This window comes from Paraburkholderia sp. EG287B, assembly GCF_040965595.1.
GTDB lineage: Bacteria > Pseudomonadota > Gammaproteobacteria > Burkholderiales > Burkholderiaceae > Paraburkholderia.
Genome location: NZ_JBFRCG010000020.1, coordinates 1 through 112,395 on the forward strand (window position 1 = coordinate 1; position 112,395 = coordinate 112,395).

Here is a 112,395-nt window from a genome sequence, read left to right on the forward strand (position 1 = left end):
CCTTACCCTCAGTGGTCGTTTTGACACCACCACTTTGGCACTCTGATGCCGTCGGGTACAGCGAGGGCTCCGCCGTTCCTACTGCCTCTCCGTTCCGACGCGGGAGGGAGGCGTCCATACCATCTCCCATGACGACCGATCAAAAGACCGTATCAAACGTCCTTGCCCAACTCTCGCTCAAGTCCGCCGTCGAACACGGCATGTCGCCGCACGACTTCACGCGCCTCACCGGCATCACCGAGGCCGAACTCGCCCATCCGGACGGGCGCATCCCCGCACACAAGCACATTGCCATGCTCAATCTGCTGGAGCCGGGTTACCAGGCCTCGGAGCGGCTCGAAATTTTTTCCAGTTATTCCTTTCGCGCACCTATCAGCACGTTATTGGCCATCGTCACGAACAGCCCGACGTTGACGAAGGCCTTTGACCAGTTTCTGCGCTACCGGGTATTGATCGGAAACGTCGATACCGTGAAGGTCAAGCGGGCTGGCCAGACGTTCGAGTTCGAGTATGTGCTGGACGGCGCGGGCAGAAGTTCATCGAGCGCTTTCTATAATTTTCTGCTGCTCATTCGTCTCGCCGAACAGTACAACGACGACGAGCCCTATCCCACCCAGATCGAGCTGACTGGCGAATCGTTTGCGCCCGTCTCCCAGCTCTCGCACCTGTGTGGCGCGACGGTGAAATTCAGGCAAGGCCGCAACCGCATGCTGATGAAAACCGGAGCGGCAGACCTGCCGTACTGCAAGTACAACGAGATCACCGAAAACATTCTCTGCGGGCAGGCCGATGCCGATATCCGACGCTTCGTTGTCGGCCATTCGTTTTCGTCGAGAATCGAAGATTTCGTGACGAAGATGATTCGTGAGGCGCATGCCGGCCTGCCATTTGCAAACCCCATGGAAGAAGTCTGCGGCCGCCTTGGCATTTCACGCTCGACCCTGCACCGGCGCTTGCAGGGTGAAGGGACGAACTTCCAGGCGATCCTGTCCCATGCGCGGCTCGAGGAGGCGAGGCGGTTGCTGCCGCTGGCCGATTATTCGGTTGCCGCGGTGAGCGATCTTCTCGGCTTTTCTTCTCCCTCCGCGTTCTCGCGTTTCTTTCTCGAGAACAGCGGCAAGTCCCCTTCGCGCTACAAGTTCGAAAACTGCAGGTTCTAGTGACCTTACTGGACAGACTGCGCCTGCGCTGTCCGCCCCCGAACCGCAAGGCGGAGGGCGGGATCGATGCGCGGTCACCGATCGCAGACTCCAGGACAATCATAAAGACATGCCACGCGTTAATCTGGAGCCCACGAGGCAATGAGTACTTTCCCCTTCGTTCCCCCTTGCGGAGAAAAAGCGGACGACGACGCGTTCATTGGCGAGGCGCCGGCGTTTCGTCAGCTGGTCAGGATGATCGATCGCGTCGCGCCCACCGATCACGCCTTGCTCATCATCGGGCCGACCGGCTCGGGCAAGGAGCTGGTCGCCCGGCGCGTGCATACGCGCAGCCTGCGCCGCGATCAACCATTCGTTGACGTCAACTGCGGGGCGATTCCCGAGCATCTCGTCGAAGCGGAACTGTTCGGGCACGTCAAAGGCGCGTTCACCGGCGCCGGCGAAAGCCGTCCCGGGCTCTTGCAGCAGGTCGGCAAAGGCACGCTGTTGCTCGACGAAATCGGCGAATTGCCGCTCGCGCTGCAGCCCAAGCTCCTGCGGGCACTGGAAACGCGCACGTTCCGCCCGGTCGGCGCCTCGTCGAGCGTGCGTTTCGAGGGACGCGTGGTCGCCTCGACGCACCGCGATCTGCGCGAACTGGCGCGCAAGGGGCTGTTTCGCGAGGACCTGTTCTACCGGCTCGCGGTATTCGTGCTGGCCGTGCCCGGGCTCGACCAGCGCGTCGAGGACATTGCCGCGCTCGCCGCCCATTTCGCCTCGCAACAGGAGCGCCGCATCGAGTTTTCACCGGCTGCGCTGCGGCGCCTCGGCCGGCATGCGTGGCCGGGCCACATCCGCCAGTTGCGCAACCTGGTCAGCCAGTTGAGCGTGCTTGCCGAAAAGCCGCTGATCGAGGAAGACACGCTCGAGCCGTTTCTGCTCAGCGAATCAGCCGGAGCGGTTTCGCGCGCAGCGCTCGCGGACATGCTGCTGCAACTCGAGGGACGCGACAAACTCGCCGCCGCCGAAGACCTCCTCATCGACCGCGCGCTGGAGCGGACCGCGGGCAACAAGAGCGCCGCCGCGACCTTGCTCGGCGTCGGTCGCAAGACCGTCGAACGGCGCCTGAAGTCGCGCGAGGAACACCATCGCGAAGCGCACAAGAGTCTCGAACATGCGAACGCGCTGATCGATGCGGCGCGCTTCGCCGAGGCCATTCCCCATTTGCGGCGTTGCCTCGACGTGCTGCAGACGAGTCGCGACGAACCCGCCGCGCGGCGCGCCCAGTTCGACGCCTACCGGCTGCTCGGCATGAGCCTGCGCAGCGTGCGCGGCTGGCTGTACGCAGAAGCCACGGCCTGCTACGCGGCGGCGCTCGAAGTCGGGGAAGGGATCTGCGAGCCTGGCGAAATCGCGGCGATCCAGTTCGGCGTCTGGACCACCCAGTTGACGACGCTCCAGCTCAAGCAGGCGCGCGCGAGCGCACAGGAGATGCTGCAGCGCGCCCAGAACAGCGGCAACCGCGTGTCGCTCGACGAAGCGCACGTCGCCATGGCCAACACGCTCTACTGGCTGGGCGACAGCGAAGAAGCCCTCGCCTGCCTCGCGCGCGGCAGTCTGCTCGGCGTGACGCGCGACGATGTGCGCACGGGTTCGCAGGGCATCGATCTGGCGAGCCTCGCATTGACATTCGAGGGGCTGGCCGCCTACCAGATCGGCGAGTTCGGGCAGGCCCGGCGCGCGATGGACATGCTGATCCTGCGCGCGAGCGAGCCGGGCGCGCACGCATTGGCGCACGTGCTCAACCTGCAGGGCGCCGCGTGGCTGGCCAGCCTTTTCGACGATCAGCGGCGCGGGCCGCTCGCGAGCGAACTCGAGTCGGTGTCGATCGCCAACGGCTTCCCGTTCTATCGCGGCATGGGCCAGATCTTCCGCAGCGCCGAACTCAGCGCGCAAGGCCTGAACGCGGAAGCCGAGGCCGTCATGCTCGACGGCTACGACAACCACATGGTCTGCAACGGCGGTGCGCTGTTCCATTCCTTCAAGATGTGGCAGCACGGCGAGCTGCTGCTGCGATCCGGCCGCGCGAAGCAATGCGAAACGATGCTGGCCGCCGCGGTCGACGAAACCCTCGCGCGCCAGGAGCGCGCCCACCTTGGCGAGCTGCTGGTCACCCGCGCGCGGGCGCAGTGGGCGCTCGGCGATCTGACGTCTGCCGAGCAGGGATTGCGCACCGCCCTTTCGACGGCGCTCGCGTTCGGTTCGGTGCCCGCGCGCGTGGAGGCCGCGCGCTATCTCGCCGACCTCCTGCGCGCCACGGGTCGCACGAGCGAAGCGATCGACACGCTCGCCCGCGCGTTGCGGGATCAAGTGGCCGATTCAACCCGCCGCATCGCGGACGCTATCGCGTTGCTGGCCGAACTGCGCCACGAAGCTTCGGGACCGGCCGCAAGCCGTTGAGTCGCGCCACTTCACCACGCCAAATCCGCCACGCCGGGGACTGGACGAAATCGTCCACTCCCGGCGATTTCCGCGGTCGAAATCGTCCTGCGCCGCCCTCTCACGCGCTGCCGTAACCCGTCACCGCCGGGGTCTCGCAGCACTGGCACGATGGTTGCTCACTGTCGAACATTCGGGACCAGAAAAGCCAACACGCGCATCGAAATCACGACGGGGTCGCGATGCACCAGCGCAATACGCAATACGCGTGGATGGCGAATATATTCGACGGCAAGGCGAAATAATGATAGTTGCAATTGAACGGGAAACACCGCAGCGTACGGAGTCCGCCAGTCCAAATGCAAAGCGTGCGACCACACGCGAGGACGCGAAAACCGGGGCACAGGCCGTCAGCCCATACACGGCGAAAAATCTCGACGGCGCCATCACGCACCTCGAAATCGCCATTGGCTTCGACGGCAACATCGCCGTGTTCGGCCGGCACTACTGGCTCGATCGCGTCCAGCGCATTGCGTCCACGCCGGAGATCATGCCCGCCCAGTCCCGGCGGCTTCGGCACCTGCTGGACCAGCTCGAGGCCGCATGAGCGCGCGACACCCCGTGACGAAGGCGCCGGTCAGTGCGCCGGTCCGAAGAAGGCCTGCGCACCTTCCGATGGCGTCAGTCCGGCGGCGAAATAGCCTTCGAGGCGCTCGGCCTTGGCGTCGTCGAGCAAAAACGGCGGACGCACGAGCCCTTGCGCAATGGCGTGGTCGTACCACCGGCTCATCCACTCGCGCAGCTTCGTTTCATAGGGGGACGGCAATTCGTCTGGCGCGATCTCTTCCATGCGCAATCTCCGCTCGCGGCCTGTCTGCCGCTATATTCTTGTCGCGACACGTGCTGCGCCCATCGAAGGACGCAGGATTTCGGGGGGAAACACTTGCCATCCCCGGTCAGGATGGCGGAAGAAAAACAGCGCGCGCGGTCCGTCCGCTGTCTGCGCCTCGATGAACACGCTCGCGATCCGCCCCGACGGCGCACGATGCACCGTCACGACCCGCACTGTCTGCCTGCTGGTGGGATTCAGCCACTTCACGACCGCTGCCCCTAACGACTGCCGCACCGCCATCGCCGCCCCCCCACGCTTTAGGTGAAATCATCGTAGACAGCCGTTAAACCGGCCGCCATCGGGACGGGTAGATAGTTCCCTCGGGATCGTCTGGTTCGCTTGTCAGGATTTCCTTCTCGCCGCGCGTGGCCGAGCGTCACTCGCCGACCAGGCCATGCCGGATCGCATAGCGGATCACCTCCGCGTTATTGGCGAGCCCGAGCTTTTGCATCAGCCGCATCTTGTGCGTGCTGATCGTCTTGGCGCTGAGCGCGCACGCATCGGCGATATCGTTGATGCTCTTGCCCGACGCGAGCATCTGCAGCACCTGGAACTCGCGGTCCGAGAGCACCTCGTGCGGGGGCACGTCGCCCGAATGCTTCTCGAACACCATGGCGTCGACGAGTTTCGGGTCGATGAAGCGCCCGCCGTCCGCGAGCTTGCGAATCGCGGCCAGCAGCACTTCGGGATCGCTGTCCTTCGTCACATAGCCTGTCGCGCCGGCGCGCAGCGCGCGCGACGCCACCTGGGCTTCGTTGTGGATGCTGAGCACGAGCACCGGCAACGCGGGTTCCTCGGCGCGCACGCGGCGGATCAGATCGACGCCGCTGATGCCCGGCATCGTCATGTCCAGCAGCAGGAGGTCGACTTCGCAGGTCCTCAGCTTTTCGATCACCTCCGAACCTTGCCCGGCCTCCGCCGTCACGACCATGTCGGCCGTCGTCGCGAGGATCTGCTTGAGTCCGCCACGCACGATGGCATGGTCATCGGCGATGAGTATTCTGATCATGGGGGTCTTCAAGCGGAACGTGGATCGAAATCGTGGTGCCCGACGCAATGCCGATGGTCAGGTCCTTGCAGGGCTGACTGTCGATGCTCAACGTACCACCAATCAGCCTCGCGCGCTCTGCCATGCCAAGCAGACCGTAAGCGTACCTGGCATACGCGGCGGCCACGTCGAAGCCGCGGCCGTCGTCGCGCACACGCAAGTCGAGCGAGCCGGGCTCCGCAGTGAGCGTGACCTCGACGCGCTGCGCCGCCGCGTGGCGCGCGACGTTCGTCAGCGCCGCCTCGACGATCCGGAACAGCGCCGTGGCCTGCATGTCCGACAAGGCGGGCTCGGCGCTTGCCATGTGCAGCTCGCACGGGATGGCGTTGTGCCGGCTCCATTGACTGGTCAGCCATTCGAGCGCCGACACGAGGCCGAAGTTGAGCGCAGCGGGCCGCAGGTGGCTCGCCACGTTGCGGACCATCCAGATCGTGCCTTCGACCAGCTCGCGCATGTCGTCGGCCCGGCCGACGGCCTCGGGGTCGTCGGTGAGCCGCATCCGCAACAGCGAGACATCCATTTTCAGCGCAGTCAGCAACTGGCCCAGTTCGTCCTGTATCTCCAGCGCGCTGCGCTTGCGCTCGTCTTCGCGGATCCCCTCCAGATAGGCCGACAAGGCCCGCTGCTGCTCGCGCGAGCGCACGAGTTCGTCTTCCACGCGCTTGCGGCCGGAAATATCGTGCAGGCCCACGTAAATGGCCGGTGCGCCGTCGTAGTTCGACAGCCGTGCCGTCGCCATGGCCCAGAACTGCGTGCCGTCCGGCCGGCGCAGTTTCACCTCCGCGTCGCCGAAGCTGCCTTGCGCCGCGAGACAGCGCACGAGTCTTTCGCGCTCCAGCGGATCGACGTAGAAGTCGACGATATTGACGTTCGCGCACGCCGCTTCATCGAGGCGAAGGAGTTCGCGAAACCGCGCGTTGGCATAGAGCAGATCGCCGTCGGGCATCGAGGTGATGCCCATGGCCACCGGGCCCGATTCGACGATCGCGCGAAAACGCGTCTCGCACGCATTGAGGCCGCGCTGCTGCAGGGCGAGTTGCCGGTGGGCCGAGCGCAGCGCGAGGTGCGTGCGGACCCTGGCCATCAGCTCCTCGACCTGCACGGGCTTGCGCACATGGTCGGCTGCGCCGGCGCTGAGGCCATCGGCCAGGTTTCGATGATGGCCTGCCGGCATCATGAGCACCACGGGAATATCGCGCGTGCGCGCGTCCGACTTCAGGCTGCGGCAGGTAGCCAGGGCGCAGACGTTCACGGCCTCCGAATCGAGCAGAATCAGTTCGGGCTGGGACACGCACGAACGCTCCAGGACCTCGAGGCCGCTGTTCGCGGCGAGCACCTCGAAGCCCTCCCATACGAGGTGGTCGGCGATCAAACGGGTCTCGTTCGGCGTACCGCCTGCGACCAGTATCGTGCAGGCGTTCGTTGTCGCGGCCTGCGAGTCAATCATCTTGCCCACGGTTGCTCCGGCCCTGGTTACTTTGTTTTGTCCTCGTCGCCAAAGCCATGGCCCTTCGGCAACCCTTTATCACGTATGCAGGTAAGACGGATTCCGCGCCCCGTTAGCCCTCCATGCTCCAGGTGCCCGACGTTGCGCACGAATGCCTCGCGGAAATTTCCGCACGGTCGATCAGTTCGTCGAGACTGCGTGCGAGTTCGCCAAGTGCCCGCAACGCGTACAGATCGAGTTTGTCGGCATGATTGCGGCGCAAGTCTTTCATGCTTTCCTGCAAGCGCCGGATCGTGCCCGCGCGGCTGTCCGGCAGCGGCCAGCAATGCATCAGATAAGCCAGCGGCGTGAGATTGCGGGATTCGCACCACGTTTCGAACAGGCGCATGCAGATCGAGTTCACGTCCTGCACGCGCGCCTTACGGTCGCCCCACTCGGAAATCATCGCGCGTCGCCTCTGCAGCTTCGAAATTTTGCTGACGTCATGATGAGCCCGCCAATCTTCGCGTGCAGTCGTCTTCGACTGCAAACGGTAAAGGGGAATCCTGAATTTCGTGTCAGGGAATCCTGAACGGCGGGCTTCGACCCGCAATCGCGCCCCTGAAGGTCTGCCGCGCATTGCCCGCCTAGCCCGAAGTAAAGCGGATTGTCGGCGAGATTACATCGCGTTATGCTGCGCGCGACTGCCCCTTCGGTTCCACACAATGCCGCGCACGGCATCCGCTGATTTCGTATGAACAGAAGACAGATGATCGCGCAATGCGTCGGTATAGGCGCGAGCCTGATAACGATGCGGGCGACCATGGCGTTGCCGGTCAGCCGCCCGCCAGCAAGCGTCGTATTTTTAAATCCCGGCGAAAGCGTGGAACACGATACGGGCCAGCACTGGCAACTCGTCTCGCGCTTCATGGCCGCGACTGCCAGACGCTTCGGCATGCAGCTGGAAGTGCTTTACGCGGAGCGCGATCATCTGCTGATGCTGCGCCAGGCCGAAGCCGTGGCGGCGCGTGCGGCGCCGCCCGACTATGTGGCGATCGTCAACGAAAAGATGGCCGCGCCCCAGATGCTGCAAACGCTGGCGCGCTCGCCCGCCAAAGTGCTGTTGATCCACAACGATCTGACCGAAGCCCAGCGCGCCCAGACCGGCAACGAGCGCGACCGGATCGCGAACTGGATCGGCACCGTCACCGCCGATGCCGGGCGCGGCAGCTTCCGGCTCATGGATTACCTGATCCGTTTGAACGGCAGCGGGCCCGCCCGCGTGATCGGCATTACGGGCGACCCGGCCACGCCGGTTTCGGCGGAGCGCGCGGCGGGCGTGCAGGCCGCGCTGGCGCGCCGGCCGCAGGACCGCATCGACCAGCTCGTCTACGGCGACTGGAGCTTTTCCGACGGCCGCGACAAGGCGCGCGTGCTGCTCTCGCGCTATCCGGACGCCAATATCCTTTGGGCTGCCAACGATACGATGACGCTTGGCGCACTGAGTGCGGTGCAGGAACGGCATCTGTCCACCATCGTCGGCGGGCTCGGGGCGCTGCCCGAAGCCGTGGCTTCGGTCATTCGCGGCGAGCTGGCCGCGATCGTTGCCGGCGACCAGTTCATCGGCGCCTGCGCGATGGTCCTCATTCACGACTACCATTACGGCGCGGACTTTGCGCAAGTGGGCGGACCGCGTCAGCGGCTCGACTACCTGAAGGTGCTCGACAGCAGCGACGCCAGGCGTTACGCCGAGATTGCCTTTCAAGGCCGCACCTCCCCCGACTTCAGCGGCTTCTCGCGCGTGCAAAGCCGGCATGCCGGCGCCTACACGTTCGATCTCGACACCCTGCTCAATTCCGCCTCAAAGGCCGCGTGATGCTGCAAACCTTTTTGCGTGCGCGCTTCCCACGCAGCCTGCACGCGCAGCTCATGCTCTCGCTGCTGGTGCTCTGTACGCTGGTGGCGGGCACGTCGGCTTTCTTCCTGCTCGAGCACGCGCGCGAAAGTCGGATCGCGGAACTCGACGAACGTGCGAACCGCATTGCCGATCTCCTCAGCCAGTCGCTCGCGCAGCCGCTCTGGAATGTCGATCGCGACGCGATCGCGCGGCAACTGAATGTGCTCAAACCGAATCCGGAGGTAGTGAGCTTCACCGTGACCGCGACCAGCTATGGTGTGCTCGCCGACGCGAGCAACGCGCCGCTGCCCGACCCGCAGGCGCGCGTGGTCCGCGTGCGGCCGATAGAATTCACGCCACCCGGCAACGCGCCGCCTGAAAAGATCGGCGAGGTCCGCGTGGTCCTGACGAGGGCCGCCGCCGACCGCGGTTTCGAGGCCGCACGCGCGGCCGTGCTGGGAACCCTCGCGCTCGTGCTCGCCGTGGTGTACGTCACGACCTTTCTGCTCATCAAACACCTCGTGCGCGAGCCGATCCGGCGCCTGGAGAAAATGGTCGACCGCATCGCGTCAGGCGATCTGGACAGCCGCTGCGCCATCGAATCCAGCGTCGAGCTGGGCCGGCTCGCCGAGCGCGTCAACGTGATGGCGGAGCGGCTGCGCGACTCGACGGCATCGCTCAGGGAGAGCGAGCGCAAGTACCGGAGCATCATCGAGAATTCGCTCGAAGGATTCTTCGTTCTCGATCGCCACGGCAAGCTCTGCGACGCCAATCCCGCGATGGCCCAGTTGCTCGGCTACCGCGACGTTCGGGGCATGATGACGGCGCCAGGCGACGACGCGAGCGCAGTTCATGCCAAGCCACAGCCGTTTTCCAGCGGGAAAACGGCCCAACTCTTCGCGATGCTGCAACTGACCGGCAAGATCGCAGGGCTGGAAATCGAACTGACTCGCGCCGACGGCAGCGCGGTCTGGTGTCAGCTCAACGCCCGCGGTATACGCTACGACGGCGCGGGCCCCCAATGCCTCGAAGGACAGTTGACCGATATTTCGGGCCGCAAGCAGGCGATGGAGATCCTCACGCGCCATCGCGATCAGCTCGAGGAGGAAGTGCGCGAGCGCACGCGAACCGAGCAGCTGCTTCGCCATTCACGCGAACAGTTGCGCCAGCTTTCGTCCCACCAGGAATCGATCCGCGAAGAAGAACGGCGCCAGATCGCCATGACGATCCACGACGAACTGGGCCAGTTGCTCACCGCGATCAAGATCAATGTGTCCCTGCTCAAGCTCGCGCTGAGCCAGGGCGCCGAGTGGCAACAAAAGGTCGGCGATATCGGCGGCCTGGCTGAACGCACCATCGACATCGTACGCAACGTCGCGAGCCACCTGCGGCCGGCCGCGCTCAATTTCGGCCTTCTTTCGGCGCTCGAATGGCTGGTTCAGGACTTCACCCGGCACAACGCAACGGTCTGCACGTTCCGTCTCGAAGGCCGCGAACCGTCATTGAGCGACGACCGCGCGACGGCCGTGTTTCGCATCGTCCAGGAGGCGCTCACCAACATCAGCCGGCACGCGCAGGCCTCGCATGCGGAGGTCGTCCTGCGCTGCATCCATAACCATTTCGAACTCGAGGTCCATGACGACGGCAACGGATTCGACGTGGCGAGAGCGATCCGCGGCAATTCGTATGGACTGCAGGGCATGCAGGAACGCGCACGGATGATCGGCGCGCAGTTTCATATCGGAAGCCGGGACGGCCCGGGATCGACGGTGCGCATCGTCTTCAACGAGACGACGGAAAGCGTCCATCGGGCTCTGCCCGCCGACAACGAACTCCGCTAGTCATGCGTCATCCGCCTGGCGCTGTTCGAGCGCACGCAGCATCTCGTTGGTCTTGTCGAGAAACGCGGCGTGGTAGGCGCCAGGCAGCGTGACGTCGTCCATGACCGACATGACGTCTTCCAGCACTTGCCTGAGCGACCCATGGATCTCGCCGCATTGCGCCGGCGTCAGTTTCGGCAACGCCAACTCGATGAACTTCTGCATGACGAGCGACCTCGCCGCGAGATGCGAAATCTTGATGGTCGTTTCCGCCACTTGTGACTTGAGCACGTCCAGCACGTCTTTGCTATTCGTCATGATCACGCGTGCTCCGGGTTCATAAGGTGGGTACGCATTCGCCTCTCTCGCTCGCCTGCATCATGACCGGAATAACGGCACGGGTACCACACGGCTACATGCGATTAAGCCGTAACCTGGCGCGCGGGTTTGCTGAATTTAGCGTCAGGAAATCCTGATTTGCACGCCCGGCCTCATGTTCCGGCGCCCGGCGTCGGCTGCGCGAGCCGCCACGCGAGATTGGCGCGTGCCGCCGCCTCGCAATGCGAATGAAAGTAATCGGTCAGGTAGATGCGCGGCCGCGCAAGCAGGGCTTCCAGCAACCGCCGCTCGTGCATGGCGTACGCGTGGTCGTCCAGGTCCGGGCGTTCGGCTCTCAGGCGCAGGCCGTTGTCCTGAAACTGGCGGCGCGGCGCGCCGAGCGAGGCGAGATCGATGTCGCACGCGAAGCGCGCATCCAGCTCATCCGGCGCGCGCGTATGCCGGGTCGCGAGTATCGCTTCGCAAATGCGCTCGCAAGCCGCGATACGATCGTCCGCGCAGCGCCGCAGCCACTGCGCGCTGCGCTCCTCGTTGTCCTGGGCGCCCGGCACATAGATCACGTCGTGGCACCACAGCGCAAGCTCCACGAGATCGCCATGCGCAATGGCCCCGCGCGCCCGATCGAAATCGCGCAGGCAGCGGCGCACGTGGCGCAGCGTGTGGTAGTGCCGCCCCGGCTCGCCATAATGACGCGCGAGATCGGCGTAGACGGCGTCGGCGCGCGCGCCCCCGCTGCGCGACCATAGCTCGACGAAGCGTCCCTGCGTGTGGTTCACCCCTGCTCCTTTGCGCGCTGCGCGATGCTCAGAGAAATTCCTCGCGAATGTCGATGGTCGAGCGCTGACCGATATCCGCGTAGTGCTGCGCGAGCCAGGCATCTGCTTCCTTGCGGCCGTTGTCGCGCAGTTCGCACAAGAAATCCCAATCCGCGTTGTACTTGCTCGATACGCTGAGCGCGCACATCGCGGCGTCGGAGCGGATCGAATGAATCAGCATTTCCTTCATCTCGTCGCGAGCGAGCTTGCCTTGCTGGATCAACTCGGTGACGAACGCAATCGCGCGCATTTCGCGCATGAGCGACGAATTGAAACTGATCTCGTTGATGCGATTCAGAATCTCCGCCGCCGTGACCGGCACGCCGGGACGCACGAGCGGGTTGATATGGACGATCACCACGTCGCGCGTCTGGCAGTGATAGATCAGCGGATAGATGGCCGGGTTGCCCATATAGCCGCCGTCCCAGTAGTGCTCACCTGCGATCGTGACGGCATGGAACAGCGTCGGCACACATGCGGAGGCGAGCACGGCGTCCGCGCAGATGTCCTCACCGCTGAAGAGGCGAATCTTGCCCGTCTCCACGTTGGTCGCGCACAGGTACAGCAGAATGGGGCACGCCTTGCGCAGCGCGGCGAAGTCGACCTGGCTTTCGAGCACCTGGCGCAGCGGGTTCACGTTGCCCGGATTGAACTGATAGGGCGAGAACACGCGCAGCATGATGTCGGCCACCGCATAGAGCGGCGAATGATCGAGCCCGAAGCTGTGCGAGCCCTTCAGCCACGGCACCCAGCGCAGCGGATTGTGGCGCTCGGCCGACTCGGCCACCGCTTCCCAGAAGTCGTGCAGCGCCTGGCGCGCTCCGCCCACGCCCCCCTGCAACAGTCCGTACGCGAGCACCGCGCCATTCATCGCGCCGGCACTCGTTGCGCTCACGCCTTCGATCGCGAGCCTTTCGTCTTCGAGCAGGCGGTCGAGCACGCCCCATGTGAACGCGCCGTGCATCCCGCCGCCCTGCAATGCGAGCGCGATCTGCCTGGGCGCCGCGGCGTCGTGATCGCTTTTCTGGCTTCTTGTTCGCTTCGTTGCCATGAGTCGCCTCCTCGGGCGGTACGCTCATCCACGTACGTCATCGATCGCTCACGCATCGCTCGAGACGAGCGCATCCAGCAATGCCTTCGCTTCGCGCAGGTCGGCGGTGTCGAAACCCTCCGTGAACGTGTCGAGGACTTCGGACAGCACCTGCCTCGCCTCGTCTGCCCGGCCTGCGCGCTGCCAGAGCCGGGCCAGACTCGACGCCGCGCGCAGCGCCAGCGACCTCGCGCCCTGCGCGCGGGCCACGGCAATCGCCTCGAGAAAGCACGCTTGCGCCTCTTCGCTCGACGCACCTTGCAGCATGGTCCCCTCGAGCCGATGCAATTCGGCCTCGTAGAAACGCTCGCCGGTTGCGTCCACGATCGCCATGGCTTGCTTCAGCGTGCGCAGGCCGCCTTCCACGTCGCCGGCTCTGCCCTGGCAGTCGGCCAGCAAGCCCAGAAAGTACGAGCGGTGTTCCTCGCCGCCGGCGGACTGTTCGGCGTGCAAGCCTTCGCGCAACTGGACGATGCCTTCCTGCAGGCTGCCCGGTTCGATGCGCGCCCAGCCCGACAAAATGCTTCCCCACGCGAGCCAGTACGGCAAGCCGTGTTCGTTCGCGACGGCGAGGGCCGCTTCGGCGCGTTCCCGCACCAGCGGCGCCTCGCGCCGAAACTGATGCAACTCGGCCACATAAGCGAGCGTGAATGCGAGCGTCGGCCCGTAGGCGAGCTTGCGCGCGAGCGCAAGCGCCTCCATGCTGCGCGCGTGCGCCTGATCGGGATAGCCCTGCAGCCAACGGATCAAGGCCAGGAAATTCAACGCCCGGCTGCCGGGATCCACGCCATGCGCGAACACATGGGCCTGATGGCGCTCGGGATCGTAGAGGGCGAGCGCCTGTTCCAGGTGCGCAGCGGCCGCGTCCAGTTCGCCCTGCAGGAAGAGGCACGCGCCGAGCGCGCCGTGGGCCTCCAGCAGCCAGTCGAGATCGCCGGCATGCTCCGCCATGCGCAGCATGCGCTCGCCCAGTTCGCGCGCCACCGCGTAATTCGCGCGCGTCATGTTATGGATTCTCAACCCGAGCAGCGCCGCAAAGAGCTGCGGCGTCTCGCCGAGCTGCTCGCCCAGCTGCCGTGCGCGCGTGTAGGTCGCCGCGACCTCGGGCGCGCCATAGCCGCGCACGTTCATCAGAGCCGGCCCCAACGCCAGCAGCAAGGTCAGCTCGTGGGACGCGCGCGCGGGCGTATCGGGCAGTCGCTCGAGCAAACCGAGGGCGGCGCCGAGGTGATGCATCGCGTCGGGGTCGGCCGCATGCCTGAGCGCCTGCTGCCCCGCGCGATGCAGATATTCCACCGCCTTCGGAATGTTGCCGCTCAGGCTGTAGTGATGCGCCAGTTCGCTGCAGTAGTCCGCGATACGCGTGGGAAACAGCGCCTCGATCGCCTTCGCGGTGCGCTCGTGCAACGCGCTGCGACGTTCCGTGAGCAGCGAATGACCCGCCACCTCCTGCGTCAGCGCGTGCTTGAACGAGTACTCGACCTCCGGGTAAGCCGGCCGCTCGTAAATGAACTCCGAGGCTTCGAGGTGCGCGAGCAGCCCGCGCAGATCGTCGTCGGTGCGCGCGAGCTGTCCGCCGCAAATACGCTGCATCAGGCTGAACGGAAAGTCCTTGCCGATCACGGCGAGCGTTTGCAGCAGCTCCTTCTGCGCGAGCGGAAGCCGGTCGATACGCGCGGCGAGCACGCCCTGCACCGTGGTCGGAATGTGCAGCGCGGCCGGTGTCCGCTCGATCCGGTAGCGCCCCGGCTCGCCGAGCAGCGAGCGCTCCTCCGCGAGCGTCTGCACCACTTCCTCCATGAAGAACGGATTGCCCTCGGTCTTTTCGAGGATGCGCTGCTTGAGGGGCAGGAGCGAGGCATCGTCGCCGAGCAGGACCGTCAGGAGTCCCTGGGCTTCTCCCGGCCCGAGCGCTTCGAGCCGCAGCTCGCTGCAATCCCATGCCGGCCGGTACTCCGGCCGGAAGTTCACGAGCAGCAGGATGCGGGTGGCCGGCACGCGCTCGACGAGATAGACGAGGAACGCCTCGGTCTCACGGTCCAGCCATTGCAGGTCTTCGAACAGCAACTCGACGGGCTGGCTCTGGCTCTCGCGCGTGAGAAGCTGCGTGATGGCGTCGAAGGTCCGGTCGCGGCGAATCTTCGGGTCCATGTCCGCCAGCGCCGGAGCCGATTCCCCCGTGCCGAGCAGATACAGCAGGTAAGGCACGAGGTCCTCGAAACTGCGCTCGAGCGTCAACACCTTGCCGACGACTTTCTCGCGGCAACGCCGCTCATCGTCGCGCGCGGTGATCTGAAAATAGCTCTTCAGAAGCTCGATCAGCGGCAGATTGGCGAACGCCTTGCCGTGCGAGACCGAAAACGTTTCCAGCACCAGACACCCGCGCCGGGAACGCTCCTTGAATTCATGAAAGAGCCGCGACTTCCCGACACCGGCTTCGCCGACCACGCCGACGACCTGTCCCCGCCCCGCCCGCACCGTTTCCAGCGCCTGATTCAGGTGCGCCATTTCCGCCTCGCGTCCGACGAAGCGCGCGAGGCCGCGATGTGCAGCCAGTTGCAGCCGCGTGCGCAGCGCGCCCGGGCCCAGCACCTCGTACACGGGCAGCGGCTCGGGCACGCCCTTGACCTGAGCTGCCCCCAGCGCCTTGAACTCGAAGTAGCCTTCGGCGAGCTTGTGAGTCGATTCGCTCACCAGGATCGACGTGGGCGTGGCGATGCTCTCCATGCGCGACGCAATGTGGATCGTGTGGCCAACCGGGTCGTAATCGGTGTGCAGATCGTCGGTACGGATCGAGCGCACGACGACCTCGCCGGTGTGCACGCCCACGCGGATCTGCAGCGGAATGCCTTTCTCCAGCCGGATGCGGTCGCCATGCCGGCGCATGGCCTGCTGCATCCGCAAGGCCGCGAACAGCGCGCGTTGCGGATGGTCTTCGTGAGCGATCGGCGCGCCAAACAGTGCGAGGATGCCGTCGCCCAGCGATTTGGCGACATAGCCCTCGTAATAGTGGACGGCTTCCATCATCAATGCGACGACGGGTTCGATCAGGTGGTGGGCCTCTTCCGGGTCGAGGCCGTGGATCACGGCCGTCGAGCCGGCCATGTCCGCGAACAGCGCCGTGACGGTCTTGCGCTCGCCCGCGGTCTCGCCTCTCGCCTCCATGGCGACGTGCTCGGCACGGATACGCTCGGCGAGGTGATGGGGGGTGTAATGAATCGGCGCGGGCGGCGCTTCCGCCGTAGATCGCGCCGACTCCGGCGCCGCGCCGAGTGGCGCCCCGCACTCGTTGCAGAATCGGGCGGCGGCGGCGGCCTCGTGCCCGCAACGCGGACACGTGCGCGTGAGCGGGGTCCCGCATGCTTCGCAGAATCTGGCCTGGTTGAGATTCTCGAATCCGCAGTTTGTGCAGCGCATACCACCTCGTCGCGGCCAGGGACCAACATGGGCTCATTATGCGCCGCGTGCCCTGAGGCAACAGCCCGATATTCATCTGGCATCGCGTGGGCAACATCGATGCAAACGTATACTCCCTGCCAGTATTCACCTATACTGCCCCACAGTATCCTCAATCGATGCCGTCATGCCTCATTCCCCCGAAGAAAAGAAGCGCGTGCTGACACGCGTGCGCAAGGTTCGCGGCCAGCTGGACGCGCTCGAGCGCGCGCTGGAGGAAGGCGCGGACTGCGCGCCGGTGCTCCAGCAACTGGCGGCGATTCGCGGCGCGATCAACGGCGTGATGGCCGGTGTGCTCGAAAGCCACCTGCGCGAAGAATTCACCCACCTTGCGGGATCAGCGGAGTCCCCGGGATCGATCGACGATGTCGTGACCCTCGTTCGAACCTATTTACGCTAGCTCACCGCGGGATTTGCCGCGCCGATCTGGCCGAACCCCCTTCTTTACAGGACTACTATGAAATCGCGTGCTGCAGTTGCGTTTGCGCCGGGCAAGCCCCTCGAGATCGTCGAGATCGACGTCGAACCACCCCGCAAGGGCGAGGTGCTGGTCAAGATCACGCATACCGGCGTTTGTCATACCGATGCCTTCACGCTCTCCGGCGACGACCCCGAAGGCCTCTTCCCCGTCGTGCTCGGCCACGAGGGCGCCGGGATCGTCGTGGAAGTGGGCGAAGGCGTGACCAGCGTGAAGCCCGGCGATCACGTGATCCCGCTCTACACCGCCGAATGTGGCGAGTGTCTGTTCTGCAAGAGCGGCAAGACCAATCTGTGCGTGTCCGTGCGCGCGACTCAGGGCAAGGGCGTGATGCCCGACGGCACGAGCCGCTTCAGCTACAACGGTCAGCCCCTCTATCACTACATGGGCTGCTCCACCTTCAGCGAGTACACCGTGGTGGCCGAAGTCTCGCTCGCGAAGATCAACCCGCAAGCCAACCCCGAGCAGGTGTGCCTGCTCGGCTGCGGCGTGACCACGGGTCTGGGCGCGGTGAAGAACACCGCCAAGGTGCAGGAAGGCGATACCGTCGCCGTATTCGGCCTGGGCGGCATCGGCCTCGCCGTGATCCAGGGCGCGAAGCTCGCCAAGGCCGGCCGCATCATCGCCATCGACACCAATCCGGGCAAGTTCGATCTGGCGCGCGCCTTTGGCGCCACCGACTGCGTGAACCCCAAAGACCACGAGAAGCCCATTCAGCAGGTGATCGTCGACATGACGGGCTGGGGCGTGGACCACAGCTTCGAATGTATCGGCAACGTCAACGTGATGCGTGCGGCGCTCGAATGCGCGCACCGCGGCTGGGGCCAGTCGGTCGTCATCGGCGTGGCCGGCGCGGGGCAGGAAATCTCCACGCGCCCGTTCCAGCTCGTGACCGGCCGCCGCTGGCTCGGCACGGCCTTCGGCGGCGTGAAGGGCCGCTCGCAATTGCCGGGCATGGTCGAAGATGCGATGGAGGGCAAGATCCAGCTCGCGCCGTTCGTCACCCACACGATGCCGCTCACGGGCATCAACGATGCCTTCGACCTGATGCACGAGGGCAAATCGATCCGCAGCGTCGTTCACTACTGACACTGAACTGACACAGAACGAAGGAGAGAGACCATGGCCTCAGCCATTCACCCCACGGTTGACCGCGGCATCCAGAAAGGCGCCGAAAACTTCGCGGGCGGCACGCTGCGCTGCCAGTGCGCGCAAGATCCCGTCGAGGTGCGCATCGACTCGCAGGTGCTGTTCAACCACGCCTGCGGATGCACCCAGTGCTGGAAGCCCGCGGGCGCGCTGTTCTCCGTCGTGGGCGTCGTGCCGCGCGACAAGGTGACGGTCGCGGCGCACGGTGAAAAGCTGAAGGTCGTGGACGACAAAGCCACGATCCTGCGTCACGCCTGCACGGCCTGCGGTACGCACCTGTATGGCCGCATCGAGAAGAAGGATCACGCGTTCTACGGTCTCGATTTCATCCACACCGAGTTGTCGAAAGACGCGGGCTGGGACGGCCCCGGCTTCGCGGCCTTCGTTTCCTCGATCATCGAGAGCGGCACGCCGCCTGCGGCCATGGCCGATGTGCGCCAGACGCTGCGCGACAAGGGCCTCGAGCCGTACGACTGCCTGAGCCCCGCGCTCATGGACCTTCTCTCCACCCAGGCCGCCAAGGCCAAAGGCACTTACCGGGAGGCCTGAAACGCTTATGGAGCGCATTGAACGACACGTCAGCCACGGCGGCAGCCAGGAGGTCTGGAAGCACGCCTCTTCCACCGTTGGCGGCGACATGAGGTTTGGCATCTATCTGCCCGAGGCCGCGCTGCGCGGGCAGAAATGCCCCGTGCTGTACTGGCTTTCGGGCCTGACCTGCACCGAGCAGAATTTCATCACCAAGGCGGGCGTGCAACGCTACGCGGCGGAGCACGGGATCATCGTCGTCGCGCCGGACACCAGTCCGCGTGGCAGCGATGTGCCCGATTCGCCCGACTACGATCTCGGCCAGGGCGCGGGCTTCTACGTGAACGCCACGCGGGAACCGTGGGCGAAGCATTTCCGCATGTACGACTACGTGGTCTCCGAGTTGCCCGCCGTCGTCGAGGCCGGGTTTGCCGCGAGCGAAGCGCGCTCGATCAGCGGGCATTCGATGGGCGGGCACGGCGCGCTGGTCGTTGCGCTGCGCAATCCGGGCCGCTATCGCAGCGTCTCCGCGTTCTCGCCGATCGTCGCGCCGAGCCAGGTGCCGTGGGGCGAGAAGGCGCTCACCGCCTACCTCGGCGACGATCGCGAGGCGTGGAAGCAGTATGACGCCGTAGAGCTGGTCGGCAGCGCGAGCGAACGCCTGCTGCTACTCGTCGAACAAGGCGGCGGCGACGAATTCCTCAATACCCAGCTACGGCCGGACTTGCTGCAGGCGGCCTGCGCCAAGGCGGGACAAGCGCTAACGCTCAACGTGCGCGAAGGCTACGACCACAGCTATTACTTCATCGCCAGCTTTATCGGCGAGCATATGGCCTTTCACGCCAAAGCGCTGGCTTGAAACGCGCCGCGCGCCCGTTCGCTGGTTTCGGCGCACGGGCGCGTTTTCTGGTGTCGTTCATGGGCGAGGCGCCGAGGCCGCGTCTACGCATAACCCAAAGTCATGCGACCGGGAAAATAAAGCGCATTGACGCTGTACTCCCCATCCTCCAATACTCAACGGCAACACATAAAAGCCATGCCAGGAGAATGAGGATGACGAGCGCCCCGCTTTTCGATGCGGCACGCAGCACGATCGAGCCGACCAGCAAAGACGCGATTCTGAGCGACGTCCGGGCCTGGCGGCTCGCGCGCGTGCAGGAGCAATTGCGCAAGCACAACGTGCCCGCGATCCTGCTCTACGACCCGGTGAACATTCGCTACGCGACCGACACGTCCAACATGCAGGTATGGGCCGGCCGCAATCCCGCGCGCTACGTCATGGTCTTCGCGGACGGTCGCGTCGTCGCCTGGGAATTTCACAGCAGCGAACACGTCTGGAACGGCCTGGACCTCGATGTCGAATTGCGCGGCGCGCTCGGCTGGACGTTCTTCAACGCGGGCCATGAGGCGGAGCGCCGCGCGCAGGCGTGGGGCGCCGAGATCGTCGACGTATTGGGCCAGCACGCACCCGGTGAAACTGTGCTCGCAGTCGACCGGCTCGATCCTTTCGGCGCAGCCTGCCTGGAAAAGCACGGCATCTCGCTACTCGACGGACAAGCCCTGATGGAGACGGCCCGTTTGATCAAGTCGTCCGGTGAACTCGTGTTGATTGGCGAATCGCTGCGCACCTGCGAAATGGGCATCGAGCGCATGAAACGCGAGCTTCGCCCTGGAATGACCGAGAACGACCTGTGGGCGAATCTCCATTACGAGAATATCCGCCACGGCGGCGAGTGGATCGAGACCCGGCTGCTCGCCTCCGGGGACCGCACGAACCCGTGGATGCACGAATGTTCCTCGCGCGTGCTACAGAAAGGCGACCTCCTCGCCTTCGACACGGATATGGTGGGACCGAACGGCTACTGTTCGGACATCTCCCGCACGTGGCTCGTTGGTGACGGCCGCCCTTCGGACGAGCAGCGCAAGCTCTACGAGTATGCGTATGCACAGGTCCATTTCAATATGGACCTTCTGCGGCCGGGCATGACGTTTCGCGAGTTCTCGGAAAAGGCGTGGAAGATTCCGGAGCCGTTCGTCAAGAACCGTTACTGCTGCCTGGCTCACGGCATCGGCATGGTGGACGAATATCCCTCGATTGCCCACCAGGTCGATTGGGACAGCGCGGGCTACGACGGCCGCTTCGAAGTGGGCATGACGGTGTGCGTCGAAAGCTATATCGGCGCAGAAGGCGGTACGCAGGGCGTCAAGCTCGAGCAGCAAGTCGTGCTCACCGAAAACGGCTGCGCCTCCTTGACCGGTTGCGCCTTCGAGAGCGATTGGCTGTGACCCGCGACGTGCGGCATGCAGTGCCGCACCTCGCGCTCGTTACGGCGTGCCCGCCAGCACGCCGTCCGCGATAACGCGGCTGATCAGAACTTGTGACGGATTGCAGCGCGAATCACGAGCTGATTCGAGTTCGAGGAAACGTCGGCCGCGCCCGGCACATAGGCGACGTCGAGCACCGTCTGGGTCTTGTCGCCGCCAACGTGCTGATACGCGCCCTGCAGATAGAGATCCGTGCGCTTCGACAGATTGTAGTCCGCCATCAAACCGATGGTCTGATAGTTCGGATGCAGCTTGCCGGTGGTCGCATTGAAATCCGCACGCGTATAGGTGTACATCGCACCCACGAAGAAGGCCGGGGTGAACTGATATTTACCGTTCACCTCGAAGTTCTGGAAGCGCAGCGACGACAGAGTCGATCCGGCGGGAGGCGTGATCGCGCCAACATAGCCGTTGCTGACCGGTTGCGTGACGTCGGTGTTCGTGTACGCAAAGCCCAGCGTTGCCGAGCCGATCGTATAGTTGATCCCCGCGCCGAAGATGCGCAGGCGTTGCGCCAGAAAGTTTTCGTCGCCGCCGTTGTTGATCGCGCCAGTGGCCGTCGAAGACGGGTTGTTGGCCTGCAGATACGACGCCGCGATCAAAAGCGAACCGTTCGTGTACTGGGCGCCGACGCTGTACTGCCGGTTGTTGGCGAAATTCGTGTCGTTGCTGAAGCTATACGTGCCGCCGAACTGGAAGCCGGCGAGCGACGGGCTCGTATACTTCGCCGTGTTGTTGACGCGGAACGTGTTGTCCGTATTGTCGTTGTCGTAAGGGTGCGAGAAGAGGTAGCCGGCCCAGCTTCCGTTCGCCGTCGTCTGTGCGAGAAAATCGACCAGCGAGTCGTACTGACGCCCCAGCGTGACCGTACCGTACGTGTCGCTCGCTACGCCCACGTAGGCCTGCCGGCCAAACATCAAGCCGCCCTGCCCGAGCTTTCCGTTATTGACGTTGAAGCCGTTTTCAAGCTGGAACACGGCCTTCAACCCACCGCCGAGATCCTCCGCGCCTTTCAAACCCCAGCGGCTGCCTTGAACATAGCCGCTCTGCAACTCGTACACCTTGCTGCCGCGTACGTTGTTGGTGAAGTCGAAGCCTTCGTCGATCACGCCATAGAGCGTCACCGAGCTTTGAGCCATCGCGGGAGCGGCAAATGCCGCCAATATCGATGCCGCGATTATATTGCGTCCTTTCATCGAAGTTCTCCAAACCTGGTTTTCCATTCGATCACGAATGGTCGTATGTAAATCTTCTGATTGATTAAATGCGTAGTTAACCTAAGTATTTTGGTCGATGAATGTCTCCTTTTCTTGTTATCAATCTATGGCCCGGCGAGGAAGCGGTGCGCGGAGTATTGGAGCAACACTGCAGGCTGTCAACGTGATTATTTTCCTCGTCTGATGACTTTAGATTATGCGACCTTCCAGCACCTCTACCGCAATCGATTCGATTCGCCTCGTAGTTCCCGGGCCGGTGCGTCGACATATTCGACAGGCAACGGCGTATCCGGCTCCGGCGTCCCCAGCAGCGCCTCATGGGCATTCGGCAGGCGCGTCGTGCGATATTCGTTGGGCGACTCGCCAAACTCCTTGCGGAACTCGCGGCCGAGATGCGAGGCATCGGAGAAGCCGCAGGACGAAGCGATATCCGCAACCGTGCGGTCCGAACTCGTCAACAGCCACGACGCCATGCGTATGCGAATCTGCCTCGCGTACGCGCCCGGCGATTTGCCGGTTTCCGTCGTGAACAGGCGCTCGAGTTGTCGAACCGAAACATCGAGCCGATGCGCCAGGTCGGGCAGACTCAGCGGCTGGCCAACGTGTTGCTCCATCAGCAAGATTGCGCGCCTGACCTTGGGATGCGTGGCCGGCTCGAGCCCTGGCGGATGCGGTTGCGGCGCGTTGCCCTTCTGCGCATCGTCCACGAGCAGAATGCGCAGCGCCTTGCGCACGATCGTGGCCTCGACGTGGCGCAGCAGAATCGCGGCGGCAACGTCGATCGACGCACGGCCGCCGGAACACGTAATGCGCCTTCTGTCGATCACGAAGAGCCGGTCGGCAACGAGGTCACGCTCATCGACATGCGGAAATCGCTCGACGAAATCCCAGTAGTGGAACCAGCTCACGCAAATGCGATAGCCGCTCATCACGCCGGCCCTTGCGAGTGCGAAGGCCCCCGTGCAGAGCCCCACGAGCGTGGCCGGCGTTTCGGCCATCGCGCGAATGAAGGAAAGCGTGGCGTCGCTGGCCGGCGGTCCCGAATGCAGCAGTCCGCCGACGATCACGACATAGTCGAACGCCTCGGCCTCATCGAAGGTCGTCCACGGGGTGATCTGGATGCCGCAGCTGGCGCGAACCGGAACGAGATTTTCGCCGACGAGGGTCCACGAGCACCGTACCGGGCGGCTCATGTCGCCTTCGTCGCTCGCGAGCCTGAGCAGGTCGACGAAGCCGGAGAACGCGGTCAACGTGAAGTTGGGCAATAGCACGATCCCGAAACGCAGCCGCCTCGCGGCCGTGCCTTCGCTGTCAATCGCGTGGTGAACCATGAAGACCGCCTCTATCAATGCATTCCAAACAATCGAAACGGTCGAAATCCGTTGCCCGTTGATCAGGCTGTAACCGTTAGCCGGTGACTGCAACGCCGGCGTCGAGCCAGTCGCGCATCATCGCACCGGCCTCTTCGCTGAGCCAGTTCCGAAACTGCAGATACTCGGTGCGAGGCCGCGCATTCCGGTGCGTGATCAGATAGTGGTAGCGGTCTCTAAACACAAGCGCATCCGGAACAGGCCGTATCAGGCGTCCCTGCTCGACCTGAAGATGGAGCAGATGATGCCAGCCCAGCAGCGTCCCTTCTCCGGCTTCCGCCTGCGCGACGAGGAGTCGGTAGTCGTTGCTCTCGAGGTTGCGGTTTTCGGCCAGCATGTCCGTGCCGTCGCCCTGCTGGAACCAGTTGCGCCACACGCGCCAATCCACGTGTTCGCACACCTGCGCACGCCCGAGCAACGAGAGATTCAAGGTGGGTTCGGAAAGCAGGTCGAGCGGTTTGAGTTTCCTGCCGCGAAAATACCGGTCGTAAAACGTCGGGCTGCAAACCGGATAAACGACATCATGAAACAGCGGCTCGACCTCGTATTCCGGCTCGCGCGGCGGATTCTTCGTGATGATGATGTCGGGCTCCATGAGTTCGTCCAGCTCCATGAAGTGCTCCGTGACCATCACATGCAGCCGGATATCCGGAAAGCGCGCGCGAAACGCCGGCAGGCGCTGCGACAACCACAGGGCCGAGAACGTATGCGAGACGCAAATGGTCAATGCGTGCCGATCCGTGCGCCGCACCGCCTCCGCCGCTTCGGCGATATTCATGATCGAGAGATACGACGCGTTATAGAGAATGCGTCCAGCATCGGTCAGCGCGATATGCCGGCCGGTGCGCTCGAACAGCGCGACATCGAGCGAGTCTTCGAGCTCCTTGATTTGTCTGCTGATTGCGGCCTGCGTGACGCAGAGCACCTCAGCCGCCTGGGTGAAGCTCTCGTATCTCGCTGCCGTCACGAAGCAACGGAGTGCACGGAGCGACGGCATCTGCGCGAGGAGTCTGTCTGCGAATAGCTGCTTCTTTAACATGGCTTGCGCTCTTTAAACGGGTGCTCGCATGACGCGATCAGGCGCGCCACGAACCAGAAAGGGATTCGGATGAGAATAGTGTGCGAGTCCGTTTGCCCGGTGGCAAGTAAGGTGTTCCATAATAAGGGTCTTATAGACGATGCAGCATCGCCCTTCTACTGTGTCGCCTGGCTTACGTCCCACCGACGACCCGCTTTAACACCCTGTCGAGTGCCTCCCCATAGTGCGTGTAGGTGCCGCGCTCCGTAAGTTCGGCGTGCAATTGCGCGTTGAGGCCACCCGGCGTCATGCAGTGCTCCGCCAGCGACGAAAAGGATTGCGCCGTGAGCGTCGTGTCGTGCGCCAGACCCACGCAATAGCCGGACAGGAACGCCCTTGCGTCGCCATACGGAACGCCTTGCCGAACGAGCCAGTCCGCCTGACTCTCCAGCACCGCGTAGAAGCACGCCATCGTCGCAGTCACCGCGGAGATGGCGTTGAACTTCTGCTCGTCTTCGACTTCGACGGCCTCACCCATGGCAGAGAACAGCGCTTTCGCGATCGCATCCGGCGGGCAGATCGCCGTGCTGCCTTTGCCTTGTGCAACGGCGGGCAATGGAATGGTCCGCACGACCTTGCTGGCCGGGCGAACGAGGCTCGCCATCCTGTCGACTGACATCGCGGCGACGAAGCTGATCACGTGGTGGCGCGCATCGAACTTCACCTCGCCGAGCACATCGGCTGCGATTTGCGGCACGACGGCGAGACACACGATGTCCGACGCGTCGAGCACGTCCTGATTGTCCGTGCCAATGCGGATCCGGTCGTCGAGTGCCGCCAGTTCGGCAGCCGTTGGTTCGCCGCGCGGAGAAAGCGTGATCCGCTCGAATGACAGGCCCGAGCGCAGCAACCCGGTCACCACGGCCTTTGTGATTGCACCCGTTCCAACGAATCCGATGCGCATTAGCATGCAAGTCCTGTTCAGCAGTGGCGCAAGCCCGCCACGGAATGCGAGCGGGGCCTGACGGCCCGCTCGCGCGCGTTACCGCTGCCAGTTCAGGCGAGCTTCAGCCAGGTCGTCTTCAGCTCGCAATACTGGTCGTGTGCGTAGACCGACTTGTCGCGGCCGCCGAAGCCCGATTGCTTGAAGCCGCCGAACGGCGTCGCAAGGTCGCCCTCGCCGAAGCAGTTTACCGTGACCGTGCCCGCACGGATACGCGCCGCAACCTTATGCGCGCTGTTCACGTTATCGGTCCACAGCGAAGCCGCCAGTCCGTAGCAGGTGTCGTTCGCGATGCGGATGGCATCTTCCACGTCTTCGTATTCGATGAAGCACACGACCGGCCCGAACACCTCTTCGCGCGCGATGGCCATATCCGGCGTGACTTGATCGAAGATCGTGGGCTCGACGAACCATCCACCGGTCTCGGTCAGCGCGGCACGGCCGCCGCAAATCATGCGCGCGCCCTGCTCCTTCGCTTTCTCGATGTGCGCCAGCACCTTCTCGTAGTGCTTTTGCTCGATCAGCGCGCCGAGCTTCGCGTCCGGGTCGAGCGGATCACCCGTCCTCCAGCCCGCGAGAACGGCCTGAACTTTCTCGACCAGTTCCGCCCGCTTGCTCGAAGGAACCAGAATCCGCGAGCCGGCGCTGCAGTTCTCTCCCATGTTCCAGAACGCGGCGGCGACGGCCTGTTCGGCGACCGCATCGAGATTCGCGACATCGGGAAGAATCACCTGCGGATTCTTGCCGCCGCATTCGAGCACCACACGCTTGAGGTTGGTATCCGCGGAATAGTGCAGAAAGCGCTTGCCGGTCGCGGTCGAGCCCGTGAACGCGACGAGATCGACATCGGGATGGCGGCCCAGCGCCTGCCCCGCGCTATCGCCGAAACCCGTGACGACGCTGAACACGCCCGCGGGTACGCCGGCTTCGAGCGCGAGATCCGCGATGCGCAGCGTCGAGAGCGACGTTTGCTCCGCAGGCTTCACGACCACGCTATTGCCAACCGACAAAGCGGGACCGATCTTCCAGGCCAGCATCAGCGCGGGGAAGTTCCAGGGCAGGACCGCGCCCACCACGCCAATCGGCTCACGCGTAATCATGCTGACGACATCCGCGCCCGAAGGCGAGAGCGCGTCGTAACGCTTGTCAGTCACTTCGGCGTGCCAACGAATGCAGGCTGCCGACTCGGGAATATCCAGCGCGAGGCATTCACTGATCGGCTTGCCCGCCTCCAGCGCTTCGAGCAGCGCCAGTTCGTCCGCATGCTCGTCGATCAGTTGCGCGAGGCGAAGCAGGACCGCCTTGCGATGCGCCGGCGCTGCGTTCGACCACACGCCCGATTCGAATGCATGGCGGGCGGCGGCGACCGCGTGATCCACATCCTTTTCATCGCATTTCGCCACTTGCGCCAGCACCTTGCCCGACGCGGGGTTAAGCGTGGCGAACGTTTCTCCCGACACCGCTCCACACCGCTCTCCGGCGATCAATGCCCGGCCGTCGAGCGCCAGTTCCGCGGCTTTCTGCTTCCATTCCTGATGCGTCGTCATCTCATGTCCTTGGTTGATTAAAGCTCGGCGCCCGCCGACATTTCCTTTGCCCAGATCGTCGCCGACACCGCCATGTCCACAATGGGCCGGACCGGCAGCGAGCGCGGATGGGGCTGATTCAGAAGCTGGTGGACAAGCTCGTTGTTCTGGCCAAGCGCGTATTCGGCGATCAGCTTGCCTGACGACGATCCTCTGCTCAGCCCGAGCCCGTTGCATCCCACCGCTTCCAGAATTCCATCGTCGCGGCGGCCGAACAACGCGCCGTTGTTCGCTGAGAGACACAGTGGACCACCCCACGTGTATTCCAGCTCGACGCCCTCGAGCATGGGGAATCGGCGGTCGAACGAGCGCTGATGCAGCGTTTTCGCCTTCGCGAGATCGGCTTCGGACACCTGCAGCCCCGGCCGGAACGCGAAATGGTTGCGCACGCAGATACGGTCCGTAGCAAGACGGCGCACGGTCGTGCCCATGGGGTCCGCCGGGATCAGCGCCCACGACCGCGTTCCGCCCAGCTTCTCGACCTCGCCGGCATGCATGACGCGAGTCATCGATGCAAAGGTGTAGACAGGCAGCAAGCCATTGGGATGGATGCCGAACGTCGCCGCATAAGCGTTCGTGCAGAGAATCACCTGTTTGGCGACGATCTTTCCTCTGGCGAAATGCAGGACCTTTTCGTTGCCGCGGTGCTCGATTTCGGTGACTGCACTCAGCTCGTAGACCGTGACGTTCTCCGGCTGCGTGGCCGCGAGTCCGCGCATGAGCCCAGCCGGCTGCACCGTGCTGCAGCCCGGCGTAAAGAGCGCCCCTTGATAAAAGTCCGTGCCCGTTACCTTGCGGATGGCCACCTGATCGAGCCATTCGAAAGCTTCGTCGATGCGCGTCAGGCCCTGCGCAAAATGCGAGAGCGCGTCGAGCCCCTTCTTGTTGACCGAGGCGTGAAATTTCCCGTCGTCGCGCCAATCGCAATCGATCTTGTGTTGCCGTACGATCGAGCGCACATAGTCGATGCCGTGCCGCTGGAACCGCACGTCGGCCTTGTCCTCCGCCACGCTGCGCGAATAGCTTTCACTGCTGATGTCGTGCGGCAAATCGACGAAGAATCCGGAATTGCGTCCGGCCGTCGTGCGCCCGATGCGATCGGCCTCGACGAGCGCGATCGACGCATCGGGCGCCAGTTCGGCAAGCCGGCGAGCCGCGCACAGCCCGGTGATGCCGCCGCCCACGACGACCCAGTCGTATCGATGCTCCGACGTCACGCTTCTGGCAGGCCCCGCCGGCGGGAGACTCTCCCACCAGCCGTTGACGCCGTCCGGCGCAGGAAACCGCGCGAATTCCAGGTTCGAGACCATTTTCAGTGATTACTGGGTGTTGCGAATAAGCGGTTTCACAAGCTGCGCAAACGCGCTGCGCTCCTCCTGTGTGAGCGCGCCGAGCGGTGCACGCGCCCCCCCAACCGGCAGCCCCGCCAGTTCGCAGCCGTAGCGCACGTACTGGATGAATTTTCCGCTGCGCTCGAGCAGTTCGAGCACCGGCAGCAATTGCGCCATCAGCTTGCGGCCCAACACGAAATCGTTCTGCTTGACGCACGCGTCGAACAGCGCCGTGTGCGCTTCCGGCAGGAAGTTGGAGGCGCCGCCTACCCAGCTCTTCGCGCCCCACGCGAAGAATTCGAGCGCCTGGTCGTCCATGCCGCAGCTGACCACCAGCCGGTCCTTGAAGTGCGTGACGAGATGGTGCAGATGCGAAATATCGCCGGTGCTCTCCTTCATGGCGATGAAGTTCGGACGCTCGAGCAGCGTTGCCAGCACGCCATCGCTGATTTCCGTTCCCGTGCGGGCCGGAAAGTTGTACAGCATGATCGGCATGTCGAGCGCGTCGTCCACCTTCAGCATGTGGCTGAGCAGTTCTTCCTGCGTGGGCTGCGCGTAGTACGGCGCGGCAACCAGCAGCGCCGGTAGCCCTGCACGCTTCGCCTCGAGGCCCAGGCGTATCACTTCCTTCGTCGTGGTCGCGTTGATGCCCGCGGTCAGATACGTCTTTCCACCCGCCGCCTCGGCAACGGTGTTGAAAGTCTTGACGCGTTCCTCGAAGCTCAACGCGTAATATTCGCCCGTGGTGCCGCCGATCCCGAGTCCCGATACGCGGCCCGCGAGATTCGCTGCGTGCTTGCCGAGCAAGGCATGGTCGATTTCACCGTCTTCCTTGAACGGAGTGACCAGCGGAGTATGTACGCCCTCGAAGCTCATTTCGATTCCTCTCTTCAGTAATCTTCAAACAGATAAACGGGTCTTCACTGCATTCGCACTGAGCGGCTGGCCTATGCCAGGGCGTCGGCGTGCGAATAAATCGGAAACTGGTTGCACAGATCCCGCACGCGGCTACGCACGGCGCGCTCGACGTGGTCGTCGCCGCCCGGCTCGCGCTCGAGGCCCGCCAGCACTTCGAGAATCATTTCGCCGATCTGCTCGAATTGAGCGGTGCCGAATCCGCGCGTCGTACCGGCCGGCGTGCCGAGCCGGATGCCGGAAGTCACGGTCGGGTTTTCCGTGTCGAACGGAATGCCGTTCTTGTTGCAGGTGATGCCCGCGCGCTCGAGGGCCTTCTCGGCCTGCGTGCCAGTAATGTGTTTGGCACGCAGATCGACGAGCAGCAGATGGTTGTCGGTGCCGCCCGTAACGAGCGAGAGCCCGCCCGATTGCAGCACGTTGCCGAGCGCGTCGGCATTACGCAGCACGCGGTCGATATAGCCCGCGAACTCAGGACGCAGTGCTTCGCCGAACGCCACCGCCTTGCCCGCGATGACATGCATGAGCGGACCGCCCTGCAAGCCGGGGAACACGGCGGAATTGATCTTCCTGGCGAGGTCGCCGTTGTTGGTCAGGATGAAGCCGCCACGCGGGCCGCGCAGCGTCTTGTGCGTGGTCGACGTCACCACGTCCGCGTACTTGATCGGGTTTTCATGGCGGCCGGCCGCGACGATGCCGGCGATATGCGCCATGTCGACCATCAGCAGCGCGCCAACGCTATCCGCGATTTCACGGAACGCCGCAAAGTCGAGCGCGCGCGGATACGCCGAGTAGCCCGCAATGATGAGCTTCGGCCGGTGCTCCTGCGCGAGCCGCCGCACGGCGTCGTAGTCGATGCGATACGTTTGCGGGCTCACACCATACTGCACGGCGTTGAACCACTTGCCGGAGAGCGCCGGCCGCGCGCCATGCGTGAGGTGGCCGCCCGCGTCCAGCGACATCCCCATCACCGTGTCGCCCGGCTTGACCAGCGCGAGCATCACTGCGCCGTTCGCCTGCGCGCCGGAATGCGGCTGCACGTTGGCGTACTCGACGTCGAACAGCGCCTTCACGCGGTCGATCGCGAGCGCCTCGATGCGGTCGACGTGCTCGCAGCCGCCGTAATAGCGCTTCGACGGATAACCCTCGGCATACTTGTTGGTCAGCACCGTCCCTTGCGCTTCCATCACCGCCGCCGAAACAATGTTCTCGGAAGCGATCAATTCGATCTGCGTTTGTTGCCGGCGCAATTCGAGCGCGATCTCCGATGCAATGACCGGGTCACGGCTCTGGAGCGTTTCAGAAAAGAAGCACGAGTATTCGCTCACAGGTCACTCCAGGAAGTAATCGTGTCAAGCAGGCCCTGATGGAACATGAAAATGGTTGGGGGCAGCGGGCCTTTCCTGCCCCCGTGAATACGAACCTTCTGGTTACTGCTGCAGCCAGGCCTTCAGCTTGTCCGGGTGCGCGTCGACGAACTTCTTCGCGGCGGTCGCATAGTCGTTCGTGCTGTTGCCTTCGAGTTCGATGGCTTCGACATCAGCCAGCGTCAGCTTGAAATGCTTGAAGAACACATCGGCGCGGGGAAACTTGGTGGCGAACTGTTTGGACGCGAACGCGTGCACTTGCTCTTCGCCGCCCAGCGTGCCCTTGGGGTCCTTCAGGTAGCGCATCTGCCACTTCTGCCAGAGCCAGTGCGGGCTCCAGACCGTGGCGACGACCCACTGCTTCGTTTGATACGCGCGCGACACGGCAGCGAGCATCCCGGCTTCGCTCGACGACTGCAGGTTGTAGCCATTCAGGTCGTAGGCCTGAACCGACTTTTGGGAGGCCTGCATCAGGCCCGAGCCCGGACCAATGCCCTGGATCGTGCCGTCGAGCTTGCTTTTGACGTCCGGCTTGTTGAGGTCCGAAATCGACGACACTTCCGACTCCGGCACGTAGGCGGGCACGGCCCAGCCGTTGCGGCCACCCGTGTAAATGACGCCGACATCATCCAGATCGTTCTTGTACTTCGCGTAGTACACAGCGTGCGTCACCGGCAGCCAGCCGCCCACCATGATGTCGAGGTCGCCGCGCGCCACGCCCTGGAACTGAATGCCGATGTCCGCATTGACGAACTTGACCGGCTGATTCAGCTTCGTTTCGAGCACGTATTTGGCGACGTTGGCCGTGGCGAGTACGTCGGCCCAGTCGGTGATCGCCAGCTTGATCGGCTCCGCCGCTACCGCAGACCCGACGCCGACACTCATGGCGACGACCGTCGATAGCGCCAGCTTCGTCACGAGTGATTTGAAAGTATCGCTAATCATGTTAGTACTCCGGATTTATATTGAAACTACCCATTCGCAGCGGATGACCTGCCTGCGATTTCAGGCAGGCATCCGGCTAGTCAGCTATGCGCCGCTTCGGTGGTGCCAGCTTTGCCCACCTTCGTGACGGGCCTCCTCTTCTTCGATTTCACGCCGAACGTCTCCGTCAGGCGGTCCAGCACGATGGCCAGCAGCACGACGCCGAGGCCACCTTCGAAGCCGATGCCGATGTCGAGCCGCTGGATGCCGCTCAACACATATTCGCCGAGGCCGCCTGCGCCGATCATCGAAGCAATCACGACCATCGAAAGCGACATCATGATGGTCTGGTTCACGCCGGCCATGATGGACGGCAAGGCATTCGGCAGCTGGATCTTCCAGAGCAGCTGCGCGTCGGTGCTGCCGAACGAGCGGCCCGCTTCCAGCAATTCCTCGCGAACCTGGCGGATGCCGAGCGTCGTAAGCCGCACCACGGGCGGCATGGCGAACACGACGGTGGCGATCACGGCAGGCACGCGGCCGAGGCCGAACAGGATCACGGCGGGAATCAGATAGACGAACGCCGGCATGGTCTGCATGAAATCGAGCAGCGAACGCAGAATCAGTTCGACCCGCTTGTTGCGCGCGCCCCAGATGCCGAGCGGCACGCCGACGATGAGGCTGAACACCGTCGCGGCGACGACAAGGGCCAGCGTCGCGACCGTTTGCGGCCACAGCCCCATGTAGTGAATCAGCAGCAGCGCGATGCCGACGAACACCGCGAAGGCGATGCCGCGGCGCCACAATGCAAACGCCACGAGAAAGACGAGCATCGCGACGAAGGGAATCGCCCCAAGGCCGTCTTCGAGCAGCTTGACGACTGCACCGAGCGCCGCGGAAAACGCATTGAATCCGCCCTGGAAGTGATTGAAAAGAAAATTGACGGCGTTCTCTGCGAACTTGCCGATGACTGACGAATTCATGCTGCCCTCCGCTCCATAACCTGTTTGAGTATCGTCCGGCACGACACGACGCCCGCGAGCTTGCCTGCCGCGTCCGTCACCGGCACGTCGTGTTGCTGGCTCAGGGCGATCGCGGAGAGTTCGTGCAGGTCGGTGTCCAGCGAGACCGTGCTCAAGTCCTTGAGCAACGCTTCGCGCAGCGGTTGGGCACCCGCCTTGTGCAGCGAAGCGGGCGTGACGCAACCCTGGTAGCGGCCGGCTGGATCGCACACGTAACCGCATTCGGCGCCGCTATCGATCAGTTGATTGAGGTAACGCTCAGCGGGCGCGCCGACGTCGCCGGAAATCAGTCCGCGCTCCACGCGGGTCAGGAGGCTCTCGGCCTTGAGGAAACGCGAGACGTCGACATGACGGAAAAAATCCCGCACGTAGTCGTCCGCCGGAGACTGGATCAGTTCGGCCGGCGTGCCGACCTGAATCAGGCAGCCGTCCTTCATGATGCCGATCCGGCCGCCAATTTTGATGGCCTCTTCGATATCGTGCGAGATGAAAACAATGGTCCGCTGCTCCTCCTTCTGGAGCCGCAGCAGCTCGCTCTGCATTTCGAAGCGGATCAGCGGATCGAGCGCGGAGAAGGCTTCATCCATCAGCAGCACGGCAGGATTGACCGCCAGGGCGCGCGCAAGACCGACCCGCTGCTGCATGCCGCCCGAGAGCTCGCTGGGCAGCAGCTTTTCGTATGAGCCGAGTCCCACGCGCTGCAGCGCCGCACGGGCGATTTCATAGCGCTCGGACTTCTTCATGCCCGCCACTTCCAGGCCATACGAGATGTTGTCGAGCACCGAGCGGTTCGGCAGCAGCGCGAACGACTGGAACACCATCGCCATCTTCTTGCGGCGCACTTCGCGCAGTTCGGGCGTGGACATCGGCGCAATGTCACGGCCTTCGAGAACGACCTGGCCGGAGGTCGGCTCGATCAGGCGATTGAGCAGCCGCACGAGCGTCGACTTGCCGGAGCCCGAGAGTCCCATGATGACGAAGATCTCGCCGGCCTTCACGTTGAGGCTGACGTCGTTGACCGCCACCATGTTGCCGGTGCGCTTGAAGACCTCATCGCGTCCCAGGCCCTGCTTGACCAGTTGCGCGGCAACCTCGGGCTTCGGGCCGAAGATCTTCGACAGGTTCTTGACCGTCAGGATGTCGGTTCCTGATATGGCAATGGGCCGGGCCACCGAAGGCGTACCCGCTGTGTTGATTGCGCCTGGCGGCAACGTGTCGCCCGGTGCGAACGTCAGATGAGGGGCCATTTGTCATCCCAACTGGCTGGTTCAAAAAATTGGCGCTGGTGAACTCCGGTACGACCTGAAGTGCTAGCGTGGCGATTCAGCTGGCATCCCGGCTTCGAATCCAATACGTCGGCGGTTTCGGTTCTGGCGCGGCCGTTGATGCAGTGATTGCAGCGTAGCAATCCAATTTGTCCCCTCCAGCTACATTTTTTCGGCCCTTTCCCATACCTTTGGTAATGCGTGCGAGGCGCCAGGTGAGCAATGAAACGTTTAGCGAAAAGGCGAACGGCGCGCAGATCCTATATAGGTGGGGGCTTTGCGGGCAATTGAGTGGTGGGAATGGCCGCGTTTGGCCAATCTTCGGGAAGCGGCGCGCGCCGCATAGGACAAGGGAAAGTCCTGGGGAGCATTCAGTCAGGGAAAATACCAGGAAAATGCGAGAAAAATGCGAGTAAATGGGAGAAACGACGGGGAATTGGGCGAAAGTCCAGACGACAAAAAAAAATTGCCCCGGCGCGCCCCGCAACGCATTGCGGGCCACGACGGGGCATCGGTGCATTTCAATTCAGGCTGAACGGCTTGCCGAAGCCATTCAGACCATAGTCGCCCTGCTACAAATCGAGTACCAGGTTCGAAGTCGGGCGGCTGCAGCACATTAACCGCATCCCCTTCTCGATTTCGCGCGGACGGATGCCGCCGTTGTGCTTCATGTCCACGGAGCCTTCGAGCACCTTCGTCTTGCAGGTCCCGCATATGCCCTGGCTGCATGACGACGGCAAGGGCACATCGGCCTTGCGCGCGGCGGCGAGCACGGTCTGCGAGGCGTCCATCGTGAACGAGCGGCCCGAGCGCGCCAGTTGCACCGTAAAGCCGGCCTGCGCGGCCGGCTCGGCGCTGGCCTCGGCGACCGGCGCCTCAGCGCACTCCACGGTCTCCGCGAAGTTGAAGCTTTCCTGATGATAGCGGGCGGGGTCATGGCCGCCATCCGCCAGCATCTTTCTGGAAGCGTCCATATAACCACCGGGTCCACAGATGAACACCTCGCGCTCGCGGTAGTCCGGCACATGCTCCATCAACAGATCCAGGCTGAGTCGCCCCACGGGCCCCGACCAGTCCGGTTCGCTCCCGAGCGCCTCGCAGACGTGAACCACGCGCAGTTTGTCCGAGAGCGCGCACAAGTTCGAAAGCTCGTTGCGAAAGATGATGTCTTCCGGCGTCCTTGCGCTATGAATGAACACGATATCGCGGTTCAGCCCGAGGTCGAGCGCCGCGCGCGTCATCGACATCAACGGCGTCACACCCGATCCCGCCGAAAGATAGAGACTCTTGGCAGCCGGTCCCGAAGAAGGCGTGAACACCCCCGACGGCCCGAAGGCCTGCAACTCGACGCCCTCTTTCGTGTTCTCGTGCAGCCAGTTCGACATGACACCGCCCGGCGTGCGCTTGACCGTAATGGAAAGCGTATAGGGGCGCGTGGGCGGCGAGGAGATCGTGTAGCAGCGGCTGACCTCCTTGCCGTCGATTTCGGCGGACACGGTAATGAACTGCCCCGGCTCGAAGCTAAAGTGGCCCTCCCGCGTGCTGAACACGAAGGTCCGCACGTCGTGCGTCTCGGCGCACACGCGCATGCACGTCAGCGTGCGCTGTTCGTGGCTTGGCCACTGCGCGTCTGCGCGCTCCCACGTGCTCGCACTGCAAAAACGATCAAGCATTTCCTGACCCTGCTGGATGAAACATGAATCCGCGGCTACGTTCATGGCGACCTCAAACTCCGTGTGCCTTCAGCTTCGCGTCGTACCAGCGCGAAAACTGGTCGAGCGCGGCCTCGGTGAAGTTCGAGAAAGGCCCCGGAATATAGGCCGGATCCTGCGTTCCCGCATGCGTGTTGCCGACGAGCTCCGCGTCCTGGGTCGTCGTCGCGACCCACACTTCCGTGAGCTTCTTCAGGTCGTAGTCCACGCCTTCCACCGCGTCCGCATGGACCAGCCAGAGCGTGCGCACGAGCGTCTTGTCCGGCGCGAGCGGCAGGCTGTAGGCAATCACGGCGTGGTCGCTCATCACGTGAGTCCAGGAGTGATGGCCCCACATGTGGACGTCGCCGAGATCGCGGCGCGTGACGCCGCCCAGCAGCTTCGTGCAGGCCACTTTCGTGTCCAGCGTCTGCGATTCGTTTGCGCCCGAGATGACGAGCCGCTGAGTGCGGAAGTTGGTATCGACGCTCTCGTCGAGCGCTTCGACCGTGCCGCAGACATAGCCGTCCCTTTCCCAGTTCTCCAGGCATGCCGCGTTGCGCTTCAGGTAATCGTCGTAGGCCTGCAGCGACGCTTCGCTCTGGCCGTCCGGACAAAAGCCGAAGTCTTCGGCAAGAAACGAGTTCGTCAGCTCCGGGTGCGTGCCCGCGCAGTGGTAGCACTCGCGGTTGTTTTCCATTACGAGCTTCCAGTTGCCGTTTTCGACGATCTCCATTTCATGGGCGATCTTCGTGCGCGTCAGGTCGTACGGCGCGAAGCGCGGCGCCATCACGGCCTCGAGCTTCTCGAAGTCCGCGGGCGGTTCGTCGGCGAGGCAAACGAAAATATGCGCGCCCACTGTCTTCACATGAACCGGAATCAGGCCGTGGCAGCCTGCGTCGAAGTCCTTGCCCATGTGTGTCGAATGCTTGAGGCTGCCGTCCAGATCGTAGGTCCACTGATGGTACGGACACACGAGCATGCCGACGCTCGCCTTGCCGGCCTTCTTCATGATGCGCGAGCCACGATGACGGCAAACGTTGCGATACGCCCGCACGTTTTCGTCGTCGTCGCGCACGATGATGACCGATGCACGACCGATATCCACCGTGTGGACATCGCCCGGTTCCGGCACGTCGGCCGTCACGCCAACGAGAATCCAGAGCTTGTGAAAGAACACCTCGACGTCCGTTTCGAACACGTCCTGACGCCCGAACAATTCACCGGGCATGCCGTGTCCCTTCTTGCGGCTATCGACGAGTTCGCGGTGCGTTTGAATTTGAACTTCGGACATAGTGGGCCTCTGGATGAGAACGTTGCGTAGCGTTCGGAACACTGATATGGCGTGAAGTATTGGACCGTCGAAACACACCGTCAACGCGCTTTATAAGCTGCTTCACATTCGTTTAAATCATGCGAAAATGCGCCCGGAATGCGGCGCCCGAAATGGGCCTCGCGGGCCGACTAACCGGGAATGCCAGGCCAGGGTTTCCCCGGTAAAAGAGGGTCGTCCATGCAGGCACAAACCCACTTGCCTTACCCGTCGACAGATGTAAAAGCGGATGAGAAACACCAAAGCAACGAAAGGCTATCGTCGGATCGTTCCCTCGCTGACCGCCCTTGTCGAATTCGAGGCCGTGGCGCGCCTCGGGAGTTTCACCTACGCGGCAAGCGAACTGGGTGTCACGCAGTCCGCCGTGAGCCGGCAGGTGAGGTTCCTCGAAGAAACGCTCGGCGTGCAGCTCTTTCACCGCCTGCACCGCTCGATTGATCTGACGAGTGAAGGCGAAGCGCTATACGTGGTCGTCGCCGAGTCGATGCAGAAGATCGCAGGCGTGTTCGATCGGCTGGTGACCGGCACCGAGCAAAGAGAACTGGTGCTGGCTTCGACGGCCGCGTTTTCGCAATTCCGGCTCCTGCCGCGGCTCGCGAAGCTGAAGAAGCTCGATCCGCCTTTGCAGCTGCGCTTGTCGACCGACATGTTTACGGCGGACCTTCGGCATGTCGAGGTCGACGTCGCCGTGCGCTATGGAGACGGCAACTGGCCGGACGGGACCTCGACCCTGCTGTTCGATGTCGAAGTCTTTCCCGTCTGCTCGCGGGAGTTCCTGGAGGAATACGGCACGCCGCGCTCGCTCGAAGACCTCGCCAGGATGGCGCTCGTGGAGTCGGATGCCACGTCCGAAGGATGGATGGGCTGGAACGAATGGTTTCGCGCCGTGGGGTACCGGCCCGCGCGCCTGAACAAGGTGCTGCGGTGCAGCCTCTACACCGACGCCATTCAGGCCGTGCGCTATGGGCAGGGAATAGCGCTCGGCTGGAACAGGTTGGTCGACGACCTGCTGCGAACGGGAGACCTGGTCCGCATCGACCTCGCGACGTTCCGGCCCAGCGACGCCTACTTCGTCGTGGTGCCTCACGGGCGGACCATCACGCCGGTCATCACGCAGCTCATCGAGTGGCTGCGAGGGGACCCGGCGCCGCGCTGACTGCAGGAATCCTATCTACTCAATTACCGGAGCCCCCATGTATCAGCGCCATGAGAACCTCGAGCATTTCATTCGCGTTGCGCGAACGCTGTTTCAGGCGCCAGCGCTGCCGGAGGCTGGCCGCCAGATGGCCGTGAAAGTATTCGAGCGTCTCGAACAGCCGTCCGACGACGGCAAGCGCAACCGCGCACGCTATCCCGCCTGCGATCTCCTCGATGCATCCCTCGCACCACTGCTTGACGACTCAACCAGTCTCGGCGATGCGGCCCGCGCCATCAAAACGCTCGAACCCGCTATCGGCTGGCAGCGGCGAACGTCCGGAGCGAATGGAAGCGAGGACTATGTCGAAAAGCATGTGAACGGCATGATTTGCGGCCCCGGCGGCATGGAGAGCCGATACGACTTGCAACTGGGGTTTTCGCTGCTCGCGCCGCACACGCGATACCCCGATCATCGACATCCCCCTGAAGAAGCCTATGTGTTGCTCAGCGCAGGGGAATTCCGCCAGCGCGACGGCGACTGGTTCGATCCGGGCATCGGCGGCGGCCTCCACAATCCGCCCAACAGCCTGCACGCCATGCGCTCGGGCACCACTCCGCTCCTCGCGCTGTGGTGCCTGCTGGTATGAGCGCGCTTTTCGATTATCGGCGGCTCAATCAAAGGCTCAGCAGCCCGCGATACAAGCCGTAGCCGGCCACGACCGCGGCAACGAGCACGGCTGCGAATACGAATTTCTCCAGATGCGTAAACACGTGCTGCCCGGCCTCGCGCCTCGCCTTGGCGAACAGGACGACGCTCGGCGCATAAAGCAGTGACGAAAGGAGAAGGTATTTCACGCCCCCGGCATAAAGCAGCCAGACCGCGTAGAGCACGGAAACCGCAGCAATCAGAAAATCCCTGCGGCGTTCCTTTTGCGACAGTTCATAAGTCTCGCCGCGAATGGCGAGCAGCAACGCGTAGCTCGCCGACCAGAAGTAAGGCACGAGAATCATCGAGGTGGCGAGATAGATGAGCGAGAGGTACGTGCCTTTCGACACCAGCGTGATGAGCAGAAACAGCTGCACCATGCCGTTGGTCAGCCATAACGCGTTGGCCGGGACCTGCCTCGCGTTTTCCTTGCGCAGGAACGCGGGCATCGTGCGGTCGCGCGCGGCCGAGAACAGAATCTCCGCACACAGCATGACCCACGAAAGCAGCGCGCCGGCCAGGGAAATGGCGAGCCCCACGCTCACCAGCACCACGCCCCAGTGTCCGATAACGTGTTCGAGCACGCCTGCCATCGAGGGATTCTTCAGCCCGGCGAGTTGCGGCTGCGTCATGATGCCGAGCGCCAGCACGTTGACGAGCACCAGCACGAGAAGCACGACGAAAAATCCGATCACCGTGGCCTTGCCGACGCTCTTGCGGTCCGCGGCGCGCGCCGAAAAAACGGTCGCCCCCTCTATGCCGACGAACACCCACACCGTGACGAGCATCATGTTGCGGACCTGATCGAGCACACCGCCCAGCGCCGGATTCGAGCGCGCCCAGATATCGGCCGAGAAAATATGCAGGCGAAACGCGAGGAGGCAGATGAGAATGAACAGGACGAGCGGAACGATCTTCGCAATCGTCGTGATCTGATTGATGAAACTCGCTTCTTTTATGCCGCGCAGCACCAGGAAATGCACGCTCCATAGCAGCAGCGAGGAGCAGGCGATTGCGGGTAACGTATTGCCTTCGCCGAAGACGGGGAAAAAATAGCCGAGCGTACTGAATAGCAGCACGTAGTAGCCGACATTGCCGAGCCACGCGCTGATCCAGTAGCCCCAGGCCGAGGCGAAGCCCATGTAATTGCCGAATCCGGCCTTGGCGTACGCGTAGACGCCGCCATCGAGATTCGGCTTGCGGTTCGCGAGTGTCTGAAATACCAGCGCAAGCGTCAGCATGCCGAAGGCCGTAATGACCCAGCCGATCAGCACAGCGCCCACACCGGCGGAAGCGGCCATATTCTGCGGCAACGAGAAGATGCCGCCGCCGATCATCGAGCCCACGACGAGGGCAACGAGCGCGCCCAGCCGCAGCCCGTTTGTGCCCCTGTGTTCCCCGGCGGCATCGAACCCGTGGGTGGCGTCGCTCATATCCGCTCCGTCTTCGCAGTGTCAGGTCGGGGTATCCGGCTCCATTGCGAAATCAATGTTGGCAGGTATGCAGGCAAATGCAAGGAAAACGCAGTGCAACCGGAAACGACAGGAAACGTCGGGCCATGCGCGGCGCATCGCCGGCATTGCGATATGATCGCGCTTTACTGTGCCGGGATTCCCTACATGCAAGTGCTGGTCGACGCTGACGCCTGCCCCGCCGTCATCAAGGACATGTTGTTTCGGGCCGCGCGGCGTGCCGAGGTCACGGTGACGCTGGTGGCAAACCAATATCTGCGCACACCGCCGTCGCCCTTCATCAAGTCGATTCAGGTGCCGGCGGGTTTCGACGCAGCCGACGCCCGCATCGTCGAACTGGTCGAACCGGGCGACCTCGTGATTACCGCCGACATCCCGCTTGCCGCCGCGGTGCTCGAAAAGAACGCGCAGGCGCTCGATCCGCGCGGCAACTGGTTCACGCGCGAAAATATTCAGGAACGGCTCACGATGCGCGACGTGATGGATCAACTGCGCAATGCAGGCGTCGAAACGGGCGGACCAGCCCCGTTCAGCGCGCGCGACAGCAAGGCGTTTGCCGGCCAGCTCGATCGATTTCTCGCGCGGCATAGCCCGCCGCCGCGCAAGACCGAGTGATGGCGGAAGCGATGAGACGTTTGGGATCATCGCGTCATGGATGCCCCTGTGCCGTGGCCCCGCACGCGCGAATCGCGCGCGATTAGAGCCGAAATTCTCCCTGCGCGCCGCTAACCCCTGCGAAGTGCAGGGTTTTTGTCAGGTGATTTGACGCCAAAAATGAGGCGGCGCGACCGCGAACCCCGCTGGTTCCCGAAAGTCGCCGATCCCCCGCCCGCCCCGGCGCAGCCGGACTTTGCCGCCGATTGCCCCTGCCCGTCTTGATGCGTATTGGGCAGGCACGATAGTTCGGCATCCTCATTGCCCTGCGTTTCGCTCTTGCCATTGGGCGGCGTCTTTCCTATGATCATCAAACGCGAATCACTCTCATTCGCATCGAAATACCATACGCCCGCGCAGACGGTTGCGCGGTTGCGCCTCGTGAATCTTTTCGCCGTCTTCGTCCTTCGATGAGGTAACCCGACATGGTCCTTTCCGCTCCAGGTGAAAGTTCAATCATGAGTAGAACTAATGTCAAGCCAGGTCCGCCCTCGCCCGTGCTCGACTTCGTGGCGATCGGCCTCGGGCCGTTCAATCTGAGTCTCGCCTGCCTGGCCGAGCCGATCCGCGATCTGCGCGGCCTCTTCCTCGAGCGCAACGAGGATTTCGACTGGCACCCGGGCATGCTGATCGACGACACCACGCTGCAAAATCCGTTTCTGGCCGACCTCGTGAGCCTCGCGGATCCCCAAAGCAAGTTCAGCTTCCTCAATTACTGCAAGCAGGAAGGCAAGCTCTATGCGTATTACATCCGCGAGCGCTTTTATCTGAGCCGCGCCGAATACAACCGCTACTGCAAATGGGCCATCGGCCAGCTGTCGAGCATCGCGTTCGGCTCGAGTGTGGAGCACGTCGAATACGACGCGCAGCAAGGGCATTACGTGGTGCGCGGGCGGCACGTGCGCACCGGCCAGCCGTTCATGCATCGCGCCGCGCGCCTCGTGATCGGCGTGGGTTCCGTGCCGCAATTGCCGCCGTGCTGCGGCGAGCTGCGCGAGCGCTGCATCCATAGCGCGCATTACGTGGCGCGCAAAGCCGAGCTGCAGCAAAAGCGCTCCATCGCCGTGATCGGCAGCGGCCAGAGCGCAGCCGAGATCTTCTACGACCTGCTCAAGGAAAGCGACGAGCACGACTACACGCTCACGTGGATCACGCGCTCGCCGCGGTTTTTCCAGATGGAGAACACCAAGCTCACGCTGGAAATGATCTCGCCCGACTATATCGACTACTTCTACAACCTGCCGGACGGCGTGCGCGAAAACATCATCGCCAAGCAGGACAGTCTCTACAAAGGCGTGAACGCCTCCCTCATCAACCAGATTTACGACCTGCTCGACGACCGCCGCAGCCGCGGCAGCAACCGTGCGCGTCTCATCACCAATTCCGAGCTGAGCGCCTGTCATCACGACCGCATCGAAGACCGCTTTCACCTGCGCTTCTTGCAGCGCGACGAGGGCGTGCAGTACACCCATGTCACGGACGGCGCCATCTTCGCGACCGGCTATGGGCAGAATGTGCCCGGCTTCATCGACGGCATTCGCGCTCGCATCCGCTGGGACGACAAGGGGCGCTACCGGCTCTCGCGCAACTATGCGATCGACGTGAGCGGGCGCGAAGTTTTCGTGCAGAACGCGGGGCTCTACAGCCACGGCCTGACCAACCCCGACCTCGGCATGAGCTGCTATCGCAACTCCTGCATTCTGCGCGAGCTGACCGGTGTGGAGCACTACAAGATCGAGCGGCGCATCGCGCTGCAGGACTTCTCGGTGCCCGACACGGAAGCGTTCGTGAAGATGCCGCTGGAGGCGCAATGAAGCTGCGCAGCACGATCATCCTGATGACGACCTTCGCCGTCGTCAGCGATGCGATCCTGATTCCGTTCTACCCGCAGTTCTTCGCCGCGCGCTATGGCGTGACGAGCCCCGTGCATGCGGGCGCTTACGTGGCGTTCATCTCCATTGTCGTGATGCTCACGCTGCCGCTCTGGGCGCGCATTGCGAAGCGCCTCGACGCCATGCATCTGCTCGTCTATACGCAGTGCGCCGCGGGCGTGCTTTCGGTCGCGAGCTATTTCGCGGCGACGGTGCCGCTCTTCTGGGTGCTCTCGCTCGCGATGTTCATGTGCAAAAGCAGCTATCTGCTGATGTACCCGTACATGATGCGGCTCGAAGCGAAAGAATCGCATGCGCATACCATCGGCGTGCTGTCGGTGGTGGTGCACTTCGGCGCGATTGCGGGCGCGGTGGCGGGCGGCTTCGTCATGCAGGTCTGGGACGCGCATCACTGCATCTTCGCGATGGCCGCCGGCGACTTCGTGCAGATGGCGATCTGCCTTGCGCTGATCCGCACGCATGGCATTGCGCGGCGCTGCCGGTTCGCGGGCGTTGCCGATGAGGCGCCAGTCAAGCGAGGACTGCGTGCGCGCATGCCGATCCTGCGACTCGCGCTGCTCATGCTCGCGTTCGACTTCTGCGTGTATCTCATCCGGCCGTTCATGGCGTCGTACTGGCAAGCGGTCACCGACGCGCCCGGCGAGCTGGTTCCAGGGCTCGTGTTCGCCATTCCGGGCATGGTCGCGCTCGTCGCGCTGCGCCTGAACAAGCGCCTCGCCATGCAGGGCAAGCGCGTGCCCGACCACATGCTCGCGAACCTGCTGCTGTGCACCGCCGGCATGCTGCTGCAAGGCGTGGAGGCGCCGTTGTGGATCGTCGCGGGCCGCGTGATGTTCGGCTGGGCGCTGTTCCAGATCGTCGTGAAGCTCGACGTGACGATGTTCGCACTGAGCACGCCCGCCTCGTATGCCGCCGATTACAGCGTCATCAACTTCTTCCAGAACCTCGGCGTGCTGCTCGCCTCGTTCGCGGCCGGTGCCATTGTCGACGAAGCGGGCTTGCGTGCGCCGTTCTTCGTGGCTTCCGTAGGCCTCGTTTTCACTGCGCTCGTGAGCGTCTGGCTGCTCGCCCGGCCGCGCGCCGAGGACGCCGCCCTTTCCAACCCGATTGCCGAAACAGGAGTCACCGCCCGTGCGAACTGAAATCGCTGCCGACGAAATCGCGTTGCGTCATGTCCCGCCTGCACGCATGGCCAGAGCCGAGGCCTTTCACATCCGCCCGCTCGACGCGCAACGCGACGCACCCACGCTGCATCAATGGTTCATCGAAGAACGCGCCGCGTTCTGGAACATGCGCGACAAGAGCGTGGCGGACGTGGCCGCTTTCTATCAGGCGATCGAAGACTCCGGGCACGCGCGCGCCTGGCTCGGCTTGCAGGATGACGTACCCGCCTTCCTGTTCGAAAGCTACGAACCGGCTCACGAAGAGATCGGCGAGCACTACGATGTGTGCGCCGGCGACCTCGGCATGCATCTGTTCGTCGGGCCCGCTGCCCGGCGTACATCGGGCTATTCGCGCCATGTGTTCGAAACGCTCATGGCGTTCCTGTTCGAGCGCCTTGGCGCGCAACGCGTCGTCGTCGAGCCGGATGCGCGCAACGCACGCATCCACGCGCTGAATCGCGCGATGGGCTTCGTGTATACGAAGGACGTCACGTTTCGCGAGAAAACCGCCTCGCTCGCGTTCTGCACACGAGCCGATTTTTACGCTGCCATTACGCAGGATCACTAAATTCCATAAGGACGTCGCAACATGAATCATTTCGCAACCCAGGCTTCCATGCAACACGTTCTCCTCACGCCCCACGAGGCTACCGGGCACCTCACACCCGAGGTCTGGCAGCGCGCGAACCGCATGCTGGTGCGCAAGGCCATTGCCGAGTATGCGCACGAACTGATCGTCGAACCGCAGCGCGTGGGCGATGCGCCCGGCGAGCACTACGCGCGCTATGCGCTCGAATCCGACGACGGCACCCGCGTCTACACGTTCGAGGCGCGTCTGCTCGCACTGCGCCACTGGAGCATTCGCCCCGAAACCATCGTGTGCTCGCAGGACGGCGCGCCGCAACCGCTCGACGCGCTCGCCTTCATCCTCGATGTGAAAGCGCGCCTTGGCATCAAGGAGGAGATGCTGCCCATTTACCTCGACGAAATCAGCAGCACGCTGTACGGCGCGGCCTACAAAGCCGTGAAAGACGGCCCGGATACGGCCGAACTCCTCGACGCCGACTTTCAGGCGATCGAAACCGCGATGAGCGAGGGCCATCCCGGCTTCGTCGCCAACAACGGCAGGCTCGGTTTCGACGCGGGCGACTATCGCGCGTTCGCACCCGAGGCGGGCTCGCCGCTCCAGATCGTCTGGCTTGCCGTGCACAAGGAGAACGCTGCGTTCCACAGCGCCGCCGACCTCGACTACGAACAGCTGATGGAAGAGGAACTGGGCGGGGAGACCGTCGCGCACTTTCGCTCGATGGTCGAAGCGCGCGGCGTGGACTTTGCCGACTATCGGCTGATGCCGGCGCACCCGTGGCAGTGGTTCAACAAACTTTCGATTGCGTTTGCGAGCTATGTCGCGACCAACCGCATCGTCTGCCTCGGCTTCGGCGAGGACCGCTATCAGGCCCAGCAGTCGATCCGCACGTTCTTCAATCTCTCGGACCGTTCGAAGCGCTATGTGAAGACGTCGCTCTCGATTCTCAACATGGGTTTCATGCGCGGACTCTCGCCGTACTACATGTCGGGCACGCCCGCCATCAACGACTTCATCAAGGGCCTCGTGGCGAGCGATCCGTATCTGCAGGACCAAGGGTTCACCATCCTGCGCGAAGTCGCGTCCATCGGCTTTCGCAATCGCTATTACGAAGCGGCCGTCCAGGTGGACAGCCCCTACAAGAAGATGTTTTCGGCGCTCTGGCGCGAGAATCCGCTTAGTCTCGCGGGAGACGGCCAGCGGCTCATGACCATGGCCGCGCTGCTGCATACGGACCGCCATGGCGCGGCGCTGCTGCCCGCCCTGATCGAGGCTTCGGGGCTCACGCCGCAAGCCTGGCTCGAACGCTACATGGAGGCGTATCTGGCACCGCTCGTCCATTGCTTCTATGCGCACGATCTCGTTTTCATGCCGCACGGCGAGAACCTCATCCTCGTGCTCGAGAACCATGTGCCCGTGCGCGCGATCATGAAGGACATCGCGGAGGAATCCGCCATCCTCAACAAGGACGCGCAGCTGCCGGAGAACGTCAAGCGCCTCGCGGTGGACGTGCCCGAGCGCGTCAAGCTGCTCGCGATCTTCATCGACGTGTTCGACGGCTTTTTCCGCTACATGAATCAGATACTCGTCGAGCACGGTTGCTGCACGGAAGACGTGTTCTGGGACACGGTGGCGCGCTGCGTTGCGCGCTATCAGGACGAGCACCCGCAACACGCGCGCAAATATGCCGAATACGACCTCTTCGCGCCCGAGTTCCTGCACTCGTGCCTGAACCGTCTGCAACTCGGAAACAACCTGCAGATGGTCAATCTCGCCGACCCAGCGGGCAATCTGAAGATGGCGGGCAATCTGCAGAACCCCCTGGCGGGCAGGCGCGGCGCACCGCGAGACGCCGCGCAGGCGAACGGCATGAACGCCGAAGCGGTCGCGGCCTAAGCATGGCGGCAAACCGCGCGCTCGACGACATGCTGCAACTCGCCGCGCGGCTCGTACCGGGGTTGCAGGGCGTGGTAGCCGCGCGCCCCGCGCAAGGCATCGTGCATACGCGCCCGGCGCCGCCCAACGGCGACGCCAATCGTGCTGCGCTCGATGCGCTCCTTGCCTTCTGGTCGCGCACCTACCCCGAAGCGGGGCGCCCCTACTGGTCGTCGCGCTGCTGGGGCATCCTGATCTGGCAACCGCTCTACTTGAGCGTGATCGGGGTGCATGCGGCTGGCGTGTCGCTGTCGCTTGCGGACATCGCGCAGCCCATTGCCGAGGGCTGGACCCGCGAGGTCCGCATACGCGATCACGAACCGGCGCAGGGCGACACGCACGTGTTGATCGCGCACGCCGCACGCGAAATCGCCTCGTGCTGCGAGCAGATGCACGACGAGCTGATGCCGGTGATCCGCCTCAATCCGGCGGCGGCGCGCGGCACGCAGGCCGACGTGGTGCTCGCCGCACTGCTTGCGGCACGCAAGGCGCGGCCCGAATGGAGCGACGCCCAGGTCGAGGCGCATGGGCAGCGGTGGCTCGCGGCGCTCGGCCTGCAAGGCTGCTCAGGCTATTTCCCGTTCTCGCGCACGGACGGCGCGAGCGCGCTCGCGCTGGAGCGCCGCACCTGCTGCTACCACTATCGCCGCCGCGACGGCGAACTCTGCAGCACCTGCCCGCGGCTCGCAAAGCATGAACGCATCGTGCGCCTGAACGCGCAACACGAAACAGGATGAAACCGACCGATGAACGATATCAGTGACCTCGCGCATCTCGCGCTGCCGCCCGATACGGAGGAAGCGCATGGGCAATTGCCCGCGAGCGCCTATTTCGACGAGGCGCTGTTCGAGCGCGAGATGGCGCGTATCTTCGCGCACTCGGCGCTATACGTGGGCCACGAACAGTCGGTGCCCGAGCGCGGCGACTGGCGGCACCTGCCGCAGGACGAAGGCGGCCGCGTGCTGGTGCGCGGCGAGCACGGCGTGCAACTGCTCTCGAACGTCTGCCGCCATCGCCAGTCGCTCATGCTGGGCGGCAAGGCCGGCAACGTCGCTGCGAGCGGCGGCCCTCCTGCGCAAGGCAATCTCGCCGCGAGCGGCGGCAACATCGTGTGTCCTTTACATCGCTGGACGTACGCCCCCGGCGGCGAGCTGATCGGCGCGCCCGAGTTCGAGCGCAAACCGTGCCGCAATCTCGAGCGCTTCGAACTGCGAAATTGCCATGGACTGCTCTACGAAGGGCCACGTGAGCCAGCGCGCGACATGGCGCGCGTGTTCGAGCGCCCCGAGTTCGACTTCTCCGGGTACGTGCTCGATCACGTCGAAACGCATTCCTGCCGGTACAACTGGAAAACCTTTATCGAAGTCTATCTGGAGGATTATCACGTCGCGCCATTCCACCCAGGCCTCGGGCGCTTCGTGACCTGCGAAACGCTCGACTGGGAATTCGCCGAGACGTACAGCATGCAGCGCGTGGGTGTGCACGCCGCGCTTGCGCAGCCGGGTTCGGAAATCTATCGCGCGTGGCACGATCGATTGCTCGATTATCGCGGCGGCGCAGCGCCCGAGTTCGGCGCCATCTGGCTCGCGTATTTCCCCACCCAGATGATCGAGCTCTATCCGCACGTGCTCGTGGTCTCGACGCTCTATCCGAAAAGCCCGCAGGAAACGCTCAACGTGGTGGAGTTCTATTACCCCGAAGAAATCGCGGCATTCGAACGCGAATTCATCGAAGCCCAGCGCGCGGCGTATCTGGAGACGATGATCGAGGACGAGGAGATCGCCGAGCGCATGGACGCGGGACGCCTGCGGCTCCACCGGCGCGGCATCAGCGACGCCGGGCCGTATCAGTCGCCGCTCGAAGACGGCATGCGCCATTTCCATGCGTGGTATCGGCGCGCCCTTGCGGGTCCACTCGGGTGAGCCATGCGAAACCGCGCAAGGCAGGCGGCTTCGCACGGGCGCGGCGAATGGAGCACACGCCGCGCGTCTGCCCGCCGCGTCAGGCGTCGGCCACTTCGCTCAAGCTGGGGTAGTCCGTATAGCCTTGCGCGGCGCCTCCAAAGAAGCCGTTGCGATCCGCCGCGTTCATCGCCGCGTTGCGCTGCAGGCGGGTGACGAAATCCGGATTCGCCAGCACCATCTGACCGTAGGATTCCAGATCCGCCAGCCCCGTGGCCACATCGACGCCAATCTGTTCGCGCGGGCGGCCAGCCCGGTTCACGATCAACGCGCCCTTCCACAGCTTGCGAATGTCAGCCAGCAGCGCCTCGTCGCCCTGATGCGCGATATGCAGATAGGCGAGCCCCAGCTTGTCGAGTTCGGCCACCAGATAGTGGTAAAGATCGGGGCCTTGGGCGCCCTCGTCGATGCCCCACAGCGTCGTGCCCGGTGAGAGGCGGATGGCCGTGCGGTCCGCGCCGATTTCCCCGGCAATGGCGGCCGCGACTTCGAGCGCAAAGCGCGCGCGGTTTTCGATCAGGCCGCCGTATTCGTCGGTGCGCGTATTGGCGCTCGGCGCGAAGAACTGCTGAACCAGATAGGCATTCGCGCCGTGGATTTCGACGCCGTCCGCGCCCGCCTCGACCGCGCGGCGGGCCGCGGTGCGGAAGTCCTGGACCGTGCGGCGGATTTCCTCGATGGTCAAGGCACGCGGCACGGGAATGTCCTGCATGCCGCTGGCCGTGAACATGGCCGTGCCCGGCGCAATGGCGGAAGGCGCGACGCCCACGCTGTGGTGCCGCGTATTGTCGGGATGCGACATGCGGCCGGCGTGCATGAGCTGGATGAAGAGATGGCCGCCTCTCGCATGCACGGCCGAAGTGACTTTTTTCCATCCGGCGACATGCGCGTCGCTATAAATGCCCGGGGTCGTAATGTAGCCCTGTCCCTCTTCCGAAGGCTGCGTGCCCTCGGTGACGATCAAGCCGACGCTCGCGCGCTGGGCGTAATACTCGGCGGCCAGTTCGCCGGGCGTGCCGTCGGCCAGCGCGCGCGAACGGGTCATGGGCGCCATGGCCAGACGGTTTGGCAGCGTGTAACGCCCGACGCGCACGGATTCGAAAAGCTTGCTCATGATGATCACCTCGACTGGTTTGGATGGGTGCATCATCGCCTGCTTCACGATTGGGATAAATATGGTAATTTGGATATCATTGATCCGTTGATGGAGCAGTCAAGGTGGAACTACTGAACGACATGGCCTTGTTCGTCGAGGTCGTCAAAGCCAGGGGGTTTCGCAGCGCCGCGGACGTGACGGGCATGCCGAACTCCACCCTTTCACGCCGCATCAGCGGCCTGGAAAAAGCGATCGGACTGCGCCTGCTGCATCGGACCACACGCAAGATCGAGTTGACCGAAGCAGGCCAGATCTATTTCGAGCGCTGCAAGCGCATCGTCGATGAAGCCCGCCTCGCGCACGAGCAGCTAGGCGACATGGTTGCGCAGCCGAGCGGCGTGCTGCGGGCCTCGTTTCCGGTCGATTTCGCCGTCACCTACCTCGCGCCCCTGATCGCCGAATTTGCCGGCCTGTACCCCGCCATCTCCTTCGATTTCGAATTGAATCCGCGGCGTGTCGATCTGGTGAGCGACCCGTTCGACGTGGCGATCCGCATGGGGGAGTCCGAAAGCTCGCAACTCATTGCGCGTCCGCTCGCGTCGCTCACACCATATCTTTATGCGTCGCCGGGCTATCTTCAGCGCGCGGGCGAGCCAGGCAAGCCGGCTGATCTGGAACGGCACGAATGCCTGGTCATCCTGAAGGCCGACACGTGGACCTTGCACGACGCGAAGCGCACGAGCACGGTGAAGGTGGGCGGACGCTTCACGCTCAACAGCGTCGGCATGATCCGCCGCCTCGCCACACTCGACATGGGCATCGTGCTGCTGCCGGAAGAAATCGTGGCCGACGAGGTGGCCAGCGGAGCGTTGCGGCGAATTTTGCCGCAGTGGCATGGCACGCCTACGCCGGTCTATGCGATTACGGAAACGCGTTTGCTGCCGGCGAAGACGCAGCGCTTCATCGAGTTTCTGCGGGAGCGGCTAGCGCGGTAGCAAGGCGCCGAGGACAGATGAGCGCTGAGACACATCCGCGAGCGGCACTGCGGCCGCTCGCGGATACGGCACTACGGCTTAGAAGGCAACGTAGGCCGACGTAGCGACGCCTTGATTGCCGTCAATGATCGGATCGTAATTGACGTACACCGTGCGACCATAGAAGAACGGCATGCCGAAATCGAAGCTGGTCCCCGTCAGGCCCCCGCCGCCGACGTTCCCGTACGCGAAGCCGCCGTCCTCGAACAAACTCACCGCGTTGGCGATGCTGAGCCCAGCCGAAACGCTGATGCCGTTGAACCCTGTGACAGACGGCGTCCGCGAGACCGTCGAAGCGGGGCAGTAGAAGCCGATCGCGCGCGTGCACAACGTCGATACCAACGTGCTGTCGGGGAAGAACAGCCCGTTTGAGCCTGTATCGAAGAATGCCCCCGATACGTTCGTACCGCTCAGCGACGCACTTTGCACGTTGCCATAATGGTCGGTCGTGAGCTTCTGAATGCCGGAAGTCGGCGCCGCATTGTTCGATTCCGTACCGATGCCGAACGTCAGGAACCCGGTCGCGCTCGTCGATCCCGACGACGTCACGGCCGGCATGTTCAGGATCACACCCGTGTTGTCGGTCGGGAACATCCGCACTGGATTCGTCACTTGCGACGCTACCACTACCCCCAGGTCCGTGCAGCTCGCCGAACTTCCCGACCCCGTGCAGCCGTAATAGACGCCATTCGACGTGGGCGCGCAGCCACTGCCGCAGTCGTATTTCGCAGGGCCGATGCCGAGAATACCGTGGGCTGCGATTGACGACGACGTATCGTTGAGCGAGCCGATTGCGCATTTGTTGTTAGTGCCGCTAGCTGCCGTTTGCGGCAGGTCACCCGTGATGTGGATGGGCACGCTCGAAGCCGTTTCACTGCCGATCGTCACGTCCGCCGTGCGAACGGAGCCCCAGGCGTTGCCGTCGGCAAAACCGAAGCACTCGGCAACGGATTCGCCGCTCACTGTCTCGACCGGCAGTGCGGACTGCATCTGGCTGTTCAGCGCATCCAGCGTGAGGCGCAAGCCCGATGATCCCGTGTCGACTTGAACGTTGTCGATTGTTTGGCAAATGTTCGTGCTGTGGACGCAAACCGTGACGCTGACCGTCGGAATGTTCGGAGCGTTCTTGTACCCCGCCGCTACGGTCACGGCAACCTGGTTGCTCGCGAGCGTCGCGGGCAAGCTCGATACCGGGCCGCCGGCAGCGAGAACGGTGGTGTTGGAGGTTCCGCCCGTGCCGCCGCTGCCTGTCGACGTGCTCGCCGACGAATTGCCCGATCCGCCGCCACCGCCGCATCCCGCGACGAGAGCGACAGCCGCCGCCAGACCGAATGCGGCCAGCATTCGGGCCAGTTTCCCATTGATACTCAACATGGTTCGCCTTGATTTTGTTTGTTATTGGATGTCGGTGGCGCTCACGCCCGTCGGCAACGACTGCGGCAGATAGGCTTGTCCGGAGAACGCGCCCATGTGGCCGCCGGAATGAACCACAAGATTGGGAAGCTCGACGGCCAGCGGACCACGGCCAGGATTAGCGGTGCGCTGCGAGACGCGCGCGCTGTCGTATTGCGTGAAGTAGGTGCCGAGCAGTACGGGGAGGTTCGGCATGTTCGGCCCACTCCAGGCGATGCCGAATACCGTTCCGGCTGCCGAGGCGTACTCACGCACGACCGTGCCGGTCGCGAAAGTCGTTTGCGTCACCGTGTACGAGGCGGCGCTCGTGGTACCGGCGACGCCCGATGCAGAATGGACGACGGCCGCATTGGCCGAACTGGAGACAGCTCCAGCCGGCGCGGGCGTGGGCATGCCGCCGAGTGCAGCCGAGGCAGGTATTGCCGCGCCCAGCGCAGCGCAACTCAACGCCGCACAAAGCGCGACGTGGATGATCTGTTTCGACATCAGGAGACAACCCTTTCTTGGTTGGTTTATCGCGCGCATCGGCGCAGGGTTGCCGTTGCCATTCTTGCGAAAATCAACGGCGAAAATCGAACCTTCATTTGGCGCCTGGCGTCCGGAAAACGAACCGGAACGCCCCGCGGCACAGAGGGTCCGCCGCACAGTGTATCAATTCTCTATTCGTGTATTTTCTCAGTTGCTCGCAGTTGGCTTCAATCATTGAGCCTTAGTTTGCCGAGGCGATCTCCGCCTCGATTATCCTGGCCGTTATCTTCGATCTGGTAAACGCGCGTACGCACCGCGGGAAGCTCGGGCGGCTCCTTAGCGATTCCCCATGCGCTCAGCAAGCCTTCGAACGAAGCACCGGCCGGCGCCGTCCGTGGCTCCGGCAGAGGCACGCCGGTCGAGCGGTAGCGCGCGGTTCCTCGCGCACTCGCGCCCTTATTGACGCGTTCGGCGGCGCCGTTGCGCATGGCGTAGCGAACGACATCCGAGGCTTCGCGTGAACTCATCAATCCCGACGCAGTAATTTCACTGACCGACGCGCTTTCGCGTTGCGCCAGCCAGTGCAGCAGCGTGAGCGCACTAGCGTGAACCTTCATTAACTGGCCTCTCCCGTCTTTGTCTTGTCCCTGTCCCCGGCGCAGACCACGCGACGCACTGGACGAATTCCGCATTGTCTGCAATGCCATGTCCTTATCCGCCCGCTGGAGTCGTGGCCGTGCCATCGGGTTTGAGTGCGGCTGCGAACCTGAACAGCGCTGCGGGGACCGCGTCCGCCAGGAGGGTGAAAAGCGCGCGCGGGCGTGGGCTGCACGCGCAGACAGGCCATCGGCTTTGCATTCGTTTCAGTCCCCGCAGGTGCGGGCCCACGCGGTAACCCCGAAGCGGCTGGCACGCCGCGTGTTTGCATGCATATTTATCTGCTCATCCGAGGGTATCGGCAACCGTCAGACGAATCTTTAGCGCAAGCGATGAATTATGAAGGCCGCCTCTTTTGTAATAAGAATGAAGGGGTCTGAATTTCAATTGAATAATCATTCACGGGAAGGTTGGTTTGCCATCCCACATACTCGCGGTTTGCCATCCCACATACTCGCGCCCCATATCCCGTCACAATCGACGCGGCCGCCCGGGCCAGCGGTGAGTGATGCAAAACACATAAGGGCCCGACTGTCGCTTCGAGAACGACCGCAAACAACAACCGTCAGCGCGCCGTGTTCCGCCTGGCTGTACCGGCGCTACGCCATTACGCTCAAGGCCAGCCTCGCCCGCTGAAGCCCGCTCAGGCAGCGGGCACGCGCCGCGTGAACAGGCGCCGCGTCAGATCGAACGCCACGAGGTTGCCCGAGACGACCAGCAAAAGCCCGATCACGGCAAGCAAGGACCAGCGGTAGCCCTCGTAGACCGTCGAAACCGCCAGCGCCACGATCGGGAACAAGACCGTGCAATACGCCGCGCGCTCGGGCCCGATCCGGCCAACCAGCGTCAGATAGGCCGTAAAACCGATCACCGACCCTGCCACGACGAGCCAGGCCAGCGCGCCGAGATAGCGCGCGTCCATTTCGAGCCTGAACGGCAATCCGGCGACGGCGCTGCCGGCCACGAGCACTGCGGTGCCGATCAGCATGGCCCAGCCATTCGTGACGAGCGGATTGAGCCCCATCGACTGCATGCGGCTGGACAGCAGATTGCCGGTGGAGAAACACAGCGTGCCGAGAAACGCCACCGCGAGGCCGAGCCACACGGTCTGATCGCCGATATGGCCGGCCATCTGCTGCAGGAAGAGGCAGACGATCCCGATCAGCCCGAGTACGGCGCCGCCCACAGCACTGGGTTGCAGCGGCCGGCCCATGAAAATGCGTCCGTTGATCGAGTTCAGCAGCGGCGCGGTCGAAAACACCACGGCCACGAGCCCGCTCGGCACGATGTTCTCGGCATAGTAAAAGCACAGGAAATTGAGGCAGAACAGCGCCAGCCCCTGAGCGACGAGGTAGCGCCACGCCGCGCGCGGCGGCCAGATGGGGCGGCGCATCACGCCCAGCAGCGCGAACACCAGGAGCGCCGCGAGCCCGAAACGCCAGGCGATCGAGACAGGCGCAGGCACGACGCCGAGCTGCCACTTGATAGCGATCCAGGTGGTGCCCCAGATCAGGACGGTGAGCACGTAGAGTAAAAGATTCATTGTCGGAAAGGACCTTTAGTCGATGCCCCAACTATGGCGCACGGGGGCGGCGCGGACTTGTCCAGGATTGCGCATTTCTTGCCTGCGCCCGGCCACGGCCAGCAACAGCGGGGGCGCGAGCGTATACTTTGCAAAACCGCTTTGACTACCCGCTTTGTGGAGCCCATCGCCGCCTTGCAGCCCGCCGCCCCGACCATGAACGCCCAGGTGCCGCTTCCCGCGCCCGCCCTCGCCGAGACGCCCTTTGGGCTGCATTCGGTGTGCCGCACGCTGAGCGCGGCGAACGCGTCGCTGGAGCGTTTTGCGTGGCTCGGCGACCAGTTTGCGGCCGCCGTCTGGACGCGCGTCACGCGCGAGGCCGAGACCGTCTATGACCGGCCGGGCCATCACACGTTGTCGTGCTATCTCGACGGCGGCTACCGCACGGAGCGGCAGAAGCTGCCCGGCGTGTACGGCGCGCCAAGCCGCCTCTGCGCGCTTCCGGGCGACCACGAATCGCGCTGGTGGGTGCGCGGCCATATGCATTTCATGCATCTGTACTTCCTGCCCGAGCACTTCACGCAGCGCGCGGTGCGCGAACTCGACCGGGAACCGCGCGAACTCACGCTGGCCGACCGCACGTATTTCGAAGACAAGCGGATCGCCGTGCTGTGCCAGACGCTGGCCAACGAAAACTGGGCCGATCCAGACGGCCTTTTGCGCAGCAACGCAACGGCGCACGAAGTGCTGAGCCTGCTGCTGCGCAGCCAGGGCGTGCGTCGCGCGGGCGCGGCGCTCAAGGGTGGCCTCGCCGTGTCGACACGGCGGCGCCTGCGTGACTATATCGACGCCCACCTGGGCGAGACGCTGACGCTCGGCGCACTGGCCGATGTCGCGTGCCTTTCCGAGTACCATCTCGCGCGCATGTTTCGCGCCTCGTTCGGGCGGCCGCCGCATGCGTGGATCGCCGCCCAGCGTCTGGAGCGGGCGCGTTTGCTGTTGCGCACGACCGCCCTGCCGCTCGCGCAGATTGCGACAGAGTGCGGGTACGCGAATGCGAGTCACTTCAGCCATCGCTTTCGCGACGCGTTTGGCGCCGCGCCGAATGTCTATCGTCAAGCATTCCTGAAGTAGTCGCAGGTCCCCCGATCCCGCCGTGCGTGGCTCCATGTTTTGAGGCGCGGCTGGGTCTTGTCGCGGCTGCCGGGCCTGCCTATCGTGGCGTCATGCCCTCGACGCTCATCGCAAAGAGCCCGCCATGTTCCGAACTCTCGTCAAACAGACTTCGCGTTTTAGCGCCATTGCTCCTTTGTCGCCCGCTCTGCGCGCAAGCTTGCGCGGCGTCGCCATTCTGGTTGCGGCAGTAATAGCGTTAATCCTTGCGCTCATGTTCTCGCCAAACAGCACCCGCGCCAATCTTGCGCTGTGTCTTGCGTCGCAGTCCGAATCACCGTCGAAACACGACAGGATAGATGCCCACAACGCCCAGTCCCTCGCGATCGAACGTTGCATCGACTAGCCACCCTGCTCCACCAGCAAAAGTCCCCCATACCGCCGGGGCTTTGTCACAATGTGCGCTACGCGCCGGCAATCAGGCGCCTAGTCAAAGGAGATCGTGATGACGGAGCTTGTGACTTGCCTGTGGTTCGATGAAGGTAGAGCACGCGAAGCGGCGGAGTTCTACGCCGCGACGTTTCCGGACAGCCATGTCGGGGCTGGCCATGTTTCCCCGATACCTGGCATCGGCGCGGGAGCGGAACTGGTGGTCGAATTCACGGTGCTCGGCCGGCGCTTCGTGGGCCTGAACGGCGGCCCCAACTTCCAGGCGAACCAGGCCGTGAGCTTCATGGTCGAGACCCACAGCCAGGAAGAGACCGACCGCTACTGGAACGCCATCGTCGGCAACGGCGGCGAGGAGTCGGACTGCGGCTGGTGCAAGGATCGCTGGGGGTTTTCGTGGCAGATCACGCCGAAGCGCCTGCTCGAATGCGTCTTCGGCGCTGATCGCGAAGCCGGCAGGCGCGCGATGGAAGCGATGATGACCATGCGCAAGATCGACATCGCCGCGATCGAGCGCGCCGCTGCCGCGAAGTAAGCGGCACGCGGCCGGACATCGCAAGCGCCACATAGCTGGCATGCAGATGGCGCCAGCATGGCGTGAGCGTCATATCCGGCGCACAAAGCATTGACCCCGCCGAGCGCAGGGAACGATACCTGCGAGATGCCCTCGTACGCATAAGGGCGGCGCCACGATACGTGAACCGCCGCCCGGCCATTCATCGAGCGGTCGACGCCAAGCCGGAGCGGCGTCGCCGCGATGCTTGCGAGGGCACCATGGAGTCTCGCCAGGGGCGTTCGATCGAAGTCGACTTTTTCCGCGGCGTCGTGCTGATCGTGATCGTGCTCGATCACATTCCGGGCAGCGCCTTGTCGCAGCTGACGTTGCACGCTTACGCGCTGTGCGACTCCGCCGAAGTGTTCGTGTTTCTCGGCGGCTACGCGTCGGCCGCGGCCTTTATGGCCGTGCGCGCGCGCCGCGGCATGAGCGCCGCGCAAGGCCGCTTCCTGCGCCGCAGCTGGGAAATCTACCGCGCCTATCTGCTGACCGCCCTGCTCACACTGCTCTCGGGCGCGATACTCGCGCTCCTGCACCTGAACCCCGCTGCCGCCGACCTGAGCGGCTGGGCGTCGTTCGCCACGCATCCCATACGCGAAACTTTCCACGTCGTCCTGCTGGCGCGCCAGCCGTATCTGTCGAGCGTGCTGCCGATGTATGTCATATTTGCCCTGTGCGTGCCCGCGGCCGTGCCCTTCGCCCGCCGCGCGCCGCTCGCCACGCTGGTCTGCAGCCTGCTGCTCTGGGCCTTCGCGCCGCTGCTGCCTGCGCTCATCGGCGCGAGCGCGTTCGCGAACTGGCCGTTCAACCCATTCGCGTGGCAGCTGATGTTCGTATTCGGCATGCTCTGCCGGCTGCACCCGGTTCCGCCCGGCTTCAAGACCTCGGCAATCGCGCGCTGGCTGGTACGATGCGCGTTCGCCGCGGTGGTGCTGTTCGCGGCGGTTAAATGGTTCGTCCTGACTCAACCCATGCCTGGGACAATGAAACAGCATCTGGCCTTCGCGCGCGTCGTCAACTTCATCGGCATTGCCTTGGTGGCGGCGTATTTCGTTCATCGCGGCACGATCGCGCGGATCGCCGCGCGCGTGCCCGCCGTCGTGACCGTGGGCCGCACGGGGCTCGTATGCTTCGTCGGCGGCACGCTGATCTCGGTGATCGTCGACACCGCCACGCCACACGCGCTGCATGGCGCGGCGGCGTTCGCGGCGGCGCTCGCCGGCGACACCGTCGCGATCGGCGCGACGCTCATGCTCGCGAGGGCCTGGCGCGGCTCGCTCGGGCGCCAGAAGGAGAAGGCCCGTGCGCGCGTCAACGGAGCCGGCTGCGGATGATACGACGGGGCACACGCGCACTCGCATCCCTCGAGGCGATCGCCATCGCCACGCTCACGCTCATCGCCAGCGGCCCCGCTTTCGCCCAGCACACGCCTTCGCTGCCGCTGCATTGCACCGACCTTGCTGGCGCGCTGCTGCCGCCCGCGAGCATCGGCCTGCCGACCAACGGCGCGCTGGTGCAGAGCGCCGCGATGATCTCCGCGACCGCCACAGGCAATCTCAACGGCGACTTCTGCCGCTTGACCGGCGTTATCCGCGCCCAGAGCGCCGGGACGCCGGACATCCGCTTCGAAGTGAACCTGCCGAGCCGCTGGAACGGCCGCGCGCTGCAATTCGGCGGTGGCGGCTACAGCGGCGTCGTGGTGACGGGAACCGGCCCGATGCCCTTCTCGCCCGACCGCGCCCCGCTCGCGCGCGGCTATGCGACCTTCGGCGACGACTCCGGCCACAACGGCACGTCGTCGGAAGCCAACTTCGGGCTGCTTGAAGAAGCCGTGACCAACTTCGGCTACGCGCATTTGAAGAAGGCGCATGACGTTGCGCTCGCACTGATCACGCTCGGCTATGGGCGGGCGCCGGAGCACATGTATTTCGCGGGCGGCTCGACGGGCGGCCGCGAAGGCTACACCGTGATCCAGCGCTATCCCGACGACTACGACGGCGTGATCGCGAACTCGCCCGCGCTGAACTTCCCGGGCGTGCGCCTGACAGGCGTCGTGGTGGGCCAGCACGAATACCGCACGCCGGGCGGCTATCTGTCGCCGCAGCTGCTGGAGCACGTGTACGAGCGCGTGATGCAGGTGTGCGACACGCTCGACGGCGCGGCGGACGGCCTCATCAGCGACGTCGAAGCCTGCCGCGCGAAAGAGCCGGAGATCATCGACTCGCTGCGTTGCTCCTCACAGGACCAGGCGGATCGCCAGCACGCCCCCGACGACTGCCTCACGCCACCGCAACTCGCGACGCTGGAAAGCCTGCGCGACGGCCTGCGCCTGCCCTACGCGCTCGCCTGGAATGCGGACACCTATCGCGGCTACAACGTCTTCCAGGGCACGCGCTTCACGAGCATGCTGGGCCTCGCGCACTCGCCGCAGCGGCTGACTCAACTGGGGTTCGTCTCCAATGGCTACCTGTACGCGCAGGGCGATGCCTACCTCAAATACTTCATCACGCACGACCCGACTTTCGATTCGACGAACTTCGACGTAATGCATCCCGGCCGTTACCGCGAGCGGCTGCTTACGCTGTCGACGACGATCGGCGCGATGAATCCCGACGTGTCGCGCTATATCGCGCGAGGCGGCAAGCTCATCACCTTGCAGGGACTCGCCGACGAGGTCATCAGCCCGAACCAGACCATCGCCTATTACCAGGAGCTGGTGGGGCGCTACGGCGAAGCGCGCGTGGACAGCTTCATGCGGCTTTACATGGTGCCGGGTTACCAGCACGGCAATGGCGTGTTCATTCCGTCCGTCGATCTGCTGGGCGCGCTCGACGACTGGGTCACGCACGACAGCGCGCCGGAAACGTTGTTCGCGACCGACATTGCCCAGGCCACGAACGGCCGCACGCGGCCGCTGTGCCGCTACCCGGCGTTTCCGCGTTATCTGGGCAAGGGCAATCTGAATCGCGCGACCAGTTTCACGTGCGTGATGCCGCAATGACTCATGCGCGCTACGCGTCGCGCACCCGGCGAGCGGCACGCTGAGGCAGCACCACGATGCAGCCGACGATAAAGATCATCAGCAGCGCCGAAGCATAAAAGCGGCTGAAGTGCAGGCCGCCGTCCGCGACAGGCTTGTCTAGCAGATCGCCCAGCGTCGCGCCGAGCGGACGCGTGAGCACGAACGCGAACCAGAAAAGCGCCGTGCGCGACACGCGCGGCCACAACCACAGCAGCGCCACGACCACGAGGCCCGCGCCGAAGATCGCAGCGCCGTATTCGTAGCCCACGCCAAGGCCGCCGCGGTCTTCGCCCGCGACCCAGTCGCCCAGCGCGGTGCCTAGCGTTTGCGAAAACAGGATCGTAATCCAGTAAAACCACTCGACGCGCGGCGTCGCGACACTCTCGATCGAAACCGTGCCTTCTGCCCGGTACCAGATCGCGAGACTGGCCAGGAGCAACAGCAGAATGATCGATACGCCGCCGGGATAGCCTACGCCGAGCGAGCGGTCGAAAAAGTCGGCGAGCGTCGTGCCGAGCGTGGTCGTGGCGACGATCGTCGCCCAATAAAGCCACGGGTAGAAGCGCTGAGCGCGGATCTGCGCCCCAACCAGCACGACGAAGCACGCGAGGAAAATGAGCGAGCCGACCAGATAGCCCAGGTTCAATGACATCGTCACCCAGTCACCGCCGGTTTCGCCGAGCGTGGTGCAAGCAATCTTGATGATCCAGAAGCCGAGCGTCACGGCGGGGACCTTGCTGACCGCATCTTCGATGAGACTTCGTGTGGTGGTGGACATGAATACTCCTTGCGCCGCATGACGGGCGGAACGAAACAGCTTGGGACTATATGCCGCCGTTGCTTAACTAAGCCTTAACTACGGCCGAATACGCACGAAACGCGAACCGTTGCCTGCGCATAAGCAAATTCTAAGGTTGGCTGCGTAGTCTGGGGACATGCGCCGTAGTGATCGGACTGCGCAAGATTGAATGAGCGTCTGCAAAAACGGTTTTTGCAATCCGCGCATTTTTTTAGTCATCCGAATCGATTTTATTATATGGAGTCGTGAATCATGAAACCTCTACTCGCTACCGCTATTGTCTCGCTCGCCGTCGCGTTGCCCGCCGCCGCCTTCGCACAGGACACCGAACCCGCGGCCCAAACCAGGCAGATGCAGATGCAGCAACCGGCAAACCCGCAGCACGCCAGCACGCAACGCACCGACGACTCCGGCTATGGGATGGAAAGCTCGGGCACCTCGAATGCGTCGGTTGCGCAAACGTCGCGCCACGACGCACTCGTGTCACACGAGGGCCGCAACGACCTGTTCGCGCATCATTGATGTGCGAACAGGTCGCGCAGGCTGGCATGTCATTGGACTAAAGCGCGGCACATGCGGGATGTCACCCGCCGCCGCGCCGCTTGTCGCGCGCCAGTTCGTTCGGCGGCATGGCGTCCCTCTCCTGCAGGGGTTCACCCGCAAGCCGGCGCTTGCCGGCCTGATCGCTGGCGATACTCGACGTTTCTCCTTCCGCGTCATATTCCGCGGCAACCTGTTTTTCGGCGCGGCTCCAGTATTCGTCCGCCCGCCCCTGCGGCGCGCCGTCATCTTCCCAGAGTTGATATGCGCGTCGCCGGACGCGCTCTTCCCGTTGGTCATTCATGGTCATTCCTCCGATGTGCGCGCGTAAGCAGCACTGCAACCGGCTAGCCTCGGTTGCGAATGGCGCACTGCCTGTGCAGCGAGCAAACACGATGCCCGACGCGTGCGTCATACTCACGCCACCCGCAATCGAATCTCTGTTGAAGAAGATCGCTCATGACCAACACGAACACGCTACGTCCCTTCGCTTTCGTCCTTGCCGTCCAGGACCTCGAACGCAACGCGGCATACTTTCGCGACGTGCTCGGCTTCCGCGTGGATTGGGCCGATTCGACCGACTGGCGAATCGTCGAGAGGGGCGGCGTGCGGATCATGCTCGGCCATTGCCCCAATGCGTTGTCCCCGGCGGAGACGGGGGATCACAGCTACTTCGGTTATCTGGAAGTCGACAACGTTCAAGCGTTTCACGATGAAATCGCGCAAAGCGGTGCAATTGTCCTGCAGCCTCCGGTCGATCGCCCGTACGGCATGCGCGAATGCACCGTGGCCACACCCGACGGCCACCGGTTCGTAGTGGGTCAAAGCATTACGTGACCCACGCCTGGTGTCTTTCTACGATGCCCGCCTGACAAAATGACGTTTCCCAACATTCGCAAGCCAAAGTCAGTTAGCGCGACACCGCGAAACCGATGCGCGCAGCCCAGCGGTGCTGGTTGTAATCGAGAAGATCTTCGGCGTAGCCGTTGAAGTAGTTGAGGAACAGGTACCCGCCCCATGCATTGCCGAATAGCTTGGCGAGCGGGTATGTAAATTGCACATCGACGCTTCCATAGGTCGATCTCGTGCCCTTTCTCAGGGTCGTCGCGAGTTGCCAGCCGTCGGGGCTGCCATATTTGAACAGCAGATCGACATAGCCGCGATAGTGAGCAATATCCCCATTCGACTCCTGGATGTGCTCGTACGCGTAGATTTTCGGCTCGATAGTCAGGTGGTTGGCGTTGAGGTCGCCGAAATCCCAGATCGGCTTCACGTACACGATATCGACGCCGCGCGACCCTGAACCGGCGGTCCCGTTCGACTCGTGCTCGTACCCCGTCTCGATGCCCATTCGCGTGAACCAGCTGGACCTCCACCCGGTGTCCTCGAGGTAGTAGAAGAGCGCGGGCATGTAGCTCGTATCGTGGAACGGCGACTCGTCCCCGCGGACATCCCAAAGCGAAGTCTGCGTATAGGCAAAATAGAGGTTGTCGAGGAAACCGCGTGAACGCGGATCGTCCGGCAATATGAAGCGGAATTTGATACTGATCTGGAATCTGGCGAGATCCGCGTCGCTCGACGACCAGCCGTCCGCGAAATAGTTTGGCTGGTAGAACGAAAGACGGCCCGCGAGGAAAGTGCCAATGTCAGGCACCAGCGAATTCGAGGGCTTTACGGTGGAAGGCGGCATTTGCGCCGCAAGCGAAGCATTGCCCGCCATCGGTCCTTCAACTGGCGCCGTGGCGACCGGTTCCGATGCGGACGCAACCGTTGCCGCCGGCACCAAAGGCGCGGAGGCAGGAGCCGCGGCGTTCGCCGTTGCCGAGGCCGGCATGCGCGTGAGCAGGACCACGGAAGGTGAAACGTCCACGCCCGGCACATCCACTCTCAAAGCGCCGCGCGCCCACTTGGGCCATGCCGCGCTATAGCTCACCGCCTTCATCTCTCCAGCGGCGAGCCGCAAATGCTCGGGTGCGCCTGGTTCGCGCGCGAGCAGCACGGCCTTCGGCAACGCCTCGCCGTTGGTCAGCGTGATGCTCAAATCGCGCGGCACGTCGATCGAAGTGCCGGTCGGCGCATCGCCGGTATACACGATCGTCACGACGAGCGGTTCGTCGGATCTCGCCTCGCGCGGCGGGCGCATGATGGACACGGCGGCGCGGCTCGCAGGCACATAGCCCGCCAAAGTTGCCACGGCCAGGGTGGCGCACGCCAGTCTGCCCCAAGCCAACCGGGCGACGGGAGCGGAATGCGAATGCGATGCCCTCTGAAATGCCAATCGAATCGCCACGTTGCCTCCTGGTATCGTCAGAATGACTCGCTGCCGGGCAAGCCAGGCCGATTTTCTGCGTGAGTGAAGCGTGGTGCATTCGGGAATCGTGCCCTATTCCCTGTTATTCGCTGTTACATAGAGGATGCCGAAATTGGTTGCCGCCGCTGCTATGATCAAAATGGTTCGTTCCGACTTGCCGGCCATTGCCGGCAAACGCTTTTCGCGAGGGCTGACAATGAAACCTGTCCTGCTTGCGCTAGCCCTGCTCGGCACTTCCACGTGCTGGGCCCAGGCCAGCGCTCCGGCTGCGTCGTCGCATCAGCATCACGTTGAAACCGTCGACGACCGCGTGAAAGAACTGCATGCCGAACTGAAGATTACTCCCGCCGAAGAGGATCAGTGGGCGAAAGTGGCCGACGTCATGCGCAATAACGCCAAAACGGTGGATGATCTGATCCAGCAGCGGCACGATAATGCCCAGCAGCAAACCGCGGTGGAGAACCTTCAATCGTGGAACGAGATCGCCCAGGCGAATGCCGACGGCAGCAAGGCGATGCTCGATGCCTTCTCGGCGCTTTACGCGGCCATGCCCGACTCGCAGAAGAAGCTTGCGGACGCCGCTTTCCGGCCCGCTGAAGCGCGCACGAAATAACCAGCCGCGAGCGTCCGCAACGCGCGCTCGCGACGGAGGATCGGCGATGAAACTCCGTGTGTTGAAGTTTGCATTCCTCTGTATCGCGACGACGCTGTGCGCGATGCAAACCGCACAGGCGCGCGTGAACGTCAATGTCGGCGTGGGCATCGGGATTCCTGGGGCGTTCTACGCGCCGCCGCCGCCCGTATTCTTCATGCATCCCGCCGCGCCGATGTGGCCGCCTCCCGTCGTGTATTCGCGCCACGGCTTTTCTCCGTGGCACCGTCCTCCACATTTCATGGGTCCGCGACACGTCCGCCATCCCGGCTGGGGACCGCCGCCGCCACGCTGGCGCTAGAGGCGCCCTGGTCGCCCCTGCTCGATTACGCGGTAAACAAGAAAAGCCACGGCTCGCGAAAGCCGTGGCTCATCTCACTCCTCAGCGATATCAGGCGCCGAGCGCGGGATCGCTATAGCTCGGATGACCCGTCTCGACGTGGCCCGCAATGCGGCGCACGAACGTCGCATCGCTATCGACCGTGATCGTCAGGTCGTACCAGCCGTGCGCGTTGCGCAGGTCGAGATAGAGCTGCTCGGTGTCGCCGCCGGGCACAGTGCGCTGGATCTTCGTGCCCGGGTCATACGCGTTGACGATCGTGAACTGGCAGCGCGCGCCGCCCTTGTTCTCGAGGCGCAGTTGCAGGTTGCCGTTCGCCACGTCGTAGCCCTCTACCACTTCGGGGCGCGCCGTTTCGTTGCCGCCGAACCAGCCCGACTTGACCTGGGTGCCCGCGAAACGGCGCAGAAACCCGTTCGGCCCATGCACGCTGAAGTCGTACGCGCCGCTCGCGCCAAGCGCGAGCTTGTCCTGCAGATGCTTGCCGGCTTCGACCGTATAGGTGCGCGGCGCATCGGTGCTGCCCGCCGTGTAGACGAGGAACACGGCACCGGCGCGGCCCGAGTTGACGAAGCGCGTGGTGACGTCGCCCGAGCCGGCATTGGCATCGAAACGCACGAACAGCTCGTACGGCAGCGCGCGCGCGTTGCGCACGCCCGCTTCCTGCTTCGGCACGCTGCCCACGACTGGCGGCACCGGCACGTAGTCGGGGTGACGCAGCTTGTCGGGCGGCGCATAGCCCGTCGTGGAAGGCAGCGCGGGAATCGCCGCATTAGGCGTGGCGAAGTTGAATGCCGATGTGAGGTCGCCGCACACGGCACGGCGCCACGGCGTGATGTTCGGCTCGCGCAGGTCGTGATGCAGACCGAAACGCTTCTCGATGAAACGGATCACGGAAGTATGGTCGAACGTCTCCGAGCACACCCAGCCGCCGCGCGACCACGGCGAGACCACGAGCATCGGCACGCGCGGTCCGAGGCCGTACGGGCCCGCCGCATACTTGCTGCTGCCCGGAAAGATTTCGTTCGTCGTGTCGACGGTCGAGAGGCCGTTCGCGCTCGATGCGGGCGGGAACGGGGGCGCCAGGTGATCGAAGAAGCCGTCGTTCTCGTCGTAGTTCACGAGCAGCACGGTCTTGCTCCACAGGTCCGGGTTCGACGTGAGGATCTGCAGCACCTGGTCGACGTACCACGCGCCATAGTTCGCGGGCCAGTTCGGATGCTCCGAGTACGCCTCGGGCGCAACGATCCACGAGACCTGCGGCAGCGCATTGTTCGCCACGTCCTGCTTGAGCACGTCGAAATAGCCGCCGCCCGCCAGCACGTTCGTGCCCGTGCGTGCGCGGTCATACAGCGGATTGCCGGGCTGCGCGTTCTGGTATTGATGGAAATACAGGAGCGAGTTGTCGCCGTAATTGCCGATGTACGCGTTGTCGCCCGTCCAGCCCCACGAGCCCTTGGCGTCGAGACCTTCGCCGACGTCCTGATAGATCTTCCACGTGATGCCCGCGCTCTGCAGCACTTCGGGATACGTGGACCAGCCATACCCCGCTTCCGCGTTGTCGATCACGGGGCCGCCGCCGCTGCCGTCGTTGCCCACCCAGCCGGTCCACATGTAGTAGCGGTTCGGGTCGGTGGCCGTCATCGTCGAGCAGTGGTACGCGTCGCAAATCGTGAACGCGTCGGCGAGCTGATAGTGAAACGGAATGTCGTCGCGCGTGAGGTACGCCATCGTGGTCGTGCCCTTGGCCGGCACCCACTGGTCGTAGCGGCCGCCGTTCCAGGCGGCGTGCGTCGTGGTCCAGTCGTGCGGCAGGTCCTGGATGAACTGCAGGCCCAGGTTGGACGCCGTGGGATGGAACGGCAGCACTTCGCCCACACCACCGGCCGCGAGCGGCTGGTTCCACACGGGCTTGCCGGTCGGCAGCGTGATCGCGCGCGTGTCGCCGAAGCCGCGCACGCCGCGCAGCGTGCCGAAGTAATGGTCGAAGGAACGGTTCTCCTGCATGAGGATCACGATGTGCTCGACATCGCGGATGCTCCCCGTGCGATTGTTCGCGGGAATCGCGAGCGCATTGCGGATGCCCTGCGGCAGCATCGTCAGGGCGGTGGCCGAACCGGCGCTCATCGCAGCGGTGCGGAGAAAGTCACGGCGGCTTCTCGAGGTCATCTTGTGGTTTCCATCTTCAGGTTGAGAAAGGCACGCACGGCACGCCGCCTTGACGGGCGGCAGGCGGCAAGGCCGCGCGGCCGGGTACGTCAATCGGCGGTGTGGATAACGGGTGTGACAAGCGGTTCGATCTGCGCGGCTTGTGTGTCTTGCGCGCTCCCGCCGGCGGGTGGCTTCGCCGGCGAGCGCACGGCGTTCGCGGGCAAGGCGACGCCGGCGTTTGCCATGCTGTTCGCACTATCTGGGAGATTCGATGCGCCCGCATCCGAGGCCAGCGTGAAGGCATTGGCCAACTGCGGGCGCGGTGGCGTGCTGCCCGGCTGCGCTTGCGCGAGTTCGCGTGCGGCGTTCGTGGTGAGCGCGGCGCGCGCGTCGCTATCGCGTGCGCTGCATGCGTCAAGCGCACACAGCGCGGCTGCGCATGCAAGCAGCATGGCGGGCGCACACATCGTCGTGAATGCATCGGGCAGGCTCAAGCGTCTGCGCGACGCGCCTTGCCATGGCAAGCGCGCCGGCGCGGATTCGACCGTCATCGAAGTCTCCGTCCAGATAGAGGCACAACAACGGCTCGAGGAGCGGCCCGAGCGGGGCCTCGCGCGCAGCACAGACAGCGGCGAGGCAACGCCGAAGCATAGCGATGCCGCTTTTAAATTTTGTGACGGTGCGAGGGTTCGCTCGAAGTGCGGCGCAGGCGGATCAGCCTGGCGCGTTGCGGATCTGCAGTTCCGGGTAGCCGGTCGCGGAATCGAGCTCGCGTGAGAAACGATGGCCGGGCAGCAGCACCAGCAGCAGTTCCGCCGTGGTGCGCACGATGCAGCCGCGCGCGACGTGGCCGCCGGTCACGCGGCCCTGCGCGTCGGAAACGGACATGTGCAGGTGGGCGCCATCGGGTGACACCGAGCCCGCGAGCGTGAGGATTTCGAGGTCGCCGCGCAGTTCGGTCGGCGTTTCGGCGCCGGCGAAGCGCAGCTGCGCGACGCTCAGGCTGCCGATGCCCTGCATGACGAACGCCGCATGCGAGGCTTGCTGGCCCAGCAAGCTTTCGACGGCGGCGCGCAGATCGTCGCCGGGAGACAGCCGTACGGGATGGATTTGCATGCTGGCCTCGGGGTCGTCGTATCCGGCACAGGTTAGGCCGGAGCGAAGCACGAGGCAAGTCGCGACATGGGCAACGGCCCGCTCGAGGCGGGCCGCTCCTGCATTCGCGCCTTCACGCGCCGATCACTGATGCGCGTAGATCGAACCGAAGCCGGGAATGTCGTGCGGCGCCGCAGCCGTGGCCGCGCCCGCCGCCGACGAACCATTCGCCACGCCGCCGAACGCCGAAGCCACCGCGCCGCTCTGCGCACTCACCTTCGCTTCGGCAGCCTCGATGTGCTGCGGATAGTCGTTGTAGTCGGCCGCCGGGTTGTAGCCGGCCTTTTCGAGTTGCACCAGTTCGGCGCGGACCTGGGCACGCGTGAGCGGCTCGGCCGACTGCGCGAAGGAGACGACGGGAACGGCGACGACAGCGGCAACGATCAGCGACTTGATGAGTTTCATGGTATCCACCTGTAAGCAATGAGTTGGTTCGGACCACGATGGCGTGGCTCGCGCGTCCAGTCTTTTTCGATGTCTCTGGTGCGACGTCGCTGACTGGCATGGGTGTATTTGAACCCCCGCACGTATCCCGCTTGTTTCCGCGCACCCCTGCTTTTGCAAGCCTCCTTGTCCATCGGCGCGGTGGATACACAACGATACAAAACCCCTCGCTACTCCCGCATTTCGCTCAGCGACACCCCGTTCGGTCGCAGGCGCAAGCGCGTATCGATGCGCTGCCACGGCAGGTCGGCGGGGTCGGCGGCCATGGGGCCGGGCGCCTTCGCCACGAGATGCGCCGAGGCGATGGCGTCGAAATCGGCGCGATAGTGGACCGAACTCTTGTTCACCAGAATCTTCATGCGCTCCGGTTCGATACCCGCTGCGCGATACAGATTGCGGTCGAAGATCTGCATCTTCACGGAGCTGACCGCGATCCGCACGCCGTCGATGCGCAGGCACGCCACCGGCCCGATTTCAGTCCACATGCCGTTCATCATCGGGCCGTCGAAACGAACACGGCCATCGGCGAGGTGCTCCACGACGAAGCGCCCGGCGAGCGGCGCGTCGCCGGGCACGCCCGTGCCGCCCGCGAGCGCCAGCTCGATCGTCGCGCCCACGCCCGCCTCGTGCGCCTTCGCGGCCGCCTGCGGGTCCCAGATCAGGCCCACGGCCGCGTCGCGCGCGCCCTGGCGCAACAGCGCACGCACGAGGCCCATCGTGTTCGAATCGCCGCCCACGCCCGGGTTGTCCTGGGTGTCGGCGATGATTACCGGCTGCGTGGCGTGGTCGGCGAGGCGCATGGCTTCGCGCACGGCGGCGTCGGGGTCGAGAAAGCGCACTTCCCAGTCGCGCTCCTGCTCGACGACGGCCGAGGCCAGCTCGTTCACCGCTGCAATGACGGCGGCTTCATCGAAGCCGTAACCCCACACGGCCGCGCCGCATTCGGGAAAATCAGAGGCCGGAAAACCCGGCGCGAACGAAAGCGAGACGACCGAATCGTCCTCCAGCTGCGCGAGATGGGCGTAGGTGCCGCGCGCCGGTTCCGCGAGCGTGCACATGCCGTTCACGGGAATCAGGAACGGAATGCGGCGCACGTAGCGCTTGAGCCTGCGCCCGGGGTCCGCGAAGAGGCGCGTGAGGATCTGCGCGGCGCGCGCGCCCGTTTCGGCCATGTCGACGTGCGGATACGTGCGATACGCGACCATGGCGTCCGCGTGCGTGAACATCTGCTCGGTCACGTTGGCGTGCAGATCGAGCGAGACCACCACGGGCATCTCGCGGCCCACGATGGCCCGCACGCGCGCGAGCAGCGCGCCCTCGCCGTCGTCGAGATGCTCGGTGACCATCGCGCCGTGCAGGTCGAGATAGATCGCGTCGAAGCCGCCGCGCCGCACGGCATCGACGATTTCGCCGGCAATGCGCTCGAACGCGTCTTCGGTCACGTGCGCGGAAGCGCTCGCCCCGGCCCAGATGACCGGCACGAGCGTATGGCCGGCCGCTTCCGCCGCCTGGATGAAGCCGCCGGCGGGCACGTTCACGTCGCGCAGCGAGAGCACATCGGCGCCGCGCGTGAGCGGCGGAAAGCCCTCGCCCTGAACGAAGCTTTGATAACTGGCTTTCGTCGGGGCGAACGTGTTGGTTTCGTGCTGGAAGCCCGCGATGAGAATCTTCATTTTCCTTTACCTCACTTGCATAGGACGACTGATCAAACCGGTTTCGTGCCGTGCCTTGAAGGCAGCAACGTACGTTCAGGGCTTCGCGCCTGCGAGCCTGACCGAAAGAATCAGCAGCGCGCCGACGAGCGACACGCCCGCCATGGCGAGCAGCGCCGGCTGCAGGCTGCCGGCCGCCGTCTTGATCCAGCCGATCGCCGCAGGCCCCCAGAATCCGCCGGAAAGCCCGATGGTGTTGATGAGCGCAATGCCGCCCGCCGCGGCCGGCCCCTTGATGTACTCGGGCGGAATCGCCCAGAACACCGTGTAGGCCATCCACAGCGCCATCGTCACGAGCGTGAGCAGCGCGAGCGTGGGCGCCAGGTGATTGCCCGTGGCCGCGCACAGCGCGAAAAGCAGCGCGGCGACCGCGGCCGGCACGGCGCAGTGAAAGCGCCGCTCGCCGAGCCGGTCCGAACGGCGGCCCATATAAAGCATGCCCACTGCTGCCGCGACATACGGAATCGACGTGTACCAGCCCAGCGTGATCAGATTGCTCACGCCCTGCGCCTTGAGAATGGCGGGCAGCCAGAAGCTGATGGCGTAAATCGACGCGATGATGCAGAAGTACGCAAACGCGAGCACATAGACCTTGCGATCGCGCAGCACGCTGCCGAACGAGGTGGCATGGGCCTCGGGCGCGCCGACTTCGGCTTCGATCTGGCGCTTTTCGGTGTCGCTCAGCCACGCCGCGTCGGCCGGACGGTCGGGCAGATAGAGGAACGTCGCGATGCCGAGCACGATGCACGGCAGGCCTTCCACGAGAAACATCCATTGCCAGCCCGCAAGGCCCGCCTTCCCCGCAAGCGTGCTCATGATGGCCGCCGAAACCGGGCCGCCGACAATGCCGCCGATCGGGCCGGCCAGAAACACCATTGCAATGGCGCGCGCCATGCGCGAGGGGCCGTACCAGCGCGAGAGATAGAAGATCATGCCCGGCGCAAAGCCCGCTTCGAACACGCCTAGCAGGAAGCGCATGGCGTAAAACGCGGGCACGCTGCGCACGAACAGCATGCACGCCGACGTGATGCCCCACAGCACGAGAATGCGCCCGAAGGTCTTGCGCGCCCCGATCTTCGGCAACAGCAGGTTGCTCGGCAATTCGAACAGCACATAGCCGATGAAGAAAATGCCCGCGCCCACGCCATAGGCCGCATCGGAGAAACCGAGGTCGGTCTGCATCTGCAGCTTGGCGAACCCGACGTTCACGCGGTCGAGGTAAGCAAACAAATAGCAGATCAGCAGAAACGGCAGCAAGCGCGCGTTGATCCTGTTGTAGAGCGCGGAAGCGTCGAGGCTTCTCGCGCGGGGAAGAATGGCGGCCATGTCCTGTCTCCTGTCTGGTTTGCGTCCTGCGCAATACCATCCTGGCCAGGGCAAACTTCGCTAGCAAGAGCAACAAAGTTCACATATCGTTCTTTTTTGGGCAACAGTCCGTTTACGCGAATGAGGGCGCGATGCGCGAAATCAATCAGCAGCGGCTGCGTTATTTCCACGAGGTGCTCACGCACGGCACGATCCGCGGCGCCGCGGACAGCCTGAACACCTCCCCCTCGGTCATCACGCGGCAAATCAGGCTGCTGGAAGACGAACTGGGCGCGCAACTGTTCGAGCGCCAGGCGCGCGGCGTGAAGCCCACCGAAGCGGCGGCGCATCTGCTGGAGTTCTGGCGCGGCTATCGCGCGCAGCAGGAGAAGTTCGAGGACCAGTTACACGCGTTGCGCGGGCTCCAGCAAGGCCGCGTGGATCTGGCCGTGAGCGAGGGCTACGTGGATGCGCTCGTCGCCGAGGTCGTCACGCCGTTCTGCGCGCACTATCCGAAGCTCGACGTGAGCCTCACGATGCTGCCCGTCGACGACGTTCTCAATGAGGTCGCCGAGAGCCGCGCGCATATCGGCCTCGCGTTCAATCCGCCGCCGCACGAGCGCATCGAGTACCGCGCGAGTTCAGCGCAGCCCGTCGTGCTGCTGGTGCGCCGCGACCATCCGCTCGCGCGGCGGGGCACGCCTGCGACGATCGACGACCTGCTCGCGTGGCCGCTCGCGTTGATGCCGAGCACGTTCGGCATCGGGCATCTCGCGAACATGCTGGCGTTCGCGGAGAACGTCGAGATACGCGCGACGCTCACCACGAATTCGCTGACCGCGCTCAAGCGTTTTGTCGCCGTGGAAAACTTCGCGACGCTGATCGGCGAGTTCGCCGCCGCGCGCGAGATCGAGGCCGGTGAACTCGTGACCGTGCCGATCGATCACACGCTCTTTCGCGGCACCAAGGCGCGCGTGCTCGTGAAGTCGGGGCGGCCGCTCGTGGCGGCCGCGCATGAGTTGCTCGACTGGATCCTGCAGCGCATGACGATGTTTCAGTCCGCGGGATAACGGCGGGCGGGAAGGCGTCGGTCACCCGAACCGCACGCAATACACCGGCGGCAAGTGCGCCGAAACGAGTCGCCAGTTTTCGCCGCCGTCGTCCGAGGTCCAGAGCGCGCCCGTGGTCGAGCCCATGGCGAGGCGCGTGCCGGAGTCGTCGATATCGAGTCCGTGCCGGTAGACGAGGTCGTACGCCGGGGCCGCCGGCAAGCCGTTCGAGAAGCGCTCGAAGGTGCGCCCGCCGTCGCGCGTGCGCGTCACGACGAACCGGCCATCCACGGGAACGCGGTACTGGTCTTTTTGGGCCGGCACGAACCACGCGGTATCGGGCTCGCGCGGATGCACCACGACCGCGAAACCGAAGCTCGACGGCTGCGCTTCGATGCGCCGCCAGTGGGCCGCGCCATCGGTCGAGCGGAAGATCGCGCAGTGATGCTGGGTCCACAGCACATCCGGATTCGCCGCGCATTGCACCACGCGGTGCGGGTCCTGCGCGTTAGGCTCGCCGCGCCGCTCGGGCGGCATGTAGTCGGCTTCCATGCCCTCGGCCGTGAGGCGCCAGCTTGCGCCGCCGTCGCCGGTCTGCCAGACGCCGCCGCACGACACGCCCACCGTCACATGCTGGCTGTCGCGTGGATCGACCATCACCGAGTGAATGCCCGGCGCGTCGTAGCCGCCGCCCGCCCATTCGCGCCGCTCCGGGCGGTCCCACAGCGGCCGGTTGAGTTCCCAGCTGTCGCCGCCGTCGCCGGAGCGAAACAGGCCGCCAGGGATCGTGCCCGCCCACAGCACGCCCGGCTCGTCCGCGCCGCCCGGTTCGAGCGACCAGATCTGCTGGAGCGACCACGGCGCGGGCAGCCGGCCCAATGCGTCCGGCTCGCTGGCCGCAATCTCCTCCGCAGGCTGTGGCGGATAGACGGGCACCGCGCATTCTTCCCAGTCCGCCACGCCCGCACGCCGGCGATGCAGCTTCACGCCGAAGTGGCCCAGGTTGAGTGCGGCATAGAGCGAGCCGTCGCGCGCGTCGGGCATCACCATGCTCACCGGCTCGCCGACGAATTCGGGTTCGCCGATTGTCCAGCCGCCCTCTCCATCGGCTTGCAGTACGAACAACCCCTTGCGGGTTGCGACCAGCAGTCGATCGCTCATCTCGTGTGCCCTCCTGTCGAGCCAGAGTCAGCGCTCTGGTCCCGTGCAAAGCGGCGGCTCATCCGCCGGACAGCGCCTGCACGACGTACACCCGGCTCTGCTCGCCGAGCGCGTCGCTCAGATGCTCCCGGTCGCGCAAGCGAACGCCGTCCACGAACACCGCCAGATGCTTACGCAACGCGCCCTGATCGTCGAGGATATAGCCGCGCAAACGCGGCTGCTCGGCAAACACGGCATCGAACGCTTCGCGAAGCGTGTGCGCGTCGATCTCGCGCTCGGGCGTCGCGACGTGCCGCTGAATCGAAGCTGCGAAGAAGAGGTGCGCCATGGCGGGCCGACGGTGCGGAAACGGCCGCATCCGCCGGTTCTGTAGTGTAGGCCATACGCCGTGGGCGTCGAGTCGTTGGCGCGGCCCGCAGCCAACGTCCCGCGATGCGGCGCAGCACGCGCGGCGCGGCCCGTCCAGGCCTGCCGGATGTAAAGCCGGCCGTTACGGCGCGCTGCCTTCGGGCTTGGACTTGCCGTGCAGGCACGGTGTCGGCAGGCGCATGCGATACAGGGAAATCGCCTGGATCGTGAGCACGCAGAGAATCGCGGTCCCGTAGGCCGCCAGCAGATTCCAGTGCGTGAGCGTGAGGCTCAGCACGAAGAAGAACGACGCGAAGCCCAGCAGTCCCGTGGTCATGCCGCGCATCAGTTGCTGCGCTGCCTCATGACCGATCAGACGGTGCGCGAACACCGCGAGAATGATCGCCATGAACGGGAACGACGCGAGCACGCCGCTCGCCTCGGGTCCGACGTAAGGCGCGATCAGTGTCACGCTCACCACGAGACCGGCGATGAGCACCATGCGCGACGGCAAATCCCACCACGGCGGCGTGAGGCGCACCGTTCTTGCCGGCTTGTTGGGAATCAGGTTGAGCGCAAGAGCAATGGCCAGAATGGCGAACAGATAAAGACCATGCGTAGGCAGCGCGCCCCATTGCAGCACGAGGGCCACGAGGGCGAACGTGGCGCCTGCACCCGCCAGCGCCACCTTCCACCCGCGCGCCGCGAGCCGGCAATAGACGACGCAAAACGCCGCCTGCGCAGCCGTTGCGACGAGCGAACCCGCCGTCGCTTGCGCGGCGAACGCCGGTCCGTGCTCCAGCGCGAGAAAAACCGAGACCGGCCCCGAGGTGAGCGGCAGCCCCACGAGCAACCCGCCGACCGCTTCGCCCCAGCGGCGAGCGGCGAGACTGGCGGCCAACAGCAACAACGGCGTAAAGACGAGCTTGAAAAGCAGAAGATCCATGATGAGCGACGCAATGCGGAAAATGCCAACTGTCAGGAATGCGCCGCGGGCGTAGCACGGGTTACGTTACGTCCTGCGGCTTGATGCCCATATTGAAGCCCGTCAACGTGGCTGACAAACCATTTGTCGTCATATAATGCGTGAGCAAAACTCACACATGACACACCTACCCGGCTCCATGTTCGACCGCCTTCCCCCGCTGCAAACCCTGCGCGCCTTCGAAGCCACCGGGCGGCTCCTCAGCATGACGCTGGCGGCGCAGGAGCTGCACGTCACGCATGGCGCCGTGAGCCGGCACATCAAGACGCTCGAAAGCCATCTGGGCGTGGCGCTGTTCCAGCGCCTCACGCGGCGCATCGTCCTGACCGAGGCGGGCGCCGAGTTCCTGCTGGCCGTGAACCACGCGCTCGCCGAACTGACCAAGGAGTCCGAGCGCCTGCGCACGCACGACAGCGTCACGCGCCTGAAGATCAACGCCAGCGTGTCCTTCGCGAACCGCTGGCTCGCGCCGCGCCTGCCTCGCCTCAAGGCTCGCCATCCGGAACTCGACGTCCACCTCGACGTGACCGACAAATACGTCGATCTCAACGACTCGGATGTCGACGTGGCGATTCGCTACGGCAGCGGACGCTATCCGCGCGTGCTGGCCGAGCGCATTCTCGACGAAACCGTGACGCCGGTTTGCAGTGCTGACTATCGGGCGAAGATGGGCGGCCTGGCATCGGTCGAGAGCCTCGCGCGCTGCACCTTGCTGCACGAGGGCGGCATGCTCGCGAACTGGGAACAATGGCTGGCGCTGGCGGGATTGAGCGGCGTGCGCAGCGATCGCGGCACGGCCTACAGCCATGGGAGCCTCGCGATCGAGGCGGCGATCCGCGGAGAAGGTGTCGCGCTGGGGCGCAGTGTGATCGTGGCGGATGACATCGCGGCCGGCCGGCTCGTCGCGCCGTTCCCGCAGTTGCGTCTCGAGTCCGAGCGCGGCCATGACCTCGTCTATCGCATCGGCAGCCGCGACGACCCCAAGGTGCGCGCCGTGCGCGACTGGCTCGCCGACGAAATCCGCGTCTTTCTCGCCGAGGCCGGTTGAGCGCGAATCAAGCGCAAGGCTCAGTAGCCGAGTGCCACCTTGGCGAGCATGCCGCACGCCACGCACACCAGAATGGCGGCGAAGCCCATCTGCGTATGCCGCGAGGAAACGCGGTGCGAAAGGTGACGCCCCAGCATCATGCCGGCGACGGTCGCGACGCTGAACCACAGCGTGAGGTCGAGCCGCAGCGGCACGCCGTGCAGCACCGTCGCCGCCACGCCGCCGGAGCCCACGAGCGCGATGACCATCAGCGACGTCGCGACGATGCCGTGCATGGAAATGTTCGTGAGCTTGCGCAGCATGGGCACGATGATGAAGCCGCCGCCCACGCCGAGCAGGCCCGTCATCAGACCCGTCAACGCGCCGGTCGAGGCCAGCGCGAGCGCCGTCGCACTCGACCACACGAGGCGGCCGGTGTCGGGATTGACGCGGCCCACGCAAAGCGGCGACGCTTCGGGCAACGCGCGCTTTTTCCCGATGGTCTGACGCAGCAGCCGCACCGCCACGAACAGCATCACGCCGGCAAAGAGCGCGAGCAGCAGGCGTTGCGGCATGGCTTGCGCGAGGCGCACGCCGAGCCACGTGGTCGGCACGCCCGCGAGCGCCATGCAGAACGCCGCGCGATAGCGCACGAGACGCTCGCGGAAGGCTTCGAGCGCTCCGATCCCCGCGCTGCTCGCCACGGCGATCAAGGCGACCGGCGTGGCCTGCTGCATGGGCCAGCCCATTCCCACCACGATGGCCGGCACGGCCAGAATGCCGCCGCCCGCGCCCGTGAGTCCCAGCATTGCGCCGATCATGGCGCCGAGTACGAGTGAAACGATCATCGGGTTTCGATGTTCATCGTGACCTTGTCCGTCAGGCTCAGGCGGGCACAGCGGCCGGCAGACACGGCGCCACGGCGCGACGAATGCAGTCCACCGCGAAATCGACGTCTTCCGGCTTCGTGAAGCGCCCGAGGCTCAGGCGCACCGTGCGATTTGCCGCCTCTTCGCCAACCCCGATGGCCGTGAGCACATGCGACGGCGTGCCCGCCGCCGAGTTGCAGGCCGAAGTCGACGAGATCGCAAGGTCGCCGGTCAGCAGGAACGGGAAGAAGCCCGGCAGATCGATCGTGAGGCTCAGCATGTGGGGAATGCGCTGCGCGCGCGCGGCGTTGAGCGTGACGCCCGGGAACGTGAGCACCTCGGCCAGCAGGCGCTCGCCCAGCCGCGCAATGCGCTCGCTGTCCGCTTGCAGCGCTTCGCGCGCAATCACGCACGCCACGCCCATGCCGACGATCTGATGCGTGGCCAGCGTGCCCGAGCGCAGACCGCGCTCGTGGCCGCCGCCATGCATCTGCGGCGCGATGCGCTCGAACGCCTCACGGCTCACATAGATCGCACCGATGCCCTTCGGCCCGTAGACCTTGTGCGCCGACATCGAAAGGAGGTCGATGCCCATCGCCTTCACGTCGATGGGCGTCTTGCCGAGCGCCTGCGCCGCATCGACGTGCAGCAGCGCGCCGGCGGCATGCACCACGCGCCCAATCGCCGCGACGTCCGTGAGCGTGCCCAGCTCGTTGTTGACCAGCATGAGCGAGACGAGCCCGGTGTCGGGCGTGAGCGCGGCGGCCACGGCCTGCGCCGTGATTTCGCCGTGCGCGTCCGGTGCGAGCCGCGTGACGGTCATGCCGCGCGCTTCGAGGCTCGTCATGGTATCGAGAATGGCCTTGTGCTCGAGCTGGCTTGTGATGAGATGGCGCTTTTGCGTCGCGCGGTCCGCATAGCCCTTGAGCGCGAGATTGTTCGACTCGGTCGCGCCGGACGTCCAGACGATCTCTTCTGCATCGGCGCCGATGAGCGCCGCCACATCCTTGCGCGCCTGCTCGACGAGCCGCCGCGCCCGCTGGCCCGCGCCATGCGAGCTGGAGGCCGGGTTGCCGAAGTCGCCTTCCATGCCCAGACAGCCGAACATCGCCTCGATCACCCGCGGGTCCGCCGGGGTGGTCGCGGCATAGTCAAAGTAACGCAAATCGCCCTTCTCGCTCATCTTCGTTTCTCGCACAACGGAATTTCGAAAAATGCTACGCGTCGGGCGCTAAAAAATGGTTCCAAAATTAAGCGGATTCTCCAAAGGGCGGAGTATCCAATTCTCCCCGACCGGCCCATCGCGAAATGAAATTCTCGACACGCCCGCCGATGCAGTGTGGCGACGCGGAGCCGATCGCACCCTCAATCGCGCGTGCACACTCACGCAAGGTGGGCGACAGCGTAAGCGAGTACCGTGTCCACTGCGCGCCGCGCGAGTGAGAAAAACGCCGGAAAAAGTGCGCTCGATGCCGTCCCGCCTCCCGCCCACCTCCGCGAGGTTCGCCATGCCGCTTTCCCGTCGCCGCTTCCTCGAACTGAGCCTCGCCGCGGGCAGCACCGCCTGGTACGAACAGCGTGGTGCGATGGCTGCGGAGGACATGCCGGCCATGCCCGAAGACCCGCAAGCGATGCAGCCGGCCCAGCGCGGCGGACTGTACGCGAGCCTGCGCGACCCCAATGCCACGCAGTTGCCGCCCGCGGCGTTCACGCAGCGCTTCTTTTACTCGAGCGCGCCGCGCGCCACGCCGCAAGGCGCGTGGACCACGGCCGCGCCCTTGCCATTGCCGCGCAGCGAAATGGCGTGGGCGACGAGCGAGGGCGAGCGCATGCACGTGATCGGCGGCTATGGCGCGGGCCAGGTCGCGCGAGCCTATCACCACGTATTCGATGCGGCGCTCGGCGCCTGGCGCAACGCCGCGCCGGTTCCGCGCGGCGCGAATCATATCGGCGTGGCGGCGCTCGACGGCGTGGTCTATGCGATGGGCGGCTTCGTCGAGCAGAACCGCATCGCCGTGCCCGACTGCTACGCCTATGTCGTGGCCGACGACCGCTGGCACGCGATTCACCCGCTTTCGCGCGGCTCGCGCGGTGCGATTTCCGTCGTGGCGCACGACGGCCTGCTGCACGCGATCGGCGGCCGCGACACGCGCTCGGTGGACTGGCACGAGGCGTACGACCCGCAGAGCGACAGCTGGAAGACGCTCGCGCCCATTCCCGGTCCGCGCGACCATACGGCGGCCGTCTCGCTCGCGGGCTGGATCCTCGTGGCCGGCGGCCGCATGGATACGTTCGACTTCAACACCGGCATGCACGTGGCCTACGACGCGAAGCGCGACGCCTGGGAAGAGCGCGCGCCCATGCCCACACCGCGCTCCGGCCACGGCGGCGCGGCGTGGCGCGGGCGCTTCTTCTGCATGGGTGGGGAAGGCACGCGGCGCGTCTTCGGGCAGAACGAAGGCTACGATCCGGCCACCGATTCATGGCAGGCCTATGCGCCCATGCTCACGCCGCGGCATGGCATGGGCGCGGCGGTCGTGGGCGATGCGATTCATGTGGCGGGCGGCGGCCCGATGAATGGCGGCGTGTTTCAGAGTTCGGTGCACGAAGTGTTTGCGCTTTGAGCCTGGACATGCTCCGCCTTCGGCATGCAGGGCCGGCTCACCCTTCGGGCATCGCGATGTCCGCGCGAATCAGCTCATCGGCGAGCGTGAGTGCCTGTTGCCTTGCCAGCGGCCCCGTCGCGCACGGCCCCGGACGCGGACAGCCGTCGAACGGATAGATGAGCCGCCCATCGGTCTTGCGGCGAATCCGCAGCAATCCGTAGTAGCGGCCCGCGCCGTCGATCTGCTCGCCGCAGAAGACTTCGTAGTCTTCCGTACTAGTCGGGCGGCGCGCGGCCTCTTTCGGCCTTTTCTCTGGCATGTCGGCACTCCGGGGATGTCCAGGGCGAGATATGCGGATGCCCAGCAAGCGCCGCGCCTGAGAGGGGCGTCGCACGGAAGTCGGCGATAACGGGCACAATACGCGCCTGCGCCGCCGCGCCGGACGCTGTGTTCGCGATTCGAACGCGCTTTCCGAACAGGCAGCCCGACCGCTCCCGCGCCGCCGCACCGGAATCCGCCCTTCTCACGCTGTCATGACCCACGATCTGCCCGAACGTCCAGCCACCGCCGCACGCCCGGCGAACTCGCCGCGCTTCCTGCTGTTCCTGATCTGCCTGTTCGCCTCCGCCGGACAGCTCGCCATCGACATCTACGTGCCCGCACTGCCGGCCATGGCGCGCTACTTCGCGACGTCGCCGCAGGCGATCCAGTCGAGCGTGTCCGTTTATCTCGCCGCCTACGCGTTCGGCCAGCTCATCTTCGGGCCGATTTCCGACGCCCTCGGGCGCAAGCGCGTGCTGGCCTTCGGGCTCGTGATCTATACGCTCGGCTGTCTGCTCTCGCTGGCCGCGCCGAATCTGGAAACCTTCGTGCTGGCGCGCTGCCTGCAGGGCTTCGGCATCGCCGCGACCAACCTGCTCGCCAAAGCCATCATCACCGACTCGTTCGTGGGCACCGCGCTCATGCACGCGTTCACCTACATGTCGATTACGTGGGGGCTCGCGCCGATCATCGCGCCCGTGATCGGCGCGCATCTGCAGGAGCTGTTCGGCTGGAAGGCCTGCCTCGTGTTCCTGCTCCTGTATTCGCTGGTGATGTGGGCGCTGCTGTGGCGCTTTCGCGAGACCTTGCGGCAACCGGTGCGGCTGGAGCCGCGCACGCTCATCGCGAACGCGGGCAAGGTGCTCGCGAGCCCCGTGTTCCAGAGCTGCTTTCTGGCCCAGGGCCTGTGCTACAGCATCCTGCTCGTCTTCAACGTCGTCGGGCCGTTCATGGTGCAGAACACGCTGCATCGGCCGCCTACCTTTTTCGGCTATCTCGCGCTCGGCATCGGCCTGATGTATTTCCTGGGCGGCCTCTCGAACCGGCTCCACGGCCCGCGCCTGCCCACCCCGGAGCAACGTCTGCGTGTGGGGGCGCGCGTGATGGCGGGCGCGTCGATCGCGATGCTCGTGCTCGCGCTCACGGTGGGCCTGCGCGTGTGGACGCTCGCCGTTCCGGTACTCGTGATGGGGCTGTGCGCGGGTGCGATGTACCCCACGCTGATGGCCAAGGGCAATTCGCTGTTCCCGCATATCGCGGGCTTGACGAGCGCGATTCTCGGCTGCGCGCTGCTGCTCGTTTCCTCGGCGATGATGGGGCTGGCCGGCTTTGTCTCCGTGCACGTGCTCACGCCGCTCGCGGTGTTCTTCGTGCTGCTCGCGCTCACCGTCGTCGTGATGGTGACGAAGCTGCTGCGCCACCTCGCGCAGAGTGAGGCCGCCGCCGCGCTCGCGCAGCGCAGCGGCGAGGCGGCGTGAGCCGCTAGCTTCCAGTCAGGCCGTTAGCGGATCGCGCGCGCCACGTCCTGCAACTGCGTGAAGGCGCGGTAACGCGCGTCGTGCAGCGCCGCGATCTCGCCCGTGGCCGGCGCGTAGACCTTGCTGATCTGCGACATCGCGGCCATCGCCTCGCGCGCGTTTTCATATAACCCGCCCGCCACGGCGCCCAGCATGGCCGCGCCCAGCAGGACGGGCTCCTCGGCGTGAGTGGCCAGCACGGGCTTGCCCGTTGCGTCCGCGAGCAGCTGGCGCACGAGGTCGAGCCTGCCCGCGCCGCCGCTGATCACGACCTGCTCGATCGGCGCGCCCGCCTGGGCCTGCACCTCGATGATCTGTCGCAGTCCATAGCCGATGCTGCCAATGCCCGCAACATAGAGCGCGACGAGGCTCGCCATGTCCGTCTCCATGCCGAGCCCCGCGATGACGGCCCGCGCGTGCGGATCGGCGAACGGCGCGCGGTTGCCGAGGAATTCCGGCACGACGTGCAGACCAGCATCGTGCGCGAGGCGCACCGCGCCCGACTCACCCTGCCCAGCCTGAACCGCCAGCCCGGCAAGCATCGCCGGCAGCGACTGGCCCTCGCTCGCCGCGCGGCTCGCCGCCTCCGTGGCGAGCGGATGCATCGTGAGCAAGCGCTCGATCGCCGCGCCCGCCACCGACTGGCCGCCTTCGTTGAGCCACGCACCGGGCACCATCGCCGCGTAGTACGGCCCCCACACGCCGGGCACGAACACGGGGTCGCGCGTGGTCGTCATCGTGCATGACGAGGTGCCGAACACATACGCGAGGCACGCCTCGGGCTGCCCTTGCGCGCCGACCGTGCCGATGCCGCCCGCGTGCGCGTCGATCACGCCCGTCGCGACAGCGGTGCCCGCGCGCAGGCCGAGTTGCGCGGCGGCCTCGGGCGTGAGCCCGCTGCCGAGCGGCGTGCCCGGCTCGACGATCGTGCGGCCGATGCGCGCGAAGCCTTCGTCTGCGAGCACGCCCAGACCCACCGTGCGAAAGTAGCTCTCGTCCCAACGCTGCTCGTGCGCGAGATAGGTCCACTTGCAGGTCACCGTGCAGGTGGAGCGCGAAAGATCGCCCGTGGCGCGCCACGTGAGGAAGTCGGTCAGGTCGAAGAACTGCCAGGCCGCGGCGAACACCTCGGGCCGGTTTTCCAGCAGCCACAGCAGCTTGGGCGTTTCCATCTCGGGAGAGATCTTGCCGCCCACGAAGCGCAGCACATCGTGGCCCGTGGCGTTGATGCGCTCGGCCTGCTCCACGGCGCGATGGTCCATCCACACGATGATGTCGCGCTCGGCCACTTCGGACGGGCCCACGGGCAGCGGCGTGCCGCCCTCGCCCAGCACGACGAGTGAACAAGTGGCGTCGAAGCCGATCCCGGCGATCTGCTCCGGCGAGATCGCGGCCTGCGCGAGCGCGTCCTTCACCGCCTGGCACACGGCGTTCCAGATCTGCGTGCTCGATTGCTCGACGATGGCGCCGCTCTCGTGAAACACGCTGATGTCGTGCTTCGCCGACGCCAGCATACGACCCGCGGAATCGAAAATGCCGGCACGGGCGCTACCCGTGCCCACATCGACACCAACGGTATGGCGTGCGCCGCCGGCATGGTTATTTGAGGTCATGGCTCGTTGACTGTGGGTTTACAGATCGACACTGTTCGGCAGGATCACGAGGTCGCGAATGGTGACGCTGCGCGGCCGCGTGAGCATGAATACCACGGAATCGGCTACTTCCTTCGGCTGCATGAGACTGCCCTGGGCCAGCGCTTCGTCCATCTTCGCCTTGGGCCAGTCGTCGAGCAAGGCGGTGACCACGGGGCCCGGCAGCACCGCGCCTACGCGCACGCCGTGCTTCGCGACCTGGCGGCGCACGGTGTGCGTAAAGGCCTGCACCGCGAACTTCGAGGCCGTGTAAATCGGCTCCCACACCACCGGCACGACGCCCGCCACCGAACTCGTGAAAATGATGTCGCCCGACTTCTGCGCGATCATGTGCGGCAGCACCGCATGCACCGAGCGAAACGCGGCGTTGATGTTCAGGTTGAGCATGCGGTCCCACTCGTCGGGATTGCCGTTCGCCACCTCGCCGCCGATATACGCGCCCGCGTTGGCGTGGAAGATGTCGAGCCCGCCAGCGAGATCGAGGATCCTGGGCAGCATGGCCGCGTAGTCCGCCGGGTTGAGCAGGTCCATGGCGAGCGGCAGCGCATTGGGCCCCAGCTCCGCGCAACATTTCGCGAGCCGGTCCTCTGCGCGGTCGATCAGCACGACTTTCGCGCCTTCGTCCACCAACGCGCGCGCGCACGCGAAGCCGATGCCGGACGCCGCGCCCGTAATGGCGGCGACCTTTCCCTTGATCGATTCAGACATGGGTAACTTTCTCCTTGAATCAGGTACGAACGCCTCAGGCGCGGCCATGCGAAACACGCGACTGGCGGGCGAGCGAATCGACGATCACGGCAATGGCCAGCACGGCGCCGGTAATCATGAAGCGCAGCGACGACGACAGGTTCAGCAGCGTCAGACCGCTCGCAATCGACTGGATCACGATGATGCCGAGCACGGCCGACCATGCGCTGCCGCGCCCGCCGAACAGGCTCGTGCCGCCGATCACGGCCGCCGCGATGGCGTTGAGGTTGACGTCGCCGGTGCCGGCCTGCTGGCTCGCCGAAGCAAGGCGCGCCGCCGTCAGCACGCCGCCGATGGCGGCGAGACTCGCGCACAGCACGAAGGCGCTCGTATAGATCGCGCCGACCTTGATACCCGCGCGCCGCGCGGCTTCGTGATTGCCGCCCACGGCGTGCATCGAACGGCCCCAGCGCGTGCGCGTGAGCGCGTACTGCATGACGACCGCGAGACCCAGAAAGAGGCCGAACATCAGCGGCACGCCACGCCCGCGGTTGAGATAGGCCACGACGATTTCGAGGAACACGGTCAGCGCCGCCGCGCGCCCGAGCAGGCCTGCGACCGAAGGCGCCGAAAGCCTGGCCGCATGGCGGCGCGTGCGCGTGCGCATGCCGAGCAGCAGGAGCACGATACCGGGCAGCAGCGCGATCAGGTGCGAGACGATCGGCGGGATCACCATCAGTTGTCCGAAGTTGACCATCGCCGAACCGTAGGGCAAATTGATCGAACCCGTCGAACCGAGCACGTAGAGCTGCATGCCGAGGATGGCGAGCAGGCCCGCGAGCGTCGAGACGAAACTCGGCATGCCGATCCAGTTGAGCAGCAGCGCGTACAGCGCACCGATCACCGCGCCCACCGCGATCGCGGCAACGATGGCGAGCAGCACCGGCCAGCCGTCGTTGACCCACAACGTGCCGACCAGCGCCGAGGCGAAGCCGCTCATCGAGCCCACCGAGAGATCGATCTGCCCGAGCAGCAGCACGCAGACGATGCCGAGCGAAATGACGCCGACCGTCGAGCAGTCGAACAGCATGTTCACGAGGTTGTCGGCGGAAAGAAACACCGGGTTCAGGCTCGTGAACACCGTCCAGATGATGACGAGCCCCGCGATGACCGGGAGCGAACCCAGGTCGCCCGAACGCACGCGGTCGACGAATGCCGACACGCTCTCGCCGATTCCGCTCGCATGCTTCACGCGCACGTCGCTGCGGTCTAGCAGCGTGGATGGCTTCGCATCGGGCTTTGAATCGGGCTTTGGGGCGTCCGGGTTTTCAGGCTGCGGAGCGCCATGGATAGTCTTGCTCATGATCGTTCCTTTCATTGCACGTCCTGTTGCGCCTGGCGGCGGCCCGCGCGGCGCGACACCGCGTTTTCCGTCGCCCCGGTGATCGCCGCCACGAGTTCGGCGTTGGAAGAGTCGGGATAGAAAATCCCGTTGTTGCGGCCGAGGCGCAGCACGACGATACGGTCGGCCACGGCGCGCACTTCTTCCATGTTGTGGCTGATCATGATGACGGCGTGGCCGCGGTCGCGCACGCGCTCGATCAGGTTCAGCACCTCTGCGGTCTGGGCCACGCCGAGCGCGGCGGTCGGTTCGTCGAGCATGATGAGTTTCGGGTCGAGCAGCAGCGAGCGCGCGATCGCCACGGTCTGGCGCTGGCCGCCCGAGAGCGAGGCGACCACGTCGCGCACGCTGGGAATGCGCGCCGAAAGCTCGTTGAGGAGCGTCCAGGCCTTCACTTCCATCGTGACCTCGTCGAGCCGGTACGGGCTCAACTCGCGGCCGAGGAAGATGTTCGCCACGACGTCGAGGTTCTCGCACAGCGCGAGGTCCTGGAACACCGTCGCGATCCCCAGGTCGAGGGCCGTGCCCGGATCGGACAGGTTCACCGGCTGGCCGCGAAACGTGATCGTCCCGGCGCTCGGCTGGTGCACGCCCGCCAGAATCTTCACGAGCGTCGATTTGCCCGCGCCGTTGTCGCCGACGAGGGCGACCACCTCGCCCGCATGCACGTCGAGCTCGATATCCGTGAGGGCCGAAACCGCGCCGAAGTGCTTCGAGACGCCGCGCAGGCTCAGCACCAGCTCGCCGGGCGCGCCGTGTGCCGTGGCGCGGTTCGTTGCGCGGTTCGTTGATTCGTCAGTCATGAAATGGGTACCTCTTCGTTGCTCTCGGGGCCCGGCGCGCGCCGGGCCCAGCCATGCGTATCAGCCGCCAATGCCGAGCTTCTTGCAGCCGTCGGCGTAGCGGCCCGTGCACAGGTCCGACGCTTTCGCGAAGCCCTTGTCCACTACCTCGGCCTTGATGTTCTTCTGCGTGATAACGGCCGGCTTGAACAGTTGCGTGGGCGTCTTGAAGAGCGTCGTCTCGCCCTTCACGGGCTTGCCGTCGAGGAAGCCCACGGCCACATTGGCCGCCGCGCCCGCCACGATCTCGCTGGGCTTGAGGATCGTGTTGTACTGGTCGCCCGCGATGATCAGTTGCAGGCCCGCCGTGGTCGCGTCGTTACCCGTGACCGGCGGAACCGGATTCATGCCCGCCGCCTTGAAGGCCGCAATGGTGCCGCCCGCCGTGCCGTCGTTGGCGGCCGCGACGCCCACGATCTGCGGCCCGAAGCGCGTGACCTGCCCGCTCACCCACTGCTGCGCCTTGGGCGGCGCCCACTCCGGCGTATCGTACTCGGAGAGCGTCTTGTAGCCGCTGCCCTGCAGCCCTTCGTGAATGCCCTTCTTGATGAGGCCCGCGGCGGCGTCGGTCGGCGAGCCGTTCACTTCGAGCACGCCGCCCTTGCTGCCGGCCACGCCCGACTCCTTCAGGTGCTGCACGAGCGACTGGGCGATGGACTTGCCGATTTCCTCGTTGTCGAACGAGACGTAGTAGTCGGCCGGCGTGGACGGCACGGGCCGGTCATACGCAATGACCTTGATGCCCTGGCTCTGCGCCATATGCACGAGCGAAGCCGCCGCCGTGGAGTCCACCGGGTCGAGCACGATGACCTTCGCGCCCTGGGCGATCACCGAATTGAACTGTTGCTGCTGCTGCGAGGCATCGGCATTCGCGTTCTGGTAGAGCACCTTGCAGTCGGGGCAGAGCTTGCCCATTTCGGCCTTGAAGCCGGGGAAGTCGTGCTGCTCGTAGCGCGTGGAGGCCTGGTCGGGCATCAGGAACGCGACCGTGCCGCTCGGCGCGGCGTGAGCCGACGTGATGCCCGCGAGGGCGAGACTGAGCGCGGCGGCGCCGATCAGTTGGTTGTGAAGTCGGGTCATTGGGTGTCTCCGTTTTTTGGTTGAATGCCTGGTAGGGTTGCCGGTGCTGTCGTGCTGCCTTGTGAACGTGTGAGTTCGTCCTGCGCAATACCTGACATGCGCACTGCGTTTGAAAGTGTCTTGCCGGGTGATCCGCTAGCCGATCGCGGGCGCGCCGTACACGGCTTCGCTCTTGCTGGCCGCGCTCGCGGCGTTGAGCCGCTGATACGAGCGCCAGCGCGACGGCGACATTTCCTTGATCAACAGGAACTGGCGGTTGAAATTCGAGAGGTTGTTGAAGCCCACCTGATAGCAGATGTCCGTGATGTTCAGTTCGCCTGACATCAGCAGCTGGCACGCCAGATTGATGCGCAGCTGGTTCACGTAGCGCACGAACGACACGCCCGTATGGCGGCGGAAATAGCGCGAAAACGCGCTTACGCTCTGCCCGGCCAGTTCCGCCAGCTCCGTTTCGCGCAGCTCCTGGGAGAGATTCTTGCCGATGAAGGCCAGCACGTGATTGATGCGCGTGCCCGCATAGCGACCCGGGTCGGCGCGATACGCCTCGCTGGCGAGCGCCGCGGGCTCCTCGCTTTGCACGAGCAGATCGAGCAGGTCGATGAAGAGCGTGACGCGCCGCATGCCCTGTGCGCCCAGCATCTCGCGCAGGATCGGCTCGGCGGCCGCGCCCGTTGCCGGCGTGAACAGCAGCCCCCAGCGCGACGCGTCGAGCAGCCCCTCCACGCGCCTGAATTCGGGAAACGCCTCGATCGCGCGCGCGATGAATTCCGCATCGAACTGGAGGACGAGACAACGTTCGTCCACCGGCTCGTCGTGCGGCACGCTGCTTACCCAGTTGTGCGGCAGGTTCGGGCCGATCATCACGAGATTGCCGGGCGCGAAGCTGCCGATGAAATCGCCCACGAAATACTTGCCCGTGGTCGCGGTGATGAGGTGGATCTCGTACTCGGGATGAAAGTGCCAGCGCACCGTTCGATAGGGGTAGCCGTGCGACCAGACCTTGAACGACTCGTCGCGCGGCACCGCGACCAGTTCGAGGTCAGGCTGGGAATGTGTGGCGCCGGGCGCGCTTGCGCGCGTCGCGGCTGCCCCAATGGTTTGCATCTCGACTCCTCCTGCACGGTTTTTCTTGTTCTGCGACGGTTGCTCGCGCATACGCTCGACCTACCCTCGGACCGCGCGCCGCCATGACTGAAAATTACCCGCCGCGGCACGGTTCCACCACTGAAAATCAGACCGCAGACTGATACTTTCTTGCATTCGGGTTAGTCCTGGGCCGATTCCAGTGTGCCGGAAGTCAACTTTTGTGCATAGCAACAGCCCTCGCCGGCGGACGGCGAGACAGGTCAACCACCCCAAAAACGGCAAATGTTGCTGCCGCATGATTGAGCGCGAAGCCAAAGAGCGGTCAAAAATCGCCACTTCCCCCGCGCGACGGGCGCTCGTGATGCGCAGGCAGGGAAAGTCCCGATGCGAAATCGTCCTATGACATCGGAAACAGAAATTGACGGGACTAACTTGATCGCTCAAGCGCGCCATTCGGGCCGCGGTTCCTGACAAGAGGACGTCTTATGCGATTCGCCGAAACTTGGCATTCCCCCACGCCGGGCCGGTCCCTATGGGACGATACGTCGACTCCCGACCACGACCAGCACGCCGCCCCTACCGGCAGCGCGCACACGCTGCCACGCCGCGCCATTACCGCCGCCGCGCTCGGCAACGCAACCGAGTGGTTCGACTATGGCATCTACGCCTATGGGCTCGCCTATATCTCCGCGGCATTGTTTCCGGGCAGCACGGCAAGCGCCACGCTGTTCGCGCTCGGCACGTTTGCCATTTCATTTTTGATTCGCCCGCTCGGCGGCCTGTTCTGGGGGCCGCTCGGCGACCGCTTCGGGCGCAAGAAAGTGCTCGCGCTGACGGTGCTGCTGATGTCGGGCGCCACGCTGCTCGTGGGCCTGCTGCCGACCTATGCGAAAGCCGGCTGGATCGCCCCGGCCGCGCTCATCGTCTTGCGCATGATCCAGGGCTTCTCCACCGGCGGCGAATATGGCGGGGCAGCGACCTTCATGGCCGAATACGCGCCCGACGCGCGGCGCGGCTTCTGCGGGAGTTTCCTCGAATTCGCCACGCTGGCCGGCTTTTCGCTGGGCGCCTTGCTGATGCTCGCGGCGTCGCTTACGCTCGGCAACGATGCGATGCATGCGTGGGGCTGGCGCCTGCCGTTCCTCGTCGCGGCGCCGCTGGGCTTGATCGGCTTCTATCTGCGTTCGCGCATCGAGGACACGCCCGTGTTCCGCGAGATGGAAGAGAAGTTCGAGCAACAGGAGCGGGAGCGCCCGGCCATTTCGCTGGGCACGCTGCTGCGCGAGCACCGCCTGCCGCTCGTGCTGCTGGGCGGGCTCGTGGTTGCGCTCAATGTCGTGAACTACGTGCTGCTCGCGTATATGCCGACGTATATGCACAAGGAACTGGGCGTGAGCGAGAACATGTCGCTGCTCATTCCGCTCATCGGCATGCTCACGATGATGGCCCTGCTGCCGTTCGCGGGCCGGCTCTCCGATCACGTGGGCCGCAAGACGCTCTGGTGGTTCTCGCTCGTCGGGCTGTTCGTTGCCGCCGTGCCGATGTTCATGCTGATGCGCCACGGCGTGGCCGGCGCGCTGATCGGCTTCGCCGTGCTCGGCCTGCTCTATGCGCCGCAGCTCGCGACCATCTCGGCGATGTTCCCTGCCATGTTCCCGACGCAAGTGCGTTACGCGGGGATGGCGATTGCCTACAACGTCTCGACCTCGCTGTTCGGCGGCACCGCGCCGATCGTGAGCGACTGGCTCGTGGACAAGACCGGCAGCCCGCTCGTACCGGCGTACTACATGATGGCCGCATGCGCGGTGGGCGCCGTCGCGCTCTTCTTCGTGATCGAGACGAAGGGCTGCTCGTTGCGCGGACAACAGGTGCCTGGCAAGGCGCAGCCGTAACGGCATGGCGGGCCGCTCGCGGCCGTCATGCTCCGCCTGAAATGCCCGACCGTGTGTCGGGCATTTTGCTTTGCGGCGACTAACGTTTGAAAATGACCTTCGTCGTCGCGGGATCGATCGGCGAGGACGAATGCTGGTGGAAGATCTTCCAGCCCTCGCCCGTCTGCCTGAGCGTCGCGGTGATGCGATTGTCCATCGAGCGCAATTCCTCGCCGTCCGCCGCCACCGCTTTGTAGCTCACGAAGGCGTGGACCACGGCGAGGTCCTGGGAGACGACGGTTTGCGCCTCGCTGAAATCCACGATCACGCGCTCGGCGCCCAGCGAGCCAAACCAGCCCTCCACCATGTTGCGCCATGACGCGATGCCCTCGTACGTCCACGCGCCCCACATGTCGAAGGCCAGGATGTCGGGGTCGTAGAGCGCGACGAACGCGTCGACGTCTTTGGCCAGTACCGCGGCTTTGTACTGGTGCAGCACCTGCAAGACCGGATCGGCGGCTTTGTCCACTGGGTTGTCTCCTGAACCAGGTTGCGTTGGCGAATGAACGGCTGCTTATTAAAGCAACGCCGCCTGGCCTCTGTCCAGTGAATTCGCCGCCCTGTCTTTCAGGTGCGCGAAGCGTTGGCGAGCACCCGGGCGGCCTTGCCCTGCGGACGCAGCAGCAAATAAAAGGCGGCGCCATGCGTAATCGCCAGCAGCGGCACGACGATCACGGGAATCACGTAGGTCGCGCCCAGTTCTCCCGCGTGTACAGGCACGCCGGCCTGGGTGGCGTGGTAGTAGGCGAAAGCCAGATCCACCGCGCCCACGAGATTGAACGCCACGACGAAGAACCAGAACACGGGACGCTTTCTTGCCGCGAGTAGCGCCAGCATGGCCAGCGCACCCGTTGCGAGGTCCCCATAGGCGGTGGGCACGGCGAAGCTCGCGGGCAGATCGGGACTCACGACGCCCGGCAGCATGAAGACCAGCCCGAAGAAGCGGAAGCTGTGCAGCGTGGCGATCGCGCGCTGTGCGTCGAATGGGTCCATCGACTTGAGCCGGGGCCAGACGTACACGGTAAAACAAAGGAGCCACGCGACATACCCTAGCGCGAGATGCAAACGAAAAATCGATTCCGGTGACATGCTGCCTCCTGCAAGGTGCGTTGCGATGAGTGGATAAAACCGGAGCGAGATCATGCGGCGCGACGCCGGAACAGTTGCCGCAGCGAAAGCGCATGCAACAGGATCGAACTGGGCACGACGAACGCGGGCGTCAGTACGTACGGCCAGGTGCCCGCGTTGAGGCTCGGCGGATCCGGCGCGATCAACTGGAACCGGCCGGGCGCCGTGATCATCCCCAGCGTCACGGCGACGGCGAAATCGGCGAGTCCGAACAGGTTCCAGGCGATGGCGGCCTTGCGCCCCTGCGCCGTCCCGCTCGCCACCGCGACGGCCGCCGGCACGGCAAACAGGCCGGTCAGCAGGTCGCCGGTGCCCGCCGGCAACGCGTCCACGCCGGCCATGGCGCCGTGCAGCCACGCTGCGATCGCCCAACTGCCGAACACGCGGTAAAACTGCAGCGCGATGAGCCAGGCCGCCGGCATCGCGTCGAGCACTTGCCCCACCCGCTTCGAGAGCAGCAATAGCGGCGCGCCGACGATCAGCGGCAGGAATATCGCCAACGGCAGCCATGGCAGCGGCGGCGGTACGGCGCTCAGCCGAAAGACACCATGGATCGCCGCGCTCCAGACGACTGCAAACCAAAGCGCGTGCGCCATGAGAATCGCTAGCCAGGTCGCGCGACGTTGGCTCAGCGTCAGGTCGGTGCGTTCGAGGCCGAGCCACAATCCGAGCGCCATGAACATCTGGGCCACGAGCTGGTGCGCCGTGGTTTGAAAACCGCTGCCCGGAATCGCGGGCAGCCAGTACATCACCGCAATCCACAGCAACGTGAGCGGCGCGATCCAGCGCAGGCTGCGCCAGGCCGGACGCGGCGGGATGATGCCAACGGGAACGGCGGGCGTGCTCATCGACGGTTCTCCAGATGAATGCCGGACTTCGCGGTGGATCCTGCCTGCGCGCGACGGGCTTTGCGTGCGTCATCGGCTGGCACGTTAGGTGTACCATCGTTTCCCGCGAGCGACTATTCATCACAATGTTGATGCGCTATGAAGCAGAACTTCACAGTCAGGCAAGGCGCGCTCGATGGCGTCGAAGCGTTCCTGAGCGTTGCCAGGCACCGCAGTTTTCGCAAGGCTGCAGCGGACCTCGGGGTGACGCCTTCGGCCATCAGCCAGGCGGTGCGTGTGCTCGAAGAACGCATCGGCGCGGCGCTTTTCGTGCGCACCACGCGCAGCGTCGGCCTGACCGAAGCCGGCGAACGGTTTCTCTCGCGCGCCAAGCCCGCCTTCGAGGAACTGGTCGCCGCGAGCGAAGTCGCGCGCGACCTCGGCCAGCGCCCTACGGGCTTGTTGCGGCTATCCGTGCCGCGCGCGGTCGTGCCGTTGCTGCTGGAGCCGCTGCTCGCTTCGTTCTGCCAGGCGTATCCCGAAGTGGAGGTGGAAATCGCCGTGAGCAAGGAGGTGGTCGATCTCGCGGCGGAAGGCTTCGACGCCGGCATCCGGCTCGGCCAGCTCGTGGCCGCCGACATGGTGGCGGTGCCGTTGACACCGCCGTTTCGTCTCGTCGTCGTCGGTAGTCCTGCCTATCTTTCCGCCAACAAACGGCCCCTCCACACGGACGATCTGCGCGAGCACGCCTGCCTGCGCTGGCGGCGCTCCAACGGCGCGCTGGCCTCATGGTCATTCGACGACCACGGACACGCCATGGAGATCGCCGTCTCCGGACCGCTGATCGCCAGTGATTTCCCGACCATGATGGGGGCGGCGCTGGAAGGCATAGGCCTCGCCCAGCTACCCGAGCCGATGGTCGCCGAAGCGGTGAAAGCGGGCAAACTCGTGCGTGTGCTCGACGCCTACGCACCGATGCTGCCGGGCGTGTTTCTCTGCTATCCGAGCCGCCGCCAGATCATGCCCAAGCTGCGCGCGTTCATCGACCATGTAAAGAGCCGCAAGGCGGGCGCGGGTCAAGCCAAAAACCACTGAACCCACCCGCGGCGCGTCGACGTCAAGCGATGCTTTCCCACGCGCCCGAGCGGGCCGAACGGAACACGGCGTCGATCACGCGCATGTTTGCGCTGGCGTCTTCCAGCGCAATCGCCTGGGGCGTGCCGTTCAAAATCGCCTCGGCAAACACCGCCGCTGCCACGCCGTACTGGTCGCATACCGGCAACTCCAGCCAGCGATCCGCTTCTCCCTGCTGGCTCAACAGCAGCCGCGTCGGCCGGTCGTTCGGCGCGTTGAATGGAATCTCGACCTCGACTCGCCCGGTCGTGCCGTGAAACTGCATGCGCTGGTAAGGATGAATCTGGGTGGAATAAAAGAAGCTCGCTTGCACGCCGTCGAAATCCATCAGCACGGAGCCAAGCCGGTCCACGTCGAACGACGGGTCGCGCTCCATCAGCGCGACCACGCGTTTCGGCTCACGCCCGAGAATGAGGCGCGACGTCGTGATGGGATAACAGCCGATATCGAGCAGGCCGCCGCCGCCCATTTCGCTATGGTTGCGAATGTCCTGCGCATTGGTGTTGTAGTAGGTAAAGCCGCCGGTCACCGCCCGCAATTCGCCTATGGCGCCCTCTTCGATCAACGCGCGCACCTTGAGCCACTGCGGATGCGTGCGCACCATGAAGGCTTCCTGGATGTACCGGCCGCTCTTGTCGCGCGCGGCGATCAATTGCTGCGCCTGCAGCGCATCGAGCCCGATCGGTTTTTCGCATAGCACATGCTTGCCGGCCTCGACGGCCTTGATCGTCCACTCCACGTGAAGATGATTGGGCAACGGTATATAGATCGCATCGATTTCGGGGTCGGCCAGCAGCGCCTCGTAACTGTCGTACGCGTGCGCGAGTCCGTACTTCGCCGCGGCCGCCTGGGCCTTCTGCGCTGAACGCGAAGCAATCGCTTTAACGCGGCACTTCGGTGCGTGGTGCATGGGCACGACGACCTTGTCGTTGATCTTCGACGTACCCAGGATACCCCAGACGATTTCATCCTTTGCCATGACGTTCCCTTTGAATTCGATGATGTGATGCCCGGAATGGACTGAATGGAACTCACTCTTGACGAGGGTTGCAAACGAGCGCTGCACAGTGAACGGCATACGCTCGAATGCAGGAGTTTACACCCGCGAAAACCCTCACCTCACGCGTTTGCGAACGCGTGTTGCAACAACTGATAACAACTGACGGCGAGATGAAAGCATGGCGTCACGAGAGATTCGCGGTCCACCCCCACATTGCTGGGGCTGTGCGCAAGTCCCTCGCAGTTCCCCACAATGCAAACCAAAAAACGAGGTGAAAGATGGAGAATACGACCCGGTGGTCGCGGTTAGGCGCAGTCGTTGGCGCGGGTGCCATGGCACTTGCGGGTGTGCACACAACGGCTTACGCAGGTGACATGAAGGATGTGAAGCACGTCCTGCTCATCAGTTTCGACGGCCTGCATGAACAGGACGTGGCGCGTTGCATCGGCAGCAATGCCTGCCCCAACCTCGCGCTGCTCGCGAAGTCGGGCGTCACCTACACGAACGCCCATACGCCGCATCTGTCCGACTCGTTCCCGGGCCTCACGGCGCTGGTGACGGGCGGCTCGCCGAAGAGCGCAGGCCTCTTTTATGACGTGTCATATGACCGTACGCTCTACGCACCGCTCGATTCCAAGTGCAAGGGCCCGCAAGGCTGGAACGTCGTGTTCGACGAGACGACCGGCATCGACGGCGAGAACGGCGGCGCGCTGACCCACCTCGACGGCGGTGGCGCGTTCAATCCGCAAGCCATTCCCTACGCAAAGGTCAACGGCGTTTGCACGCCCGTGTACCCGCACAATTACATCAAGACGAACACGGTCTTCGAAGTCATCAAGCAGAACATCCACGGCGCGCGCACCGCATGGGCGGACAAGCATGCGTGGGGCTACGACTGGGTCAACGGTCCTTCGGGCAAGGGCGTGGACGATCTGGCGCGCACCGAGATCAACTCGATCGACCCCAAGACGGGCACGTATTATCTGGACACCTACACGCATACCGAAGTCTTCGACAACATCCACGTGCAGGCGCTGATCAACGAGATCGACGGCCTCGACTCGACGGGCAAGACGAGCGCGCCGGTGCCCACGATGTTCGGCACGAACTTCCAGACGCTCAGCGTCGCGCAGAAGTCGCCGGTGGCAAAACAAGGCGGCTATCTCGACGCCGACTTCACGCCGGGCCCGCAGGTCGCGGCCGCCATCACGTACCTGGACAACTCGCTCGGCCGCGTGGTGCAGGAACTGAAGCAGCGCAACCTGTACTCGTCGACGCTCATCATCGTGACGGCCAAGCACGGCCAGTCGCCGACCGATCACTCGAAGCTGGTGAAGAACGGCGACACGCTCACGAAGCTGCTCGAGGCCAACAACTATCTGGACTCGACCGGCAACTTCGGTCAGAACAACACGAAAACGGGCAACCTGAACGACGGTTCGGGCCTCCCGGGCACGGGCATGGTGCAGACCGACGACGTGGGCCTGATCTGGCTGCGCGATCAGAGCCAGAAGGACGCCGTGGTGAAGACGCTGCAGGCGAACCTGAGCTGTAACGCGCCGGGCATTTGCGCGGACGGCCCGCAGGCGTACATCCTCACGGGTGACCGCCTCGCCGACTGGTTCGGCAATCCGTCGAACGGCCGCACGCCGGACATCATCGTGCAGCCGAACCCGGGCGTGATCTATACGTCGAGCACGGCGAAGGATGAAGAGCACGGCGGCAACGCGCCCGACGACAGCCATCTGGGTCTCGTCGTGTCGTTCCCCGGCATTCATCACGCCGGCCGTACGGACGACCACTACGTCTCCACGACCCAGGTTGCACCGACGATCCTGAGCGCGCTCGACCTCGATCCGCATCTGCTGCACGCGGTTCAGCTCGAAGGCACGCATCGCCTGCCGGGGCTGGGTCTCGACGAAAAGTAAGGAGAGTTGGAAGCCGCGCAAGGCGCGGCTGGCGGCGGCAGTCATCGGACGGTCCGATGGCTGCCGCGTCAGCGGCCCGCCTAGACCGTCTGCAGCCCTTCGATATTGCAGATGCGGATCAGCTTGCCCTGCGCATCAATCAGGCCGCGCTTCTGGAAGCGCGACAAGATCCGGCTCACGGTTTCGAGCGTGATGCCGAGGTAGCTGCCCATGTCCTCGCGCGACATGCGCAGACGGAACTCGGCCTGCGAATAACCGCGCTGCCAGTTGCGCGACGACACGTCGAGCAGGAAGGCGGCCACGCGTTCTTCGGCGGTGAGCGAGCCCAGCACCATCATCTGCGAGGCCTCCTGGTTGAACTGGTCGCCCATGAGCCGGTGCAGCCGGTCCTGCATCGTGCCGCTTTCGCGGCACAAGCCCTTGAGCGCGGCGTAGGGAAGCGTGCAAATCGAACTGTCTTCGAGCGCAACGGCGCTGAACGCGTGCACGTCGGTGGCGATGCCGTCGAGCCCCAGCGCGTCGCCCGCGAGACGCAGCCCGGTGATCTGCTCGCGGCCGTCGCGGTTGACGATCAGCGTCTTGAGCGAGCCGGAGCGCACGGCGTAGAGGCTGTCGAAGCGGTCGCCCGAGCGATACAGCGCCTCGCCGCGGCGCACCTTGCGCGCCCCGCAGATCAGCGCCTCGAGCTTCGGCAGGTCTTCCGCCGGCAGGCCTTGCGGCATGCAAAGATGGCGCATGGCGCACCCCGAACAGCGTGCGCTGGGCGGCGTTCCGGCGAGAGGAGCGCGGCTGCTTTGGCGCACGACGATAGCCGATCCTGCGACGGGTGAGAGCATCGAACGACTCCTTCTTTAACATTTTTTTAAGATTTCGACGCATTGTCACACCATGCGCGTGCGTCAATGTGGTGGCAAAATGCCGCGCACTAGAACCGCGGGCCTTTGAGCCTTGTCAGGCAACGGTTTCACGGCCCATTGCGCAAGCGCAAGCGACCGAAAAGCAACACCTGCGCAAGCCCAGCACAAACAAAAAAGCCGCCGTACTGGCGTACGGCGGCTCGCGACATTGAACCGTCAACAGTTGACGCGCGCCTGGCAGCTTACCCCGCTACCAGACTGTGCTCGGCCACCTCGTCCACGGCCTGCTTGACGATTCCGACGATCTCGTCGGCCTCGGCGCGCGTCATGACGAGCGGCGGCGCGAAGCCCAGGATGTCGCCATGCGGCATGGCGCGCGCGATCACGCCGCGCTGCAGCGCCGCCGCCGAGACCTTCGGCCCGATCTTCAGCGCCGGTTCGAACGGCTTGCGCGCTTCCTTGTCGGCCATGAATTCCAGCGCCGCCAGCATGCCCACGCTGCGCACCTCGCCCACGAGCGGATGCGCGCCGAATGCCTCGCGCAGCTTCGCGCCGAAGTACGAGCCGACCTGCCCGGCGTTCTCCACGAGCTTTTCACGCTCGAGGATCGCCAGATTGGCGAGCGCGGCGGCGGCACACACCGGGTGTCCCGAATAGGTCCAGCCGTGCCCCATCGGTCCGTGCTCCTGCGAGCCGCGCGCGATCACGTCCCAGACCTTCTCGCCCACGATCACGCCGGAAAGCGGCGCATACGCGCTCGTGAGGCCCTTCGCGACGGTGATGAGATCCGGCTCGATGCCGAAGTGCTGCGCGCCCATCTTCGAGCCCAGACGCCCGAAGCCGCACACCACCTCGTCGGAGATCAGCAGGATGTCGTGCTTGCGCAGCACCGCCTGGATGGCCGGCCAGTAGCCCTTGGGCGGCTCGATGATGCCGCCCGTGCCCATCACCGGCTCGGCGATGAATGCGGCGACCGTGTCCGCGCCTTCGCGTGCGATCAGCTTTTCGAGCTCTTCCACGCAGTACGCGACGAACTGCGCCTCGTTCATGCCCGTGGGTGCCTTGCGATACCAGTGCGGGCAGACCGTATGCTTCACGCGGTCGATCGGCAGATCGAAATGCTGATGGAAGCTCGGCAGGCCGGTGAGGCTGCCCGTGACGATGCCCGAGCCGTGATAGCCGCGGTCGCGCGAGATGATCTTCTTCTTGTTCGGGCGGCCCAGCACGTTGTTGTAGTACCAGACGATCTTGACCTGGGTTTCGTTCGCATCCGAACCGGACATGCCGTAATACACCTTTTTCATGCCGGCAGGCGACCAGTCGATGATGCGCGACGACAGCTCGATGATCGCATCCGACGAATGGCCCACATAGGTGTGGTAGTAGGCGAGCTGCTTCGCCTGCTCGTACATGGCGTCGGCGACTTCGGTGCGGCCATAGCCGATGTTCACGCAGTAGAGGCCCGCGAAGGCGTCGATATACTGCTTGCCCTCGTGGTCCTCGATGCGGATGCCCTTGCCGCCGCGCACGATCTTGCCCGGCAGCGCGCCGCTCTCGTGGTCGTAGGCGTGCGTGGACGGGTGCATGAAGTGCGCGCGGTCCTGCTCGAAGAGTGCGTCGATGCGTTGAGTCATGTAGTCCTCCTGATTCCGGTTCAGGCCATGGCCGCGAGCGGCAGGCCGAGATTGCCAAGACAAAAATATTTGGTTTCCACGAAGGGCTCGAAGCCCTCCGCACCACCTTCGCGGCCGAGGCCCGAGGCCTTCATGCCGCCGAATGGAATGGGCGCGCCCGTGAACTTCACGCCGTTCACCGAGACCATCGCGAAGTCGAGCCGCCGCACCAACTGGAAGATCGTGTCCATGCGCGTCGCGCACACGTAGGCCGCGAGGCCGTATTCCGTATCGTTCGCCCTGGCGATCACTTCGTCGAGCGTGTCGAACGCGCATACTGCCGAAATGGGCGCGAAGTTTTCCTCGTCGTACACGCGCATGCCGGGCGCGGCATCGGCGATCACGGTGGGCTCGTAGTACCAGCCGCCCAGTGCATGCGGCTGGCCGCCTGCCACGATGCGCGCGCCCTTCTCGCGCGCATCGGCCACGCGCGCGGCCGTGCTGTCGAACGCGGCCTGGTGCATGAGCGGGCCCACGTCCACCTCTTTCTCGAACGCGGGGCCGGTCTTGAGCGCGCGCACCGCGGCCGCATAGCGCTCGACGAACGCTTCGTAAAGCGGCCGCGCCACGAAAATACGGTTCGCCGCGCAGCAGTCCTGGCCCGAGGTCTGGAATTTCGCGCCCACGGCGATCCTGACGGACTGCTCGAGATCGGCGTCTTCCGTGACGATGAACGGCGCGTTGCCGCCCAGTTCCAGCGCGACCTTCTTGATGCCTGCACGCGCCGCCGTCTGGGTGACGAGCGAGCCCACGCGCGTCGAGCCCGTGAAGCTCACGGCACGCACGCGCGTGTCGCTCACGAGCGTTTCCATCGCCATTTGCGGCTCGCCCAGCACCACGTTGTAGACGCCCGCCGGAAAGCCGGCTTCCTCTGCGAGTTGCGCCAGGGCGAGCGCCGAATACGGCGTTTCGTGCGCGGGTTTCACGACGACCGTGCAGCCCGCGGCGAGCGCGGCGGCGGCCTTGCGCGTGATCATCGCCACCGGAAAATTCCATGGCGTGATGAGCGCCGCGACGCCCACCGGCTCCATCACCGTGCCCAGATGCGCACCGTCGATATGGGTGGGAATCGTACGGCCTGCCAGGCGTTTCGCCTCATGCGCGTACCACTCGACGAAGCTCGCCGCATAGCGGATTTCGCCGCGCGATTCGGCCAGCGGCTTGCCCTGCTCCAGCGAGAGCAGTGCCGCCAGATCCTCCTGATGCCGCACGATCCGTTCGTGCCAGCGCAGCAGTGCCGCGCTGCGTTGCGTTTGCGAGACCCAGCGCCACGATTCGAAGGCGCGCTGTGCGGCGTCGACTGCACCGGTGATCTGGGCGCGCACGAGCATGGGCACGTGGCCGATCACCGACTGGTCCGCGGGGTTCTGCACGGCCACGGTGGCCGCGCTGTCGCTATGGACCCAGCGGCCGTCCACGTAGCACAGCGATTTGAACAGAATGGGGTGTCCTGGCAGCATCTCGTCTACTCCTTGTCAGGTCTGTCGATATGCCATCCATTCTGGGGCAGGCGGCATCGCGAATTTTTTGGTTTTCGGCCCCGCGCACTTGCTTTTTTTTTGGAACCGCGGCGCGCGGGCGCGAAAAATTCACGCGCTTTCCAGGGCCCACGCAGGCGCGTGGCTGGGCGCGCACTTCACCACCTTCGTCACGATGTAGGTGAAGTAGCGCTCGATGCCGAGATCCTCCATCAGCAGCGCGTCGATAAAGCGCTGGTAGTGGTCGATATCGCGCGCCATCACGTGCAGCACGTAGTCCACTCCGCCGCCCGTCGCATAGCACTGCATGACTTCTTCTGCCGCGCTCACGCGTTCTTCGAAGCGCCGCATGTCGGGCGCGGTATGGCGCGATAGCGTCACTTCCATGACGATACGGCTGCCACGCATCGCGCCTACCCAGTCCACCTCGGCGTGATAGCCACGTATCACGCCGCTTTCCTCGAGCTTGCGCACGCGCTCCCAGGCCGGCGAAATCGAAAGATTGACCTCTTCGGCGAGCTTCGATTTCGTGATGCGGCCATCGCGTTCGAGGATGCGCAGGATGGCGAGGTCGTAACGGTCGAGCTTGATCACGGCGTGCTCACGCCGCCACGGGCAGGTTGCGTTCGACGACGTCGGCCACCACGGCCACGGTGTCGCCCGCCTGCACGAGCCCTGGGAAATGGCGCGCCGCGAGCAGCCCTCCGCGTTGCGCCCGATATTCCACAGGGCGCGCGCCGGTGCGATTGATGTCGTGCACGCGCGCGAGCAACTCGCCCGCCTCGACGGTATCGCCGAGATCGCGGCACATCTCCAGCATGCCGCGATGCTCGCTCGTGGTGTAGCAAGTGCCATCGGGCATGTCGAGCAAGGTGGTCGTGCGCGGGCCGGCGCCGCGCTCGCCGGCCTTGCGCTCGATGACGCCGGCGTGCGCAAGAAAGCCGCGCACGCCGCGATCCGCAATCGCCACGCTCTGCGCGGTGGAAGTGCCGCCGCCGCCCAGTTCCGTCGAAACGAACACCTTGCCCGCTTCCTCCACGGCGCTGTCGAACAGGCCGACGCTGTCGAGTTCCAGCATGCGCATCGAGTACGGCGCGCCGAAGGCCCGCATCGCACGCTCGCAGCGCGCCTGCTGATCGCCATCGGGCAGCACATGGATCGCCGCGAACGGCACGAAGTCGAGCGTGCGCCCGCCCGCGTGAATATCGAGCACGTAATCGGCACGCGCGAGCAACTCACGCTGGAAGTAATCGGCGATCTTTTCGGTCACGCTGCCGTCGGGGCGTCCCGGAAAGCTGCGGTTCAGATTGCCCGCATCGATCGGCGAGGTGCGCGTGCCCGCACGAAACGCGGGATAGTTCATGTACGGCACGACGATCACGCGGCCGTTCACGTCCGCGGCCTGCAGCGCGCCCGCCAGCTTGGCGAGCGCGATCGGCCCTTCGTATTCGTCGCCGTGATTGCCGCCCGTGAGCAGCACGGTCGGCCCCTCGCCGTGCTTGACGACGGTGAGCGGAATCATGATCGCGCCCCACGCGGAATCGTCGCGCGAATAAGGCAGCCTCAAAAAGCCGTGTTGCACGCCATTGGCGTCGTAATCGACGGTCGGCGTAATCGGTGACGCACGCATCGGCCCTACTCCTTCACGAACAGTTTGCGCGGCGTGGTGCAGAACGTCTCGACGCCGGTTTCGGTAATCAGGATGCTTTCGGTAATTTCGAGGCCCCAGTCGTCGAGCCACAGGCCCGGCATGAAGTGAAACGTCATGCCGGGCTCGAGCACCGTGCGGTCGCCCGGGCGCAGGCTCATGGTGCGCTCGCCCCAGTCCGGCGGAAAGCTCGCGCCGATGGGGTAGCCGCAGCGGCTGTTCTTCTCGATGCCCGATTTGCGCAGCACCGCAAAGAACGCATTGGCGATGTCCTCGCACACGTTGCCGGGCTTCGCGGCGGCGAGACCGGCCTCGATGCCTTCCACCACGGCCTTCTCCGCATCGAGAAAGTGCTTTGGCGGCTTGCCGAGATAGACGGTGCGCGACTGCGGGCAGTGATAGCGGTGGTAGCAGCCGGCGATCTCGAAGAACGTGCCCGCATTCGCCGTGAAGGCCGAGTCGTCCCACGTGAGGTGCGGCGCGGCGGCATCGGCGCCGGTGGGCAGGAGCGGCACGATGGCGGGATAGTCGCCGCCGTGGCCTTCCACGCCGGTAATGCCCGCCTCATAGATCTGCGCAACGAGGTCGCACTTCCTCATGCCCGGCTCGACCACGTCGAGAATGCGCGCGTGCATCTTCTCGACGATGCGCGCTGCAACGCGCATGTACTCGATCTCGCGCGGCGACTTCACCGCGCGCTGCCAGTTCACGAGCGCGGTGGCATCCACCCAGCGCGCCTTGGGCAAGTGACGCTGGAGCGACGCGTAGGCCGCCGCACTGAAGTAGTAGTTGTCCATCTCCACGCCAATGCGCAACGTGTCCCAGCCGCGCGCGGCGATGACTTCCGTGCTCAGGTAGTCCATGGGATGACGCACGGGCGACTGAACGTAATGGTCAGGATAGCCGATGATATTGCCGTGCGACATGAACGCCGTGCGCTTCGCGCCGTTCGCGTCCTGGCCGCGGCCGAACCAGACGGGTTCGCCGTCCATGGTCAGCAGCACGCATTGATGGACATAGAACGACCAGCCGTCGTAGCCGGTCAGCCAGTTCATGTTGGTCGGGTCCGTGACGATCAGCAGATCGATGCCTTCGTCCTGCATCGCGCGGCGCGTCTTCGCAATGCGCGCGTCGTATTCGCTGCGTGCGAACACGAGGCGCGGCGCCACCTCACTCTTTTCAGTTGCTGCGGACATCTTTCCCTCTCAAGGCGTGACTGCGTTGTGAAACACCGCGCCCGCACCGGCCGCGCGGGCGCGCTGCAAGGCGAGAACGGCAATGGCGGTGTCCTGCGCCCCGGTGCCGGTGAGGTCGCAGATCGTGATGTCGTCGGCGTGTACGCGGCCCTCGCGGCGGCCCGCGATCACTTCGCCCAGCTCCGCGAAACCGCGATCGGGCGCGACCTTGTGCGCTTCGATCGCGTGCCTGAGTTCGCCGAGCACGCGCGTTTGCTGCAAGCGGTCGCAGACATAGCGCGCCGCTTCGAACACCGAAGGCGCGAGTTCGTTCTTGTACTCGGCGTCGGAGCCCATGGCCGTGAGGTGCAAGCCGTCATGCAGGTCCGCCGCGTGAACGAGCGGCGCGCGGCTGGGCGTGGTCGTCACGGCCACGTCGGCCTGCGCGAGCGCGTCGTGCACCGAAGCGGCAACGCGCGCGCGTACGCCGTGGCGGCGTTCGGTTTCGGCGGCGAAGTCGGCAGCACGCGCCGCATCGCGGGCCCAAACGCTCACGCTGTCGATCATGCGCACCAGCATGAGCGCATCGAGTTGCAGGCGCGCCTGCTCGCCCGCGCCGATGATCGCCGCATGGCGCGCGTCGGGACGCGCAAGCCAGCGCGCGGCCACCGCGCCCGCCGCGGCGGTGCGCACGGCAGTCAGATAACCGTTGTCGAGCAGCACGGCTTCGGTAAGACCTGTGCGCGCAGAGAGCACCAGCATCAGCCCGTTCAGGCTCGGCAGGCCGAGCGAGGGATTGTCGAAGAAGCCTGGGCTGATCTTGATGGCGAACTGCTCGAAGCGCGGCAGATACGCCGTCTTCACATCGACCTCGCCATGCCGCTCTGGCAGCGCGAGGTTCAGAATGGGCGGCATGACGACGGCTTCGGTTGCGAGTGAAACGAAAGCGGATTCGACCTGATCGATGGCCGCAAGGTCGAGCGGAACCAGTTCACGCAGTTGCTGGGCGCCCAGCAACGCAACCGGCGGCAACTCAGGTGGCAACTCAGATGACAATTCGGAATGCATTTCAAACCTCCGTCACGAGACGGCGGTGCACCGTCATGTCGATGTTCGCGCCGCTCACGACGATCACGAGCGGGCCTTGGCTGCGCTCGATCTGCCCGTCGAGCAACGCCGCCATGCCCACCGCGCCCGCGCCTTCCACCACGAGACGCTCTTCGCGGTACGCATGGGCCACGCCGCGCCCGATTGAGGGCTCGCCGAGCAGGATGACTTCGTCGGCCAGCGCGCGGGTCAGCGCAAAGGTGTGGCGATTGTCGAGACCGATGCCGCCGCCCAGCGAATCGGCCAATGTTTCGCTTTCCTCAACGTCGACGGGATGGCCCGCCGCGAGGCTCGCATGCATGGCCGCGCCGCGCGCCATCGACACGCCGATGGCGCGCACGTCCGGCCGGATCTGCTTGGCCGCAAACGCCACGCCGCTGAAGAGTCCGCCGCCCGACAGCGGCACCACGAGGGTCGCGGTGTCGGGCAGCGCTTCGAGAATTTCGAGGCCGATGGTGGCCTGTCCGGCGATCACGCGCAGGTCGTCGAACGGCGGCACGAACGCATAGCCCTCTTCGCGCATGAGACGCTGCGCTTCGATCTGCGCTTCGTCCTGGCTCTTGCCCGCGATCACCACGCGCGCGCCCAGCGCGGCCACGGCTTCGACCTTGTTGGGCGGCACGAGCGACGACATGCAGACTGCCGACTCCATGCCGAGCGCGTGGGCCGCATACGCGAGCGCACGGCCATGATTGCCGGTGGATGCGGTGACGACGCGCTTCACGCCCGACTCGGCGAGATGCGCCACGGCGTTGGTCGCGCCGCGCAACTTGAAGCTGCCCGTGGGCTGCACGGTTTCGAGCTTGAAGTAGACCGCCACGCCCACGCGCGCCGACAAGGTGGGAGACGCCACGAGCGGGGTGTGCGCTACGCGGCCTTCGAGGCGCTGGCGCGCGCGGTAGACATCGGCAAGCGAGAGTGACGAATGCGAAAGCGACGACATGAAATGCACGTTCCTTGCAGTGAATCTGTGCAATCCAGTCTAATGAGCCAAAACGGCCTTTCTAATGTCCTGGTACAATCCGCGCGCCCGGCCGGCGGTCGCCATCGTCTAGTTGAAATCGTGCACGTGCGGATACTGCTCGAACACACCCGCCATGGTCTGCAGCGCGTTGCGGCACGCGGTGTCCGACGCTTCCGCGCCAAGGCTGATGCGCACCGCATTGGGACGCGGTGTGCCGCCCACGAGAAATGGGTCCGGCGACGTCACGGCAATCTGGCGATTGCGCAATTCGCGCACGAGGCGGTCCGCCTGCCAGTAATCGGGCACGCGCAACCAGGCAGACAGCGCATTGGGATGCGCGCCGAGCACATAGTCGCCCAACGCGGCGCGCACCATCGCCTGGCGCGCCGCGAGCCGCTCGCGCTGCAGCTCCACGAGGCGCCGCGCGGTGCCGTCCATGATCCAGCGCGTGGCGATCTCCGCAATCGGCGAGGTCGCCATCCAGCTGCTCACGCGCAGCACGCTTTCCACGCGCAGCGCAAGGCGGCGCGGCATGGCGAGATAGCCCGTGCGCAGGCCGGTGAGCACCGATTTGGTCATGCTCGTGCAATAGAACGCCAGCTCGGGAATCAGGCTCGCGATCGGCGTATTGGCTTTCGCGGGCAGCGCGCCATACACATCGTCCTCGATGACGTACACGCCATAGCGCTCCGCAATGCGCGCAATCGCGCGGCGGCGCGAATCGGGCAGGACGGCCATGGTGGGATTGTTGAAGGTCGGCGTGCACACGAGCGCGCTCACGCGCTCGCTGTCGCACATCTCCTCGAAATGCTCGGGACGGATGCCGTATTCGTCGATTTCGAGCCCCTTGAGCGTGAAGCCCAGCACGTTTGCCGAGCCGATCACGCCGTGGTCCGTAAGGCTTTCGCAGAGCACGGTGTCGCCGGGACCGACCGTGGAGGCGAGCGCGAGGAAAATGCCGTGCGCCGCGCCATTGGTGATGAGGAGCGACTCGGGTTTCACCGGCATGTTGAGCGAGGCGAGCCACGCCGCGCCCGCCTGGCGATGATGCTCGAAGCCCGCGATGGGGCGAAACGAACGGATCCACGGTTGATCGTCGAGCGTGGCGAGCGTGGCGCACACGTCGCGCCACGCGGCGTCGTGCTGCGGCGTGTGGACGATGCGTGCAATGGAAAAGTCGACGATCTCGCGCTCGGCCGTGTCGAGAATGTAGTTCGACATCGACTCGGTCACGCGCGCGGCGACGAAGCTGCCGCGTCCCACCTCGCAGCGAATCAGGCCCTGCCTTTCGAGTTCCTTGTAGGCATTGGTGACCGTCTGCACGCTCACGCCCAGTTCCGCGGCCACCTCGCGCTGCGGCGCGAGGCGCACGCCGGATACGAGCGCGCCGCGCTCGATGTCCTGTGCAATCGCCTTGACCAGCCGTTTGTATTTGGACTCCGCGCCGTGCGCGGCCCCGACCGCGTCACGCCACTCGCCCGAAATCGTCGCCCACGCCATCTCGATCCGCTCCTCGGTAAGCGTTCATGGTCGCTCAGAAACGGGGCGAAAAATAATTGTCTCAGGACAATTGCAGGTAAAAAAAGGACAATCGGGTCCGGAAAATCGGCCTTCGTCAATCTGACGATATGCTTTCACTTCCCGCCGAGTTGTTTCCACATGGAGGCCGTGATGCGTTGGCGCGCCTTTTCGTAGCCGCTCCACGGATCGGCGCGCAGCGCGTCGAGCCGCTCGCGCACGTTCGCGACGTTCCACTGGTCGCCGCTGGTGAGCGCGTGCAGCTCTTCCCAGTCCACCGGCACCGACACGCCGAGACCGGGCCGCGCCCGCGGCGCATAAGCCGCGGCCGTGCTCGCGCCGCGGTTGTTGCGCAGATAGTCGACGAAAATGCGGCCCTTGCGGTTTTGCGGCCCCATCTTCGCGCTGAAGCGCTCGGGCAGCGTCGCCGCCATGTGGCTCGCCACCGCGCGCGCGAAGTCCTTCGCCTCGTCCCAGCCGGCATGGCGCGTGAGCGGCACCACCACGTGCAGGCCCCGCCCGCCACTCGTTTTGCACCATGCCCGCAGGCCCAGCGCGTCGAGCAGTTCGCGCGTGAGCTGCGCGGCCTCGAGCATGCGCTCCCATGCGAGCGAGGGATCGGGGTCCAGGTCGAAGACGATGCGGTCGGGCTTTTCGATGCTAGCCGCGAGCGCATTCCAGGTGTGCAGTTCGATCGTGTCCATCTGCGCTGCGCCGACCAGCGCCTCGGTGGTATCGAGCGTGAGCAGCGGCGCATGGCCCGGATCGAGGCCGGCGTGCTGCGTGGCATGCGGAATCTGCAGCGCGTTGGCGTGTTTCTGGAAAAACAGCTCGCCGCCCACGCCCTTGGGGGCGCGCGCAAGCGCGACGGGCCGCCCCTGCACGTGCGGCAGCAGCCGTTCAGCAATCGCTTCGAAGTACTCAACGAGATCGATCTTGCGCAGTCCGCTTTGCGCGTCGATCACGCGTTCGGGATGCGTGACGCGCACGCCGGCGACCTCGGCTTCGTTGCGGGCGGCGCGGCGCGTACGGCTCGCCGTACCTGGCGCGCTCGTCGAAGCCTGCTTTGCGGCCTTCTTTTCACGCTGGTTCGCCGCCGCTTGCACGGGCGGCGATTGCGCTTCGCGCACGATGTCCTTCGCAGGCTTGTCCGCGCGCAGTCCGACGAACGACGCCTGACGCACCACGCCCGCGCTCGTCCATGTCTTGAAGCGCACCTCCGCCACGAGTTCGGGATGCACCCAGTGCACGCTCGCGCGACGCTCGGCCGCCGGCACCGCTTCGAACGGCGACGTTTTGCGCTCGCGCGCACGCAATTCGCCCGCAATCGCTTCGAGCCGCGCCGCGTCGAAACCCGTTCCCACCCTGCCGGCATATTGCAGCGCGCCATCGTCGCCATGCACACCGAGCAACAGCGCGCCGAACCCCTCGCGGCTGCCCTTCGGCTCCGTAAAGCCGCCGATCACGAATTCCTGGCGCCGTGAGCAGCGCAGCTTGAGCCACGCGGCGCTGCGCGTGGACGTGTAAGGGCTGTCGCGGCGCTTGGCGACGAGCCCTTCGAGATTCGCCTCGCACGCGGCTTCGAGCAGGGCCTGCGGCTCGCCCTCGAAGGCCTCCGAAAAACGCAGCGCGTCATCGGGCTTGCGGGCAAGCAGCGCCGAGAGTTTTTCGCGCCGCGCCTCGAGCGCCACACCGCGCAAGTCCACGCCGTCGAGCCAGGGCAGATCAAAGAGCCAGAACGTGATGTCGCCGGCACGGCCCGCGTCGAACGCATTCTGCAGCGACTGGAAGTTGGGCACGCCGGCAGCGTCGAGCACCACGGCCTCGCCGTCCAGCCACGCCGATTCGACCTTCAGCGCGCGCAGCGCCTGCACCTGGCGCGGGAACTTCGCGGTCCAGTCGTTGCCGGTGCGCGTGAAGATGCGCACATCGCCCTTACCGCGCGCGTGCCGGTCGATGCGTGCCAGCACACGGTAGCCGTCGAATTTCATTTCGTAGAGCCAGGTGTTGCCGCCCGGGAGGGCGTCGGCGGGCGTCGCGAGTTCGGGGGCGAGTGTGTCCGGCAGCGGCGCGCGCATCGCGCCTTCCAGGGCGGTCGATGCCCCCTGCGTTGCGGCCCCGTCGCCCGCCCGGGTGCGTTGTTTCGACACTTTCGATGCTTTAGACACTTTCGGCGCGGCGGGTTCGTCCTCGACGACGTGAAATTCGTCTTCGGGCACGGCCTCGTCGTCGCGCTGCTTGATGAGCAGCCAGCTCTCCTGTTTGCCGTCGTGCATGGGACTGCGCACGAGCGTCCAGCCGCCGTGCAGCCGCTCGCCCTCCAGCGTGAACCTGAGCTTGCCTTGCGCATAGCCTTCGCGCGCGCCGCGCAAGCCGTCCTCGGGGCGCCACACGCCGTGGTCCCAGATCGCCACCGTGCCGGCGCCATAGCTGCCTTCGGGAATGCGCCCTTCGAACGAGCCATATTCGAGCGGATGATCCTCCACATGCACGGCGAGCCGTTTCACCGTCGGGTCGAGGCTCGGGCCCTTGGGAATGGCCCACGACTTGAGCGTGCCGTCCAGTTCGAGGCGAAAGTCGTAGTGCAGGCGCCGCGCGTCGTGACGCTGGATCACGAACGCCCCATCACCGTCTCGTGGCCGCGCGCTTTGGCGAGCGGCCCTGCCGCGCGGCTCCGGCGTTTCATCGAAGCGGCGCTTCTGTTCGTAGACTTCGAGCTTGTGCTTCATCGTTCGCCCCTCGTTAGTGCGCGATCTGAGCCGCACGCGCGTTCATCACGCCGCGCGCCGTCCGCGCTTCGGCGCCGGTTTCCCGGGCGGCGCACTCGCGCCACCCTCGCCGCGCTTGCCGAGACTGCGCTTGAGCAGTTCGGAAAGGTCGACGATCTCCGCGCCGCGCCGCCCGGCCGCAGGCGCCTCGACGTGCGTGAGTTCGTGCGCCTTGCCTTCGCGCGCCTTGCGCCCGGCCAGTTCGAGAATCGCGTCGCGGTAGGTGTCGCGATACGTTTCGGGGTCCCAGTCCGTACTCATGTCGTCGATGAGCTTGCGCGCCATTTGCAATTCATGCGCGCTCACACCCGTGGCTTTTGCACCCTTGGGCAGGCGCTTCACCGCGTCGAACTCGCGCACCTCGGTCGCCCACCGCAGCGTTTGCAGCGCAAGCGCGGGGCCCGCCGCCACAAGGGCCGCCAAATGCTGCCGGCTGTGCAGCACGACGCTCGCAATGCCGATCTTGCCGCTCGCCGCAAGCGCGTCGCGCAACAGCGCATAGGTCTTGCCCGCGCGCTTGTCGGGGGCGAGCCAGTACGGCGTGTCGAGGTAGAGGAAGGAGACTTGAGACGCCTCTACGAATGCGAGCAACTCGACCGTCTGCGTCGATTCGGGGCTCGCGGCCTTGATCTCCTCCTCGGACATCACCACGTAGGCGCCCTTTTCATATTCGTAGCCGCGCACGATGTCGGCGTGCTGGATTGGCTTGCCCGTGCGCTTGTTGATCTGCTGGTAGCCGACCGGGTCCAGCGTGCGCCGGTCGAGCAGGTTGAAGCCGGTACGCTCGCTCTGCGTAGCCGGGAACACTTCGACCGGCACATACACGAGCCCAAAGGTGATGGCACCTTTCCATATCGCGCGTGGCATGCTCGCTTCCTCCTCGTCTTTCGCATTGTGCCGGTTTCAAGCAAACGCAGTGCCCACCTTGCTTTGCGCTCACCCCGCGCGATGCGGCGTTCAAAGGGCCGCAACAAATGCACCGGCCTCTCGCGGTTTTCATCTACGGGAATACGCGATGCGCACCTCCGAACACAATGGGCGCCGTCGGCGTTCGCACCTTGCACCCAGGATGCGAATGCAGGCGCGGCGGACGACTAAAGCGGAGGCAGCATGCAAGAGAACGGCGCACCTGCGCTCACGGTCGAGGAAACGCTGATCACCGAAGCACTGGTGAACCGCCCGAACCGACTGCCCGATTACCAGGGCGAGAGCCGTGCGCTTGCTGCGCTCACGCAGGAAATGGCGAGCAATCCCTCAGGTGTATTGCCTATGCTTGCGCGGCTCGCCCTCGCGCTTTGTCGCGCCGGGTCGGCCGGCGTGAGCGTGCCCGAGCGCGACGGACCCACGGCCCGGTTCCGCTGGGACGCGGTGGCCGGCGAACTGGCCGGCAACGTGGACCGCACGCTTCCCGGCGACGACTGCGCGAGCGGCGTGACCGAGGGGCGCAATACCATGCTTCTGTTCGACCGCCCGGCACGCTGCTTTGCTTCGTACCGTTCGATCGCCCCGCCCATCCGCGAGGCGCTGCACGTGCCCTGGCGCGTCAACGGCACGGCAGTCGGGACCGTCTGGGCCGTGACGCACGGCGAAGAAAGACATTTCGACGCCGAGGACGCGCGGTTGCTGCAAAGCCTCGCCTCCTGCGCGAGCGCCGCACACCAGTTGACGAGCGCGCTGAGCGACGCCCAGGACGCGGGCCGCAATCTCGCGCAGCAGGTGGCCGAGCGCACGCGCACGCTGCAGGACATCAACACGAAGCTCCGCGACGAAGCCGGGCACCGCAAGCAGGTCGAAGACGCGCTGCGCGAGAGCGAGGCGCGCCTGCAGGCCGCCATCTCCATCGAAACCGTGGGCGTGCTGTTCTTCGATCTCGACGGCGGCATGGCCGACGCCAACGGCGCATTCGAACAGATGAGCGGCTATAGCCGCGAGGACTTGCGCGCCGCGGCGCACTGGGACCGGCTCGTGCCGCTCGAATTTCTCGGCGTCACGACGCGCGCGGTCACCGACCTCGCCACCTCCGGACGCACCCAGCCTTATGAACGGCAGCTGATCCGCAAGGACGGCACGCGCTGGTGGGGCCTTTTCGCGCCCACGCGCATCTCGGGCACGGGCATGGCCTCGAAGTGCGCCGAATTCGCGCTGGACATTACAGAGCGCAAGCGCGTGGAAACCGAATGCGTGGATAGCGAAGAGCGCTTTCGCGCACTGGTGGAAGGCTTCGCGCAGGCCGTCTGGGAAGCCGATGCCCTGGGTCAGGCCGAGTCGGTCTCGCCGGGCTGGTCGGACTATACCGGCCAGCCCGGTGAAGAGTGGCTCGGCGAAGGCTGGGCCAACGCCGTTCATCCCGACGACCGCGCCTACGCGCTGGGCCAATGGAAGGACGCGATCGCGGCGCGACGTGTGGTGAACGCGGAATACCGCCTGCGCGTCGCCACGGGCGGCTGGCGCTGGACCAACGTGCGCGCCGCGCCGATCTGGAATCCCGACGGCACGGTGCGCAAGTGGGTGGGCATGAATATCGACGTCGACGACCGCCGCAGCGCCCAGGAAGCGCTGCGCGAGAGCGAGGCGCGCTTTCGCGCGCTAGCCGAAGCGTCGCCCGCACTGATCTGGCAAATCGACACGCAAGGCAACACCGTCTATCTGAACCAGCGCTATCTCACGGCGATCGGCCTCACGCCCGGACAACTGCTCGAAACCGGCTGGCACGCCATCGTGCATCCGCGCGATCTGCCCGGTTTTCTGTCGCGCGTCCAGGCCGCGCAGCTCGACCATTGCGCGTTCCAGAGCCGGCTGCGCGTGAAAATCAAGGATGCGGGCTGGCACTGGTTCGAGACCTGCTGCGCGCCGTGGTTTTCCGCGAACGGCGAGTTTCGCGGCCACGTGTGTGTCTCGATCGACGTGACCGAAGCCGTGAACGCCGAAGACGCGCTCAAGGAAGCCGACCGGCGCAAGGACGAATTCCTCGCCACGCTCGCGCACGAGCTGCGCAATCCGCTCGCGCCGATTGCCAATGCGCTGCACCTCATCAGGCACAGTGCGTTTCCCGCGGACTCCGCGCCGATTCTCGACATGCTCGATCGCCAGGTCCATCACATGGTGCGGCTGATCGACGACCTGATGGAAGTGTCGCGCATCACGCGCGGCAAGATCGGCCTCGTGAAGGCGCCGGTGGCGCTCGCGGAAATCATCGAGAATGCCGTCGAAACGAGCCGCCCCGCCGTCGATCAGGCGCACCATGAACTGAGCATCACGCTGCCCGACACGCCGCTCGTGCTCGACGCCGACCGCGTGCGGCTCACGCAGGTCTTCGCGAACATGCTCAACAATGCGGCGCGCTACACCGACACGGGCGGCCAGATCCGGCTCGACGCCACGCGCGAAGGCGAGTGGGTCGTGATCGCGCTGAGCGATACGGGCATCGGCATGTCGGCGGGGCAGATCGATCAGGTGTTCGAAATGTTCACCCAGGTCAGCCGCCCCGCCGATCGCAACCAG

101 protein-coding genes and 1 pseudogene (1 of these 102 only partly in view) are annotated in these 112,395 nt (G+C 65.0%); 38 read left to right on the forward strand and 64 right to left on the reverse strand.

The genetic code is table 11. The features are described 5' to 3' along the window. The 3 genes from AB4Y40_RS32115 to AB4Y40_RS32125 all read left to right on the forward strand — a co-directional run. A partial coding sequence (locus tag AB4Y40_RS32115; RefSeq protein WP_368691301.1) for a helix-turn-helix domain-containing protein occupies nucleotides 1-1,160 on the forward strand: 1,160 nt, incomplete at its 5' end. A gap of 141 nt (nucleotides 1,161-1,301) precedes the next feature. Then, complete coding sequence (locus AB4Y40_RS32120) at nucleotides 1,302-3,599, forward strand: sigma 54-interacting transcriptional regulator (RefSeq protein WP_368691302.1); 2,298 nt, start codon at nucleotides 1,302-1,304, stop codon at nucleotides 3,597-3,599. 283 nt (nucleotides 3,600-3,882) lie between these two features. Beyond that, a complete protein-coding gene (locus AB4Y40_RS32125; protein WP_368691303.1) occupies nucleotides 3,883-4,185 on the forward strand; it encodes a hypothetical protein in 303 nt (100 codons plus the stop codon). Between the two features lie 30 nt (nucleotides 4,186-4,215). Here AB4Y40_RS32125 and AB4Y40_RS32130 read toward each other — a convergent pair whose 3' ends face one another. The 5 genes from AB4Y40_RS32130 to AB4Y40_RS32150 form a co-directional block, all read right to left on the reverse strand. Further along, a complete protein-coding gene (locus tag AB4Y40_RS32130; RefSeq protein ID WP_028203895.1) occupies nucleotides 4,216-4,428 on the reverse strand; it encodes a hypothetical protein in 213 nt (70 codons plus the stop codon). A 30-nt stretch (nucleotides 4,429-4,458) separates the two neighbouring features. Further along, nucleotides 4,459-4,677, reverse strand: coding sequence for a hypothetical protein (locus AB4Y40_RS32135; protein ID WP_368691304.1), 219 nt, complete (start codon nucleotides 4,675-4,677; stop codon nucleotides 4,459-4,461). 169 nt (nucleotides 4,678-4,846) lie between these two features. Beyond that, a complete protein-coding gene (locus AB4Y40_RS32140; RefSeq protein ID WP_368691305.1) occupies nucleotides 4,847-5,479 on the reverse strand; it encodes a response regulator in 633 nt (210 codons plus the stop codon). After that, on the reverse strand, nucleotides 5,454-6,965 hold the full coding sequence (locus tag AB4Y40_RS32145) for an ATP-binding protein (protein ID WP_368691417.1): 1,512 nt from the start codon (nucleotides 6,963-6,965) through the stop codon (nucleotides 5,454-5,456). Before AB4Y40_RS32145 ends, AB4Y40_RS32140 begins: the two co-directional genes overlap by 26 nt. A 112-nt stretch (nucleotides 6,966-7,077) precedes the next feature. Then, complete coding sequence (locus AB4Y40_RS32150; RefSeq protein WP_368691306.1) at nucleotides 7,078-7,410, reverse strand: hypothetical protein; 333 nt, start codon at nucleotides 7,408-7,410, stop codon at nucleotides 7,078-7,080. 417 nt (nucleotides 7,411-7,827) lie between these two features. Here AB4Y40_RS32150 and AB4Y40_RS32155 point away from each other — a divergent pair, with 417 nt between their 5' ends. Continuing rightward, a complete protein-coding gene (locus AB4Y40_RS32155) occupies nucleotides 7,828-8,820 on the forward strand; it encodes an ABC transporter substrate-binding protein (RefSeq protein WP_368691307.1) in 993 nt (330 codons plus the stop codon). Further along, complete coding sequence (locus AB4Y40_RS32160) at nucleotides 8,820-10,682, forward strand: PAS domain S-box protein (protein ID WP_368691308.1); 1,863 nt, start codon at nucleotides 8,820-8,822, stop codon at nucleotides 10,680-10,682. The genes AB4Y40_RS32155 and AB4Y40_RS32160 overlap by 1 nt, the downstream gene beginning before the upstream one ends. Here the strand turns inward: AB4Y40_RS32160 and AB4Y40_RS32165 are convergent, their stop codons facing one another. From AB4Y40_RS32165 to AB4Y40_RS32180, 4 genes are all read right to left on the reverse strand, one after another. After that, complete coding sequence (locus tag AB4Y40_RS32165; protein ID WP_368691309.1) at nucleotides 10,683-10,979, reverse strand: hypothetical protein; 297 nt, start codon at nucleotides 10,977-10,979, stop codon at nucleotides 10,683-10,685. A gap of 173 nt (nucleotides 10,980-11,152) precedes the next feature. Then, nucleotides 11,153-11,776 (reverse strand): hypothetical protein, encoded by a 624-nt coding sequence (locus tag AB4Y40_RS32170; protein WP_368691310.1) that lies wholly within the window; start codon nucleotides 11,774-11,776, stop codon nucleotides 11,153-11,155. 28 nt (nucleotides 11,777-11,804) lie between these two features. Further along, on the reverse strand, nucleotides 11,805-12,866 hold the full coding sequence (locus tag AB4Y40_RS32175) for a patatin-like phospholipase family protein (RefSeq protein ID WP_368691311.1): 1,062 nt from the start codon (nucleotides 12,864-12,866) through the stop codon (nucleotides 11,805-11,807). Between the two features lie 48 nt (nucleotides 12,867-12,914). Further along, complete coding sequence (locus AB4Y40_RS32180) at nucleotides 12,915-16,322, reverse strand: adenylate/guanylate cyclase domain-containing protein (RefSeq protein WP_368691312.1); 3,408 nt, start codon at nucleotides 16,320-16,322, stop codon at nucleotides 12,915-12,917. 166 nt (nucleotides 16,323-16,488) lie between these two features. Here AB4Y40_RS32180 and frmR point away from each other — a divergent pair, with 166 nt between their 5' ends. The 5 genes from frmR to AB4Y40_RS32205 all read left to right on the forward strand — a co-directional run bounded on the left by frmR (nucleotide 16,489) and on the right by AB4Y40_RS32205 (nucleotide 20,802). Next, nucleotides 16,489-16,761, forward strand: coding sequence for a formaldehyde-responsive transcriptional repressor FrmR (gene frmR, locus AB4Y40_RS32185; protein ID WP_028203886.1), 273 nt, complete (start codon nucleotides 16,489-16,491; stop codon nucleotides 16,759-16,761). A gap of 57 nt (nucleotides 16,762-16,818) precedes the next feature. Then, on the forward strand, nucleotides 16,819-17,928 hold the full coding sequence (locus tag AB4Y40_RS32190) for an S-(hydroxymethyl)glutathione dehydrogenase/class III alcohol dehydrogenase (RefSeq protein ID WP_368691313.1): 1,110 nt from the start codon (nucleotides 16,819-16,821) through the stop codon (nucleotides 17,926-17,928). Nucleotides 17,929-17,961: 33 nt separating this feature from the next. Further along, nucleotides 17,962-18,537, forward strand: coding sequence for an S-(hydroxymethyl)glutathione synthase (gene gfa / locus AB4Y40_RS32195; protein ID WP_368691314.1), 576 nt, complete (start codon nucleotides 17,962-17,964; stop codon nucleotides 18,535-18,537). Between the two features lie 7 nt (nucleotides 18,538-18,544). Next, nucleotides 18,545-19,375 (forward strand): S-formylglutathione hydrolase, encoded by an 831-nt coding sequence (fghA, locus tag AB4Y40_RS32200; protein ID WP_368691315.1) that lies wholly within the window; start codon nucleotides 18,545-18,547, stop codon nucleotides 19,373-19,375. A 194-nt stretch (nucleotides 19,376-19,569) separates the two neighbouring features. Next, nucleotides 19,570-20,802, forward strand: a complete 1,233-nt coding sequence (locus tag AB4Y40_RS32205) for a M24 family metallopeptidase (protein ID WP_368691316.1) — start codon at nucleotides 19,570-19,572, stop codon at nucleotides 20,800-20,802. 83 nt (nucleotides 20,803-20,885) lie between these two features. Here the strand turns inward: AB4Y40_RS32205 and AB4Y40_RS32210 are convergent, their stop codons facing one another. The 13 genes from AB4Y40_RS32210 to AB4Y40_RS32270 all read right to left on the reverse strand — a co-directional run bounded on the left by AB4Y40_RS32210 (nucleotide 20,886) and on the right by AB4Y40_RS32270 (nucleotide 36,844). After that, on the reverse strand, nucleotides 20,886-22,037 hold the full coding sequence (locus tag AB4Y40_RS32210; protein ID WP_368691317.1) for a porin: 1,152 nt from the start codon (nucleotides 22,035-22,037) through the stop codon (nucleotides 20,886-20,888). Nucleotides 22,038-22,273: 236 nt separating this feature from the next. Further along, nucleotides 22,274-23,389 (reverse strand): GlxA family transcriptional regulator, encoded by a 1,116-nt coding sequence (locus AB4Y40_RS32215; protein WP_368691318.1) that lies wholly within the window; start codon nucleotides 23,387-23,389, stop codon nucleotides 22,274-22,276. Nucleotides 23,390-23,465: 76 nt separating this feature from the next. Next, nucleotides 23,466-24,467, reverse strand: coding sequence for a LysR substrate-binding domain-containing protein (locus AB4Y40_RS32220; RefSeq protein ID WP_368691319.1), 1,002 nt, complete (start codon nucleotides 24,465-24,467; stop codon nucleotides 23,466-23,468). Nucleotides 24,468-24,639: 172 nt separating this feature from the next. Then, a complete protein-coding gene (locus tag AB4Y40_RS32225; RefSeq protein WP_368691418.1) occupies nucleotides 24,640-25,410 on the reverse strand; it encodes a pyrroline-5-carboxylate reductase in 771 nt (256 codons plus the stop codon). Between the two features lie 92 nt (nucleotides 25,411-25,502). Further along, nucleotides 25,503-26,996: an aldehyde dehydrogenase gene (locus AB4Y40_RS32230; RefSeq protein WP_368691320.1), complete on the reverse strand. Its 1,494-nt coding sequence runs from the start codon at nucleotides 26,994-26,996 to the stop codon at nucleotides 25,503-25,505. Nucleotides 26,997-27,013: 17 nt separating this feature from the next. After that, nucleotides 27,014-28,345, reverse strand: coding sequence for an NAD(P)/FAD-dependent oxidoreductase (locus AB4Y40_RS32235; RefSeq protein ID WP_368691321.1), 1,332 nt, complete (start codon nucleotides 28,343-28,345; stop codon nucleotides 27,014-27,016). 9 nt (nucleotides 28,346-28,354) lie between these two features. Next, entirely contained in the window at nucleotides 28,355-29,242 is an 888-nt protein-coding gene (locus AB4Y40_RS32240) for a dihydrodipicolinate synthase family protein (RefSeq protein ID WP_368691322.1), read from the reverse strand. A 71-nt stretch (nucleotides 29,243-29,313) separates the two neighbouring features. Continuing rightward, complete coding sequence (gene glyA, locus AB4Y40_RS32245; protein ID WP_368691323.1) at nucleotides 29,314-30,609, reverse strand: serine hydroxymethyltransferase; 1,296 nt, start codon at nucleotides 30,607-30,609, stop codon at nucleotides 29,314-29,316. Between the two features lie 102 nt (nucleotides 30,610-30,711). Next, nucleotides 30,712-31,593 carry a glycine betaine ABC transporter substrate-binding protein gene (locus AB4Y40_RS32250; RefSeq protein WP_321924185.1) on the reverse strand — a complete coding sequence of 294 codons (882 nt, stop codon included), beginning with the start codon at nucleotides 31,591-31,593 and terminating at the stop codon, nucleotides 30,712-30,714. Between the two features lie 80 nt (nucleotides 31,594-31,673). Further along, entirely contained in the window at nucleotides 31,674-32,555 is an 882-nt protein-coding gene (locus tag AB4Y40_RS32255; protein ID WP_028203873.1) for a proline/glycine betaine ABC transporter permease, read from the reverse strand. Beyond that, the gene (locus AB4Y40_RS32260) at nucleotides 32,552-33,841 is read right to left on the reverse strand and encodes a glycine betaine/L-proline ABC transporter ATP-binding protein (RefSeq protein WP_368691324.1); all 1,290 of its coding nucleotides are present in this window, start codon (nucleotides 33,839-33,841) and stop codon (nucleotides 32,552-32,554) included. Before AB4Y40_RS32260 ends, AB4Y40_RS32255 begins: the two co-directional genes overlap by 4 nt. A gap of 590 nt (nucleotides 33,842-34,431) precedes the next feature. Then, the gene (locus tag AB4Y40_RS32265; protein WP_368691325.1) at nucleotides 34,432-35,532 is read right to left on the reverse strand and encodes a 2Fe-2S iron-sulfur cluster-binding protein; all 1,101 of its coding nucleotides are present in this window, start codon (nucleotides 35,530-35,532) and stop codon (nucleotides 34,432-34,434) included. 52 nt (nucleotides 35,533-35,584) lie between these two features. Then, entirely contained in the window at nucleotides 35,585-36,844 is a 1,260-nt protein-coding gene (locus AB4Y40_RS32270; RefSeq protein WP_368691326.1) for an SRPBCC family protein, read from the reverse strand. A gap of 268 nt (nucleotides 36,845-37,112) precedes the next feature. On the opposite strand from AB4Y40_RS32270, the gene AB4Y40_RS32275 reads away from it, so the two are divergent. Both AB4Y40_RS32275 and AB4Y40_RS32280 read left to right on the forward strand, forming a co-directional pair. Continuing rightward, entirely contained in the window at nucleotides 37,113-38,039 is a 927-nt protein-coding gene (locus AB4Y40_RS32275; protein WP_368691327.1) for a LysR substrate-binding domain-containing protein, read from the forward strand. Nucleotides 38,040-38,076: 37 nt separating this feature from the next. Further along, the gene (locus tag AB4Y40_RS32280) at nucleotides 38,077-38,667 is read left to right on the forward strand and encodes a dimethylsulfoniopropionate lyase (protein WP_368691328.1); all 591 of its coding nucleotides are present in this window, start codon (nucleotides 38,077-38,079) and stop codon (nucleotides 38,665-38,667) included. A 28-nt stretch (nucleotides 38,668-38,695) separates the two neighbouring features. Here the strand turns inward: AB4Y40_RS32280 and arcD are convergent, their stop codons facing one another. Beyond that, nucleotides 38,696-40,159: an arginine-ornithine antiporter gene (gene arcD, locus AB4Y40_RS32285; protein WP_368691329.1), complete on the reverse strand. Its 1,464-nt coding sequence runs from the start codon at nucleotides 40,157-40,159 to the stop codon at nucleotides 38,696-38,698. Between the two features lie 186 nt (nucleotides 40,160-40,345). On the opposite strand from arcD, the gene AB4Y40_RS32290 reads away from it, so the two are divergent. The 7 genes from AB4Y40_RS32290 (at nucleotide 40,346) to AB4Y40_RS32320 (ending at nucleotide 48,350) form a co-directional block, all read left to right on the forward strand. Further along, on the forward strand, nucleotides 40,346-40,813 hold the full coding sequence (locus AB4Y40_RS32290) for a YaiI/YqxD family protein (RefSeq protein ID WP_368691330.1): 468 nt from the start codon (nucleotides 40,346-40,348) through the stop codon (nucleotides 40,811-40,813). Nucleotides 40,814-41,310: 497 nt separating this feature from the next. After that, nucleotides 41,311-42,666, forward strand: a complete 1,356-nt coding sequence (locus AB4Y40_RS32295) for a lysine N(6)-hydroxylase/L-ornithine N(5)-oxygenase family protein (RefSeq protein ID WP_368691331.1) — start codon at nucleotides 41,311-41,313, stop codon at nucleotides 42,664-42,666. After that, complete coding sequence (locus AB4Y40_RS32300) at nucleotides 42,663-43,886, forward strand: MFS transporter (protein ID WP_368691332.1); 1,224 nt, start codon at nucleotides 42,663-42,665, stop codon at nucleotides 43,884-43,886. The genes AB4Y40_RS32295 and AB4Y40_RS32300 overlap by 4 nt, the downstream gene beginning before the upstream one ends. Then, nucleotides 43,876-44,475, forward strand: coding sequence for a GNAT family N-acetyltransferase (locus AB4Y40_RS32305; protein WP_368691333.1), 600 nt, complete (start codon nucleotides 43,876-43,878; stop codon nucleotides 44,473-44,475). Before AB4Y40_RS32300 ends, AB4Y40_RS32305 begins: the two co-directional genes overlap by 11 nt. Nucleotides 44,476-44,523: 48 nt before the next feature. Next, on the forward strand, nucleotides 44,524-46,389 hold the full coding sequence (locus AB4Y40_RS32310) for an IucA/IucC family siderophore biosynthesis protein (protein ID WP_368691334.1): 1,866 nt from the start codon (nucleotides 44,524-44,526) through the stop codon (nucleotides 46,387-46,389). A gap of 2 nt (nucleotides 46,390-46,391) precedes the next feature. After that, complete coding sequence (locus AB4Y40_RS32315; RefSeq protein WP_368691335.1) at nucleotides 46,392-47,165, forward strand: siderophore ferric iron reductase; 774 nt, start codon at nucleotides 46,392-46,394, stop codon at nucleotides 47,163-47,165. Nucleotides 47,166-47,174: 9 nt separating this feature from the next. Then, on the forward strand, nucleotides 47,175-48,350 hold the full coding sequence (locus AB4Y40_RS32320; protein ID WP_368691336.1) for an aromatic ring-hydroxylating dioxygenase subunit alpha: 1,176 nt from the start codon (nucleotides 47,175-47,177) through the stop codon (nucleotides 48,348-48,350). Nucleotides 48,351-48,429: 79 nt separating this feature from the next. On the opposite strand, the gene AB4Y40_RS32325 is transcribed toward AB4Y40_RS32320, so the two are convergent. Continuing rightward, the gene (locus AB4Y40_RS32325; RefSeq protein ID WP_368691337.1) at nucleotides 48,430-49,503 is read right to left on the reverse strand and encodes an alkene reductase; all 1,074 of its coding nucleotides are present in this window, start codon (nucleotides 49,501-49,503) and stop codon (nucleotides 48,430-48,432) included. 104 nt (nucleotides 49,504-49,607) lie between these two features. Here AB4Y40_RS32325 and AB4Y40_RS32330 point away from each other — a divergent pair, with 104 nt between their 5' ends. Further along, a complete protein-coding gene (locus tag AB4Y40_RS32330) occupies nucleotides 49,608-50,480 on the forward strand; it encodes a LysR family transcriptional regulator (protein WP_368691338.1) in 873 nt (290 codons plus the stop codon). A gap of 78 nt (nucleotides 50,481-50,558) precedes the next feature. Here the strand turns inward: AB4Y40_RS32330 and AB4Y40_RS32335 are convergent, their stop codons facing one another. From AB4Y40_RS32335 to AB4Y40_RS32350, 4 genes are all read right to left on the reverse strand, one after another. Further along, nucleotides 50,559-51,893, reverse strand: a complete 1,335-nt coding sequence (locus AB4Y40_RS32335) for a DUF3443 family protein (RefSeq protein ID WP_368691339.1) — start codon at nucleotides 51,891-51,893, stop codon at nucleotides 50,559-50,561. A gap of 21 nt (nucleotides 51,894-51,914) precedes the next feature. After that, on the reverse strand, nucleotides 51,915-52,457 hold the full coding sequence (locus AB4Y40_RS32340) for a DUF2844 domain-containing protein (RefSeq protein WP_368691419.1): 543 nt from the start codon (nucleotides 52,455-52,457) through the stop codon (nucleotides 51,915-51,917). Between the two features lie 170 nt (nucleotides 52,458-52,627). Further along, the gene (locus tag AB4Y40_RS32345) at nucleotides 52,628-53,017 is read right to left on the reverse strand and encodes a hypothetical protein (protein ID WP_368691340.1); all 390 of its coding nucleotides are present in this window, start codon (nucleotides 53,015-53,017) and stop codon (nucleotides 52,628-52,630) included. Nucleotides 53,018-53,700: 683 nt separating this feature from the next. Then, nucleotides 53,701-54,600 carry a DMT family transporter gene (locus AB4Y40_RS32350; RefSeq protein ID WP_368691341.1) on the reverse strand — a complete coding sequence of 300 codons (900 nt, stop codon included), beginning with the start codon at nucleotides 54,598-54,600 and terminating at the stop codon, nucleotides 53,701-53,703. Nucleotides 54,601-54,795: 195 nt separating this feature from the next. Here AB4Y40_RS32350 and AB4Y40_RS32355 point away from each other — a divergent pair, with 195 nt between their 5' ends. The 5 genes from AB4Y40_RS32355 to AB4Y40_RS32375 all read left to right on the forward strand — a co-directional run bounded on the left by AB4Y40_RS32355 (nucleotide 54,796) and on the right by AB4Y40_RS32375 (nucleotide 59,696). Beyond that, complete coding sequence (locus AB4Y40_RS32355; RefSeq protein ID WP_368691420.1) at nucleotides 54,796-55,713, forward strand: helix-turn-helix domain-containing protein; 918 nt, start codon at nucleotides 54,796-54,798, stop codon at nucleotides 55,711-55,713. Nucleotides 55,714-55,837: 124 nt separating this feature from the next. After that, nucleotides 55,838-56,098 carry a hypothetical protein gene (locus tag AB4Y40_RS32360; protein ID WP_368691342.1) on the forward strand — a complete coding sequence of 87 codons (261 nt, stop codon included), beginning with the start codon at nucleotides 55,838-55,840 and terminating at the stop codon, nucleotides 56,096-56,098. 99 nt (nucleotides 56,099-56,197) lie between these two features. Further along, nucleotides 56,198-56,674, forward strand: coding sequence for a VOC family protein (locus tag AB4Y40_RS32365; protein WP_368691343.1), 477 nt, complete (start codon nucleotides 56,198-56,200; stop codon nucleotides 56,672-56,674). 239 nt (nucleotides 56,675-56,913) lie between these two features. Then, nucleotides 56,914-58,029 carry an OpgC domain-containing protein gene (locus AB4Y40_RS32370; protein WP_368691344.1) on the forward strand — a complete coding sequence of 372 codons (1,116 nt, stop codon included), beginning with the start codon at nucleotides 56,914-56,916 and terminating at the stop codon, nucleotides 58,027-58,029. Then, on the forward strand, nucleotides 58,026-59,696 hold the full coding sequence (locus tag AB4Y40_RS32375) for a tannase/feruloyl esterase family alpha/beta hydrolase (protein ID WP_368691345.1): 1,671 nt from the start codon (nucleotides 58,026-58,028) through the stop codon (nucleotides 59,694-59,696). The genes AB4Y40_RS32370 and AB4Y40_RS32375 overlap by 4 nt, the downstream gene beginning before the upstream one ends. Before the next feature lie 10 nt (nucleotides 59,697-59,706). Here the strand turns inward: AB4Y40_RS32375 and AB4Y40_RS32380 are convergent, their stop codons facing one another. Beyond that, on the reverse strand, nucleotides 59,707-60,495 hold the full coding sequence (locus AB4Y40_RS32380; RefSeq protein WP_368691346.1) for a hypothetical protein: 789 nt from the start codon (nucleotides 60,493-60,495) through the stop codon (nucleotides 59,707-59,709). A gap of 273 nt (nucleotides 60,496-60,768) precedes the next feature. Between AB4Y40_RS32380 and AB4Y40_RS32385 the strand changes: the two genes are divergently transcribed. After that, nucleotides 60,769-61,038 carry a hypothetical protein gene (locus AB4Y40_RS32385; protein WP_368691347.1) on the forward strand — a complete coding sequence of 90 codons (270 nt, stop codon included), beginning with the start codon at nucleotides 60,769-60,771 and terminating at the stop codon, nucleotides 61,036-61,038. A gap of 61 nt (nucleotides 61,039-61,099) precedes the next feature. Here the strand turns inward: AB4Y40_RS32385 and AB4Y40_RS32390 are convergent, their stop codons facing one another. Then, on the reverse strand, nucleotides 61,100-61,360 hold the full coding sequence (locus tag AB4Y40_RS32390) for a DUF2934 domain-containing protein (protein ID WP_368691348.1): 261 nt from the start codon (nucleotides 61,358-61,360) through the stop codon (nucleotides 61,100-61,102). A 155-nt stretch (nucleotides 61,361-61,515) separates the two neighbouring features. Here AB4Y40_RS32390 and AB4Y40_RS32395 point away from each other — a divergent pair, with 155 nt between their 5' ends. Beyond that, the gene (locus tag AB4Y40_RS32395) at nucleotides 61,516-61,893 is read left to right on the forward strand and encodes a VOC family protein (protein ID WP_368691349.1); all 378 of its coding nucleotides are present in this window, start codon (nucleotides 61,516-61,518) and stop codon (nucleotides 61,891-61,893) included. Nucleotides 61,894-61,966: 73 nt separating this feature from the next. Here AB4Y40_RS32395 and AB4Y40_RS32400 read toward each other — a convergent pair whose 3' ends face one another. Continuing rightward, complete coding sequence (locus tag AB4Y40_RS32400) at nucleotides 61,967-63,055, reverse strand: phospholipase A (RefSeq protein ID WP_368691350.1); 1,089 nt, start codon at nucleotides 63,053-63,055, stop codon at nucleotides 61,967-61,969. 34 nt (nucleotides 63,056-63,089) lie between these two features. On the opposite strand from AB4Y40_RS32400, the gene AB4Y40_RS32405 reads away from it, so the two are divergent. The 3 genes from AB4Y40_RS32405 (at nucleotide 63,090) to AB4Y40_RS32415 (ending at nucleotide 64,320) form a co-directional block, all read left to right on the forward strand. Next, nucleotides 63,090-63,233, forward strand: coding sequence for a hypothetical protein (locus AB4Y40_RS32405; RefSeq protein WP_368691351.1), 144 nt, complete (start codon nucleotides 63,090-63,092; stop codon nucleotides 63,231-63,233). A gap of 246 nt (nucleotides 63,234-63,479) precedes the next feature. Then, nucleotides 63,480-63,980: a Spy/CpxP family protein refolding chaperone gene (locus tag AB4Y40_RS32410; RefSeq protein WP_368691352.1), complete on the forward strand. Its 501-nt coding sequence runs from the start codon at nucleotides 63,480-63,482 to the stop codon at nucleotides 63,978-63,980. A 46-nt stretch (nucleotides 63,981-64,026) separates the two neighbouring features. After that, nucleotides 64,027-64,320 carry a hypothetical protein gene (locus AB4Y40_RS32415; RefSeq protein ID WP_035512844.1) on the forward strand — a complete coding sequence of 98 codons (294 nt, stop codon included), beginning with the start codon at nucleotides 64,027-64,029 and terminating at the stop codon, nucleotides 64,318-64,320. Nucleotides 64,321-64,410: 90 nt separating this feature from the next. Here the strand turns inward: AB4Y40_RS32415 and AB4Y40_RS32420 are convergent, their stop codons facing one another. The 6 genes from AB4Y40_RS32420 to AB4Y40_RS32445 form a co-directional block, all read right to left on the reverse strand. Further along, on the reverse strand, nucleotides 64,411-66,528 hold the full coding sequence (locus AB4Y40_RS32420; protein ID WP_368691353.1) for a phosphocholine-specific phospholipase C: 2,118 nt from the start codon (nucleotides 66,526-66,528) through the stop codon (nucleotides 64,411-64,413). Between the two features lie 89 nt (nucleotides 66,529-66,617). Further along, the gene (locus AB4Y40_RS32425; protein WP_368691354.1) at nucleotides 66,618-67,061 is read right to left on the reverse strand and encodes a hypothetical protein; all 444 of its coding nucleotides are present in this window, start codon (nucleotides 67,059-67,061) and stop codon (nucleotides 66,618-66,620) included. A 163-nt stretch (nucleotides 67,062-67,224) separates the two neighbouring features. Next, complete coding sequence (locus AB4Y40_RS32430; protein ID WP_368691355.1) at nucleotides 67,225-67,626, reverse strand: PPC domain-containing DNA-binding protein; 402 nt, start codon at nucleotides 67,624-67,626, stop codon at nucleotides 67,225-67,227. A 123-nt stretch (nucleotides 67,627-67,749) separates the two neighbouring features. Beyond that, a complete protein-coding gene (locus AB4Y40_RS32435) occupies nucleotides 67,750-68,070 on the reverse strand; it encodes a DUF4148 domain-containing protein (protein ID WP_368691356.1) in 321 nt (106 codons plus the stop codon). A gap of 209 nt (nucleotides 68,071-68,279) precedes the next feature. After that, on the reverse strand, nucleotides 68,280-69,782 hold the full coding sequence (locus AB4Y40_RS32440; RefSeq protein WP_368691357.1) for a M81 family metallopeptidase: 1,503 nt from the start codon (nucleotides 69,780-69,782) through the stop codon (nucleotides 68,280-68,282). A 75-nt stretch (nucleotides 69,783-69,857) separates the two neighbouring features. Further along, nucleotides 69,858-71,147: an MFS transporter gene (locus AB4Y40_RS32445; protein WP_368691358.1), complete on the reverse strand. Its 1,290-nt coding sequence runs from the start codon at nucleotides 71,145-71,147 to the stop codon at nucleotides 69,858-69,860. Between the two features lie 131 nt (nucleotides 71,148-71,278). Between AB4Y40_RS32445 and AB4Y40_RS32450 the strand changes: the two genes are divergently transcribed. Further along, a complete protein-coding gene (locus tag AB4Y40_RS32450) occupies nucleotides 71,279-72,196 on the forward strand; it encodes a LysR family transcriptional regulator (RefSeq protein WP_368691359.1) in 918 nt (305 codons plus the stop codon). Nucleotides 72,197-72,217: 21 nt separating this feature from the next. Here AB4Y40_RS32450 and AB4Y40_RS32455 read toward each other — a convergent pair whose 3' ends face one another. From AB4Y40_RS32455 to AB4Y40_RS32465, 3 genes are all read right to left on the reverse strand, one after another. Continuing rightward, nucleotides 72,218-73,336, reverse strand: coding sequence for a WD40/YVTN/BNR-like repeat-containing protein (locus tag AB4Y40_RS32455; protein ID WP_368691360.1), 1,119 nt, complete (start codon nucleotides 73,334-73,336; stop codon nucleotides 72,218-72,220). A gap of 58 nt (nucleotides 73,337-73,394) precedes the next feature. Then, on the reverse strand, nucleotides 73,395-73,664 hold the full coding sequence (locus AB4Y40_RS32460; RefSeq protein ID WP_266228259.1) for a MoaD/ThiS family protein: 270 nt from the start codon (nucleotides 73,662-73,664) through the stop codon (nucleotides 73,395-73,397). Nucleotides 73,665-73,826: 162 nt separating this feature from the next. Next, nucleotides 73,827-74,630, reverse strand: a complete 804-nt coding sequence (locus AB4Y40_RS32465) for a hypothetical protein (protein WP_368691361.1) — start codon at nucleotides 74,628-74,630, stop codon at nucleotides 73,827-73,829. Nucleotides 74,631-74,787: 157 nt separating this feature from the next. Here AB4Y40_RS32465 and gcvA point away from each other — a divergent pair, with 157 nt between their 5' ends. Next, nucleotides 74,788-75,717: a transcriptional regulator GcvA gene (gene gcvA, locus AB4Y40_RS32470; protein WP_368691362.1), complete on the forward strand. Its 930-nt coding sequence runs from the start codon at nucleotides 74,788-74,790 to the stop codon at nucleotides 75,715-75,717. Between the two features lie 20 nt (nucleotides 75,718-75,737). On the opposite strand, the gene AB4Y40_RS32475 is transcribed toward gcvA, so the two are convergent. Beyond that, entirely contained in the window at nucleotides 75,738-76,544 is an 807-nt protein-coding gene (locus AB4Y40_RS32475; protein WP_368691363.1) for a sulfite exporter TauE/SafE family protein, read from the reverse strand. Between the two features lie 70 nt (nucleotides 76,545-76,614). Beyond that, a pseudogene (locus AB4Y40_RS32480) lies at nucleotides 76,615-77,748 on the reverse strand (cysteine desulfurase family protein); the annotation flags it as partial. 325 nt (nucleotides 77,749-78,073) lie between these two features. Here AB4Y40_RS32480 and AB4Y40_RS32485 point away from each other — a divergent pair. Further along, entirely contained in the window at nucleotides 78,074-79,189 is a 1,116-nt protein-coding gene (locus AB4Y40_RS32485) for a Kelch repeat-containing protein (protein WP_368691364.1), read from the forward strand. 37 nt (nucleotides 79,190-79,226) lie between these two features. On the opposite strand, the gene AB4Y40_RS32490 is transcribed toward AB4Y40_RS32485, so the two are convergent. Then, nucleotides 79,227-79,490 carry a DUF6723 family protein gene (locus AB4Y40_RS32490; protein WP_368691365.1) on the reverse strand — a complete coding sequence of 88 codons (264 nt, stop codon included), beginning with the start codon at nucleotides 79,488-79,490 and terminating at the stop codon, nucleotides 79,227-79,229. Nucleotides 79,491-79,704: 214 nt separating this feature from the next. On the opposite strand from AB4Y40_RS32490, the gene AB4Y40_RS32495 reads away from it, so the two are divergent. After that, a complete protein-coding gene (locus AB4Y40_RS32495) occupies nucleotides 79,705-80,970 on the forward strand; it encodes a multidrug effflux MFS transporter (RefSeq protein ID WP_368691366.1) in 1,266 nt (421 codons plus the stop codon). 23 nt (nucleotides 80,971-80,993) lie between these two features. Here AB4Y40_RS32495 and AB4Y40_RS32500 read toward each other — a convergent pair whose 3' ends face one another. The 6 genes from AB4Y40_RS32500 to AB4Y40_RS32525 all read right to left on the reverse strand — a co-directional run bounded on the left by AB4Y40_RS32500 (nucleotide 80,994) and on the right by AB4Y40_RS32525 (nucleotide 87,776). Then, nucleotides 80,994-82,622, reverse strand: coding sequence for an FGGY-family carbohydrate kinase (locus AB4Y40_RS32500; RefSeq protein WP_368691367.1), 1,629 nt, complete (start codon nucleotides 82,620-82,622; stop codon nucleotides 80,994-80,996). 18 nt (nucleotides 82,623-82,640) lie between these two features. Continuing rightward, entirely contained in the window at nucleotides 82,641-83,369 is a 729-nt protein-coding gene (locus tag AB4Y40_RS32505; protein WP_368691368.1) for an SDR family oxidoreductase, read from the reverse strand. A gap of 34 nt (nucleotides 83,370-83,403) precedes the next feature. Further along, nucleotides 83,404-84,711, reverse strand: a complete 1,308-nt coding sequence (locus AB4Y40_RS32510; protein ID WP_368691369.1) for a sugar ABC transporter permease — start codon at nucleotides 84,709-84,711, stop codon at nucleotides 83,404-83,406. 11 nt (nucleotides 84,712-84,722) lie between these two features. Then, a complete protein-coding gene (locus AB4Y40_RS32515; RefSeq protein WP_368691370.1) occupies nucleotides 84,723-85,553 on the reverse strand; it encodes an ATP-binding cassette domain-containing protein in 831 nt (276 codons plus the stop codon). 60 nt (nucleotides 85,554-85,613) lie between these two features. After that, nucleotides 85,614-86,672 carry a sugar ABC transporter substrate-binding protein gene (locus tag AB4Y40_RS32520; RefSeq protein WP_368691371.1) on the reverse strand — a complete coding sequence of 353 codons (1,059 nt, stop codon included), beginning with the start codon at nucleotides 86,670-86,672 and terminating at the stop codon, nucleotides 85,614-85,616. 135 nt (nucleotides 86,673-86,807) lie between these two features. Next, on the reverse strand, nucleotides 86,808-87,776 hold the full coding sequence (locus AB4Y40_RS32525; RefSeq protein WP_368691372.1) for an AraC family transcriptional regulator: 969 nt from the start codon (nucleotides 87,774-87,776) through the stop codon (nucleotides 86,808-86,810). 467 nt (nucleotides 87,777-88,243) lie between these two features. Between AB4Y40_RS32525 and AB4Y40_RS32530 the strand changes: the two genes are divergently transcribed. Further along, nucleotides 88,244-89,650, forward strand: coding sequence for an MFS transporter (locus tag AB4Y40_RS32530; protein ID WP_368691373.1), 1,407 nt, complete (start codon nucleotides 88,244-88,246; stop codon nucleotides 89,648-89,650). 79 nt (nucleotides 89,651-89,729) lie between these two features. On the opposite strand, the gene AB4Y40_RS32535 is transcribed toward AB4Y40_RS32530, so the two are convergent. From AB4Y40_RS32535 to AB4Y40_RS32545, 3 genes are all read right to left on the reverse strand, one after another. After that, nucleotides 89,730-90,158: a nuclear transport factor 2 family protein gene (locus AB4Y40_RS32535; RefSeq protein WP_342919983.1), complete on the reverse strand. Its 429-nt coding sequence runs from the start codon at nucleotides 90,156-90,158 to the stop codon at nucleotides 89,730-89,732. Between the two features lie 98 nt (nucleotides 90,159-90,256). Then, nucleotides 90,257-90,778 (reverse strand): hypothetical protein, encoded by a 522-nt coding sequence (locus tag AB4Y40_RS32540; RefSeq protein WP_368691374.1) that lies wholly within the window; start codon nucleotides 90,776-90,778, stop codon nucleotides 90,257-90,259. Between the two features lie 50 nt (nucleotides 90,779-90,828). Beyond that, a complete protein-coding gene (locus AB4Y40_RS32545; RefSeq protein ID WP_368691375.1) occupies nucleotides 90,829-91,665 on the reverse strand; it encodes an MFS transporter in 837 nt (278 codons plus the stop codon). 138 nt (nucleotides 91,666-91,803) lie between these two features. Between AB4Y40_RS32545 and AB4Y40_RS32550 the strand changes: the two genes are divergently transcribed. Continuing rightward, nucleotides 91,804-92,739, forward strand: a complete 936-nt coding sequence (locus AB4Y40_RS32550; RefSeq protein WP_368691376.1) for a LysR family transcriptional regulator — start codon at nucleotides 91,804-91,806, stop codon at nucleotides 92,737-92,739. Between the two features lie 22 nt (nucleotides 92,740-92,761). Here AB4Y40_RS32550 and AB4Y40_RS32555 read toward each other — a convergent pair whose 3' ends face one another. Further along, nucleotides 92,762-93,757, reverse strand: coding sequence for a Gfo/Idh/MocA family protein (locus AB4Y40_RS32555; RefSeq protein ID WP_368691377.1), 996 nt, complete (start codon nucleotides 93,755-93,757; stop codon nucleotides 92,762-92,764). A 299-nt stretch (nucleotides 93,758-94,056) separates the two neighbouring features. Here AB4Y40_RS32555 and AB4Y40_RS32560 point away from each other — a divergent pair, with 299 nt between their 5' ends. Further along, nucleotides 94,057-95,706, forward strand: coding sequence for an alkaline phosphatase family protein (locus AB4Y40_RS32560; protein ID WP_368691378.1), 1,650 nt, complete (start codon nucleotides 94,057-94,059; stop codon nucleotides 95,704-95,706). 80 nt (nucleotides 95,707-95,786) lie between these two features. On the opposite strand, the gene AB4Y40_RS32565 is transcribed toward AB4Y40_RS32560, so the two are convergent. The 11 genes from AB4Y40_RS32565 to AB4Y40_RS32615 all read right to left on the reverse strand — a co-directional run bounded on the left by AB4Y40_RS32565 (nucleotide 95,787) and on the right by AB4Y40_RS32615 (nucleotide 109,761). Continuing rightward, nucleotides 95,787-96,443: a helix-turn-helix domain-containing protein gene (locus AB4Y40_RS32565; protein ID WP_368691379.1), complete on the reverse strand. Its 657-nt coding sequence runs from the start codon at nucleotides 96,441-96,443 to the stop codon at nucleotides 95,787-95,789. A gap of 362 nt (nucleotides 96,444-96,805) precedes the next feature. Next, on the reverse strand, nucleotides 96,806-98,197 hold the full coding sequence (locus AB4Y40_RS32570) for an aspartate aminotransferase family protein (protein WP_368691380.1): 1,392 nt from the start codon (nucleotides 98,195-98,197) through the stop codon (nucleotides 96,806-96,808). Nucleotides 98,198-98,217: 20 nt separating this feature from the next. After that, a complete protein-coding gene (locus AB4Y40_RS32575; RefSeq protein ID WP_368691381.1) occupies nucleotides 98,218-99,696 on the reverse strand; it encodes an NAD-dependent succinate-semialdehyde dehydrogenase in 1,479 nt (492 codons plus the stop codon). A gap of 129 nt (nucleotides 99,697-99,825) precedes the next feature. Further along, nucleotides 99,826-100,308 carry an Lrp/AsnC family transcriptional regulator gene (locus AB4Y40_RS32580; RefSeq protein ID WP_368691382.1) on the reverse strand — a complete coding sequence of 161 codons (483 nt, stop codon included), beginning with the start codon at nucleotides 100,306-100,308 and terminating at the stop codon, nucleotides 99,826-99,828. A gap of 7 nt (nucleotides 100,309-100,315) precedes the next feature. Continuing rightward, nucleotides 100,316-101,344 (reverse strand): N(2)-acetyl-L-2,4-diaminobutanoate deacetylase DoeB, encoded by a 1,029-nt coding sequence (gene doeB, locus AB4Y40_RS32585; RefSeq protein WP_368691383.1) that lies wholly within the window; start codon nucleotides 101,342-101,344, stop codon nucleotides 100,316-100,318. A gap of 5 nt (nucleotides 101,345-101,349) precedes the next feature. Next, nucleotides 101,350-102,558, reverse strand: a complete 1,209-nt coding sequence (gene doeA, locus AB4Y40_RS32590; RefSeq protein ID WP_028203796.1) for an ectoine hydrolase DoeA — start codon at nucleotides 102,556-102,558, stop codon at nucleotides 101,350-101,352. 9 nt (nucleotides 102,559-102,567) lie between these two features. Next, a complete protein-coding gene (locus AB4Y40_RS32595) occupies nucleotides 102,568-103,605 on the reverse strand; it encodes a cyclodeaminase (RefSeq protein WP_368691384.1) in 1,038 nt (345 codons plus the stop codon). Between the two features lies 1 nt (nucleotide 103,606). Beyond that, nucleotides 103,607-104,587, reverse strand: coding sequence for a hydroxyectoine utilization dehydratase EutB (gene eutB / locus AB4Y40_RS32600; protein ID WP_368691385.1), 981 nt, complete (start codon nucleotides 104,585-104,587; stop codon nucleotides 103,607-103,609). A gap of 108 nt (nucleotides 104,588-104,695) precedes the next feature. Then, entirely contained in the window at nucleotides 104,696-106,108 is a 1,413-nt protein-coding gene (locus tag AB4Y40_RS32605) for a PLP-dependent aminotransferase family protein (RefSeq protein ID WP_368691386.1), read from the reverse strand. A gap of 134 nt (nucleotides 106,109-106,242) precedes the next feature. Further along, entirely contained in the window at nucleotides 106,243-108,855 is a 2,613-nt protein-coding gene (ligD, locus tag AB4Y40_RS32610; RefSeq protein WP_368691387.1) for a DNA ligase D, read from the reverse strand. Nucleotides 108,856-108,900: 45 nt separating this feature from the next. Further along, complete coding sequence (locus AB4Y40_RS32615) at nucleotides 108,901-109,761, reverse strand: Ku protein (protein ID WP_368691388.1); 861 nt, start codon at nucleotides 109,759-109,761, stop codon at nucleotides 108,901-108,903. A gap of 243 nt (nucleotides 109,762-110,004) precedes the next feature. Between AB4Y40_RS32615 and AB4Y40_RS32620 the strand changes: the two genes are divergently transcribed. Then, nucleotides 110,005-112,395, forward strand: the 5' portion of a protein-coding gene (locus tag AB4Y40_RS32620; protein WP_368691389.1) for a PAS domain S-box protein. The gene runs 546 nt beyond the window's last position; the window shows 2,391 of its 2,937 coding nt (coding positions 1-2,391); it begins with the start codon at nucleotides 110,005-110,007; its stop codon lies beyond the right edge, outside the window.

What these genes read in the sequence shown, in the direction of transcription:
- AB4Y40_RS32205 (WP_368691316.1), top strand. Translation starts at nt 19,570, where the DNA reads ATGACGAGCGCCCCGCTTTTCGATGCGGCACGCAGCACGATCGAGCCG.
- AB4Y40_RS32240 (WP_368691322.1), bottom strand. Translation starts at nt 29,242, where the DNA reads ATGAGCTTCGAGGGCGTACATACTCCGCTGGTCACTCCGTTCAAGGAA.
- AB4Y40_RS32370 (WP_368691344.1), top strand. Translation starts at nt 56,914, where the DNA reads ATGGAGTCTCGCCAGGGGCGTTCGATCGAAGTCGACTTTTTCCGCGGC.
- fghA (WP_368691315.1), top strand. Translation starts at nt 18,545, where the DNA reads ATGGAGCGCATTGAACGACACGTCAGCCACGGCGGCAGCCAGGAGGTC.
- AB4Y40_RS32540 (WP_368691374.1), bottom strand. Translation starts at nt 90,778, where the DNA reads ATGTCACCGGAATCGATTTTTCGTTTGCATCTCGCGCTAGGGTATGTC.
- AB4Y40_RS32530 (WP_368691373.1), top strand. Translation starts at nt 88,244, where the DNA reads ATGCGATTCGCCGAAACTTGGCATTCCCCCACGCCGGGCCGGTCCCTA.
- AB4Y40_RS32465 (WP_368691361.1), bottom strand. Translation starts at nt 74,630, where the DNA reads ATGGATCTTCTGCTTTTCAAGCTCGTCTTTACGCCGTTGTTGCTGTTG.
- AB4Y40_RS32565 (WP_368691379.1), bottom strand. Translation starts at nt 96,443, where the DNA reads ATGCGCCATCTTTGCATGCCGCAAGGCCTGCCGGCGGAAGACCTGCCG.
- AB4Y40_RS32150 (WP_368691306.1), bottom strand. Translation starts at nt 7,410, where the DNA reads ATGATTTCCGAGTGGGGCGACCGTAAGGCGCGCGTGCAGGACGTGAAC.
- gcvA (WP_368691362.1), top strand. Translation starts at nt 74,788, where the DNA reads ATGACACACCTACCCGGCTCCATGTTCGACCGCCTTCCCCCGCTGCAA.
- AB4Y40_RS32495 (WP_368691366.1), top strand. Translation starts at nt 79,705, where the DNA reads ATGACCCACGATCTGCCCGAACGTCCAGCCACCGCCGCACGCCCGGCG.
- AB4Y40_RS32295 (WP_368691331.1), top strand. Translation starts at nt 41,311, where the DNA reads ATGAGTAGAACTAATGTCAAGCCAGGTCCGCCCTCGCCCGTGCTCGAC.
- AB4Y40_RS32455 (WP_368691360.1), bottom strand. Translation starts at nt 73,336, where the DNA reads ATGAGCGATCGACTGCTGGTCGCAACCCGCAAGGGGTTGTTCGTACTG.
- AB4Y40_RS32125 (WP_368691303.1), top strand. Translation starts at nt 3,883, where the DNA reads ATGATAGTTGCAATTGAACGGGAAACACCGCAGCGTACGGAGTCCGCC.
- AB4Y40_RS32485 (WP_368691364.1), top strand. Translation starts at nt 78,074, where the DNA reads ATGCCGCTTTCCCGTCGCCGCTTCCTCGAACTGAGCCTCGCCGCGGGC.
- AB4Y40_RS32435 (WP_368691356.1), bottom strand. Translation starts at nt 68,070, where the DNA reads ATGAAACTCATCAAGTCGCTGATCGTTGCCGCTGTCGTCGCCGTTCCC.
- AB4Y40_RS32550 (WP_368691376.1), top strand. Translation starts at nt 91,804, where the DNA reads ATGAAGCAGAACTTCACAGTCAGGCAAGGCGCGCTCGATGGCGTCGAA.
- AB4Y40_RS32560 (WP_368691378.1), top strand. Translation starts at nt 94,057, where the DNA reads ATGGAGAATACGACCCGGTGGTCGCGGTTAGGCGCAGTCGTTGGCGCG.
- AB4Y40_RS32445 (WP_368691358.1), bottom strand. Translation starts at nt 71,147, where the DNA reads ATGGCCGCCATTCTTCCCCGCGCGAGAAGCCTCGACGCTTCCGCGCTC.
- AB4Y40_RS32545 (WP_368691375.1), bottom strand. Translation starts at nt 91,665, where the DNA reads ATGAGCACGCCCGCCGTTCCCGTTGGCATCATCCCGCCGCGTCCGGCC.
- AB4Y40_RS32190 (WP_368691313.1), top strand. Translation starts at nt 16,819, where the DNA reads ATGAAATCGCGTGCTGCAGTTGCGTTTGCGCCGGGCAAGCCCCTCGAG.
- AB4Y40_RS32270 (WP_368691326.1), bottom strand. Translation starts at nt 36,844, where the DNA reads ATGTCCGAAGTTCAAATTCAAACGCACCGCGAACTCGTCGATAGCCGC.
- AB4Y40_RS32280 (WP_368691328.1), top strand. Translation starts at nt 38,077, where the DNA reads ATGTATCAGCGCCATGAGAACCTCGAGCATTTCATTCGCGTTGCGCGA.
- AB4Y40_RS32145 (WP_368691417.1), bottom strand. Translation starts at nt 6,965, where the DNA reads ATGATTGACTCGCAGGCCGCGACAACGAACGCCTGCACGATACTGGTC.
- AB4Y40_RS32140 (WP_368691305.1), bottom strand. Translation starts at nt 5,479, where the DNA reads ATGATCAGAATACTCATCGCCGATGACCATGCCATCGTGCGTGGCGGA.
- AB4Y40_RS32425 (WP_368691354.1), bottom strand. Translation starts at nt 67,061, where the DNA reads ATGACGGTCGAATCCGCGCCGGCGCGCTTGCCATGGCAAGGCGCGTCG.
- AB4Y40_RS32345 (WP_368691340.1), bottom strand. Translation starts at nt 53,017, where the DNA reads ATGAAGGTTCACGCTAGTGCGCTCACGCTGCTGCACTGGCTGGCGCAA.
- AB4Y40_RS32265 (WP_368691325.1), bottom strand. Translation starts at nt 35,532, where the DNA reads ATGCTTGATCGTTTTTGCAGTGCGAGCACGTGGGAGCGCGCAGACGCG.
- AB4Y40_RS32420 (WP_368691353.1), bottom strand. Translation starts at nt 66,528, where the DNA reads ATGACCTCGAGAAGCCGCCGTGACTTTCTCCGCACCGCTGCGATGAGC.
- AB4Y40_RS32595 (WP_368691384.1), bottom strand. Translation starts at nt 103,605, where the DNA reads ATGCATTCCGAATTGTCATCTGAGTTGCCACCTGAGTTGCCGCCGGTT.
- AB4Y40_RS32260 (WP_368691324.1), bottom strand. Translation starts at nt 33,841, where the DNA reads ATGGCCCCTCATCTGACGTTCGCACCGGGCGACACGTTGCCGCCAGGC.
- AB4Y40_RS32575 (WP_368691381.1), bottom strand. Translation starts at nt 99,696, where the DNA reads ATGCTGCCAGGACACCCCATTCTGTTCAAATCGCTGTGCTACGTGGAC.
- gfa (WP_368691314.1), top strand. Translation starts at nt 17,962, where the DNA reads ATGGCCTCAGCCATTCACCCCACGGTTGACCGCGGCATCCAGAAAGGC.
- AB4Y40_RS32175 (WP_368691311.1), bottom strand. Translation starts at nt 12,866, where the DNA reads ATGGCAACGAAGCGAACAAGAAGCCAGAAAAGCGATCACGACGCCGCG.
- AB4Y40_RS32375 (WP_368691345.1), top strand. Translation starts at nt 58,026, where the DNA reads ATGATACGACGGGGCACACGCGCACTCGCATCCCTCGAGGCGATCGCC.
- AB4Y40_RS32325 (WP_368691337.1), bottom strand. Translation starts at nt 49,503, where the DNA reads ATGAGCAAGCTTTTCGAATCCGTGCGCGTCGGGCGTTACACGCTGCCA.
- AB4Y40_RS32365 (WP_368691343.1), top strand. Translation starts at nt 56,198, where the DNA reads ATGACGGAGCTTGTGACTTGCCTGTGGTTCGATGAAGGTAGAGCACGC.
- AB4Y40_RS32335 (WP_368691339.1), bottom strand. Translation starts at nt 51,893, where the DNA reads ATGTTGAGTATCAATGGGAAACTGGCCCGAATGCTGGCCGCATTCGGT.
- AB4Y40_RS32130 (WP_028203895.1), bottom strand. Translation starts at nt 4,428, where the DNA reads ATGGAAGAGATCGCGCCAGACGAATTGCCGTCCCCCTATGAAACGAAG.
- AB4Y40_RS32320 (WP_368691336.1), top strand. Translation starts at nt 47,175, where the DNA reads ATGAACGATATCAGTGACCTCGCGCATCTCGCGCTGCCGCCCGATACG.
- AB4Y40_RS32395 (WP_368691349.1), top strand. Translation starts at nt 61,516, where the DNA reads ATGACCAACACGAACACGCTACGTCCCTTCGCTTTCGTCCTTGCCGTC.
- AB4Y40_RS32475 (WP_368691363.1), bottom strand. Translation starts at nt 76,544, where the DNA reads ATGATCGTTTCACTCGTACTCGGCGCCATGATCGGCGCAATGCTGGGA.
- doeB (WP_368691383.1), bottom strand. Translation starts at nt 101,344, where the DNA reads ATGCGTGCGTCACCGATTACGCCGACCGTCGATTACGACGCCAATGGC.
- frmR (WP_028203886.1), top strand. Translation starts at nt 16,489, where the DNA reads ATGCCTCATTCCCCCGAAGAAAAGAAGCGCGTGCTGACACGCGTGCGC.
- doeA (WP_028203796.1), bottom strand. Translation starts at nt 102,558, where the DNA reads ATGTCCGCAGCAACTGAAAAGAGTGAGGTGGCGCCGCGCCTCGTGTTC.
- AB4Y40_RS32380 (WP_368691346.1), bottom strand. Translation starts at nt 60,495, where the DNA reads ATGTCCACCACCACACGAAGTCTCATCGAAGATGCGGTCAGCAAGGTC.
- AB4Y40_RS32450 (WP_368691359.1), top strand. Translation starts at nt 71,279, where the DNA reads ATGCGCGAAATCAATCAGCAGCGGCTGCGTTATTTCCACGAGGTGCTC.
- AB4Y40_RS32180 (WP_368691312.1), bottom strand. Translation starts at nt 16,322, where the DNA reads ATGCGCTGCACAAACTGCGGATTCGAGAATCTCAACCAGGCCAGATTC.
- AB4Y40_RS32510 (WP_368691369.1), bottom strand. Translation starts at nt 84,711, where the DNA reads ATGAGCAAGACTATCCATGGCGCTCCGCAGCCTGAAAACCCGGACGCC.
- AB4Y40_RS32210 (WP_368691317.1), bottom strand. Translation starts at nt 22,037, where the DNA reads ATGAAAGGACGCAATATAATCGCGGCATCGATATTGGCGGCATTTGCC.
- AB4Y40_RS32250 (WP_321924185.1), bottom strand. Translation starts at nt 31,593, where the DNA reads ATGATTAGCGATACTTTCAAATCACTCGTGACGAAGCTGGCGCTATCG.
- ligD (WP_368691387.1), bottom strand. Translation starts at nt 108,855, where the DNA reads ATGAAGCACAAGCTCGAAGTCTACGAACAGAAGCGCCGCTTCGATGAA.
- AB4Y40_RS32615 (WP_368691388.1), bottom strand. Translation starts at nt 109,761, where the DNA reads ATGCCACGCGCGATATGGAAAGGTGCCATCACCTTTGGGCTCGTGTAT.
- AB4Y40_RS32525 (WP_368691372.1), bottom strand. Translation starts at nt 87,776, where the DNA reads ATGCAAACCATTGGGGCAGCCGCGACGCGCGCAAGCGCGCCCGGCGCC.
- AB4Y40_RS32555 (WP_368691377.1), bottom strand. Translation starts at nt 93,757, where the DNA reads ATGGCAAAGGATGAAATCGTCTGGGGTATCCTGGGTACGTCGAAGATC.
- AB4Y40_RS32405 (WP_368691351.1), top strand. Translation starts at nt 63,090, where the DNA reads ATGCTCAAATCGCGCGGCACGTCGATCGAAGTGCCGGTCGGCGCATCG.
- AB4Y40_RS32340 (WP_368691419.1), bottom strand. Translation starts at nt 52,457, where the DNA reads ATGCGCGCGATAAACCAACCAAGAAAGGGTTGTCTCCTGATGTCGAAA.
- AB4Y40_RS32430 (WP_368691355.1), bottom strand. Translation starts at nt 67,626, where the DNA reads ATGCAAATCCATCCCGTACGGCTGTCTCCCGGCGACGATCTGCGCGCC.
- AB4Y40_RS32605 (WP_368691386.1), bottom strand. Translation starts at nt 106,108, where the DNA reads ATGGCGTGGGCGACGATTTCGGGCGAGTGGCGTGACGCGGTCGGGGCC.
- AB4Y40_RS32360 (WP_368691342.1), top strand. Translation starts at nt 55,838, where the DNA reads ATGTTCCGAACTCTCGTCAAACAGACTTCGCGTTTTAGCGCCATTGCT.
- eutB (WP_368691385.1), bottom strand. Translation starts at nt 104,587, where the DNA reads ATGTCGTCGCTTTCGCATTCGTCACTCTCGCTTGCCGATGTCTACCGC.
- AB4Y40_RS32500 (WP_368691367.1), bottom strand. Translation starts at nt 82,622, where the DNA reads ATGACCTCAAATAACCATGCCGGCGGCGCACGCCATACCGTTGGTGTC.
- AB4Y40_RS32310 (WP_368691334.1), top strand. Translation starts at nt 44,524, where the DNA reads ATGCAACACGTTCTCCTCACGCCCCACGAGGCTACCGGGCACCTCACA.
- AB4Y40_RS32355 (WP_368691420.1), top strand. Translation starts at nt 54,796, where the DNA reads ATGAACGCCCAGGTGCCGCTTCCCGCGCCCGCCCTCGCCGAGACGCCC.
- AB4Y40_RS32315 (WP_368691335.1), top strand. Translation starts at nt 46,392, where the DNA reads ATGGCGGCAAACCGCGCGCTCGACGACATGCTGCAACTCGCCGCGCGG.
- AB4Y40_RS32415 (WP_035512844.1), top strand. Translation starts at nt 64,027, where the DNA reads ATGAAACTCCGTGTGTTGAAGTTTGCATTCCTCTGTATCGCGACGACG.
- AB4Y40_RS32290 (WP_368691330.1), top strand. Translation starts at nt 40,346, where the DNA reads ATGCAAGTGCTGGTCGACGCTGACGCCTGCCCCGCCGTCATCAAGGAC.
- AB4Y40_RS32385 (WP_368691347.1), top strand. Translation starts at nt 60,769, where the DNA reads ATGAAACCTCTACTCGCTACCGCTATTGTCTCGCTCGCCGTCGCGTTG.
- AB4Y40_RS32220 (WP_368691319.1), bottom strand. Translation starts at nt 24,467, where the DNA reads ATGTTAAAGAAGCAGCTATTCGCAGACAGACTCCTCGCGCAGATGCCG.
- arcD (WP_368691329.1), bottom strand. Translation starts at nt 40,159, where the DNA reads ATGAGCGACGCCACCCACGGGTTCGATGCCGCCGGGGAACACAGGGGC.
- AB4Y40_RS32165 (WP_368691309.1), bottom strand. Translation starts at nt 10,979, where the DNA reads ATGACGAATAGCAAAGACGTGCTGGACGTGCTCAAGTCACAAGTGGCG.
- AB4Y40_RS32490 (WP_368691365.1), bottom strand. Translation starts at nt 79,490, where the DNA reads ATGCCAGAGAAAAGGCCGAAAGAGGCCGCGCGCCGCCCGACTAGTACG.
- AB4Y40_RS32390 (WP_368691348.1), bottom strand. Translation starts at nt 61,360, where the DNA reads ATGAATGACCAACGGGAAGAGCGCGTCCGGCGACGCGCATATCAACTC.
- AB4Y40_RS32515 (WP_368691370.1), bottom strand. Translation starts at nt 85,553, where the DNA reads ATGACTGACGAATCAACGAACCGCGCAACGAACCGCGCCACGGCACAC.
- AB4Y40_RS32225 (WP_368691418.1), bottom strand. Translation starts at nt 25,410, where the DNA reads ATGCGCATCGGATTCGTTGGAACGGGTGCAATCACAAAGGCCGTGGTG.
- AB4Y40_RS32520 (WP_368691371.1), bottom strand. Translation starts at nt 86,672, where the DNA reads ATGACCCGACTTCACAACCAACTGATCGGCGCCGCCGCGCTCAGTCTC.
- AB4Y40_RS32230 (WP_368691320.1), bottom strand. Translation starts at nt 26,996, where the DNA reads ATGACGACGCATCAGGAATGGAAGCAGAAAGCCGCGGAACTGGCGCTC.
- AB4Y40_RS32350 (WP_368691341.1), bottom strand. Translation starts at nt 54,600, where the DNA reads ATGAATCTTTTACTCTACGTGCTCACCGTCCTGATCTGGGGCACCACC.
- AB4Y40_RS32255 (WP_028203873.1), bottom strand. Translation starts at nt 32,555, where the DNA reads ATGAATTCGTCAGTCATCGGCAAGTTCGCAGAGAACGCCGTCAATTTT.
- AB4Y40_RS32160 (WP_368691308.1), top strand. Translation starts at nt 8,820, where the DNA reads ATGCTGCAAACCTTTTTGCGTGCGCGCTTCCCACGCAGCCTGCACGCG.
- AB4Y40_RS32120 (WP_368691302.1), top strand. Translation starts at nt 1,302, where the DNA reads ATGAGTACTTTCCCCTTCGTTCCCCCTTGCGGAGAAAAAGCGGACGAC.
- AB4Y40_RS32300 (WP_368691332.1), top strand. Translation starts at nt 42,663, where the DNA reads ATGAAGCTGCGCAGCACGATCATCCTGATGACGACCTTCGCCGTCGTC.
- AB4Y40_RS32235 (WP_368691321.1), bottom strand. Translation starts at nt 28,345, where the DNA reads ATGGTCTCGAACCTGGAATTCGCGCGGTTTCCTGCGCCGGACGGCGTC.
- AB4Y40_RS32275 (WP_368691327.1), top strand. Translation starts at nt 37,113, where the DNA reads ATGAGAAACACCAAAGCAACGAAAGGCTATCGTCGGATCGTTCCCTCG.
- AB4Y40_RS32215 (WP_368691318.1), bottom strand. Translation starts at nt 23,389, where the DNA reads ATGGTTCACCACGCGATTGACAGCGAAGGCACGGCCGCGAGGCGGCTG.
- AB4Y40_RS32505 (WP_368691368.1), bottom strand. Translation starts at nt 83,369, where the DNA reads ATGTCTGAATCGATCAAGGGAAAGGTCGCCGCCATTACGGGCGCGGCG.
- AB4Y40_RS32440 (WP_368691357.1), bottom strand. Translation starts at nt 69,782, where the DNA reads ATGAAGATTCTCATCGCGGGCTTCCAGCACGAAACCAACACGTTCGCC.
- AB4Y40_RS32570 (WP_368691380.1), bottom strand. Translation starts at nt 98,197, where the DNA reads ATGACTCAACGCATCGACGCACTCTTCGAGCAGGACCGCGCGCACTTC.
- AB4Y40_RS32460 (WP_266228259.1), bottom strand. Translation starts at nt 73,664, where the DNA reads ATGGCGCACCTCTTCTTCGCAGCTTCGATTCAGCGGCACGTCGCGACG.